The organism is Actinoplanes sp. NPDC023801, assembly GCF_040639655.1.
Lineage (GTDB): Bacteria > Actinomycetota > Actinomycetes > Mycobacteriales > Micromonosporaceae > Actinoplanes.
The window spans coordinates 28235-141168 of record NZ_JBFAAI010000008.1; the positions used below are offsets into that span (position 1 = coordinate 28235).

Annotated in this window: 111 protein-coding genes and 2 riboswitches (1 of these 113 cut by a window edge); of the genes, 23 read left to right on the plus strand and 88 right to left on the minus strand. The window is 69.9% G+C overall.

What is annotated here, in order from left to right:
* Positions 1–230 precede the first annotated feature (230 nt).
* The 7 genes from AB0G04_RS16690 to AB0G04_RS16720 form a co-directional block, all read right to left on the minus strand.
* Positions 231–1121 carry a DUF559 domain-containing protein gene (locus AB0G04_RS16690; protein ID WP_360982896.1) on the minus strand — a complete coding sequence of 297 codons (891 nt, stop codon included), beginning with the start codon at positions 1119–1121 and terminating at the stop codon, positions 231–233.
* Between the two features lie 90 nt (positions 1122–1211).
* Positions 1212–2780 carry a bifunctional phosphoribosylaminoimidazolecarboxamide formyltransferase/IMP cyclohydrolase gene (gene purH / locus AB0G04_RS16695; protein WP_360982898.1) on the minus strand — a complete coding sequence of 523 codons (1569 nt, stop codon included), beginning with the start codon at positions 2778–2780 and terminating at the stop codon, positions 1212–1214.
* Positions 2777–3394: a phosphoribosylglycinamide formyltransferase gene (gene purN / locus AB0G04_RS16700; protein WP_360982900.1), complete on the minus strand. Its 618-nt coding sequence runs from the start codon at positions 3392–3394 to the stop codon at positions 2777–2779. Before purN ends, purH begins: the two co-directional genes overlap by 4 nt.
* 45 nt (positions 3395–3439) lie before the next feature.
* The gene (locus AB0G04_RS16705; protein WP_360982902.1) at positions 3440–4909 is read right to left on the minus strand and encodes a DUF6350 family protein; all 1470 of its coding nucleotides are present in this window, start codon (positions 4907–4909) and stop codon (positions 3440–3442) included.
* Positions 4910–5015: 106 nt separating this feature from the next.
* The gene (sucD, locus tag AB0G04_RS16710; RefSeq protein WP_360982904.1) at positions 5016–5897 is read right to left on the minus strand and encodes a succinate--CoA ligase subunit alpha; all 882 of its coding nucleotides are present in this window, start codon (positions 5895–5897) and stop codon (positions 5016–5018) included.
* Between the two features lie 4 nt (positions 5898–5901).
* On the minus strand, positions 5902–7080 hold the full coding sequence (sucC, locus tag AB0G04_RS16715; protein ID WP_360982907.1) for an ADP-forming succinate--CoA ligase subunit beta: 1179 nt from the start codon (positions 7078–7080) through the stop codon (positions 5902–5904).
* Positions 7081–7657: 577 nt separating this feature from the next.
* The gene (locus AB0G04_RS16720; protein ID WP_360982909.1) at positions 7658–8062 is read right to left on the minus strand and encodes a cobalamin B12-binding domain-containing protein; all 405 of its coding nucleotides are present in this window, start codon (positions 8060–8062) and stop codon (positions 7658–7660) included.
* A 421-nt stretch (positions 8063–8483) separates the two neighbouring features.
* On the opposite strand from AB0G04_RS16720, the gene AB0G04_RS16725 reads away from it, so the two are divergent.
* Both AB0G04_RS16725 and AB0G04_RS16730 read left to right on the plus strand, forming a co-directional pair.
* Complete coding sequence (locus AB0G04_RS16725; protein WP_360982911.1) at positions 8484–9224, plus strand: M23 family metallopeptidase; 741 nt, start codon at positions 8484–8486, stop codon at positions 9222–9224.
* A 229-nt stretch (positions 9225–9453) separates the two neighbouring features.
* Positions 9454–10158 carry a M23 family metallopeptidase gene (locus AB0G04_RS16730; protein WP_360982913.1) on the plus strand — a complete coding sequence of 235 codons (705 nt, stop codon included), beginning with the start codon at positions 9454–9456 and terminating at the stop codon, positions 10156–10158.
* A 31-nt stretch (positions 10159–10189) separates the two neighbouring features.
* Here AB0G04_RS16730 and pcrA read toward each other — a convergent pair whose 3' ends face one another.
* The gene (pcrA, locus tag AB0G04_RS16735) at positions 10190–12628 is read right to left on the minus strand and encodes a DNA helicase PcrA (protein WP_360982915.1); all 2439 of its coding nucleotides are present in this window, start codon (positions 12626–12628) and stop codon (positions 10190–10192) included.
* A 136-nt stretch (positions 12629–12764) separates the two neighbouring features.
* Here pcrA and AB0G04_RS16740 point away from each other — a divergent pair, with 136 nt between their 5' ends.
* Complete coding sequence (locus AB0G04_RS16740) at positions 12765–14606, plus strand: bifunctional metallophosphatase/5'-nucleotidase (protein WP_360982917.1); 1842 nt, start codon at positions 12765–12767, stop codon at positions 14604–14606.
* Between the two features lie 235 nt (positions 14607–14841).
* Entirely contained in the window at positions 14842–15132 is a 291-nt protein-coding gene (locus tag AB0G04_RS16745; protein ID WP_360982919.1) for a chorismate mutase, read from the plus strand.
* Between the two features lie 49 nt (positions 15133–15181).
* Here AB0G04_RS16745 and AB0G04_RS16750 read toward each other — a convergent pair whose 3' ends face one another.
* From AB0G04_RS16750 to AB0G04_RS16780, 7 genes are all read right to left on the minus strand, one after another.
* Positions 15182–16147, minus strand: a complete 966-nt coding sequence (locus AB0G04_RS16750; RefSeq protein ID WP_360982921.1) for an oligopeptide/dipeptide ABC transporter ATP-binding protein — start codon at positions 16145–16147, stop codon at positions 15182–15184.
* Complete coding sequence (locus AB0G04_RS16755) at positions 16140–17171, minus strand: ABC transporter ATP-binding protein (RefSeq protein WP_360982923.1); 1032 nt, start codon at positions 17169–17171, stop codon at positions 16140–16142. Before AB0G04_RS16755 ends, AB0G04_RS16750 begins: the two co-directional genes overlap by 8 nt.
* Before the next feature lie 15 nt (positions 17172–17186).
* Positions 17187–18077, minus strand: a complete 891-nt coding sequence (locus tag AB0G04_RS16760) for an ABC transporter permease (protein WP_360982925.1) — start codon at positions 18075–18077, stop codon at positions 17187–17189.
* Entirely contained in the window at positions 18070–18996 is a 927-nt protein-coding gene (locus AB0G04_RS16765) for an ABC transporter permease (protein WP_360982927.1), read from the minus strand. The genes AB0G04_RS16760 and AB0G04_RS16765 overlap by 8 nt, the downstream gene beginning before the upstream one ends.
* A gap of 129 nt (positions 18997–19125) precedes the next feature.
* Positions 19126–20757, minus strand: coding sequence for an ABC transporter substrate-binding protein (locus AB0G04_RS16770; protein ID WP_360982929.1), 1632 nt, complete (start codon positions 20755–20757; stop codon positions 19126–19128).
* Positions 20758–21001: 244 nt separating this feature from the next.
* Complete coding sequence (locus tag AB0G04_RS16775; protein ID WP_360982931.1) at positions 21002–21670, minus strand: response regulator transcription factor; 669 nt, start codon at positions 21668–21670, stop codon at positions 21002–21004.
* Positions 21667–22926, minus strand: a complete 1260-nt coding sequence (locus AB0G04_RS16780; RefSeq protein ID WP_360982933.1) for a PspC domain-containing protein — start codon at positions 22924–22926, stop codon at positions 21667–21669. The genes AB0G04_RS16775 and AB0G04_RS16780 overlap by 4 nt, the downstream gene beginning before the upstream one ends.
* A gap of 131 nt (positions 22927–23057) precedes the next feature.
* Here AB0G04_RS16780 and AB0G04_RS16785 point away from each other — a divergent pair, with 131 nt between their 5' ends.
* The 3 genes from AB0G04_RS16785 to AB0G04_RS16795 are packed head-to-tail and all read left to right on the plus strand — an operon-like array spanning position 23058 to position 26112.
* On the plus strand, positions 23058–24467 hold the full coding sequence (locus AB0G04_RS16785) for a PspC domain-containing protein (protein ID WP_360982935.1): 1410 nt from the start codon (positions 23058–23060) through the stop codon (positions 24465–24467).
* Positions 24464–24805: a phage holin family protein gene (locus AB0G04_RS16790; protein WP_360982937.1), complete on the plus strand. Its 342-nt coding sequence runs from the start codon at positions 24464–24466 to the stop codon at positions 24803–24805. The genes AB0G04_RS16785 and AB0G04_RS16790 overlap by 4 nt, the downstream gene beginning before the upstream one ends.
* A 59-nt stretch (positions 24806–24864) precedes the next feature.
* Complete coding sequence (locus AB0G04_RS16795; protein ID WP_360982939.1) at positions 24865–26112, plus strand: phosphatidylserine decarboxylase; 1248 nt, start codon at positions 24865–24867, stop codon at positions 26110–26112.
* 202 nt (positions 26113–26314) lie between these two features.
* On the opposite strand, the gene AB0G04_RS16800 is transcribed toward AB0G04_RS16795, so the two are convergent.
* The 5 genes from AB0G04_RS16800 to AB0G04_RS16820 form a co-directional block, all read right to left on the minus strand.
* Positions 26315–27202: a CDP-alcohol phosphatidyltransferase family protein gene (locus tag AB0G04_RS16800; protein WP_360982941.1), complete on the minus strand. Its 888-nt coding sequence runs from the start codon at positions 27200–27202 to the stop codon at positions 26315–26317.
* A gap of 282 nt (positions 27203–27484) precedes the next feature.
* Positions 27485–28378, minus strand: coding sequence for an NUDIX domain-containing protein (locus tag AB0G04_RS16805; protein ID WP_360982944.1), 894 nt, complete (start codon positions 28376–28378; stop codon positions 27485–27487).
* Positions 28379–28399: 21 nt separating this feature from the next.
* Positions 28400–29347, minus strand: coding sequence for an NUDIX domain-containing protein (locus AB0G04_RS16810; RefSeq protein ID WP_360982946.1), 948 nt, complete (start codon positions 29345–29347; stop codon positions 28400–28402).
* 131 nt (positions 29348–29478) lie between these two features.
* Positions 29479–31026: a glutamine-hydrolyzing GMP synthase gene (guaA, locus tag AB0G04_RS16815; protein ID WP_360982948.1), complete on the minus strand. Its 1548-nt coding sequence runs from the start codon at positions 31024–31026 to the stop codon at positions 29479–29481.
* Between the two features lie 37 nt (positions 31027–31063).
* A complete protein-coding gene (locus AB0G04_RS16820) occupies positions 31064–32887 on the minus strand; it encodes a S8 family serine peptidase (RefSeq protein ID WP_360982950.1) in 1824 nt (607 codons plus the stop codon).
* Positions 32888–33018: 131 nt separating this feature from the next.
* On the opposite strand from AB0G04_RS16820, the gene AB0G04_RS16825 reads away from it, so the two are divergent.
* Together AB0G04_RS16825 and AB0G04_RS16830 are read left to right on the plus strand one after the other, a co-directional pair.
* Complete coding sequence (locus AB0G04_RS16825) at positions 33019–34113, plus strand: LCP family protein (RefSeq protein WP_360982952.1); 1095 nt, start codon at positions 33019–33021, stop codon at positions 34111–34113.
* A 15-nt stretch (positions 34114–34128) separates the two neighbouring features.
* Positions 34129–35541, plus strand: a complete 1413-nt coding sequence (locus tag AB0G04_RS16830; protein WP_360982954.1) for a M1 family metallopeptidase — start codon at positions 34129–34131, stop codon at positions 35539–35541.
* Between the two features lie 261 nt (positions 35542–35802).
* Here AB0G04_RS16830 and AB0G04_RS16835 read toward each other — a convergent pair whose 3' ends face one another.
* Positions 35803–36921, minus strand: coding sequence for a GuaB3 family IMP dehydrogenase-related protein (locus AB0G04_RS16835; RefSeq protein ID WP_360293205.1), 1119 nt, complete (start codon positions 36919–36921; stop codon positions 35803–35805).
* A gap of 30 nt (positions 36922–36951) precedes the next feature.
* Complete coding sequence (gene guaB / locus AB0G04_RS16840; protein ID WP_360982956.1) at positions 36952–38439, minus strand: IMP dehydrogenase; 1488 nt, start codon at positions 38437–38439, stop codon at positions 36952–36954.
* A 120-nt stretch (positions 38440–38559) separates the two neighbouring features.
* Here guaB and AB0G04_RS16845 point away from each other — a divergent pair, with 120 nt between their 5' ends.
* Positions 38560–38961 (plus strand): DUF5319 domain-containing protein, encoded by a 402-nt coding sequence (locus AB0G04_RS16845; RefSeq protein WP_360982958.1) that lies wholly within the window; start codon positions 38560–38562, stop codon positions 38959–38961.
* A 949-nt stretch (positions 38962–39910) separates the two neighbouring features.
* Here AB0G04_RS16845 and AB0G04_RS16850 read toward each other — a convergent pair.
* Positions 39911–40765, minus strand: coding sequence for a helix-turn-helix transcriptional regulator (locus AB0G04_RS16850; protein ID WP_360982960.1), 855 nt, complete (start codon positions 40763–40765; stop codon positions 39911–39913).
* A 230-nt stretch (positions 40766–40995) separates the two neighbouring features.
* On the opposite strand from AB0G04_RS16850, the gene AB0G04_RS16855 reads away from it, so the two are divergent.
* Positions 40996–41382 carry a WhiB family transcriptional regulator gene (locus AB0G04_RS16855; protein ID WP_360982962.1) on the plus strand — a complete coding sequence of 129 codons (387 nt, stop codon included), beginning with the start codon at positions 40996–40998 and terminating at the stop codon, positions 41380–41382.
* Positions 41383–41541: 159 nt separating this feature from the next.
* Here AB0G04_RS16855 and AB0G04_RS16860 read toward each other — a convergent pair whose 3' ends face one another.
* The 11 genes from AB0G04_RS16860 to AB0G04_RS16910 form a co-directional block, all read right to left on the minus strand.
* Complete coding sequence (locus tag AB0G04_RS16860) at positions 41542–43068, minus strand: molybdopterin-dependent oxidoreductase (RefSeq protein WP_360982964.1); 1527 nt, start codon at positions 43066–43068, stop codon at positions 41542–41544.
* Between the two features lie 20 nt (positions 43069–43088).
* Positions 43089–44606, minus strand: coding sequence for an insulinase family protein (locus tag AB0G04_RS16865; RefSeq protein ID WP_360982966.1), 1518 nt, complete (start codon positions 44604–44606; stop codon positions 43089–43091).
* Positions 44603–45544 carry a hypothetical protein gene (locus AB0G04_RS16870; RefSeq protein ID WP_360982968.1) on the minus strand — a complete coding sequence of 314 codons (942 nt, stop codon included), beginning with the start codon at positions 45542–45544 and terminating at the stop codon, positions 44603–44605. The genes AB0G04_RS16865 and AB0G04_RS16870 overlap by 4 nt, the downstream gene beginning before the upstream one ends.
* An 87-nt stretch (positions 45545–45631) precedes the next feature.
* On the minus strand, positions 45632–47263 hold the full coding sequence (locus AB0G04_RS16875) for an insulinase family protein (protein WP_360982970.1): 1632 nt from the start codon (positions 47261–47263) through the stop codon (positions 45632–45634).
* Positions 47260–48201 (minus strand): hypothetical protein, encoded by a 942-nt coding sequence (locus AB0G04_RS16880; protein WP_360982972.1) that lies wholly within the window; start codon positions 48199–48201, stop codon positions 47260–47262. The genes AB0G04_RS16875 and AB0G04_RS16880 overlap by 4 nt, the downstream gene beginning before the upstream one ends.
* Before the next feature lie 62 nt (positions 48202–48263).
* Positions 48264–49442, minus strand: coding sequence for an ROK family transcriptional regulator (locus AB0G04_RS16885; protein WP_360982974.1), 1179 nt, complete (start codon positions 49440–49442; stop codon positions 48264–48266).
* A gap of 45 nt (positions 49443–49487) precedes the next feature.
* Entirely contained in the window at positions 49488–50747 is a 1260-nt protein-coding gene (locus tag AB0G04_RS16890; RefSeq protein WP_360982976.1) for an ABC transporter permease, read from the minus strand.
* The gene (locus AB0G04_RS16895) at positions 50744–51547 is read right to left on the minus strand and encodes an ATP-binding cassette domain-containing protein (protein WP_360982978.1); all 804 of its coding nucleotides are present in this window, start codon (positions 51545–51547) and stop codon (positions 50744–50746) included. The genes AB0G04_RS16890 and AB0G04_RS16895 overlap by 4 nt, the downstream gene beginning before the upstream one ends.
* Positions 51548–51662: 115 nt before the next feature.
* Positions 51663–52772: a substrate-binding domain-containing protein gene (locus tag AB0G04_RS16900; RefSeq protein ID WP_360982980.1), complete on the minus strand. Its 1110-nt coding sequence runs from the start codon at positions 52770–52772 to the stop codon at positions 51663–51665.
* Positions 52773–53098: 326 nt separating this feature from the next.
* Positions 53099–53590, minus strand: coding sequence for a Cys-tRNA(Pro) deacylase (gene ybaK / locus AB0G04_RS16905; RefSeq protein ID WP_360982982.1), 492 nt, complete (start codon positions 53588–53590; stop codon positions 53099–53101).
* 9 nt (positions 53591–53599) lie between these two features.
* On the minus strand, positions 53600–54793 hold the full coding sequence (locus AB0G04_RS16910; RefSeq protein WP_360982984.1) for a class I SAM-dependent methyltransferase: 1194 nt from the start codon (positions 54791–54793) through the stop codon (positions 53600–53602).
* 216 nt (positions 54794–55009) lie between these two features.
* Here AB0G04_RS16910 and groES point away from each other — a divergent pair, with 216 nt between their 5' ends.
* Together groES and groL are read left to right on the plus strand one after the other, a co-directional pair.
* Positions 55010–55324, plus strand: a complete 315-nt coding sequence (gene groES / locus AB0G04_RS16915; RefSeq protein ID WP_092548647.1) for a co-chaperone GroES — start codon at positions 55010–55012, stop codon at positions 55322–55324.
* 72 nt (positions 55325–55396) lie between these two features.
* A complete protein-coding gene (gene groL / locus AB0G04_RS16920; RefSeq protein WP_360982986.1) occupies positions 55397–57049 on the plus strand; it encodes a chaperonin GroEL in 1653 nt (550 codons plus the stop codon).
* Between the two features lie 10 nt (positions 57050–57059).
* Here the strand turns inward: groL and AB0G04_RS16925 are convergent, their stop codons facing one another.
* The 12 genes from AB0G04_RS16925 to AB0G04_RS16980 form a co-directional block, all read right to left on the minus strand.
* Positions 57060–58880, minus strand: coding sequence for an ABC transporter ATP-binding protein (locus AB0G04_RS16925; protein WP_360982988.1), 1821 nt, complete (start codon positions 58878–58880; stop codon positions 57060–57062).
* Positions 58877–60604, minus strand: coding sequence for an ABC transporter ATP-binding protein (locus tag AB0G04_RS16930; protein ID WP_360982990.1), 1728 nt, complete (start codon positions 60602–60604; stop codon positions 58877–58879). The genes AB0G04_RS16925 and AB0G04_RS16930 overlap by 4 nt, the downstream gene beginning before the upstream one ends.
* A gap of 42 nt (positions 60605–60646) precedes the next feature.
* Positions 60647–60901 carry a hypothetical protein gene (locus AB0G04_RS16935; RefSeq protein WP_106315513.1) on the minus strand — a complete coding sequence of 85 codons (255 nt, stop codon included), beginning with the start codon at positions 60899–60901 and terminating at the stop codon, positions 60647–60649.
* A gap of 177 nt (positions 60902–61078) precedes the next feature.
* Positions 61079–62131, minus strand: a complete 1053-nt coding sequence (gene tsaD / locus AB0G04_RS16940) for a tRNA (adenosine(37)-N6)-threonylcarbamoyltransferase complex transferase subunit TsaD (RefSeq protein ID WP_360982993.1) — start codon at positions 62129–62131, stop codon at positions 61079–61081.
* Positions 62124–62561, minus strand: coding sequence for a ribosomal protein S18-alanine N-acetyltransferase (gene rimI / locus AB0G04_RS16945; RefSeq protein ID WP_360982995.1), 438 nt, complete (start codon positions 62559–62561; stop codon positions 62124–62126). Before rimI ends, tsaD begins: the two co-directional genes overlap by 8 nt.
* 11 nt (positions 62562–62572) lie before the next feature.
* A complete protein-coding gene (gene tsaB / locus AB0G04_RS16950) occupies positions 62573–63304 on the minus strand; it encodes a tRNA (adenosine(37)-N6)-threonylcarbamoyltransferase complex dimerization subunit type 1 TsaB (protein WP_360982997.1) in 732 nt (243 codons plus the stop codon).
* Between the two features lie 10 nt (positions 63305–63314).
* Positions 63315–63998, minus strand: a complete 684-nt coding sequence (ung, locus tag AB0G04_RS16955) for a uracil-DNA glycosylase (RefSeq protein ID WP_360982999.1) — start codon at positions 63996–63998, stop codon at positions 63315–63317.
* Complete coding sequence (tsaE, locus tag AB0G04_RS16960; protein ID WP_360983001.1) at positions 63995–64444, minus strand: tRNA (adenosine(37)-N6)-threonylcarbamoyltransferase complex ATPase subunit type 1 TsaE; 450 nt, start codon at positions 64442–64444, stop codon at positions 63995–63997. Before tsaE ends, ung begins: the two co-directional genes overlap by 4 nt.
* Positions 64441–65511 carry an alpha/beta hydrolase gene (locus AB0G04_RS16965; RefSeq protein WP_360983003.1) on the minus strand — a complete coding sequence of 357 codons (1071 nt, stop codon included), beginning with the start codon at positions 65509–65511 and terminating at the stop codon, positions 64441–64443. The genes tsaE and AB0G04_RS16965 overlap by 4 nt, the downstream gene beginning before the upstream one ends.
* Positions 65508–66629, minus strand: a complete 1122-nt coding sequence (gene alr / locus AB0G04_RS16970) for an alanine racemase (RefSeq protein WP_360983005.1) — start codon at positions 66627–66629, stop codon at positions 65508–65510. Before alr ends, AB0G04_RS16965 begins: the two co-directional genes overlap by 4 nt.
* Before the next feature lie 114 nt (positions 66630–66743).
* On the minus strand, positions 66744–68195 hold the full coding sequence (locus AB0G04_RS16975; protein WP_360983007.1) for an NAD(P)H-hydrate dehydratase: 1452 nt from the start codon (positions 68193–68195) through the stop codon (positions 66744–66746).
* Between the two features lie 16 nt (positions 68196–68211).
* On the minus strand, positions 68212–68583 hold the full coding sequence (locus tag AB0G04_RS16980; RefSeq protein WP_360983009.1) for a holo-ACP synthase: 372 nt from the start codon (positions 68581–68583) through the stop codon (positions 68212–68214).
* Positions 68584–68749: 166 nt separating this feature from the next.
* Here AB0G04_RS16980 and AB0G04_RS16985 point away from each other — a divergent pair, with 166 nt between their 5' ends.
* Entirely contained in the window at positions 68750–69037 is a 288-nt protein-coding gene (locus tag AB0G04_RS16985; protein ID WP_360983011.1) for a hypothetical protein, read from the plus strand.
* Complete coding sequence (locus tag AB0G04_RS16990) at positions 69034–70548, plus strand: alpha/beta hydrolase (RefSeq protein WP_360983013.1); 1515 nt, start codon at positions 69034–69036, stop codon at positions 70546–70548. Before AB0G04_RS16985 ends, AB0G04_RS16990 begins: the two co-directional genes overlap by 4 nt.
* A 20-nt stretch (positions 70549–70568) precedes the next feature.
* Here AB0G04_RS16990 and glmS read toward each other — a convergent pair whose 3' ends face one another.
* Positions 70569–72452: a glutamine--fructose-6-phosphate transaminase (isomerizing) gene (gene glmS / locus AB0G04_RS16995; RefSeq protein WP_360983015.1), complete on the minus strand. Its 1884-nt coding sequence runs from the start codon at positions 72450–72452 to the stop codon at positions 70569–70571.
* Between the two features lie 182 nt (positions 72453–72634).
* Between glmS and AB0G04_RS17000 the strand changes: the two genes are divergently transcribed.
* Together AB0G04_RS17000 and AB0G04_RS17005 are read left to right on the plus strand one after the other, a co-directional pair.
* Positions 72635–73429 carry an MmpS family transport accessory protein gene (locus AB0G04_RS17000; RefSeq protein WP_360983017.1) on the plus strand — a complete coding sequence of 265 codons (795 nt, stop codon included), beginning with the start codon at positions 72635–72637 and terminating at the stop codon, positions 73427–73429.
* Between the two features lie 10 nt (positions 73430–73439).
* Positions 73440–74621, plus strand: a complete 1182-nt coding sequence (locus AB0G04_RS17005) for a pyridoxal phosphate-dependent aminotransferase (protein ID WP_360983019.1) — start codon at positions 73440–73442, stop codon at positions 74619–74621.
* Between the two features lie 148 nt (positions 74622–74769).
* Here the strand turns inward: AB0G04_RS17005 and glmM are convergent, their stop codons facing one another.
* From glmM to rplM, 3 genes are all read right to left on the minus strand, one after another.
* Complete coding sequence (gene glmM / locus AB0G04_RS17010; RefSeq protein ID WP_360983021.1) at positions 74770–76122, minus strand: phosphoglucosamine mutase; 1353 nt, start codon at positions 76120–76122, stop codon at positions 74770–74772.
* Between the two features lie 169 nt (positions 76123–76291).
* Positions 76292–76789, minus strand: a complete 498-nt coding sequence (rpsI, locus tag AB0G04_RS17015) for a 30S ribosomal protein S9 (protein ID WP_093618721.1) — start codon at positions 76787–76789, stop codon at positions 76292–76294.
* Between the two features lie 20 nt (positions 76790–76809).
* Entirely contained in the window at positions 76810–77253 is a 444-nt protein-coding gene (gene rplM / locus AB0G04_RS17020; protein ID WP_360983023.1) for a 50S ribosomal protein L13, read from the minus strand.
* 631 nt (positions 77254–77884) lie between these two features.
* Here rplM and AB0G04_RS17025 point away from each other — a divergent pair.
* Positions 77885–79030: a uroporphyrinogen-III synthase gene (locus AB0G04_RS17025; RefSeq protein WP_360983025.1), complete on the plus strand. Its 1146-nt coding sequence runs from the start codon at positions 77885–77887 to the stop codon at positions 79028–79030.
* A 7-nt stretch (positions 79031–79037) separates the two neighbouring features.
* Here AB0G04_RS17025 and AB0G04_RS17030 read toward each other — a convergent pair whose 3' ends face one another.
* Genes AB0G04_RS17030 through AB0G04_RS17045 form a run of 4 tightly spaced genes read right to left on the minus strand, consistent with a single transcriptional unit; the run spans position 79038 to position 83151 of the window.
* Entirely contained in the window at positions 79038–79658 is a 621-nt protein-coding gene (locus tag AB0G04_RS17030) for an ATP/GTP-binding protein (protein ID WP_360983027.1), read from the minus strand.
* Positions 79639–80001, minus strand: coding sequence for a DUF742 domain-containing protein (locus tag AB0G04_RS17035; protein ID WP_360287194.1), 363 nt, complete (start codon positions 79999–80001; stop codon positions 79639–79641). The genes AB0G04_RS17030 and AB0G04_RS17035 overlap by 20 nt, the downstream gene beginning before the upstream one ends.
* A gap of 43 nt (positions 80002–80044) precedes the next feature.
* A complete protein-coding gene (locus AB0G04_RS17040) occupies positions 80045–80452 on the minus strand; it encodes a roadblock/LC7 domain-containing protein (RefSeq protein ID WP_360983029.1) in 408 nt (135 codons plus the stop codon).
* Positions 80449–83151 (minus strand): nitrate- and nitrite sensing domain-containing protein, encoded by a 2703-nt coding sequence (locus AB0G04_RS17045; RefSeq protein ID WP_360983031.1) that lies wholly within the window; start codon positions 83149–83151, stop codon positions 80449–80451. The genes AB0G04_RS17040 and AB0G04_RS17045 overlap by 4 nt, the downstream gene beginning before the upstream one ends.
* Before the next feature lie 627 nt (positions 83152–83778).
* Here AB0G04_RS17045 and AB0G04_RS17050 point away from each other — a divergent pair.
* From AB0G04_RS17050 to AB0G04_RS17065, 4 genes are all read left to right on the plus strand, one after another.
* The gene (locus AB0G04_RS17050; protein WP_360983033.1) at positions 83779–85320 is read left to right on the plus strand and encodes a hypothetical protein; all 1542 of its coding nucleotides are present in this window, start codon (positions 83779–83781) and stop codon (positions 85318–85320) included.
* A gap of 108 nt (positions 85321–85428) precedes the next feature.
* Positions 85429–85896: a ribonuclease domain-containing protein gene (locus tag AB0G04_RS17055; protein WP_360983035.1), complete on the plus strand. Its 468-nt coding sequence runs from the start codon at positions 85429–85431 to the stop codon at positions 85894–85896.
* Positions 85897–86132: 236 nt separating this feature from the next.
* Positions 86133–86207, plus strand: a riboswitch (cyclic di-GMP riboswitch).
* 28 nt (positions 86208–86235) lie between these two features.
* The gene (locus tag AB0G04_RS17060) at positions 86236–86649 is read left to right on the plus strand and encodes a hypothetical protein (RefSeq protein WP_360983037.1); all 414 of its coding nucleotides are present in this window, start codon (positions 86236–86238) and stop codon (positions 86647–86649) included.
* A 105-nt stretch (positions 86650–86754) separates the two neighbouring features.
* The gene (locus AB0G04_RS17065) at positions 86755–89436 is read left to right on the plus strand and encodes a DUF5305 family protein (protein ID WP_360983039.1); all 2682 of its coding nucleotides are present in this window, start codon (positions 86755–86757) and stop codon (positions 89434–89436) included.
* A 217-nt stretch (positions 89437–89653) separates the two neighbouring features.
* Here AB0G04_RS17065 and thiC read toward each other — a convergent pair whose 3' ends face one another.
* The 9 genes from thiC to AB0G04_RS17110 all read right to left on the minus strand — a co-directional run bounded on the left by thiC (position 89654) and on the right by AB0G04_RS17110 (position 97717).
* Entirely contained in the window at positions 89654–91183 is a 1530-nt protein-coding gene (gene thiC, locus AB0G04_RS17070) for a phosphomethylpyrimidine synthase ThiC (protein WP_360983041.1), read from the minus strand.
* A gap of 70 nt (positions 91184–91253) precedes the next feature.
* A complete protein-coding gene (gene thiD / locus AB0G04_RS17075) occupies positions 91254–92021 on the minus strand; it encodes a bifunctional hydroxymethylpyrimidine kinase/phosphomethylpyrimidine kinase (RefSeq protein WP_360983043.1) in 768 nt (255 codons plus the stop codon).
* Positions 92018–92713: a thiamine phosphate synthase gene (locus tag AB0G04_RS17080; RefSeq protein ID WP_360983045.1), complete on the minus strand. Its 696-nt coding sequence runs from the start codon at positions 92711–92713 to the stop codon at positions 92018–92020. Before AB0G04_RS17080 ends, thiD begins: the two co-directional genes overlap by 4 nt.
* Entirely contained in the window at positions 92707–93453 is a 747-nt protein-coding gene (locus tag AB0G04_RS17085) for a thiazole synthase (protein WP_360983047.1), read from the minus strand. Before AB0G04_RS17085 ends, AB0G04_RS17080 begins: the two co-directional genes overlap by 7 nt.
* A gap of 1 nt (position 93454) precedes the next feature.
* The gene (gene thiS, locus AB0G04_RS17090) at positions 93455–93655 is read right to left on the minus strand and encodes a sulfur carrier protein ThiS (protein WP_360983049.1); all 201 of its coding nucleotides are present in this window, start codon (positions 93653–93655) and stop codon (positions 93455–93457) included.
* Positions 93652–94704 carry a glycine oxidase ThiO gene (thiO, locus tag AB0G04_RS17095; RefSeq protein ID WP_360983051.1) on the minus strand — a complete coding sequence of 351 codons (1053 nt, stop codon included), beginning with the start codon at positions 94702–94704 and terminating at the stop codon, positions 93652–93654. Before thiO ends, thiS begins: the two co-directional genes overlap by 4 nt.
* Positions 94701–95285, minus strand: a complete 585-nt coding sequence (locus AB0G04_RS17100; protein ID WP_360983053.1) for a thiamine phosphate synthase — start codon at positions 95283–95285, stop codon at positions 94701–94703. The genes thiO and AB0G04_RS17100 overlap by 4 nt, the downstream gene beginning before the upstream one ends.
* Positions 95279–95389, minus strand: a riboswitch (TPP riboswitch). It overlaps the preceding gene by 7 nt.
* A 35-nt stretch (positions 95390–95424) precedes the next feature.
* A complete protein-coding gene (locus AB0G04_RS17105) occupies positions 95425–97071 on the minus strand; it encodes an ATP-binding cassette domain-containing protein (RefSeq protein ID WP_360983055.1) in 1647 nt (548 codons plus the stop codon).
* 28 nt (positions 97072–97099) lie between these two features.
* Positions 97100–97717 (minus strand): methyltransferase, encoded by a 618-nt coding sequence (locus tag AB0G04_RS17110; RefSeq protein WP_360983057.1) that lies wholly within the window; start codon positions 97715–97717, stop codon positions 97100–97102.
* A 95-nt stretch (positions 97718–97812) separates the two neighbouring features.
* On the opposite strand from AB0G04_RS17110, the gene AB0G04_RS17115 reads away from it, so the two are divergent.
* Positions 97813–98574, plus strand: coding sequence for a hypothetical protein (locus tag AB0G04_RS17115; RefSeq protein ID WP_360983059.1), 762 nt, complete (start codon positions 97813–97815; stop codon positions 98572–98574).
* A gap of 70 nt (positions 98575–98644) precedes the next feature.
* On the opposite strand, the gene truA is transcribed toward AB0G04_RS17115, so the two are convergent.
* The 25 genes from truA to rpsC form a co-directional block, all read right to left on the minus strand.
* Entirely contained in the window at positions 98645–99460 is an 816-nt protein-coding gene (gene truA / locus AB0G04_RS17120) for a tRNA pseudouridine(38-40) synthase TruA (RefSeq protein ID WP_360983061.1), read from the minus strand.
* 82 nt (positions 99461–99542) lie between these two features.
* Entirely contained in the window at positions 99543–100142 is a 600-nt protein-coding gene (gene rplQ, locus AB0G04_RS17125) for a 50S ribosomal protein L17 (RefSeq protein ID WP_360983063.1), read from the minus strand.
* A gap of 36 nt (positions 100143–100178) precedes the next feature.
* Complete coding sequence (locus AB0G04_RS17130) at positions 100179–101201, minus strand: DNA-directed RNA polymerase subunit alpha (protein WP_093618743.1); 1023 nt, start codon at positions 101199–101201, stop codon at positions 100179–100181.
* 94 nt (positions 101202–101295) lie between these two features.
* Positions 101296–101922 carry a 30S ribosomal protein S4 gene (gene rpsD / locus AB0G04_RS17135; protein ID WP_093618744.1) on the minus strand — a complete coding sequence of 209 codons (627 nt, stop codon included), beginning with the start codon at positions 101920–101922 and terminating at the stop codon, positions 101296–101298.
* A 13-nt stretch (positions 101923–101935) separates the two neighbouring features.
* On the minus strand, positions 101936–102343 hold the full coding sequence (rpsK, locus tag AB0G04_RS17140; protein ID WP_014440747.1) for a 30S ribosomal protein S11: 408 nt from the start codon (positions 102341–102343) through the stop codon (positions 101936–101938).
* Between the two features lie 17 nt (positions 102344–102360).
* Complete coding sequence (gene rpsM, locus AB0G04_RS17145; protein ID WP_106315544.1) at positions 102361–102741, minus strand: 30S ribosomal protein S13; 381 nt, start codon at positions 102739–102741, stop codon at positions 102361–102363.
* 151 nt (positions 102742–102892) lie between these two features.
* Positions 102893–103009, minus strand: coding sequence for a 50S ribosomal protein L36 (rpmJ, locus tag AB0G04_RS17150; protein WP_014440745.1), 117 nt, complete (start codon positions 103007–103009; stop codon positions 102893–102895).
* Positions 103010–103065: 56 nt separating this feature from the next.
* Positions 103066–103287, minus strand: coding sequence for a translation initiation factor IF-1 (gene infA / locus AB0G04_RS17155; RefSeq protein ID WP_018347787.1), 222 nt, complete (start codon positions 103285–103287; stop codon positions 103066–103068).
* 679 nt (positions 103288–103966) lie between these two features.
* Entirely contained in the window at positions 103967–104800 is an 834-nt protein-coding gene (gene map / locus AB0G04_RS17160; RefSeq protein ID WP_360983066.1) for a type I methionyl aminopeptidase, read from the minus strand.
* A gap of 84 nt (positions 104801–104884) precedes the next feature.
* The gene (locus AB0G04_RS17165; protein ID WP_360983068.1) at positions 104885–105538 is read right to left on the minus strand and encodes an adenylate kinase; all 654 of its coding nucleotides are present in this window, start codon (positions 105536–105538) and stop codon (positions 104885–104887) included.
* Positions 105539–105612: 74 nt separating this feature from the next.
* A complete protein-coding gene (gene secY, locus AB0G04_RS17170; protein WP_360983340.1) occupies positions 105613–106953 on the minus strand; it encodes a preprotein translocase subunit SecY in 1341 nt (446 codons plus the stop codon).
* 464 nt (positions 106954–107417) lie between these two features.
* On the minus strand, positions 107418–107867 hold the full coding sequence (rplO, locus tag AB0G04_RS17175) for a 50S ribosomal protein L15 (RefSeq protein WP_360983070.1): 450 nt from the start codon (positions 107865–107867) through the stop codon (positions 107418–107420).
* Positions 107867–108049 carry a 50S ribosomal protein L30 gene (gene rpmD / locus AB0G04_RS17180; RefSeq protein WP_043531070.1) on the minus strand — a complete coding sequence of 61 codons (183 nt, stop codon included), beginning with the start codon at positions 108047–108049 and terminating at the stop codon, positions 107867–107869. Before rpmD ends, rplO begins: the two co-directional genes overlap by 1 nt.
* Positions 108049–108672, minus strand: coding sequence for a 30S ribosomal protein S5 (gene rpsE / locus AB0G04_RS17185; RefSeq protein ID WP_043531072.1), 624 nt, complete (start codon positions 108670–108672; stop codon positions 108049–108051). Before rpsE ends, rpmD begins: the two co-directional genes overlap by 1 nt.
* Positions 108673–108685: 13 nt before the next feature.
* On the minus strand, positions 108686–109069 hold the full coding sequence (gene rplR, locus AB0G04_RS17190) for a 50S ribosomal protein L18 (protein WP_360983342.1): 384 nt from the start codon (positions 109067–109069) through the stop codon (positions 108686–108688).
* Between the two features lie 8 nt (positions 109070–109077).
* A complete protein-coding gene (gene rplF, locus AB0G04_RS17195; protein ID WP_360983073.1) occupies positions 109078–109617 on the minus strand; it encodes a 50S ribosomal protein L6 in 540 nt (179 codons plus the stop codon).
* A 14-nt stretch (positions 109618–109631) separates the two neighbouring features.
* A complete protein-coding gene (rpsH, locus tag AB0G04_RS17200; protein ID WP_014440735.1) occupies positions 109632–110039 on the minus strand; it encodes a 30S ribosomal protein S8 in 408 nt (135 codons plus the stop codon).
* A gap of 118 nt (positions 110040–110157) precedes the next feature.
* Positions 110158–110343: a type Z 30S ribosomal protein S14 gene (locus tag AB0G04_RS17205; protein ID WP_015619005.1), complete on the minus strand. Its 186-nt coding sequence runs from the start codon at positions 110341–110343 to the stop codon at positions 110158–110160.
* A 2-nt stretch (positions 110344–110345) separates the two neighbouring features.
* The gene (rplE, locus tag AB0G04_RS17210; RefSeq protein WP_360983075.1) at positions 110346–110915 is read right to left on the minus strand and encodes a 50S ribosomal protein L5; all 570 of its coding nucleotides are present in this window, start codon (positions 110913–110915) and stop codon (positions 110346–110348) included.
* On the minus strand, positions 110912–111235 hold the full coding sequence (gene rplX / locus AB0G04_RS17215) for a 50S ribosomal protein L24 (protein WP_360983344.1): 324 nt from the start codon (positions 111233–111235) through the stop codon (positions 110912–110914). Before rplX ends, rplE begins: the two co-directional genes overlap by 4 nt.
* The gene (rplN, locus tag AB0G04_RS17220) at positions 111232–111600 is read right to left on the minus strand and encodes a 50S ribosomal protein L14 (RefSeq protein ID WP_007465279.1); all 369 of its coding nucleotides are present in this window, start codon (positions 111598–111600) and stop codon (positions 111232–111234) included. The genes rplX and rplN overlap by 4 nt, the downstream gene beginning before the upstream one ends.
* 93 nt (positions 111601–111693) lie before the next feature.
* Complete coding sequence (gene rpsQ, locus AB0G04_RS17225; protein ID WP_092548791.1) at positions 111694–111966, minus strand: 30S ribosomal protein S17; 273 nt, start codon at positions 111964–111966, stop codon at positions 111694–111696.
* The gene (gene rpmC / locus AB0G04_RS17230; RefSeq protein WP_183222837.1) at positions 111963–112196 is read right to left on the minus strand and encodes a 50S ribosomal protein L29; all 234 of its coding nucleotides are present in this window, start codon (positions 112194–112196) and stop codon (positions 111963–111965) included. The genes rpsQ and rpmC overlap by 4 nt, the downstream gene beginning before the upstream one ends.
* Complete coding sequence (gene rplP / locus AB0G04_RS17235) at positions 112196–112621, minus strand: 50S ribosomal protein L16 (RefSeq protein ID WP_014440729.1); 426 nt, start codon at positions 112619–112621, stop codon at positions 112196–112198. Before rplP ends, rpmC begins: the two co-directional genes overlap by 1 nt.
* Positions 112622–112624: 3 nt before the next feature.
* Positions 112625–112934: the end of a 30S ribosomal protein S3 gene (gene rpsC / locus AB0G04_RS17240; protein ID WP_360983078.1), read on the minus strand. It continues 551 nt past the right edge of the window; 310 of the gene's 861 nt are visible here — the last part of the coding sequence; its start codon lies beyond the right edge, outside the window; its stop codon occupies positions 112625–112627.

Consider the following 112934-nt stretch of genomic DNA (forward strand, 5'->3'; position numbering starts at 1 on the left):
GCAACAAGAACCGGATACAGCACTGCGCTCGGGCCCCCGTCACCCGGCCAGAAGCCAGCGCTGCAACAAGAACCGGATACAGCACTGCGCTCGGGCCCCCGTCACCCGGCCAGAAGCCAGCGCTGCAACAAGAACCGGATACAGCACTGCGCTCGGGCTGAAGCTTCCCGGCCAGAACTGAGCGCTGTAACAAGACCCGCGATACAGCGCTGGGTTCTGGCCGGGGTGGATCAGCGGAGGCGGGCCAGTTCGGCGGTCACCAGGGCCACGGTCGACGCGGCACGGCGCAGCACGTCGTCCGCGGAGAGCCGGATCACCGCCCAGCCCACCCGACGCAAAGCGTTGACCCGGGCGATGTCCCGGCGGAACTGCTCCTGCTCGCGGTGGTGGTCCCCCTCGTACTCAACCGCCAGCCGAACCGAGGGCCAGGCAAGATCCACTCGGCCGATCAGGCAGCCGTACGCGTCGCGTACCTCGAACTGAGGCTCTGCGGCCGGCAGGCCGGCATCAACGAGCAGCAGTCGCAGAATCGTTTCCATGGGCGACTCGGCCCGCCCATCAGCGAGGCGGATGACCTCATGGAGACGCGCGATGCCGGGCCACCAGTGACGCTGCCGCGCCAGTTCCGCCACCATGGCGAGATCCAGTACTCCCTGATGAAGCAAGGCGTCGAACGCCATCACCGCGGTCCGCCGGCCCAGGCGCCTCCCCAGGTCGAAGGCGGTTCGCTCCGGTGTGGTCATCGGAATCCCGCCGGCCGAGATGACGTCGGCCGGCTCGAGAACCGTGTGGTGGGCGCGGATGCGCTCGTTCGGGCGCGCACCGGCCCGCCGCGGCACCACGATCGACACCGGCGACCCGGCACTCAGCAGGCCGCAGCCGAACAGGTGAGCGGCGCTGAGGCCCCCGATCGCAGCGCCGGACGGCAGGATCAGAACGGCGGCAGCGCACCAGAGCCGGTGATCGAGTGGCAGCTCGTGGTGGATGTACACGTCGGGAAGCAAGCGACGCCAGGTGCGCCCGCGCAGTTTCGCCGGGGTCAGCAGACCGTCGGCGACAGCGACCGTGCCACGGAACGGCGCCGTGGTGAGAACGACCGGCACATACGGGCGGGGCGGCATCGGGCCAGCATGCCGGGAACCGCCATCAGCCCCGGCCGAGCCTGTGGATAACCGGTCGTGGCCGTTCGACGGCCACGACCGGCATCGGGATCAGTGGTAGAAGTGGCGGGTACCGGTCAGGTAGACGGTCAGGCCGGCCGCCGCCGCGGCCTCGATGACCTGCTCGTCGCGGATCGAGCCGCCCGGCTGCACGACCGCCTTGACGCCGGCGTCGATCAGCACCTGCAGGCCGTCCGGGAACGGGAAGAACGCGTCCGACGCGGCCACGCTGTCCCGGGCCCGCTCGGCACCGGCCCGGTTCACCGCGAGGTGCGCCGAGTCGACCCGGTTGACCTGGCCCATGCCGACACCGACGGTGGCGCCGTCCTTGGCGAGCAGGATGGCGTTGCTCTTCACGCTGCGGATCGCCCGCCATGCGAAGACCAGGTCGCGCATCAGGTCCGCGGAGGCGGGGGTGCCGGTCGCGAGGGTCCAGTTCGCCGGGTCGTCGCCGTCGGCGTCGATCCGGTCCGCCGCCTGCACCAGCACTCCGCCGGTGACCTGCCGGAACTCGACCGGCGCCGGCTTCCACTCGGGGGCCAGGAGCAGGCGCAGGTTCTTCTTGTCGCGGAGCAGTTCGAGCGCCGCGTCGTCGAACGCCGGGGCGACGATCACCTCGGTGAAGATCTCCGAGATCTGCCGGGCGAGCTCGAGGGTGACCGGCCGGTTCACCGCGATCACACCGCCGAAGGCCGACACCGGGTCGCACTCGTGGGCCTTGCGATGCGCCTCGGCCACGTCCGTACCGATGGCGATGCCGCAGGGGTTGGCGTGCTTGATAATCGCCACGCACGGGTCGGTGAAGTCGTTGGCGCTGCGCCAGGCCGCGTCGGCATCGACGTAGTTGTTGTAGGACATCTCTTTGCCGTGCAGCTGCTCCGCCTGGGCCAGGCCGGGCGCGGCCGTCGGGTCGGTGTAGAGCGCCGCCTTCTGGTGCGGGTTCTCGCCGTAGCGCAGCACCGCCGACCGGCGCAGGGCGAGGCCGGCGAACTCCGGCCACCACTGTTCGCCGCCCGCCAGTTCCTGGGAGGTCCATTCCGCGACGGCCACGTCGTACTCGGCGATGTCCGCGAAGGCGCGGGCGGCGAGCAGCTTGCGCTGTGCCAGGGTGAATCCGCCTTCGGCGAGGGCGGAGACGATCAGCGGGTACGCCGAGACGGACGTGACAACAGCAACGGACGCGTGGTTCTTGGCCGCGGACCGGACCATGGCCGGCCCACCGATGTCGATCTTCGCGATGCAGTCCTCGGCACCCGCGCCGGACGCGACCGTCTCGGTGAACGGGTAGAGGTTGCTGACCAGCAGGTCGAACGGCTCGATGCCCAGCTCGGCGAGCTCCTGGACGTGGCTGTCCAGCCGCAGGTCGGCGAGCAGACCGGCGTGCACCTTCGGGTGCAGCGTCTTGACCCGGTCGCTGAGGATCTCGGGGAAGCCGGTCAGCTCCTCGACCCGGGTCACCGGCACGCCGGCCTTCTCCACGGTCGACGCGGTCGAACCGGTGGAGACGATCTGCACGCCGGCCGCGTGCAGCGCCTGCGCCAGCTCGACGATGCCGTCCTTGTACCAGACGCTCAGCAGCGCCCGCTTGATCGGGCGGCGCCCCTCGGCAGCGGAACTCACGGAATCCGTACCTTTCTGTCCTCGATGGTCCAGCCGTCCCGGACCAGGCGGCCGACGTAGTCGACCAGCTGGGCCCGCTCGGCCACCTTGATGCGCTCGGTGAGGGTCTCCTCCGTGTCGTCGTCGAGCACGGGGACCACGGTCTGCGCGATGATCGGCCCGGTGTCGACACCGGCGTCCACGAAGAAGAGCGTCGCCCCGGCGACCTTCACGCCGTAGGCGAGCGCATCCCGCGGCCCGTGGATGCCGGGGAAGGCGGGGAGCAGCGCGTTGTGCGTGTTGATGTACCGGTCGCCGAACGCGTCCAGGAACTGCTTGCCGACGAGTTTCAGGAAGCCGGCCGAGATCACCAGGTCGGGCCGGTGCTCGGCGACGTGCGCGGTGAGGGCGGCGTCCCAGTCGTCGCGGGTCGGGTATGCCTTCACCGAGTCGACGAACGTGGGGACTCCGGCGGCTGTCGCGTGGTCCAGGCCGACGATTCCGTCCCGGTCGGCGCCGACGGCGACCACGACGGCGCCGTACGCCGGATCGGCGGTCGCTTCGAGAAGTGCCTGCAGGTTGCTGCCCGATCCGGAGATGAGGACGACCAAGCGGGCGGGCACGGGGTCAGTCACCTGTGCACCCTATCTGGGCGTTTACCCGCCCTGGCACGGTGGGGCTCAGCGGCGGCGGAAGGCGCGGGTCGCCGCCGCCCCGAGAATGACGGAGATCGCGACCACGATCGTCGCGACGATGCCGGTCTGCACCGGGTCGGGGCCGATGTCGGACAGCCGGCCGGAGCCCAGCGCGCCACCGGAGGCCCAGGCGAGCGCGGCCGTCAGCAGTCCGGCGACCGGGCCGGCGGACAGGCTCGACGTCACCACCAGCAGCCAGGGCGGCTCCGGGGCGGGGGCCGTGTTCTTGGCCTTGCGACGGGTGGCCCGCCAGGCGCTGTCCCGGCCGAAACGCAGTCGCTGGGTGAGTGTCCACCCGGCCACCGCGCCGGCGATCACCGGCAGCGCGAGCAGTGTCGTACCGGCGGCGCCCATCGGGCCTTCGGGCAGGCCGGCGATCAGCGGCAGCATGGGCGGCGCACCCAGGGTGACCTCGGTCAGCCGGACGACGGTGTCGGTGCCGAGTGCGAATCCCGGCCCGAGCAGGTAGGCGGCCACCCAGATGGCGGCGTTCACCGCGTACCCGATGCTGATCAGGGTGATGCCGGCCTGGCCGGCGACGCCGGTCTGGTAGTTGACGATGATCTCGGCGGCCTGCGCACCGCCGAGCGCGACCGCGAGGCCACCGATCACGGCGCCGGAGCCGACGATCAGGAAGGCGGCGACCAGCCCGGTCCGGATGCCGTGCCGCAGGAACGGCGGGGTCCGGCGGGCCAGGGTGGCGACGGCGCCGGTGCCGCGCAGCGCGCCGACCAGGGATCCGAGGAGCCCTAGAACCAGGAAGTGCGACGCGGCGCGGCCGGTGGAGATCTCGGTGCCGCGGCCGTCGGTCAGCTGTGCGGCGAGAACCCCCACCAGCGTGTACGCCGAACCGACCGCCACCGCGACGAGGAGCGCCCGCGGGACCGACCCGGAGTGCCGGGCCCCGATGGCACGGGTGACGTGCAGCCCGGCCCGGTTCAGCCGCCAGACGATCAGCACCGTGAGCAGGAGCGGGGTCAGCCCGAGCGGACCGATGGAGGTGCCGATCGGCACGCCGTGGCCGAGGAGCCAGCCGGCCAGCCCGGCGTGCGCGGCACCCAGCAGGCCGCCGGAGCCTTCGAGGGTGCGGGCCAGGCCGATCACCGCGGCCACCGGCAGGTAGGTCAGCAGGGTCGCCCACACGGTCGCGAACAGGGCCGCCACCAGCAGTGGGGCACGCCGGACGGGCGGCGGACGGCGTTGGGTGGGCACCCGGACGGTCTCGCGCCGGCCGAGCATCGCGTCGTCGACGACCACGGTGTCCCGCCGGTCGTCGCCGGAGCCGGTCTCCTGGGCCGTCGCCTCGGGCCCGATCGCCTCGGTGTGCTGTTCCTCCGAGACGCCGGCCGGTCGTTGCCGCTCGACGGCGGCGGTGTCGCGCACCACGGACTGCAGCGACTCGGCGACCGCGAACGGGTCCTCCGAGCCGCCGGTACGGTCGGTTGTGCGGGACATCGCGCCTACTTTTCCATGCCGTGGCCGCTGCGGCGAGGCAGACGAGACGGCGCGCCGCCGATCGGGTCGCTCCCCGATCGGCGGCGCGCCGTGATCACAGCCGTGCTCAGCTCAAGATGTCGCGCATGAGCTGGGCGGTCTCGGACGGCGTCTTGCCGACCTTGACGCCGGCCGCCTCGAGCGCGACCTTCTTGGCGTCGGCGGTGCCGGCCGATCCGGAGATGATGGCGCCGGCGTGGCCCATCGTCTTGCCGGGCGGCGCGGTGAAGCCGGCGATGTAGCCGACGACCGGCTTGGTGACGTTGGCCTTGATGAATTCGGCGGCCCGCTCCTCGGCGTCGCCACCGATCTCACCGATCATCACGATCGCGTCGGTCTCCGGGTCGTCCTGGAACGCCCGCAGCGCGTCGATGTGGGTGGTGCCGATGATCGGGTCACCGCCGATGCCGACCGCGGTGGAGAAGCCGAACTCACGCAGCTCGTACATGAGCTGGTAGGTCAGCGTGCCGCTCTTGCTGACCAGGCCGATGCGCCCGTGCGGGGTGATGTCGGCCGGGATGATGCCGGCGTTGGAGGCGCCGGGCGACGCGATGCCGGGGCAGTTCGGCCCGATGATCCGGGTCTTCTCGCCCTTGGACACGTTGTACGCCCAGAACGCCGCCGAGTCCTGCACCGGCACGCCCTCGGTGATCACCACGGCGAGCGGGATCTCGGCGTCGATCGCCTCGACGACCGCGGCCTTGGTGAACGCCGGCGGCACGAAGATGACCGACACGTCGGCGCCGGTCTCGGCGATCGCCTCGGCGACGGTGGCGAAGACGGGCAGCTCGGTGCCGTCGAAGTCCACCTTGGTGCCGGCCTTGCGCGGGTTGACGCCGCCTACCACCTGGGTGCCCGCGGCGAGCATCCGCTTGGTGTGCTTGGAGCCCTCACCACCGGTGATGCCCTGGACGATGACCTTGGAGTCCTTGGTGAGCCAGATCGCCATTAGTTCACTTCCCCGCAGCCGCGAGCTCGGCGGCACGCTGGGCCGCTCCGTCCATCGTGTCCACCCGCTCGACCAGCGGGTTGTTCGCTCCGTCGAGGATGGCACGGCCGGCCTCGGCGTTGTTGCCGTCGAGGCGGACCACGAGCGGCTTGTTGACGCTCTCGCCGCGCTCGGTCAGCAGGGCGAGGGCCTGGATGATGCCGTTGGCCACCGCGTCGCAGGCGGTGATGCCGCCGAAGACGTTCACGAAGACGGACTTGACGGCCGGGTCGCCGAGGACGATCTCCAGGCCGTTCGCCATCACCTGGGCGCTCGCGCCGCCGCCGATGTCGAGGAAGTTGGCCGGTTTGACGCCGCCGTGGCTCTCGCCCGCGTACGCCACCACGTCCAGGGTCGACATGACCAGACCGGCGCCGTTACCGATGATGCCGACCTCACCGTCGAGCTTGACGTAGTTGAGGTTCTTCTCCTTGGCGGCCTGCTCCAGCGGGTCGACCGCGGACTTGTCCTCGAGGCCCTCGTGGTCGGGGTGCCGGAAGCCGGCGTTCTCGTCCAGCGTGACCTTGGCGTCGAGCGCCAGCACGCGGCCGTCGCCCACCTTGGCCAGCGGGTTGACCTCGACCAGCGTGGCGTCCTCGGCGACGAACGCCGCCCACAGCTTGACCGCGATGTCGACGACCTGGTCGGCGACCTCGGCCGGGAACTTGGCGGCGGTCACGATCTCGCGCGCCTTGGCCTCGTCGACGCCCTTGCTCGCGTCGATCGCGATCTTGGCGACCCGGTCGGGGTCCTCCTCGGCGACCGTCTCGATCTCCATACCGCCGGCGACACTGGCGATGCAGAGGAACGTACGGTTGGCCCGGTCCAGAAGGTAGGAGAAGTAGTACTCCTCCACGATGTCGGCGGTCTCGGCCAGCATCACCTTGTGGACCGTGTGGCCCTTGATGTCCATGCCCAGGATGTCGCTCGCGCGGGCCTCGGCCTCGTCCGCGCCGTCGGCCAGCTTGACGCCACCGGCCTTACCACGGCCACCGACCTTGACCTGCGCCTTGACGACGACCTTGCCGCCCAGCCGCTCGGCGATCGCCCGGGCTTCCTGCGGGGTCTCGGCGACGCCGCCGCCCAGCACGGGCAACCCGTGCCGTTCGAACAGATCGCGCCCCTGATACTCGAACAGGTCCACGTGTCTCCTTTCGCTCGCGACGCCAAGCGCCGGCAAGCCGCACCATTGCGTCCCGACCTGTGTGCGCGGGGCAGCGCGGCGCGCCGCCAGCGTGAGGATCGTCAGGCCTTTCACATGTGCGAAACGGCCTTCATCCGCAGACTAGCGACCTGAACGGCCTGGGTGAGCGCGCGGGTGCGCGGTGTGCAAGACCACACACTGGAGTGACAAAACCGCAGGTCCGGGACGCTTGAGCCAACCGCGCACAGTGTGGCCACAGAGAACTCACTTCAGCGGTGGCCGGCGATGTGGTGGCGCATGTCGCTCCCCGCCGCCGGTCCGGGAAAAAGTCACACGAGCGCGCGTAACCCGTCCGCGGGGGTGTCGTTGAGTGTGGTGTCGGAGCGCTACGGCGCTTCACAAGGAAGACGGCCGATGCCCTGTCGGTCGAGGGGTGGCGGCGGGGCATCGCGCATAGAGGGGCCGGACGTGTGAGGGGTGCGTCCGGCCTCTCCCCTTGAGCCGTGCGGAAGTCGAACCCCCCAGCTGTCCCAGCGGCGCTGAGCCAGCGGTGAGAGACAGCCGGCAGGATCGGCAATCAGGCGACCGGCGCCGCCACATTGGCGCGTACCCATTCGACGATGGTTTCGAGTGACGTACCCGGCGTAAATAGCGCGGCTACCCCGAGTGATTGCAATTCCGTGATGTCGTCCTCCGGAATGATGCCGCCGCCGAATACGACGATGTCCAAGGCGTCACGCTCCGCCAACAGTTCCATCACCCTCCGGAAGAGTGTCATGTGCGCGCCGGAGAGGACGGACAGTCCGATGCCGTCGGCGTCCTCCTGAATGGCCGTCTCGACGATCTGCTCGGGCGTCTGGTGCAGGCCCGTGTAGATCACCTCCATGCCGGCGTCGCGCAGTGCCCGCGCGATCACCTTGGCTCCACGGTCGTGCCCGTCCAGTCCGGGCTTGGCGACGACGACCCTGATCCGTGCTTGCATGCTGACCCCTTCGGGCTCTCCGACCCCGGCGTCCGGTCGCCATCTTCGGCGGCCCTCCGCGGTCACCTTAACGAACGGTAACCTGCCGGGCCGGGCCGTGGTAGCCGGTGGCCCAGGTCCGCCGGAACGGTGAATAGTATTCCAGGTCACATTACTTAGCGCTTCACGACCAATTACAGAGTGTCGCAGCTGCACGGTTTGCGAAAGCCCACCAATTCGGACAATACCTGATCAATGCTGACCAGGAACTGTCATGAAATTGGCGCTGCGACTTGTGACCCGGCGGCCGTTTCGTTACCGTGGCGACGGCTGTCACGCAGGTTCCCCCCGATAGCGACAGCCCGGTCACCCAGTGTTCAACCCATTTTCCCGGGGTTCGAGCATGGAAAACCGCCGCAATGCCATCAACGGAGGGTCCTTCGTGCGCCAGCGCTTGTCGTCTGAGCCCGATCGCTATCGCGGCCGGCGCCGCGTTCCGACCCCCCCGCGCAGCCGCTACGCCGTTGTCGTCACCTCCGCCTTCGTCGGAGCCGGTGTGGTCGCCCTCGGCGCCGCGTCGAACCTCCCGGACAACAAGGCCGTCGACCCCGACGTTCTGCAGAGCCTCTCGAAGTCCTCGTCGATCACCACCGACGCGCTCGAGAACCGCACCGGCGACAAGGCCGCCTCCCGCGGTGAGAACCGCAAGGCCAACACCCAGCTCAGCGCCGAAGAGGCGGCGAAGGACCTCTACCTTCTCCCCCTCGACGAGTACGAATTCACCTCCCCGTTCGGAGTCCGGTTCGGCAAGCTGCACGCCGGTATCGACCTGGCCGCGCCGGACGGTACCCCGTACAAGGCGGTGCACGGGGGTACGGTGACCGCCGCCGGTTACGCCGGTGGCTACGGCTACTCGATCACCATCCGGCAGAACGACGGCACCGAGATCATCTACGCCCACTCCCGGCGACTGCTGGTGCAGAAGGGCGACAAGGTGAAGGCCGGTCAGGTGATCGGCGAGGTGGGCAACACCGGATACTCGTACGGCACCCACCTGCACCTCGAGGTGCACGTCAAGGGCACGCCGATCGACCCGATCACCTTCCTCGACGAGCGTGGCGTCAGCATCAAGCTCCAGCTGGAGTCGGTGTACGCGGGCATCCCCGCCGACGACGCTTCCTGACCCGTCCCGCCCGCCACGGTTGCAGGTGGGTTGAACACCGCTCCACCGTCTCAGTGGACGCGCTCCCGCACCGACAGGTACGTGACAGCACGACGTCACGGCAGTCGGGAGGGGCATCCGCGTGGGGCAGCATTCGTCATCCGGCCGAGGTGGACGCCACCGGCAGGAGCACCTCCACCGGCACCGCGCCCCGGCCTTTCCCGCGCTCTTCGCCACCCGTAGCCGTACCGTGCTCTCGGTCAGCGCGCTGAGTGCCACCCTGGCCGCCGGCGTCGGGGCCGCGAGCCTGGCCGCCTCCGCCGCCCCGATCGGCGGCACCCTCAGTGTCACCAGCAGCGAACCGCCCACCGCGGCGCACGCTCCCGCCGCCCTGCCGATCGTCCCACCGCCCGGCGACGAGGCTCCGGCCAAGACCCATCCGCGCTTCGGGAGCAGCCCGGAGAGCACCGGCCCAAGCCGCACCTATCCGGAGAGCACAGCGCCGTCCGCGGTCCCGGTACGCCGGAAGACCCGTCCCCTGCCCCGGCAGCACTGGGTGCACCCGCTCGCGTCCGCCGACGTCACCTCGTGCTTCGGGCCGCGCTGGGGCCGTCTGCACGCCGGCGTCGACCTGGCCGCACCGCACGGCACGCCGGTCGTCGCGGCCGGAGCCGGTGTGGTGGTCTCGGCCGGCGCGCACGGCGGTTACGGAAACGCGATCCTGATCGACCACGGCAACGGCTGGCTCACCCATTACGGTCACCTGTCGGTGATCAGTGTCGAGGCGGGCCAGGCGGTCAAGGCCGGCGAGCACATCGGCGACGAGGGCTCGACCGGGCACTCGACCGGCCCCCACCTGCACTTCGAGGTGCACCGGGGGCACTTCCCGAACCCGGTCGAGCCGACCTCGTGGATGCGTGAGCACGGGGTTCCGATCCCCGGTTGCGCGTCCTAGAGCAAATTTGCCCGGCGGGAAGGCACGCCGGTCAGATTTTCTCGATCGGGGCGTGCCGCAGGATCAGCCACATCACCTGGTCACCGAAGTCGATCTGGACCCGGGTGCCCGGGCCCTGACCCTCGACCGCCAGTACGCGGCCCAGGCCGTACCGCTGGTGGTTGACCCGGTCCCCGGGGTCCACCTTCGGTGTCGACTTGAGATCGCTGGCGGTGGCGAGTTTGCTGGCGTCGATGCCGAGCCGTTCGGCGATCCGCTGCGCCTTGGGCGTACCCCCGGCGAAGCCACCGCCGCGCTGACGGTCGCCGGAACCGTAACCCCCACCGCGGCCGCCGACCCCGCCGCCGGTCCCGGACCACGACGTGTACGACCCTCCGGTCCGTTCCCACCGCACCAGCTCGACCGGCAGCTCGTCGGTGAACCGTGAGGGCGGGTTGTATTGCGGCTGTCCCCACGCCGACCGGGTCACCGCCCGGGACAGGTAGAGCCGCTGCCGGGCCCGGGTGATGCCGACGTAGGCGAGGCGGCGTTCCTCCTCCAGCTCGGTGTTGTCGCCGAGTGCCCGCATGTGCGGGAACACGCCGTCCTCCAGACCGGTCAGGAACACCACCGGGAACTCCAGGCCCTTGGCGGTGTGCAGGGTCATCAGCGTGACCACGCCCTGGTGGTCGGGGTCGTCGTCGGGAAGCTGGTCGGCGTCGGCCACCAGCGCCACCTGCTCGAGGAAGCCGGCCAGCGTCGCGACCTGCTCCTCCCCCTCGTCGGCGAGCGATTCGACGCGCTCGGTGTACTCCCGGGCGACGCTCACGAGTTCCTGCAGGTTCTCCACCCGGCCCTGGTCCTGCGGGTCGAGGCTCTCCTCCAGCTCGCCGAGCAGGCCGGACCGCTGCAGCACCGCCTCCAGCACCTCTTCCGGCGGGGCGGACAGCGCCAGAACCCGCAGGTCGTCGAGGAGCTGCACGAACTCGTTGATGCTGTTGACCGCCCGGGTGGAGATACCCGGCGCGTCCTTGGCCCGGCGCAGCGCCTGGCCGAACGACACCCGGTCGCGCGACGACAGCGCCTCGACGCACGCCTCGGCCCGGTCGCCGATGCCCCGTTTCGGGGTGTTCAGCACTCGCCGGATGCTGACCGTGTCGTCGTCGTTCACGATGGCACGCAGGTAGCCCAGCGCGTCGCGGACCTCCTTGCGCTCGTAGAAGCGCACCCCGCCGACCACCTTGTAGGGCAGGCCGACCCGGATGAACACCTCCTCGAACACCCGGGACTGCGCGTTCGTGCGGTAGAAGACGGCCACGTCACCGGGGCGTACGTCATGGTTGTCGGTGAGCCGGTCGATCTCCCGTGCCACCCAGTCGGCCTCGGCGTGCTCGGTGTCGGCCACGTACCCGACGATCTGCTCGCCCTGCCCCTGGTCGCTCCAGAGCCGCTTGGGCTTGCGCGAGGTGTTCCGGTCGATCACCGAGTTCGCCGCGGTGAGGATGGTCTGGGTGGACCGGTAGTTCTGTTCCAGCAGGATGGTCCGGGCGTCCGGGTAGTCGCGCTCGAACTCCAGGATGTTGCGGATGGTGGCGCCACGGAACGCGTAGATCGACTGGTCCGCGTCACCGACCACGCACAGCTCGCTCGGCTCGACCTCACCGGAGGAGGAGACGCCGACCAGCTCACGGATCAGGGTGTACTGCGCGTGGTTGGTGTCCTGGTACTCGTCGACCATGACGTGCCGGAAACGGCGGCGGTACGCCTCGGCGATCAGTGGGTGCGACTGGAACAGGTGCACCACGGTCATGATGATGTCGTCGAAGTCCAGCGCGTGTGCCTCACGCAGGCGCCGCTGGTAGAGCTCGTACGCCTCGGCGACGGCCCGCTCGTTCGGCCCTTTCGCGCTCTGCTTGAACTCGTCCGGGCCGACCAGCTCGTTCTTCAGGTTCGACACCTGTGCGGCCAGACTCCGTGCGGTGTACCGCTTCGGGTCCAGGTCGAGCTCGCGCGCGACCAGAGTCATCAGGCGCCGCGAGTCGTCGGCGTCGTAGATCGAGAAGGTGCTCTTCAGCCCGGCGTGCTCGTGCTCGGCCCGCAGGATGCGCACGCAGGCCGAGTGGAACGTCGACACCCACATCATCCGGGCGCGCGGGCCGACCAGGTGAGCGACCCGCTCCTTCATCTCACCGGCGGCCTTGTTGGTGAAGGTGATCGCCATGATCTCGCCGGGATGCACGTTCCGCTCGGCCAGGAGATAGGCGATCCGGTGGGTCAGCACCCGGGTCTTGCCCGAGCCGGCGCCGGCCACGATGAGCAACGGCCCGCCGGAATGTGTCACGGCGTCGCGCTGGGGGCCGTTCAGTCCGGTCAGCAGTGCTTCCGGGTCGAGCCGCGGGGACGCCGGCCGGGGCGCGGGCCGGGGCGCCTCCGGAGTCCGCACCGCGGGCAGGGAGAACAGAGCTTCGGAAGGTTCTGAGGAAGGTCGCATCGCGGGAGCAAGTGTATGCCGACCCCCCGACACGAATTCCACCGTGACCGGCCCGGACATCAAGGGTGAACTATGGATCCACGCCTTAGGCTGACCGGGTTGGTGAAAAAGTCTCTCCGATCGGGGGATCGATCCCATGCCTCTTCCGAAGCGGCGTCACCTCGCCGCGCCGATAGCCTTGCTGGCCGCTGCGGCCGTGCTCACCGCCATCCCGGGCACGCGGACCGCGGCCGCCGCCCCGCCGCCCGAGTTCGCCCCGGTCTCCGCCTCGTACGGCCAGGCCGACGGCCCCACGGTCAAGGGCCAGTTCCTCAGCTACAACGACTTCCACGGCGCGATCGATCCACCGACCGGCAGCGGCGCGGTGGTCAACGCCGGAGGTACCAGCACCCCGGCCGGTGGTGTGGAGTACCTCGCGACATATCTGAAGAAGCTGCGCGCCGAGGCGTCGGCCGAGAGCCGGCAGACGATCACCGCCGGTGCGGGTGACCTGATCGGCGGCACCCCGCTCGTCAGTGCCGCCTTCCACGACGAGCCGACGATCGAGCTGATGAACCAGATCGGGCTGCAGGTCAGCTCGGTGGGCAACCACGAGTTCGACGAGGGTGTGAACGAGCTGATCCGCATCCAGCGGGGTGGCTGCCACCCGGTCGACGGATGCCAGGACGGCGACCCGTACCGCGGCGCGAAGTTCACCTACCTCGCGGCCAACACGATCAGCAAGAAGACGAAGCTGCCGATCCTGCCGCCGATCGACATCCGGTACGTGGGCGGCGTGCCGGTCGGGTTCATCGGCATGACGCTGGAGGGCACGCCGAGCATCGTCAACCCGGCCGGAATCAAGGACGTCACCTTCACCGACGAGGTGGTGACCGCCAACCGGTGGAGCAACGTGCTCAAACTCTTCGGCGTGAAGGCACAGGTCCTGCTCCTGCACGAGGGCGGCTCGCAGGCTTCGGCCACGCCGACGCCGGGGGTCTCCGACTGCACCGGTTTCACCGGCCCGCTGGTGCCGATCGTGGCCGGGCTCAACCCGGAGATCAGCGTCGTCATCTCCGGGCACACCCACCGCTTCTACTCATGCAAGCTGCCGAACAGCAAGGGTGCCGACACCGTCGTCACCAGCGCCGGCAGCAACGGGCAGCTGATCACCGACATCGACTACACGCTCGACAAGCGGACCGGGAAGTTCACCGGGATCACGGCCAAGAACGTGATCGTCGAGAATGGGGTGCCGGACGGGAACGGCGGCTGGAAGCGGGACGCTGCCGGAGCATTCCTGAAGAACCCGGACACCGTCGACGCCGACGCCAAGAGGGTGGCCGACAAGTACCGCACCGCGGTCGCCCCGATCGCGAACCGGCTCGTCGGCAGCATCACGGCGGACATCGTCCGTACCGTGACGCCGGCCGGGGAGAGCCCGCTCGGTGACGTGATCGCCGACGCGCAGCTGGCCTATACGCGGGGCGCCGGCGCGCAGATCGCCCTGATGAACCCCGGTGGTATCCGCGCCGACCTGGACGCCGACCAGTCCACCGGCGGCGAGGCGTACGGGCAGGTGACCTACGGCGAGGCGTTCACCGTTCAGCCGTTCAACAACCTGGTCGTCACCCAGAGCTTCACCGGCGCGGCGATCAAGGACGTGCTGGAGCAGCAGTTCGTCGGCGGGTTCGGGCAGACCACGCAGCGGATCCTGCAGGTGTCGGCCGGGCTGACGTACACGTGGAGCGCATCGGCCGCACCCGGATCGAAGATCAGCAACCTGTCGCTGAACGGGACACCGATCGACCCGGCCGCGAACTACCTGGTCACCACGAACGACTTCCTGGCCAACGGCGGTGACGGGTTCACCAACCTGAACCAGGGCCCGGACGGCCGGGTCACCGCACCGGGCTTCGATGTGGACGCGCTCGTGGCGTACCTGTCCACCGGCGCGATCGCACCCGGCCCCGCCAACCGCATTTCGACGACCTCCTGATCAGGGCGAACTTTCATCCCAACACTCGGGCGGTTTCCTTGCGGGACCGTCCGAGCCGGGGGCATACTCGGCTCGTGATCCAGCAGGCGCGATTCTTTACCTATGGCACCGGACGCCCGGCAGCCGTAGGTCGCTCCTGAACCCCAGACCTACATCAAGCCCCGGGCCTCCCAGCCCGGGGCTTGATGCTGTCCGGGCCGGATCGGCCGGGACGTCAGTACCCGAGGAGCACGACATGACCGCCGACGTGATGGACCAGGCGACAGGCGCGGGCGAAGACGCGGCCGCGGAGAAGATCCGCGGTATCCGCGAGCGCATCAACGAGATCGACAAGGCGATCATCGAGCTGTGGCAGGAACGCGCGGCCCTCTCCCAGGAGGTCGGCAAGACCCGGATGGCCAGCGGCGGAACGCGCCTGGTCCTGGCCCGGGAGCGGGAGATCATCGAGCACTTCCGCGAGGCGCTCGGCCCGGACGGCACCCAGGTGGCGCTGCTTCTGCTGCGTTCCGGCCGCGGCCCGCTGTAAGCCGCCCGACGGGACGGGCCGGCAGGATCCGGCCCGTCTCGCACGTACGTCAGTGGATTCTGTTGATCTCGGCGAAGTGGCAGGCGCTCGGATGCGGTGACCGTTCCCGGATCTGCAGCACCGGCTCCTGTTCGGCGCAGACGTGCTGCGCCTTCCAGCAGCGGGTCCGAAAACGGCAGCCGGACGGCGGATCCGCCGGTGACGGGACGTCGCCCTCCAGGACGATCTGCTTGCGGCGGCCACGCAGGCGCGGGTCCGGGACCGGCACGGCAGAGAGCAGGGCCTGCGTGTACGGGTGGGTCGGCTGATCGTAGATGGCCACGTCATGACCCTGCTCGACGATCTTGCCGAGGTACATCACGGCGACCCGGTCGGAGATGTGCCGTACCACGGAGAGATCGTGGGCGATGAAGATGTACGACAGCCCGAAATCGTCCTGAAGCCGCTCCAGCAGGTTGATCACCTGCGCCTGGATGGACACGTCGAGCGCCGACACCGGCTCGTCACAGACGATGATCTCCGGTTTGAGCGCCAGCGCGCGGGCGATGCCGATGCGCTGCCGCTGACCGCCGGAGAACTGGTGCGGGTAACGGTTGATGTGATCCGGGTTGAGACCGACCGTGTCCAGCAGATCCTGCACGGCCTGCTGCCGTTTGCCGCGCGGCACCACGTCGGAGTGGATCTCGAACGGCTCGCCGACAATGTCGCCGACCGTCATCCGCGGGTTGAGCGAGGTGTACGGGTCCTGCAGCACCATCTGGATGTTGCGGCGCGCCCGTCGCAACCCGCCGCCGCGCAGCCGGGTCATGTCCTCCCCGCGGACCATGACCGAGCCGGACGTCGGCTTCTCGAGCCCGACCAGCAGCTTGGCAAGCGTCGACTTGCCGCAGCCGGACTCGCCGACGACACCGAGCGTCTCGCCGCGGCGCAACTGCAGGTCGACCCCGTCGACCGCCCGGATCCCCCCGGTGAAGTGCTTCACCAGATTCCTGGCCTCTAGGACGACGTCAGTCACCGAGAACCTCCCGGAAGAAATGGCATCGGGCGGTACGGCGCGGGGCGATCGCGTAGGCGGGTGGTGCCGGGTCCTGCCGGCACGGCTCCTTGGCGTACCCGCATCGGGGGTTGAAGGCACAGCCCTGCGGGATGTCGGTCAGCGCCGGCGGCAGGCCGCGGATCGCGGTGAGCTGCTGGCCCTTCAGGTCGAGCCGGGGGATCGATTCAAGGAGGGCGCGGGTGTACGGGTGACCCGGCTTGTCGTAGATGTCGTAGACCGGTGCCTCCTCGACGACCCGGCCGGCGTACATCACGGAGATCCGGTCGGCCACGTCGGCGACCACACCCATGTCGTGCGTGATGAGGATGAGGCCCATGTTGCGCTGTCGCTGCAGCTCCGCCAGGAGGCCCATGATCTGCGCCTGCACCGTGACGTCGAGCGCGGTGGTGGGTTCGTCGGCGATCAGCACCTCGGGGTCGAGGGCCAGTGCCATGGCAATCATGACGCGTTGCCGCATACCGCCGGAGAACTGGTGCGGGTAGTCGCCGATCCGGGATCGCGCGGCCGGGATCCGGACCTGGTCGAGCAGTTCGACCGCCCGGTTCTTGGCATCGGCGCGGGACATGCCGCGGTGTGTCCGGAACAGTTCAGCCAGCTGAAAGCCGACGGTGTAGACCGGGTTCAGTGCGGACAGGGCGTCCTGGAAGATCATCGCGATCTTGTTGGCGCGGACCCGCCGGCGCTCGTCCTCCCGCAGTTTCAGCAGGTCGACGCCGCGGTAACGGACCTCACCGCGGGTGATGTGCCCGGGTGGGGAATCCAGGATGCCCATGATCGCCTGAGCGGTCACCGACTTGCCGCAGCCGGACTCCCCCAGGATGGCGAGGGTCTCGCCGGGGTTCAGCCAGAAACTCGCACCGTTCACGGCCTTGGCCACGCCGTCCCGGGTCCGGAACTCGACGTGCAGGTCGTTGATCTGGAGCAGGGGTGCACGTGGATCGATTCCGGGTAGGACGTCCACCTGCGCCTTGATGTCGGTCACGGGGTCACCTTCTCGTCACCGCAGCTTCGGGTCGAAGGCGTCGCGGATGGCGTCGCCAAGCATGATGAAGGCCAGCACCGTCGCGGCGAGGAACGCCGACGGCCAGACCAGCGGAGCCGCGGCCACCCGGACCTGACGCCGCGCCTCGGAGATCTGCAGGCCCCAGCTCATCGCGTCGCCCTTGAGGCCGACCCCCAAATAGGACAGTGTCGCCTCGGCCGCGATGTTGGCGCCCAGCAACAGGGTCAGCACCACGATGAACGGGGCGACAGCGTTCGGCAGGATGTGCCGGAACATCAGCCGGGCGGGACTCGCGCCGAGCATCCGGGCAGCCGACACGTAATCCTGGTTCTTCGCGGCCACCACCGAGGAACGCATCACCCGGGCCGCGGAGGTCCAAGTGAGCAGGCCGAGCGTGACGGTCACCGCGGTGACGCCGTCGTCGCCCGGACCGGACAGGCGGCCCGAGAAGATCACCGCGCCGAGCAGGAACGGGATCCCCAGCACGATGTCGATGCCGCGGGACAGCACCGCGTCGACCGCGCCGCCGTAGTAGCCGGCGGCGAGCCCGAAGAACAGCGCGATCAGGCCGGCGAGCAGGGTGGAGAGGATGCCGACCTGGATCGAGTCGCCGGTGCCGTGGACGGTACGGGCGAAGACGTCACAGCCCAGGGAGTCGTAACCGAAGATGGCCGCACCGGTGGGGCCCTTGTGCTTGTTCGACAGCGCGCAGGAGGCGGGATCGGCCGAGGTGAACAGCGACGGCAGGAGCGCCATCACCAGGATCACGACGACCAGCACGGACGACGCCCAGAAGATCTTGTTGCGACGCAGGTCGTCCCAGGCGTCGCCGGCGAGGCTGCGCGGCCGTCCCTCGACGGTGGCGAGCAGGGTCGGGTCACTCATAGCGGATCCTGGGGTCGAGGGCGGCGTAGAGCAGATCGACGACCAGGTTCATGACCAGGAAGACGATCACCAGAATGCTGACGAAGCCGACCACCAGGGGCCCGTCCTCGGTCCGGACACCCTGGGCCAGTTTGGAGCCGACGCCCGGGATGTTGAAGACCTCCTCGGTGACGAGCGCGCCGGACATGAGCACACCCAGGTCGACACCGATCAGAGTGATCACCGGGATCAGCGAGTTGCGCAGCACGTGCACCCAGACGACACGGCGCGGGGCCAGGCCCTTGGCGCGAGCGGTCCGTACGTAGTCGGCGCGCAGGTTCTCGACGACCGAGGTACGCGTGACCCGCAGCTGGGTCGCGACGACCGTGCAGGCGAGCACGATGGCCGGAAGGAGCAGGGCGTAGAAGGTCGCATCGCGGGACGCCGTCACCGGGAACCAGCCCAGTTCCATGCCGAAGATCCATTGGGCGACCGGCGCGAGGACGACGACCGGCATGGCCAGCAGCAGCAGCGTGAAGGTCAGCGTGCCGTTGTCGAACAGACCGCCACGGCGGATCCCGGACCAGACGCCCGCGGCGATCGCGACGAGCGCCGCGATGACGAGCGCCATGACGGCGAGGCGCACCGTCACCGGCCACGCGGTCGAGAAGATGGCGGAGATCTCCCGGCCGCTGAGCGACTCACCGAAGTCTCCGGTGAGCAGATTGCCCATGTAGTACCAGTACTGGCCCAGGAAACCCTCGTCGAGGTGGTAACGCTCGGTCAGCTGGGCACGAAGGGTGTCACTGATCGGTTTCTCGCCCGCCAGCGCCTGGATGGGGTCGTCCTGGTTGGCGAACATCAGCGCGAATACCACGAAGGTGGCCCCGAAGAACGTCAGGATCATCTGCAGTAGGCGCCGCACGATGTAGCGGAACATACGGGTTCGAACTTCTTCCGCGGAGGGAGCGCAGGCCTCGTGAGCCGGCGACGGCAAAGGTCGGTTCACACAGTAGTGGCGTCACGGTGGCATACCCTCCGTGACGCCACTACCGTTCGGTCGGTCAGATCAGGCGATCGTTTCGATCTCGAACAGGTCCACTCTGCTGAACAGGTCCATGTCGACGCTCGCGACCCGCTCGGAGTGGCCGAACACGTTCTGCCCGTAACGCAGCGGGATGACCGGCATCTCGTCGGCGAGGATGTTCTCCGCCTGCTGCCACTTCCGGATCGACGCCTCCGGCGTGGCCGCCGCCGAGCCCTGCTTCACCAGGTTGTCGAAGGTGGTGTTCGACCAGCCGTAGTAGTTCGAGCCGCCGTTGGTGCCGTACAGCGGGTTGAGGTAGTTCTCCATCAGCGGGTAGTCCATGATCCAGCCGAGGCGGATCAGGCCGATGTCCTGCTTGGCCTGCAGCTTGTCCTGCATGACCGCGAACTTCGGCTCCTGCTCACCGATGCACTTGACCTGCAGCGCCGCGCGGATCTGGTTGCAGGTCGCGTCGACCCAGGACTTGTGGCCACCGTCGACGTTGTAAGTGATCTTGATTTCCGCCGGTCCGCGAGCTTCCCGGTACAGGTCACGCGCCTTCGTCGGGTTGTAGTCGCAGGCCTCGCCGCAGCTGCCCTCGCGGTAACCGCTGACCACCGGCGAGACGAACGACTTGGCCGCCGTCCGCGAGCCCAGGAACACCTGCGACGCGATCTCCTCACGGTTGATCGCCATCGAGATCGCCTTACGGACGTCGGGGTCCTTGTACTGCCTGAGGAACGTCGGGAAGCCGATGAACTCGAAGACCGAGTTCTCGCTCTTCAGGAACCGCTCACCCAGGTCGGCCGGGGCATTGGCCAGCGCGTCGGTCGGGATCGTGGTCTGCACGTCGAGGTTGCCGCTGACCAGGTCGGCGTAGGCCGCCATCTGGTCGCCGTAGATCTTCCAGGTCACGCCGTCGACCTTCGGGACCACGCCCTTGAAGTCGCTGAACTTCTCCACGACGATCTTGTCGTCGTGCTCCCACTTGCCCTTCATCTTGAAGGGACCGTTTCCGATCAGCCGTTCCTCGAAGCCCTTGGCGATCACACCGTCGGACGAGAACGCCGCCTTGGGAAGCGGATGGAAGACCGAGTACGCGAGCACCGACTTGAAGCTGGCGAACGGGGCGGAGAGGGTCACCGTGAAGGTCAGGTCGTCGACCTTCTTCAAGCCGGACAACTTGTTGGTGGTCGGCTTGAGTGCCTTCTGCGGACCGTCCTTGTCCGGGTCCACCGGGTTCAGGTCGGCGTAGCCGGCGATGCGATCGAAGAAGTAGCCACCGCCCTGGGCGTTCGGACCGTAGGCGCCGTAGTTCCACGCGTCGATGTAGTTCTGCGCGGTGACCGGCTCGCCGTTGTGGAAGGTGAAGCCCGGCTTCAGCTTGATGGTCCAGACCTTGTTGCCCTTTTCGACCGAAATCCTCTCCGCGGCCACCTCGACCGGCTTCTTCTCCGCGTCGAAGCTCACCAGCGGGTAGAAGAGGGAGGAGAGGACCTGCGCGCTGCTGCTGTCGGTGGCGTTGGTGGGGAGAAGGTGTTGCGGCTCAGCGATGCTGATCACCACGGCGTTGGACAGTGTCGGATCTTCCGACTCACCACCAGCACAACCGGCGACCAACAAGGAGATGGCGGCCGTAGCGGCCGCCATCTTCCACGGGCGTTTCCCAAGCATGGGAGAGCCTCCTTCAGGGGCGCTCACGAGGGGTGTGTGAGTGAGTGCCACTGTGACACAGAGGCACGAAAACCCGGAGCGCCGTTATCAAGCCGATATTAGCCGTCTACGTCCCGAGAAAGCCTTGTGAGCAACCGTTTAGACGGATCCAACCGGCCTGAACAGGGATTACTCCATGCGGCTTCCGGGGCAGCACGGAGCGCAGCCTATCCGAAAAACTCTCAGGAAACCTGCCCGGAACGGCTCAGACAAGGCGCCGATCGGCTGCCCATCGTGACAGTTCGTAACGGTTACTCATCTGCAATTTACGCAGAACGTTCGAAACGTGCGTCTCGACGGTCTTGATGGAGATGAACAGTTCCTTCGCGATCTCCTTGTACGCGTACCCGCGGGCGAGCAGACGCAGCACCTCGCGCTCGCGGTTGGTGAGCTGATCCAATTCCGGATCGGCGACCGGCACGTCCGGCCGGGAGGCGAACGCGTCAAGCACGAAACCGGCCAGCCTCGGGCTGAACACCGCGTCGCCGTCGGCCACCCGGCGCACCGCAGCGGCCAGCTCGTCCGGCGAGATCGTCTTGGTCACGTACCCCCGCGCGCCGGCCCGGATCAGCCCGATCACGTCCTCCGCGGCGTCCGACACCGACAGGGCCAGGAAGCGGACCTGCGGGTGACTGCGGCGCACCGACTCCAGCACCGCGCGCCCGCCGCCGTCCGGCATGTGCACGTCGAGCAGGACCACATCGGGCTGCACCGCGGCGATCCGGCTGATCGCCTCGCCCACCGTGCTCGCCTCCCCCACCACGTCGACATGCGCACCCAGCTCGGCACGCACTCCCGCGCGGAACATCGCATGGTCGTCGACCAGGAAGACGTTGAGACGCCGGACCTCCGGCTCGATCACGGGCTCGGTCATCGCACAGACTCCTTACCGGCGGTCACACTTTCCCGCGACACGGGAAGCATGAGCCGCACCTCCGTACCGTCTCCGGGGGCGCTGCGGATCTCGGCCCGCCCGCCGTGACGCTGCATGCGCCCGATGATCGACCCCCGCACCCCGTGCCTGGTGTCCGCCACGCCGCCGGGATCGAAGCCGGCGCCACGGTCCCGGACGAAGACGCTCAGCTCATCCTCCTCCACCTCGGCGTACAGCGATACCGTCTGCACGCCCGCATGCCGGGCCGCGTTGACGAGAGCCTCCCGCGCCGCCGCGACCAGTGCGGCGACCCGGTCGTCGCACTGGGTGTCGCCGACCACCACGGTCTCCACGGTGATCGCGAAGGTGTCCTCGACCTCGGCCGCGGCCTGCTCGAGGGCCGCGGCGAACCGCTCGGTCGGCGAGCCGGTCGGGCGGTACAGCCAGTTGCGGAGGCTGCGCTCCTGACCGCGGGCCAGGCGCTGCACCTCCTTGATGTCGGTGGAGTTGCGCTGGATCAGGGCCAGCGTGTGCAGCACCTGGTCGTGGATCATGGCGGCCAGCTCGGCCCGTTCCTGCTCGCGGATCCGGCCCTCACGCTCGGCGCGCAGCTGGCCGAAGGTGCGCCAGACCAGCGGCGCGACCACCACGCCGACACCGAGGAGCCCGACGAAGGCGAAGATCACGCCGTTGAACACGGCGGAGAACGAATCGGTCGGCGAGTAGACGGCGACCACGCCGATGATGCCGACCGCGACCAGGATGCCGCCGCCCAGGAACCGGAACAGGAAGGCCCGCCGGTCGTTCTCCGAGACCATCGCCGCGAACCACGGGGTGGAGGCGAGGTTCTCCGAATGGAACTCGCGGCGGCTGGGGTCGGACTGGTGCCAGATCACGCCGGCGCCGACCGCGATCACCGCGATCATCCAGCCGGCCGTGGTGGCCACCTGGTCCTCGAAGATCTGAGCCTGCAGGAGGACCACGCCCATGCCGATCGCCGCGAACGGCAGCAGGGCGCCCAGGTCACGGCGGGTCGGCTCCTCACCGCCGCGCGCCTCCTGCGGCAGGACCGCCCAGTAGGCGGCGTAGAGCAGCAGGCCGAGGGCGTTGAAGCCGAGCAGGAGCACGAGCGTGATCCGGACGGCCAGCACCGGTAGGCCGAGGTGGCGCGCCAGCCCGGCGGCGACCCCGGCGACGATGCGGTGGTCGCGCGGACGGTAAAGCCGGCGCGGCTCGTTCACGGCAGCGGTACTCACCCTCCGATCGTCACATGCGACGCAAGCCCCGGCCACGGGGATCATCCCCGGTACCGGGGCCGGATATCTCAGGGTGGCCTCAGGGTCGCCTCCGGAAGCGGCTCGGGTCACGCCGCGAGCAGGATCGAAGCATGACCGACGAACCGTCCGGTGCCGGGCCTGTGAAGGGTGACCAGGCACCTTCCGACCAGCCCGGCGGATTCCCGCCCGGCGCGAACGTGCCGCCGTGGGTCTCCGCGGCCTCCGCTGCCTGGACCCGTCAGCAGCTGATCCGCCCCCTGCAGGGCAGATATGTGGCCGGCGTCTGCGGCGCCGTGGCCCGGGCCACCAACACCGACCCGGTGCTCTGGCGGGTGCTGCTCGCCGTGCTCGGGGTCCTGGGCGGCACCGGTGTGCTGCTCTACCTCATCGGCTGGCTGATCATCCCGTCCGAGGGCGACACCGCCTCCCCGATCGAGTCGCTGCTCGGCAAGGGCCGGTCCGGCATGGCACCGCTCTCGGTGGTCCTGCTCGGTGGTGCCGCGCTGCTGACCTTCGCCTTCATCGTGAACTCCGGCGCCCGGGCCAGCATGCTCGCCGCCGCCGTGATCCTCGGAGCGTTTCTGCTGATCAAGAGGGGTGGCGCAGCCTCGTTTCCGGGAACCCCGCCGACCGCCCCGCCCGGTTCGCCCTTCGCGCCGCCGGCCGGGCACCCGCCGGCCGGCGAGGAGCCGACGGTGCCGTTCGTGGCGGCGCCCGCGGCCGCACCGGCCGCTGAATCGGTGACCCCTCCCCCGGCATACACCCCGCCTCCGGCCTACACCCCGTCCCCGGCGTACACGCCGCCCCCGCCGCCGGTGCCGCCGGCCGGAGGGGTCCGGCCGCCGTTCGCGCCGCACGGGCCGTTCGCCGGGCACACCCCGCCTCCCCCGGCGCCACCGGCTCCGCCCCGTCCGCCGAAGCCGCCCAAGGAGCGGTCGGTCCTCGGCCGGCTGACCTTCTTCGCCGTCCTCATGGTGACCGGTCTGATCGGCGCCCTCGACATGAGCGGCGTGGACGTCGACATCTCCGCCTACTTCGCGGCGGCGCTGGTCACCACGGCGCTCGGGCTGATCGTGGGTGCCTGGTTCGGCCGGGCCCGTGGACTCATCGCGCTCGCCCTGGTGCTGAGCTTCGGACTGGGTGTCTCGTCCGGCCTGGAGCGTTTCGGCCGGGAGTGGACGCCGAGCGTCTATCGGCCCACCACCATCGCCGCGGTCGCCGATCAGTACGACTTCAACGTCGGCAACGTCACCCTGGACCTGCGCCAGGTCGACTTCGCCGGGCAGACCCAGCCCATCGCGGTCAACATGAAACTCGGCCAGATGAAGGTCCTGCTCCCGGAGAAGGTCGACACCACGGTCGAGGCGGCCGTCGAGGGTGGCCGTCTGGTGCTCTTCGGTGAGGAGTTCGCCGACGGCACCTATCAGGAGAGGACCGACCTGGGCACGGACGGCACCGGTGGCGGCAACCTGACCCTGAACATCCGGCTCGAGGCCGGGAACGTGGAGGTGATCCGATGAAGCCGCACCGCATGGACGGGGTCTCCCTCAGCTTCGGCCTGATCTTCCTGATGGTCGCGCTCTGGTGGGCGGCCTCCCAGGTGATCACCCTCCAACTGCCGGCGGTGGGCTGGATCGTGGCCGGTGGACTGATCTTCTTCGGCGTCGTCGGCCTGCTCGGGGCGATCCGCTCGGGCCGGCGTGAGGTGCCCGCTCCGGTTCCGGCCACCGCCTCGGTCGAGACGCCGGGCGACCTTCCCCCCGAGATGCACGCCTCGATCGTCCGGGAGCTGCTCGACGATCCGGCCGACAAGTTCTCCCGGGAACAGCAGTCCGCCGAGCGTCCGCACGAGATTTGAGCCACCGGATGCCCCGCCCGAGGGACGACCACCCGCGGGCGGGGCAATATGCTCGGCTGATGACCGCGTTTCCGACCGTTTCCGTGGCGCCCGTCCCCGGCGTGGGTGACCGGGCCGCCCGAGCCCTGACCGCCGAGTTCGCCCGGCAGAACGCGGCCACGTCCGCGCTGCTGGTCGGCGCCGACCATGCCTCGGCCGTGGTGGCCGCCGCCGTCGAGGCACTCCTCCCGGGTGACACGCTCACCCTTGTTCCCGGCGTCAACAGCAGCACCGACGTGCTCCGCGGCCACATCACCGGTCTCGGCAGCTGGGTGGCCGACCGGGTGAAGATCGTCGAGTCCCTCGACGAGGCCCAGCCGGCCGACGTGCTGATCGTCGGGGAGCCGCTGACCGGCACCGCCGAGGAGGCCCGCAGCCTGATCGACCAGCTCGGGAAGTACCTCGCCGACGGCGCCGTCCTCTCGGTGGCCGTGCCCGCCGGCCCCGGCCGCACCCAGGGCGCCGCCGCCGAACTGTTCCGTCAGGGCGCGCTCTTCGGTGTCGGCTCCGACCTGGTGATCCGCAACCAGCCGCCACTGCGCGTGCACAAGCTGCGGTTCAGCCCGGCCGAGGTGGCGACCGCTGCCAAGCTCGCCCCGGCCTTCAAGACCTCGAGCGTGCCGGTGACCCGCGCCATGCACATCGACTCGAACGGTGTCGCCGCCGCCGGGATCGCGCTCGGCCTCGCCGCGCTCGCCCGCCGTGCCCGGCCCCAATCCAAGCTGTGGCTGATCCCGGCGCTGGCCGCCGCGCCGGTCGCCGCGTTCTTCCGCGACCCTGAGCGCGACGTGCCGACCGACCCGTCGGCGGTGATCTCGGCCGCGGACGGCAAGGTCCTCTCGGTCGAGCGGATGCGCGACGAGCGCTTCGGCCCCGGCGAGTTCCTGCGGATCGCGGTCTTCCTGTCGGTCTTCGACGTGCACGTCAACCGGGTCCCGGTGGCCGGCCGGGTCGCCGACTACTTCGTCGAGGAGGGCGGTTACGCCAACGCGGCAACCGCGGCGGCCGAGCACAACGTCGCCGCCTACACCGTTCTCGACACCGACCACGGCACGGTCGCGGTCGCGCAGCGGACCGGTCTGATCGCCCGCCGCATCGTGCAGCGGGCGCCGGTCGGCACGCTGCTGGCCAAGGGCGAACGGTACGGCCTGATCCGTTTCGGCTCGCGCACCGACGTCTACCTGCCCGCCGACAGGGCCGAGGCGCTGGTCACGGTCGGCGAGCGCGTCGTCGGCGGCTCGACGGTCATCGCCCGCTTCACGAAGTGACGACCGCGGCAGGCGGCCACGGCCGCCTGCCGCAACGTGGTGACCTGCGCCCGCCGGCGCATCGCACATCACCACGCAAGACGAGCGCACAAGCAACGTGGTGACCTGTGCCCGCCGGCGCACCGCACATCACCGCGCGGCGGCTGTGGACACGCGAGAAGGCCGCTTCCCCGAGGGGAGGCGGCCTTCTCGGCGTCAGTCGTCAGACGCGCTTGGCGCGCATCCACAGGATCGGGCCGCTGACCAGGTAGGTAGCGACGATCAGCACGAACGTCATGCGGGCGTCGATGAGGACGCCCACGATCGGCAGCAGGAACAGCCACGGCGGCAGCTTCATGAGGCGGGCGAGCTTGGCGTACGGGAAGCTCGAGACCATCGCGAACGCCAGCAGCGTGACCCCGCCGAGCAGCACCATGCCGGGCAGCGGCAACCCGATCAGAACGGTCAGCGCGAGCACCGCGGCGGCCATCGTGGTGGGCACGCCGCAGAAGAAGCGGCCGTCCTTCGGCGAGACGTTGAACCGGGCCAGCCGGATCGCGGCGCAACCGGCCACCAGGACGGTCGCGATCGCGGCGGCGGCCGGCGGCACCTCGTCGGCCAGGGAGGCGTAGACCACCACCGGCGCGGCGAGACCGAACGAGCACATGTCGGCGAGCGAATCCATCTGCGCGCCGAACGGGCTGGCGACGCCGAGCTTGCGGGCGAGCGCGCCGTCCAGGCCGTCGAAGATCACGCAGGCCACCAGGCAGGCCGCGGCGATCCGGACCTGACCGTCCATGGCCAGGAAGATCGCCAGCAGGCCGAGGCCGAGGCTGGCCAGGGTGCAGGCGTTGACGAGCGCGAAGCTCGCCCGGCGGGACATGGTGCGCTCACCGGGAAGCAGGGGGATGGAAGCCGGCGCCGGGTCTGGCCCGGCGACGGAAACGTCCACAGGAGCCCCCGGCGCGGGAATCGTGAGAGTCCGCACCGAATCGGAACCGATGTGCAGCACCTCAGCCCGGGTCGCGGTCGCGGCCCGCCCGGTGTCGGTGGAGCGGCGGCCCACCCGAACCATCAGGGCCTGCCGGGCGATAGATCCGCCGCGGCGCAACCGGCCAGCCCAACGACGCCCAGCGGGACGGGGACTATCCGTCGTACGACGCCGGCGCCAAGGGGTACTCGGCACGTGCTTCCTCCATGGAGTTCGGTTGTTCCGCCGGGGACTTGTGAGCCCAGCGAAATTGCGGGTTACACCATCGCACAGCCGGACGGCCTTGGCGAGAGGCTAACGATCACTGGGGTACAACCACGAGAGCCGACCGTTTCATTCCCTACGTGGTTACTTTCCCTGCACCGACCGACGGAACCTTCTTCGACCTTCTGATTCCTTATTTTAGCCCGTACGGCCCAAAGCATCCCGGGCCAGTTCGGTGAGAGGCAGGTTGCGGGCCTGCTCAGGCGTGTACCAGGCGGCCTCCGCGGTGGATCCGCCGGCCGCCTCGGTGACCGCCGCATCGGTCGGTTCGGGAACCGTGACGTGGTAGACGACCCGGATGGTGTGCCAGTCGATCGGCACTCCTTCGGGGCCGAGCGCGGACGGGTCGTACCGATGGGAGACCCCGATCAGACCGGTGATCCGGCCACGCTGGGACGTCTCCTCGTACAGTTCGCGGGCCAGCGCCTGCTCCGGTGTCTCGCCGAAGTCGGTGCCGCCGCCGGCCAGGTGCCACCGCCCGCCGCCGGGGTATCCGTCGGCGATCCGGGTCAGCAGGATCCGGCCGTCCGGATCGGTGGCGTGTGCGTACGCTCCGAACCGCTGCACCCGTCCGGGTCGCTCCGGTTCACCGGCCGGCACCGCACCGAGGTCGGCGGCCGGGAAGCTGATGCCGAGGGCGCCGGCCGTGAACGGCAGCAGCGGGCGGGCCGCCACGTCCGCCGGTGTCACCCATTCGGCGAGATCACTCGTGCCGGCGGTCTCGTGGCGCAGCGTGCCCCCGGCCGCCTCGACGTCGTACAGGATCCGGTCGGTGTGCTCGATCGAATCGTCGGGGAGGCGGGCCAGATCGGCGAGCACGGTCCGCACGCCGGTGATCCGCACGATGAGGCCGGTCTCCTCGGCGAACTCCCGGACCACGGTGTCGTCCGGGTGCTCGCCGTGGTCGATGCCGCCGCCCGGCAGGGACCAGATGCCGGGGAACGCGCCGGCGTCGGATCCTCGGGTGAGAAGGACGCTGCCGTCGGCCGAGCGGCACACCCCGTACGCCGCCGCCCGTCTTCTGATCTTCACCGGCTCCAGGTTAGCGTGGTTCTATATCAGCCGCGCCGCTCGCAAGGCGTCGGCCGTCACCTCGGTGATGTGGTCGGAGGCCAGCTCGGCGACCTCTTTGAGCGGCATCCATCGGGCCTCGGCCGTGGAACCGCCGACGTCGTGGATGGTCACCTCGGTGGGCCGTTCGACGACGACCCGGTAGAACGCCCGGACGCCGTGCCAGTCGATCGGGTACCCCTCGGGCCCGAGTGAGGCGGCGTCCCGGTGGCTGGCCACGCCGAGCAGCTCGACGATGCGGCCCTCCTGTCCGGTCTCCTCGACGAGTTCACGCAGCAGCGCGGTGCCCGGCTGTTCGCCGTAGTCGGTGCCGCCGCCGGGCAGGTGCCAGCAGCCGCCGCCCGGGTAGCCCTCGGAGATCCGGGTGAGCAGGAGGTTCTGGTACGGGTCGGTGGCGATCGCGTACGCCGCGAACCGCTGTGCCCGGTGCAGCCCGTCCGGCCCCTGGTAGGCGTAGAAGGAGGGGAAGACCGGCGCCTCCTCGGGCCGCAGGTCCCCGGACGCGGCGGAGAGCCCGAGCGCGGCCGCGGTGAACGGCCGGAGTTTCAGTTTCTCGGCCTCTTCGAGGGTGTGCCAGCGGGCCAGGTCGGTGGGGTGGCCGACCCGGTCGATGAGGTTCCCGCCGCGCACCGAGACCGAGTAGACGAGCCGGTCGGTGTGGATGGTGACGCCACGGTGCGGCATGGAGCGCATGTCGGCGAGGACGTCGTGCAGTCCGGTCACGGCGACGGAGAGCCCGGTCTCCGCCGCGGTCTCGCGGACGACGGTGTGGTTGGGGTCTTCGCCGTGGTCGACGGCGCCGCCGGGCAACGACCAGACTCCGGGGGTACCGGATTTGGACGATGCCCGGACCAGGAGGACGCGGCCTTCGCCGTCGCGGGCGACGGCGTAGGCGGCGATCCGGCGGAGCGGTTCCAGTGCGGGGGTCACGGGCGGCAATTCTGCCCGGAATATGTTACCTCTCAAGAACTTTTGTCAAATTCCTGACAGTGGGATAGCGGTGAGTAATCGCAGCTCAGGGCGGGTTACGCCGCCCTGAGCGATTGATCCACTACTGACCGTTACTCCCACTCGATGGTGCCCGGGGGCTTGCTCGTGATGTCCAGCACGACCCGGTTGATCTCGCGCACCTCGTTGGTGATCCGGTTCGAGATCTTGGCGATCAGGTCGTACGGCAGGCGCGACCAGTCGGCCGTCATGGCGTCCTCCGAGGACACCGGACGCAGCACCACCGGGTGCCCGTAGGTGCGCCCGTCGCCCTGCACGCCGACGCTGCGCACATCGGCGAGCAGCACCACCGGGAACTGCCAGACCTCGCGGTCCAGTCCGGAGGCGGCCAGTTCCTCGCGGGCGATCAGGTCGGCCGCGCGCAGGACGTCGAGGCGCTCCCGGTCGACCGCGCCGATGATGCGGATCGCCAGGCCGGGGCCGGGGAACGGGTGCCGCTGCACCATCTCCTCCGGGAGGCCCAGCGCGGCACCGAGGGCACGCACCTCGTCCTTGAACAGGGTGCGCAGCGGCTCGATCAGCGCGAACTGCAGGTCGTCGGGCAGGCCACCGACGTTGTGGTGCGACTTGATGTTCGCCGTACCGGTGCCGCCGCCGGACTCGACGACGTCCGGATAGAGGGTGCCCTGCACCAGGAACTCGATGTGACGCTCGGCGTCGAGCTCGCGAGCCGCCTGCTCGAACGTGCGGATGAACTCCCGCCCGATGATCTTGCGCTTCTGCTCCGGGTCGGTGACCCCGGCCAGGTGCCCCAGGAACTGCTCCGAAGCGTCGACGACCTTCAGGCGGATACCGGTCGCGGCGACATAGTCCTTCTCGACCTGCTCGGCCTCGCCCGCACGAAGCAGGCCGTGGTCGACGAAGATGCAGGTGAGCTGGTCACCGACCGCCTTGTGGACGAGAGCCGCGGCCACCGCGGAATCGACGCCGCCGGAGAGACCGCAGATGACCTGCTTGTCGCCCACGACCGAGCGGATCAAGGCGACCTGGTCGTCGATGATGTTCCCGGGAGTCCAGGTCGGGGAAATGCCGGCGATGTCGTACAGGAAGCGCTTGAGCATCTCCTGGCCCTGCTCGGTGTGCGCCACCTCGGGGTGGAACTGCACACCGGCCCGCTTCGTGGTCAGGTCCTCGAAGGCGGCAACCGGGGCGCCGGGCGTGGAGGCGGTGACCGTGAAGCCCTCCGGGGCGACCGCGACGCTGTCGCCGTGGCTCATCCAGACGGGCAGGTCGGCGGGCAGTTCGCGGAGCAGGGTGCCGCCGCGGCTCTCCAGAAGGGTGCGGCCGTACTCCCGGGAGCCGGTGTGCGCCACCGTGCCGCCGAGTGCCTGGGCCATCGCCTGGAAGCCGTAACAGATGCCGAAGACCGGAACGTCGTTGTCGAACAGACCGGGGTCGAGCGACGGAGCTCCGGGCTCGTAGACGCTCGAGGGTCCGCCGGAGAGGATGATCGCGGCGGGGTTCTTCGCCAGCATCTCGGCCACCGGCATCGAGTGCGGGACGATCTCGGAGTAGACACGGGCCTCGCGGACCCGGCGGGCGATCAACTGAGCGTACTGGGCGCCGAAGTCGACGACGAGGACGGGACGCGGGGTGCTCACCCGCCGAGGATACCGGCGGGTGAGCACCCCGAACTTGTCAGGCCCGGTAGTACGTGCGGATCGTCGTGTACCTCACGTTGCCCGCCTTGTCGTAAGCGCGGACCCGTACCTTCATCGTCCGGCTCTGGCTGGAGACCTTGAAGGAGAGCACGTAGCCCGTCTTCGTGTCGGTCGCCACCACCTTGCCGTTGACCAGCAGCTGAACCTTGCTGATGCCCGACTTGTCACTGGCCTTGGCGTACACCTTCACGGTGCCCTTGACCTTGGCCTTGTTGGCCGGGGCCTTGGTCACCGACACCGCCGGGGCGAGGTTGTCGGCCGTGTACCAGCGAGCCGGCAGCCAGACGTTGTTGCCGGCCCGGTCGTAGACCCGCAGCTGGACTTTGATCGGCCCGTTGCGGCCCTGCGTACGGAGGGTCGGCGCGAACGGGGCGACGTAGTCCCACCCGTGCCATTTGCCGTCGACGTAGATGTCGACGTTGCGGATGCCGGACAGGTTGTCCTTCAGCCCGGACGGGGTGACCGCCAGGTTGCCGCGCACCTTCGCGTTCGCCGCCGGACTGAACCCGGTGGCCGACGGCACACCGGTGTCGTTGCCCTTGGTCAGAGCCCCGGCCGCGTCCACTGAGCCGAACATGGTCCAGGTGTTGTCCTTACGCGCCGACGCGGTGATCCCGTACCGGATGCCCCAGCCCTGGTAGGTGGGCCGGTGCGAGGCGACGAGCGCCGCCACGCCGGAGACGAGCGGAGCCGCGAACGAGGTGCCCTGCACGTTGTACGGGTCCTGGTACTCGGGTGACCAGCACTGCGAGTTCGAGGACGGCGCATCGGAGCAGTACTGACCGGTCCGGGTCATCGCCGCCGTGATGCCCGGCGCGGACACGTCCACCCAGTTGCCGTAGCTGGAGAACGAGGCCCGCGCGGTGGTGCTCCGGCGGGTGTCGGAGGCGCCGACCGCGAGCACGTCCGGGTACGCCGCGGGGTACTGCATCGTCGTGGTGCCCTCGTTGCCGGCCGCCGCGACGACCAGGGCGCCCTTGGCGTTGGCCCAGGCCACCGCGTCCTTCATCACCGCCGATGCCGAGGGGCCGCCGAGCGACAGGTTGATCACCTTGGCGCCCTGACCGGCCGCCCACATGATGCCCTCGGCGATGTCGGAGTGCCAGCCGCTGCCGTTGCTGTCGAGAACCTTGACCGGCAGGATGTCGCACTGCGCGCAGACACCGGCCATACCGGAACCGTTGTTCGGCGTCGCGGCGATCAGCGAGGCCACCATGGTGCCGTGGCCCTCGTCGTCGGAGGGGTCGCTGTCACCGCGCTCGACGAAGTCGTAACCCTGCAGGACCTTGCCGGTCAGGTCACCGACCGCGTTCACGCCGGTGTCGACGACCGCGACCTTGACCTTGGCGCCGGTCGTGGTGTCCCAGGCGGTGGGCACCCGCATCTGGGCCAGCTCCGGCTGGCCGCCCTGGACGAACAGCGGGTCGTCCGGAGTGACCTCCATCTTCTTGGCCCGCGGGTCGACCTGCACGTACGCGACGTTCGGGTCGAGTCGCAGCGCCGCCTGCACGGCCGCCGCGCGGCTGCCCGGCACCTCGACCGACTTGACGCCGATCTCGCTGAGCAGGCGGCGTGCGGTGCTGCCGCCGGCGCTGTCGGCCTGGGCCAGCCCGAGCCTGCTCAGAGTGGGAAGTGTGATGTCCGCCTCGACGCCGTCCCGCAGGCCGACCAGGAGACGGACGGGAAGTTCACGGCCGGCACCGGTGACCGAGGCGCCCGCGACCGGCGCCAGAACGCTGCCGGTGACCAGGGCCGTGGTGGCGGCGAGACCGACGACTATCCGCCGGCGATTGGATTTCATTCTTGGATTGCCTCCCCGTGGGGCGATCCGCCGCGGACCGGCGAATCGCCGAGCCAGAGTACCGGTGATCTTCAATCTGGCAATAGCCCGCGGCATTGAGCGTTACCGGCTTCTCATTTACTGTTCGCGCTATGCGGAACAGCAAGATCACCTGGTCGATCGTGGCCGGCACCGCCGTCGCCCTGGTCGCCGGAGTGGGCGTCGCCATCGCGGTGAACCGGGACTCCTCGGGGTCCGCCGCCGCGCCGGTCGCCTCCGCGAGCGCCGCGGCCGGGAACAGCACGCCGAGCGCCTCCCCCGCGCCGTCTCCCGGCGCGGACATCGAAGGGCCCCTCGACCTGGTGCTGATCGGTGTGGACACCCGGGTGAGCATCCCCGGCTACGAGCCGCACGCCGACACGATCATGCTGCTCCACGTGGAAGCGGACCTGAAGTCCGGTTACCTCTTCTCACTGCCGCGGGATCTGCGGGTCGACATTCCGGCGTACAAAAAGTCCGGATTCCGTGGTGGACGGCACAAGATCACCGAGGCGATGAGCCGCGGTTCCCGAATCCCCGGTTCCGACAAGAAAAGCGTCGAACAGGGTTACGAACTGCTCACCAAGGCCCTTAGTGCGTATACCGGCATCAAGACGTTCCACGGCGGGGCCGTCCTCAATTTCCAGGGCCTCGACAAGCTCGTCGACGAGCTCGGCGGCATCGACCTGGTGGTCGACCAGAAGGTGAAGTCACGGCACCGCACGCCGGACGGCAGGATGCGGCCGTTGTCCGGCGGTGACTACTACGGACCGCAGGCGGTCTACCAGCCCGGCCGGCGGCACCTGGTCGGCTGGCAGGCACTCGACTACGGCCGCCAGCGGTACGGGCTGCCCAACGGCGACTACGACCGGCAGCGGCACCACCGGCAGCTGGTCGAGGCGATCCTCGACAAGGCCCTCTCGCAGGGGCTCGACGATCCGGCCAAGCTGCGCTCCGTCATGGACGCCCTCGGGGAGTCACTCGTCTACGTGGGCGGCCGTACCCCCTTCGAGTACGCCTACGCACTCCGCGACCTCGACGCCTCGAAGATCACCACGGTGTCGCTGCCCGGCGAGGGCGTCGGCAGTGGCGGAGGCTACCTGGGTGAGCAGCTCAAGGAGGAGGGCCGTGGGTTCGTCAAGGCGATCGCCAAGGGCAACCACGAGGCGTACCTGAGGTCGCACCCGAAACTCGTCGACAAGGGCTAGACGTACCCTCGAATCATGAGGCGACGGGTGGGCGGGCTGATCGTGCTGTTGGCGCTCTCCGGGTGCTCGCCCGTCAAGGACGACCCGGTGCCGGGTCCCACGTCGAGTGCCCCGGGTTTCCGGCCCGGGGCCGACGGTGCGGGCGACCCCTACTTCCCGAAGTACGGCAACGGCGGCTACGACGTCGGCGGCTACGATCTGGCGCTGCGCTACGACCCCTCGTCCGGCCGCCTGCAGGGCACCGCGACCCTCACCGCCACCGCCACCCAGGACCTGTCCCGCTTCAACCTCGACCTGAGCGGCCTGAGCGCCACCGGGGTCACCGTCGACGGGGCCGCCGCGACAGCCAAGGCCGAGGAGGCCGAGCTGGTCGTCACGCCCGCCGCCGGGATCCCGTCCGGGCGCGGGTTCACCGTGGTCGTCACCTACGGCGGCACGCCCACCCCGACCAAGAACGACACCCTCGGCACCAGCGGCTGGCTGCGCGACGGCAGCTCCGGTGCGATCGCGCTGGGCCAGCCCGAGTCGGCGAGCACCTGGTTCCCGGTCAACGACCACCCGTCGGACAAGGCGACCCTCAAACTCGCGATGACCGTGCCGCGGGGTGTCGAGGTGATCGCCAACGGTGTTCCCGGCAAACGCGACACCGCGAACGGCTGGACCACCTGGCGCTGGTCCGAGGATTCCCCGATGGCCAGTTATCTCGCCACCGTGGTGATCGGCCAGTACCGGGTCACCGAGTCCGTCCACGCCGGACGGCCGATGGTCATCGCGGTTCCCGAGTCGATGCCCGCGAACGATCCGGCCGTGAAGTCGCTGGCCCGTACCGGGGAGATCACCGACTTCCTGGAGACACAGTTCGGGCCGTACCCCTTCAAGGCCAACGGCGGGGTCGTCGTCGAGGAGGAGAAGATCAAGTACGCGCTGGAGACCCAGTCGCGCCCGGTCTACGGCAACGTGTTCTTCCTGGGCGGCGAGAACACCGGGGTGGTCGCGCACGAACTGGCCCACCAGTGGTTCGGCGACAGCGTCGCCCTCGCCCGCTGGCAGGACATCTGGCTCAACGAGGGTTTCGCCACGTACGCCGAGTGGCTCTGGGCGGAGCACGACGGCGAGGACACCGCGCAGCAGATCTTCGACCGCACGTACGCGAGCTTCAACTGGACCGAGGCACCCGGCGACCCCACACCGCGACGCCTCTTCGGATCGGCCGTCTACCAGCGCGGCGGCATGACGGTCCATGCACTCCGCAGGACCATCGGTGACGACGCCTTCTTCAAGCTGGTCAAGTCCTGGACGGCCGAGCACCGCGACGGCAACGTGACCACGGACCAGTTCATCAAGGCCGCCTCCACTGCGGCGGGGCGTGACCTCGCGCCCTTCTTCAAGTCCTGGCTGACCGACCCGGCAAAACCCCCGAAACCCTGATTTCGTACGGCTACGAGGAGCACCCGGGCTCCGCAGCGACGTTTCCCCGGCGCAAGCTCTCCAGCGCCCGCGCCGGGCTGCTGCCCACCAACCCGCCCGCCCACCGTCTCCTACCCAGCTGGCACACACCGCTGCCTCGACCACGTTGAGACGGCGGTGGCGCGCAGCTGGGCGTGGCTCGGGGCGTGGCCCGCCGCGGGACTGGAGCTGGGACGAGAAACGGCGGGCCCGGGGGCCCGCCGTTTTCGTGTACGTGGTCGGTCAGTGGTCGAGGACCAGGGAGACCTTCTGGAACTCCTTCACGTCGCGGTAGCCGCACTTGGCCATCGCGCGCTTCAGACCGCCGAACAGGTTGAGCTGGCCGTTGGCGCTGTTCGCGGGGCCGTACAGGACCTCCTCGAGGGTGCCGTCCGGCTCGCCAGCGATACAGAAACCACCGCGCGGGAGGGCCGGGTGCGAAGCAGCCGAGTGCCACCACGCGCCTCCGGCCGGGGCACCTTCGGCGAGCGACAGCGGCTCACCGAGCATGACAGCGTCGGCGCCGCAGCCGATGGCCTTGGCGATGTCCCCGGAGGTGGCGATGCCACCGTCGGCGATCAGGTGCACGTACCGGCCACCGGTCTCGTCGAGGTAGTCACGGCGGGCGGCCGCGGCGTCGGCGATCGCGGTCGCCATCGGCACCCGGATCCCGAGAACGGTGTCCGTCGTGGACCACTCGTCGGCGCCGACACCCACGATGACGCCGGCCGCACCGGTCCGCATCAGGTGCAGGGCCGTCTTGTAGTCGGTGCAGCCGCCGACGATGACCGGCAGGTCGAGGTCGGCGATGAACTCCTTGAGGTTCAGCGGTTCGTCCGTCGTGGACACGTGCTCGGCCGAGACCAGGGTGCCCTGGATGACCAGCAGGTCGACGCCCGCGTCCAGCACCACCGGCGCGAGAGCCAGGGTGTGCTGCGGCGACACCCGGACGGCCGTGGTGACGCCGGACGCGCGGATCTCGCGTACCCGCTCGGCGATCAGTTCCGGCTTGATCGGCTCGGCGTAGACCTCCTGCAGGCGCCGGGTGGCGTCGGCGTCCTCGTCGAGCGAGGCCAGCTCTTCGAGGATCTTGGAGGGGTCCTCGTAACGGGTCCAGAGGCCTTCGGCGTTGAGCACACCGAGGCCGCCGAGGCGGCCCAGCGCGATCACCGACTCGGGGCTCTGGGTGGCGTCCGACGGGTGCGCGACGCAGGGGATCTTGAAGGGGTAGGCGTCGAGCTTCCACTCGGTCGACACGTCGTCCACGTCGCGGGTGCGACGGCTCGGAACGATGGCGATGTCGTCCAGGTGGTAGCCGCGCTGGGCGGTCTTCCCGAGGCCGATCTCCACGACGTCACGCATGACTGACAGTCCTCTTTTAAGGGGGCGGTGTTACCGCGAGTGGTAGTTGGGGGCTTCGACGGTCATCTGGATGTCGTGCGGGTGGCTCTCCTTGAGGCCGGCCGCCGTGATCCGGATGAGCTGTCCACGCTCCTGCAGGTCGGTGATGGTCTCCGCACCGGCGTAGCCCATCGCCAGCCGGACACCGCCGACCAGCTGGCCGACCACCCGGGAGAGCGGGCCGCGGTAGGGCACCTGACCCTCGACACCCTCCGGAACCAGCTTCTCCTCGGGCACGTCGTGCTGGAAGTAGCGGTCCTTGGAGTAGGACTTGGCCTGACCGCGTGACTGCATGGCGCCGAGTGAACCCATGCCGCGGTAGGACTTGAACTGCTTGCCGTTCACAAAGATCAGCTCGCCGGGGCTCTCCTCGGAGCCGGCCAGCAGACCGCCGAGCATCACCGCGTTGGCGCCGGCCACCAGGGCCTTGGCGATGTCGCCGCTGTACTGGATACCGCCGTCGCCGATCACCGGGACGCCGGCCGGCTTGCAGGCGCGGGACGCCTCCATGATCGCCGTGATCTGCGGCACACCGACGCCCGCAACGATCCGGGTGGTACAGATCGCGCCGGGGCCGACACCGACCTTGACCGCGTCGGCACCCGCCTCGACCATCGCCTTGGCACCCGCGTACGTCGCCACGTTGCCCCCGACGATGTCGGTGACGGTGTCCTTCTTGAGCCGGGCGATCATGTCGAGCACCTGGCGCTGGTGACCGTGCGAGGTGTCCACGATGATCACGTCGACGCCGGCGTCGATCAGGCCACGGGCCCGCTTGTACGAGTCGTCGCCGACCCCGACCGCGGCGGCCACCCGGAGACGGCCCTGGTCGTCCTTGGTGGCGTCCGGGTACTGCTCGGACTTGGTGAAGTCCTTCACGGTGATCAGCCCGCGCAGCCGGCCGCTCTCGTCGACCAGCGGCAGCTTCTCCACCTTGTGGCGGCGCAGCAGGTCGAGCGCGTCGGCCTTGCTCACCCCGACCGGGGCGGTGATCAGCGGCGACTTGGTCATCACGTCGCGCACCTTGGTGCTCGGGTCGGTGACGAACCGCATGTCACGGTTGGTCACTATCCCGACGAGCCGGCCCTCGCCGTCGACCACCGGGACACCGGAGATCCGGTACTTCGCGCAGAGCGCGTCGACCTGGCCCAGGGTGTCGTCGGGGCTGCAGGTGATCGGGTTGGTGATCATGCCGGACTCGGAGCGCTTCACCAGGTCGACCTGGGCGGCCTGATCCTCCGCGGAGAGATTGCGGTGCAGCACGCCGATGCCGCCCTCACGCGCCATGGCGATCGCCATGCGGGCCTCGGTCACCGTGTCCATCGCCGCGGACAGCAGCGGGATCGTGAGCTCGACGTTGCGGGTCAGGCGAGTGACCGTGTTGACCCGGCTGGGCACCACGTCCGACTCACCGGGCTGCAGCAGCACATCGTCGAACGTGAGGCCGAGAGGAACGGTGCGAGCGCTGTCGTTTTCCACAGATCATTCCCTAGAGAAGAGGCGGAGTTCATCATCCTACCCATCCCGGAGCGGCCACCCGGGCGGCGGACAGAACGTGCGGGCCAGCACACCCGCTCGGGAGGTGAGTACGGTATGGGGGTGCAAGATGAGCCCATCGACCCGTTCAACGGCGACCCGACCGATCCGGCCGCCGAACTCGACGACCTCAACGAGGACGCCGAGTCCGAACCGCTGACCGAGGAAGAGCGGCAGGACGTCCTGGAGGACCTCTCCGACCTGGAGATCTACCAGGCGCTGCTCAGTCCGACGGGCATCCGCGGGCTGGTGATCGAGTGCGAGGACTGCCACGAGCCGCACTACTTCGACTGGGATCTGCTGCGAGGCAACCTGCGGCACCTGCTGACCAGCGGCCGCCCAAGGGTCCACGAGCCCGCCTACGACCCCGACCCCGATCACTACGTGACGTGGGAGTACGCCCGAGGCTACGCAGACGGCGTGCATGACACCCTGACCGAGGGCTCAGACGACGAAACCCCCTAAACCCCCAAACCAACACCAAAGCCCCCACAGCCCCAAAGAGGCCAAGGCCCAAGGCCGCCGGCCCCAAGCGCAAGCCGCCAGGCCAAGAAACCCAAACCGCCGAGAAAACGCAAGGCCGCCAGGCAAAACGCAAGGCCGCCAGGCAAAACGCAAGGCCGCCAGGCCAACACGCCACGCGAGGCCGCGAGGCCGCCAGGCCAAGGCGACCGACCAAGCCGGGACGCCTCAGACCACAGAACCACCGGCCCACACGTGCGTAGCCACGAAACCCGCCAAACATCGCCCGCACGTTTTCCAGTGCACACGTGGCCACGGGACAACCCGCAAAATGCCGCCGGTGACGAGGCAGTCGATTTGCCGACGCCCAGCGGGGTTTGCTGGGTGGCGGGAAATCGCCTGCCTCGTCACCGGTTACAAGGCATTTTGCCGCGGAGCGAAGCGAAGCCAGCCAGCTCAGCAAACCAGGCCGGCCCACCTGAGCCACCAGGCCAACCCACCGGCCTACCTGAGCCACCAGGCCAACCCACCGGCCCACCCGAGCCACCAGGCCAATCCACCGGCCCACCCGAGCCACCAGGCCAACCCACCGGCCCACCCGAGCCACCAGGCCAACCCACCGGCCCACCCGAGCCACCAGGCCAACCCACCGGCCCACCCGAGCCACCAGGCCAACCCACCGGCCCACCCGAGCCACCAGGCCGACCTCTCCGCCACATCTCAGCCTCCAAGGTGTGACCCAAGCCCGATAAACCGGCCCAGCTCACCAGCTCCCAAGCGGCTGGGTCTGGGTAAGGCGGCCCGGTCGCCTCAACCCGGCCCCGAGATGACCTGCCCGGCTCACCTCGACAACCGAGCCGACCAACCGGCCCCACCGTCCGCCCGACCCAACCGGAGCGGCCCAGCCAGCCGCCCGGCTCACCTCCAGCCCCAAGGCGACCGAGCCGCCGACCTAAGCGACAAGCCCCGCCCGGAATCCCGCCGCCACAGCGTGAGCCCGGTCCCGCGCCCCCAGCTTGCGGAACAACCGCCGGGCGTGAGTCTTGACGGTGTCTTCGGAGACGAACAGTTCTCGGCCGATCTCGGCGTTGCTCTTGCCGTCTGCCATCCCCCGCAGCACCTGTAGTTCACGTTCGGTGAGCGTGAGCCGCCGCCCGGCGGGCTGCGCGTCGGTCATCCCGACGCCTGCCTCGTTGCCGGGCCACGCCACCATCGGCCGGCCGGTCGCCGGGTCGATGGGTGCGTCGCCACGCTGCGACGGCACCATCGGGGCGTTGGGCCCGAGCATGGCGGGTACCGCGGCGGCGTTGTGCACGCCGATGCCGCCGGGTCCCTGCTGGTATTGGCCGCGGGCGGCCGGGGAGTTGTTGTTGCGGACGCCGCCGGCCACGGTGGCCGGTTGAGCGTTGGCGCCGTTGATCGGCATGCCTTGCGGGCGTACCGGCAACAGCAGTAGGAGCAGCGCTTTCGCCACGACGCTGACCAGGTCGTGCTCGACGCCGCGGATGACCCCGCGGGCGCCGGCGGCGACTGCGGCCGCTGCGACCCGGGGGTCTTCAGCGCCGAAGAGCACCAACTGCGCCTGTGGGGCACGGGCTAGTACGCGCCGGGTGAACCCGACGCTGTCGGGCCGGGTCACGGCGGTGTCGGCCAGGACCACTTCGGCGGGCCGTTCCGCCAGTCGGATCATGGCCTCGGTCTCGCTGACCGCGGTCCGGACGACGCCGGTCATGCCGAGCCGGGCCGCGGTGGACGCGACGGTCTGGGCCGCCAGCGGGGTTCGGACGCACACGAGGACGGTACGCACAGTGATCCTCCTTCTCTCTCAGAGGAGATCACGCGAGGGCCGCAGCATTACGCGCTTTAGATGGAAAAAACGGGAAAGAAAGGTATGACTTGCCACCCCTTGCCATACGGCTCGCGAAGACATCGACATGGTGCGTGTGAGCCGGGCGTTGCCGGGGTACACCGCCGAAAGGCCGTCTCCAGGCCCCTCACGACGAACGCTCCGCGGTGCCGCGCGGGAGGAGGGTGTTGATGTCGAACGTTCGCAGGCTGCCCGGTCCCATCGCCGATCTCTGGGATTGGCAGAGACTGGGACTCTGCCGGGGCCGGGACAGTGCACAGTTCTTCCACCCCGACGGCGAGCGCGGGTCGTCCCGCAATCGTCGCGAGGCGAAGGCGAAGGCCATGTGCGGCGTCTGCCCGGTTCGGGCCGAGTGTGCCGCGCACGCCCTCGCCGTTCGCGAGCCGTACGGCGTGTGGGGAGGTTTCAGCGAATCGGAGCGGCTGCGGCTGCTCGCGATCGGCTGGGAAGACCTTGCCGATCGTCACGGACGAGTCGACCTGCTACGGCTCGAGGCACGCCTCGGCCGGCCCCACAAGACGGCGGTACCGGCGCAACGGCAGGCCCCGGCGGCCTGACGGCGTCCGGCGCGCGGCATCACCACACGGCTTCCGGCACGGTCCTCCGCGGAGGGCCGTGTCGAGTGGTTCAGCGGTTCTTCAACCGCATTGGTGGACATGCAAGCCACCGTATGAGCGACTTGCATTCCCGAGTCGGACCGAAAGTGCGGCTTTCAACTAGCCGATGTCGACGGTCACCTGGTGCAGTCCGGTGGCGCCGTCCGGGGCCGGCGGGGCTTCCAGCGGTGTCTGGGTCACCCCATCGAGATCGGTCGCACGTACCCGAAGGGTGTGCCGCCCGGCGGAGGCCGCCCAGGTCAGGCTCCACTGCCGCCAGGTGTCCGCGGAGACCGCCGCGGCGAGCTCAGCGGTCTGCCACGGACCGTCGTCCACCTGCACCTCGACCTTGGCGATGCCCCGATGTGTCGCCCATGCGACTCCCGCGACCGTCACCGTTCCGGCCGGCTTCCGCGCACGGTCACGCGGAGTGTCGATTCGGGACTGCGTCTTCACCGGGGCCTGGGCGGACCACCCGCGCGGCACCCAGTAGGCGTCGAAGTCGGCGAACCGGGTCAGCTCGATCTCGGTGATCCATTTGCAGGCCGAGACGTAGCCGTACAGTCCGGGAACGACCATCCGGACCGGGAAGCCGTGCGCGACCGGCAGCGGCTCGGAGTTCATCCCGATCGCGAGCAGCGCGTCCCGGCCGTCGCGAAGTACCGCGGTCGGTGTGCCGCACGTCCAGCCGTCCGACGAGCGTTGCACCGCCTGATCCGCTTCGGGCAGGGGGCCGGCCTCGTCGAGCAGTGCCTTGATCGGGGTGCCCAGCCAGAGCGCGTTGCCGATCAAGTCGCCGCCGACCTCGTTCGAGACGCAGGCGAGCGTCAGGTACCGCTCGACCATCGGCCGTTTCAGCAGCTCGGCCCAGGTGATCGTGATCGGGTTGCGAACCATCCCGTGGATCCGCAGGCTCCACGACTCCGGGTCCACCTGCGGCGTGACCAGGGCGGTGTCGATCCGGTAGAAGTGCCGGTTGGGCGTCACGTAGGGCACCGCACCGGGCGTGTTCACCCCGGCCGGCAGCACGGGCGTGGGCTCGGCCGCGGGCGGCAGCGTGATGCCGGCGCGGGCCGAGGTCACCGTGCGGCGCGAGGTGAGCAGCCGGCCACCGACCCCCGTGGCCGCCGTCACGGCGGCCACGATCCCCAGGTCGCGGACAAAACGGCGACGACCTTCCTGGATCTCGTACGACTCCGTGCCGCCCTCGTCGATGCGCGCCGCACCGGCCCGCCGCGTCAGGTGTCGCAGCACCGCCACGGCCACCAGCGCCCCGGCGATCGACGGCACCACAGAGGCCGCTCCGGCACCCGGACGGGTCACCGCCGCCAGCGCTCCCACCAGCCCGAACAGCCCGATCCCGGCGACCGCCAGTGCCCATCGCCGGCCGGCCAGCACACCGACCCCGTACGCGTAGACGGCGAGCAGCAGGGCCGTACCGATGATCAGGGCGGTCTTGTCGTGCACCCCGAAGACGGCGATGCCGAAGTCCTTGACCGGAGCGGGCACATGATCGACCACCACCCCGCCGACCGCCACGAGCGGAGCCGAACGCGTGCCGGTCAGGACGGCGAACAACTCGGCCACGCCGAGCGCCACCGCGGCCGCCGCCACCCCGGCCAGCCCGGGTCTGATCGTTGCCTTCACCCCACCATGGTGCACGGTCTTCAGCGTCCCCGTATCCGCCGGAACGCCCGGGACAACACCGAGCCGGTCCCGGCGTCCCGGTCGGACGTGGGTGGGCGCGGAATCCGCTCCGGATCACGGGGCGGCATCGCGACCCGCAACTCCGGCCGGACCCGTGCGTCCAGGGCCGCCACCACGGCATGCCCGTCCGGATAGAGGGCCGGCTCGACCCGTACCTGCACCGCGTCGTGCCCGATGAAGATCCGGCCGCCATCCGGCCAGGCCAGTACGGCCGAACACTTGTCGAAGAGCACGGTGGCCACCGAATCCATCCGGGTCACGCTGAGCCCCCGCTCGCCGGCGGTGAGGCGGGGCGCCGAGTCGCCGATCGACGGGTAGACGATGCCGTCCACCAGGATCTCGGACTCCGACGGAGCCTCGGTGAATCCGGCCCAGCCGGCCTCGTTGTCCCCCGGGGTCATCAGGAGGCCGTCGGCGCAGGCCTCGGCGGCGACCGCGGCGACGTCGTCGCGGGTCACCGCGCCGAGCTCGGCCAGCGCCTCCTCGAGATCCTGCAGCGGGCGACCGGCGAGCAGGTTGAACGCCTGACCCGGCAGCCGGCCGCCGGCCGCGTCGGCGTGCGTCATCTCGTCCCGGCGCTGGTTGACGACCGTGGTCACCTCGGCCTGCTCGATCATGCCGAGCCGGGCGGCGGCCAGCACGTCGACGAACCCGCCGAGCACGGCGTCCTGTTTCTCCGGCAGCGCGTCGGCGACCGCCATGAGCACGGCCCGGCCGTCAGCTCGCGGCGTGTAGTCGGTCAGCACGTTGTAGGAGAGGCCGCCCTCCTGACGCAGCGAGCGGAACATCATCCGCCGCAGCACGTCGGCGAAGACCGCGGAGGCGGCGCCGCGCCTCACCACGGCGTCCCAGGCGACGACGTTCGAGTCACCGGTGAAGTACGCCGGGCGTACCGGAAGAGTGGAAGAAGGAGCCGGGAGCACCTGACGCGTGCCGTCCGGCAGATCGAGCCGGAGGCCGGCGGGCACGCCGGGCCCGGCGATCCAGAGCACCGCGTTGTCCCGGTTGAAATACCGGGCCACCCAGGCACGCAGGTCGTCGGGGGTGAGACCGTGCAGCCCCCACTCGGGGTATCCGGGCATGCCGTAGTCGCGGGCCCCGTGCCGCCACAGGGCCAGCCGCTCGGCCGGTGACTCGCCCCGGCTGTTCTGCTCGGTCCGCAGGATCTCCTTCTCGACCTCGAGCCGGTTCATCGGCAGGTCGCGCAGCCCGGCACAGACCCCGTTGAGGAAGGCGACGATGTCCGCCTCGACGCCCTGCATGTGGAAGAAGGTGTGCTCGACGCCGGTGGCACCGTTGTAGTGGTAGTCGGCCACCCCGAACGAGTGCAGCGCGAGATGCTCGATGAGGTGCGTGATCCCGCGCCGGGCCAGCGGCTCGTCGGCGAATCCGACCCGGAACGCCAGGCCGGCATGCATCTGTCCGGTGGTCGGCGCGATCAGCGCGGGAATGCCGTCGACCTCCAGCTGAGTGATCATGACGCTCCCTCGTACGCCCATGCGCGGGCCTCCCGGACCTGGGCCTGCACGTCGGCGCCGACCCGGTTCCACGGGTACTCGGCGGCCAGGTCGCCGAGCGCGGTGAACGTGGTCGCGGCGGATCGCCGGTCGTCGAGCATCGTGAAGATCATGGCGAACGCGTTGAGCGCCTGAAGCCAGCCGTAGCCGCGCCGGAACTCCGGATGCCAGACCGACCGGTGTGCCGCCTCGTAGATCTCGGCCCGGATCGCATCGTTCGCCAGATAGCGGAGGACGTCGGTCTCGTCGTCACCGAACATGTGCTCGAGGTGCGCGTAGACGATCAGCACCGCGTGCGGTGATCCGGGCGGCGCGGCGGCCGCGGCGTCCCGGGCGAAACCGTGCACCAGCTCCCAGGTGCCGCTCCACTTCGGGCAGGCGCTCTGCAGGAACTGGAACTGTGCGGGCAGGTGGTCCGGATGGGCTGCCAGGGCCCGGTCGAGCCGGCGGCGGGTCTCGGCCAGGCCGAGCTGCAGACCACGCGCGGTGAGCAGCCGGGCGGTCCAGATCGCCGGGTCCTTCGGGTGCCGGGCGGCGCCGTCGATCAGGAGCAGTTCGGCCTTGCGCAGCCACTCGTGGAACTGCCGGAACTGTCCCCGGCTCACGTGCTCGGCGGTGTAACCGGTGCGAATCTGCCAGCCGACCTTGATCAGGTGGTGTCCGAGCAGCGCGGTCGCGGCCGGGTCGGCCGGATCAGCGGCCAGCACCCCTCGCAGGAACCCCTCGATGTCCTTCTCGTCGCCGCAGTCGAGGAGTGCTCCGCTGCGGGCCGAGGGCTCCAGCTGGTCGATCAGTGCCCGGCAGGCGGGCCAGTCAGCACGCCGCAGAGCTGTTCTCAGTCCGGCGATCTCCGGGTACGCGGCGGCCCGGTCGAGCACCACGTCGGTGGATCCGATCATGGCGCGCACTATAGATGGCCGTCACCCGTGGCGCGGGCCCCTTTCCCAGCGTCCCGGCAGAGCGGCACAGCAGAGATTCCCGTCATCTCATCGGGCGAAGCGTTCCCGGAACCGGGTGACGGCGAGACGTCCGAAGAATCCGCCGAAGAGCAGGGCCGACGCGACCACGAGCGCGTTCTCGGCGGTGCTGGAGCCGGGGCCCCCGCCCCCGGTGAGCAGCTGCCCGAGCAGCCAGACACCGCCGCCGGCGAAGAACGCGGCGAGCACCCCGAACACAACCGCCGCGACCAGCGGCCACCAGCCGCCGGTACTCCCGCGTGCGGGTTCCGGCCGCGGGATGCGGTCACGGTCGCGGGGCGGCATCTCGATCCGCAGTCGTTGCGGCACCCGGGCGTCGGCCTCGCGAACCACCCGGTCGGCGCCCCGGAACAGGGTCGGTTCGATCCGGGCCACCACAGCGTCGTCGCCGATCAGGTGCCGGGCGCCGTCCGGCCAGGCCAGCAGTGCGGCGCACGAGTCCCAGCGGACCGAGGCGACCACGTCGGGCCCCGCCACGCTGACACCGTCGTCGCCGCTGATGAGGCGCAGGCGCCGGTTCCCGCGGCCGTGGTGGGTGCGGCCCGGCAGCACGGCCGGCGACATCGCCGGTGCGGCGGTGTACCCGGCCCATCCGGCGGTGCCGCCGGGCGGGGTCATCAGCAGACCGGCGTCGTACGCCTCAGCCGCGACCACCACTACGTCGGTGACGGTGACCGCCCGCACCTCGGCCAGCGCCTCCTCGAGGGTCTGCACCTCGCGGCCGGCCAGCAGGTTGAACGCCTGGCCGGGAAGCCGTGCCCCGCGGGACTCGGACTCGCGCAGGCCCGCGCAGGTCAGCTTCACCACGGCGGCGACCTCGTCGGGGGCCACCCGACCGGCGCGCAGCCCGGCGAGCACATCGATCAGGCCGCCGAGCGCCGCGTCCGCCTTCTCCGGCAGCGCGTCGGCCGTCGCGACGATCCTCGCCGTACCGTCGGAGCGGATCGCGTACTCGGTGTGCACCCGGCGGGTGACGTCGCTCATCTCGTGGAGCATGCGGCGTTCCAGGACGTTCGCGAAGACCGCGGCGTGCGGCCCGCGGCGTACCACGGTGTCCCAGGCGACGACGTCGGCCGCCGCGCCGGCGAACCAGGCGGGCGTGACCGGCAACGTCGTGCCGACCGCCGGAGCGGACTGCCGTTCGCCGGTCGGCAGATCGAGGGCGAGGCCTTCGGGCACCTCCTCGCCGGCCAGCCAGAGCGCCGCGTTCTCCCTGGTGAAATAGCGGGCGATCCACTTCCGCAGCTCGTCGTCGCCGAGCCCCGGCAGACCCCATTCGGGATAGCTGGCGACGCCGGGCCCACGAGCGCCGTGCCGCCACATCGGCAGGGGATCCCGTTCCGTCCGGGCCGGGTCGCGTACCGCGGCCAGTCTGTCCATCGGCGGGTTCCGCAGTGCCTCACACACCCCGGCCAGGTACGCGACGATCTCGGCGGCCGAACCCCGCACGTGGAAGTAGGTGTGTTCCGGCCCGACCGAGCCGCCCCCGCCGTCCGTCACGAGCCTCGCGGCCAGCCGGGTGATGCCCCGGCGGGCCAGCGGCTCGTCCGCCGTGCCGACCCGGAACACCAGCCCGGCGTGGGCCGGGCCGCTCACCGGGGCGAGCACCGCCGGGATCCCGTCGACCTCCAGTCGCCTCACGTGCCGCCTCCGGTCCGCTTCCGATACTTGACGATCACCGAGGCCGGATCGCCGAGGTGGTCCCACGGGCGGTCGGATCCGAGATCGCCGAGCGCGGTGAACAGGGAGGCTGCCGCCGGGCGGTCGTCGAGCAGGGCGAAGGCCATGGCGAAGGTGCTCGTCACCCGTACCCACCCATGGGTCCGCCGGAAGGCGGGGTGCCGCACCGAACGATCGGCGGCCTCGTTCAACTCGGCACGGACCGGATCTGCGGTGAGGTAGCGGCGGCCCGCGGCGGCACTGCGCCGGTGTTCCTCCCGCCAGTGCCCGAGGTGCGCCTCGGCGACCAGGACCGGGTGGAACGAGCCGGGCGACGCGGCCGCCGCGGTCTCCCGGGCGAACGTGTGCGCCGGCTCCCAGTCGCCGCCCGGCTCAGGGCACAACTGCTGCAGGAACTGCCACTGCCCGGGCAGGTGGTGCGGGTCGATGCCGGCGAGCCGGTCATAGCGGCGACGCGCCTCGGACGGAGCGAGCCGCAGGTCGTGGGCGGTTCTCAGGCGAGCCGTCCAGATCGCCGGGTCGTACGGGCTGCGGGCGGCGGCGTCGACCAGCACCCGTTCGGCCGCCTCGAGCCCCTCCACGAATGCGGCCGGCCGATCCGGGCCGGCCCGCACCGGGCGGGCGGTGGGCCGGGTCCGCCAGGCCGCCCCGATCAGGTGCTGACCGAGCAGGGCGCCGGCCGCGCCGTCACCCGGGTCACCGGTGAGCACCCCGCGCAGGAACGTCTTCAGGCCCGGCTCGCTGAAGGCGATCATCGTCAGCTCGGTGCGTTCCACCGGCTCGGCGGCGTCCAGAACCTCCCGGCACCGCGGCCAGTCCCCGGCGTCCAGCGCTTCGCGCAATCCGGCGGTTTTCGGGTACGCCGCGGCCGGGTCCAGGACCGGTCGACGCGGGGGCATGGCGGGCAGCATAGATCTTCGCCGGCAACGTCCCGTCACGACGGTGGAGATGTGGCCTCTGATCAGGGTACGAGCGGGTCGTCGAGCAAATGTTCGAAAGCCAGTTCGGCGGCGCCGATCAGGGCCGCGTCTGGGCCCAGTTCCGGGGTGCGCAAGCGGACGTGCTCCCGGCAGGCGGGCAGCCCCACCGCGTTGAGCCGGCTGCGGATCTGGGCCGCGGCCCCGAGGTAGACGTCCCGCAGCGTGCCACCGAAGATCACGACTTCCGGGTTGAAGATGTTGACCAGGTTGCCGACACCGAACCCGACCCAGTCGCCGACCTGCCGCAACGCGTGCTGGGCGGAGCTGTCCCCGCGCATCGCGGCGTCGACCACGGCGAGAACCGCCTCCCCGCCGCTGCGGTCGGCCCGGCCGGCGAGACGCAGCAGCGCGTGCTCGCCGATCTCGGTCTCCCAGCAGCCGCGCGAACCGCAGCTGCACGGACGTCCGTACGGGTTGACGACCATGTGGCCGACCTCACCGCCGTAGCCGCCGTGCCCGTGCACGCGGCGCCCACCGGCCACGATGCCGGCGCCGACACCGACGTCGCCGTACAGGTAGATGACGTTGTCGGAGCCGACCGCGGCGCCCCGGGCGTGTTCGGCGAGGGCGCACACGTCGGCGTGGTTGCCGACACTGAGCGGACCGAACTCGTCGAGCTCGGAACGCAGCGACTCACCGATGGGCTCGTCCACCCAGCCGATCGTCGGGGAGAGCCGGATCAGGCCGTCCTCCCGGCGCACCATGCCGGCCACGGCGACAGCGCTGCCCACGCACCGGCCGTCGTCCGGAACCCCGGATCGCATGGTGCGGACGAAACGGGCCAGCGGACGGACCGCCTCGCCGGCGCTCATGCCGCGGGGACGTTCGGTCTCGTACTGCTCCAGGATGCGGCCGCCGAGCCCGACCCGGGCGGCCCGCAGGCGGTCCACCTCGATGCTGAGGGCGTAGGCGTACACGCGCCCCGACTCGGGCCGGACGACAAGTGACGGTCGTCCGGCCCGGCCGGTCTCGCGTGGTGCCGCCTCGCTGACGAGGCCGGCGCCGATCAGGTCGGCGGTGAGCGCGCCGATGGTGCTGCGGTTGAGGCCGAGCCGGGTGGTCAGCTCAGCCCGGGACGTCGCGCCGTGCATGTGGACGTAGCGCAACAGCGTCCCGAGGTTGTGCTTGCGTACCTCTTCCTGACTCGGGCCGGCCCGCATCAGCGTCCCGTCCCCCGCCCCATCGGCAGTCTCATCGCATTCCGGCTATCGGTTTCCGGTCGCCGCCGCGCGGCGACGGGCCAGGGCATCGACGCCGGCCGCGATCAGCAGGATCACACCGGTGAACATGTAACGGGTACCGGACGAGAAGTCCATCAGGAACATGCCGTTGTCGATGACCGCGATCACCGCGCCACCGATCACCGCGTGGATGATCTTGCCCTTGCCGCCGAAGAGGCTGGTGCCACCGATGACCGCGGCGCCGACCGCGTACAGCAGGGTGCTGCTGCCACCGGTGTTCGGGTCGACCGAGCCGGCGCGGCTGACCAGCATGACGCCGCCGACCGCGGCCATGAAGGAGCCGATCACGAAGACCGAGATGCGGATCCGGTCGACCGGGATGCCGGCCCGGCGGGAGGCCTCGGCGTTGCCGCCGACGGCGTAGACGTGCCGGCCGTACGAGGTGCGGCCCAGCACGAACGTCCAGAGCACCAGGAAGCCGCCGATCACCGGCGCGGCGATCGGGACGCCCTTGAGCGAGGCGATCACCGGGTTGATGGCCCGCTCCTGGGTCAGGATCGCGGTCGAGATCAGGATCAGTGCGGCGAGGCCGCCGATCCGGAGCAGGATGATGCCGATCGGCTCGTTGACCAGGTTGCGCTTGGCCCGGCCGCGGTAACGCATGAACTGGATCAGCGCGAAGATCACTACCGCCGTGATCGCCAGGATCCAGCTCCAGGTGACCGACAGGCTGTCCTTGTTGAGCGACTTGATGAAGCCGTCCGGGATCGAGATGTTCTTGCCCTCGCCCAGGATGTTCAGCAGAACACCCTGGAAGGCCAGGAAGGCGGCCAGCGTGACGACGAAGGACGGGATGCCGACCTTGGAGACCAGAAAGCCGAGCAGCAGGCCGATCACGACGCCGGAGCCGAGCGCGGCCGCGAGCGCGACCGGCTCGGAGTAGCCCTTCTCGGTAAGCAGGATCGCCATGACCGCGCCGCAGACGCCGGCGGCGAAACCGGCGGAGAGGTCGATCTCGCCCAGCAGCAGGACGAAGATCAGGCCCATCGCGATCATGGTGACGCCGGCGGCCTGGTTGAACAGGTTGGCGAAGTTGCCGGCGCTGAAGAACGTGTCACTCCGGGCCGAGCCGAAGATCAGGACGAGGATGACCAGGCCCAGAACGGCGGGCAGCGCGCCGAGGTCACCGCCGCGGATCCGGCCGATGTAATCCCGGATGTGGCTGGCGACGGTCGGCTTGACGACCTTGACGCCACCGGCGGTCTCGAGGGTCGTGGTGCTCACTTCTGGACTCCCGGCGTGATGTCGACGAAGTCGGTGGGCTTCTCCGGCGGGAGGCCCAGGTTGCCACTGCGACCGCCGGTGATCAGCTCGACGACCTGCGCGTGGGTGACGTCGCTCGCCTTGACCTGCGCGGCCATCCGGCCCAGGTACAGCGCGGCGATCCGGTCGGAGACCGCGAAGACGTCGTTCATGTTGTGCGAGATGAGCACCACGCCGAGCCCGTTGTCGGCCAGCCGGCGGACCAGCTCGAGCACCTGGGCGGTCTGTGCCACACCCAGCGCGGCGGTCGGCTCGTCGAGGATGACGACCCGGCTGTTCCAGAGCACGGCCTTGGCGATCGCCACGGTCTGCCGCTGGCCGCCGGAAAGGCTGGCGACGAGCTGTCGCAGCGACTTGACAGTCCGTACCGAGAGGCTGGCCAGGGTCTCGCCGGCCATCTGCTCCATGGTCGGCTCGTCCAGCACGATGCCGCGCTTCTTCTCGCGGCCGAGGAACATGTTCTGGACGATGTCCAGGTTGTCGCAGAGCGCGAGGTCCTGGTAGACGACCTCGATGCCGAGCTCGGAGGCGTCGCGCGGGCTGTGGATCGCGACCTGCTTGCCGTCGAAGGTCACCGTGCCCGCGTCGATCGTGTAGATGCCACTGATGCACTTGACCAGGGTCGACTTACCGGCACCGTTGTCACCGACCAGTGCGGTGACCTCTCCGGGGTAGACGTTGAGGCCGACATCGTGAAGCACCTGGACGGGACCGAAGCTCTTGTCGATCCCGCGCAGTTCCAGTAGGGGTGTCGCGGCCACGGATGTTTCTCCTTCGTTCGGTGACCGACCGTTTTCGGGCCGTTGAATCGACTCCGGCGCCGCCCACGAGGACGTGGGCGGCGCCGTCGCCGGATTCAGCGGTGTTGCTGAGGGGTCAGCTGATGCCCGCGTCGGTGCACGCCTTCTCGAAGGCGGCGGTGCAGAGCTCGGCCTTGGTGACGAAGCCGTCGTCGACGACGGTCTTGACGTTCGCCTTGGTGATCGCCTCCGGCTTGAGCAGCACGGACTGGACCGGCTGCTTCGACTCCGGGTCGGTCACGGTCTGGGTGGCCGTGGTCGGCTTCTCACCCTTGGCCAGCGCGATCGCCAGCTGGGCGGCCGCGTCGGCCTCCTTCTTGATCGCCTTGTAGACGGTCATGCACTGGTCACCGGCGAGGATGTTCTGCAGACCCTGAACGGTGGCGTCCTGGCCGGTGACCGGGACGGTGCCGTTGAGCTTGTTGGTCTTCAGTACCTCGATGGCCGCGTTGCCGAGGCCGTCGTTCGCCGCGAGCACACCGGTGATCTTCTTGTCCTTGGTGAGCTGCTGCTCGAAGATCGTGCCGCCCTTGGCGTTGTCCCAGTCCGGAACCGAGTCGTCCGGACCCTTGACGAACTCACCGGAGTCGAACTTCGGCTTGAGAACCGAGTCGTAGCCCTCCTTGAACAGGGTGGCGTTGTTGTCGGTCGGCGAGCCGTTGAGGTAGGAGATGACCGGCTTGGTCACCTTCTTCTCGGCGAGGCAGTCGATCAGGCCCTGGCCCTGCAGCTTGCCCACTTCGACGTTGTCGAAGGAGACGTAGTAGTTGGCGCCGCCGTTCAGGGTGAGACGGTCGTAGTCGATCGTCGCGATGCCGGCCTTCTTGGCGTTGTCCAGCACGTTCTTGCCGGTGCCGGAGTCCAGGTTGACGATCATCAGGACCTTGACCCCGCTCTGGATCATGCCGTCGGCGATGGTCTGGAACGAGGCCTTGTCGCCCTGCGCGTTCTTGATCTCCGCCTCGACACCGGCGGCCTTGAAGGCCTCGGTCAGGTACTTCAGGTCCGCGGTCTCCCAGCGGGCCGAGCTCTTGGTGTCGGGCAGGATCACACCGACCTTGCCGACCGAGGAGGTGCCCGAGCCGGTGCCGGTGCCCGAGCCGCCGTCGCTGTCGTTGCCACAGGCGGCCATGCTCCCGGTGGCCAGAAGGCCGGCCGCGGCAAGGGCGAACATTCCCTTACGCATCGCTTATGTCCTTTCGGGGGGTGATCCGGAGCCTTTTTCGGATTAATCAGGACAGCAGTGTCTGGGAGAACCGCTACTGCCCGTGGTGCCGATGGTTCAGGAACCGGTTTGTTGTGCCCGGCAACGTATTCCCATGGTGGCCGAGAACACAAGCGGCAACGATGGTCTATCTCGTAACGAGGGATAACAATCCGGCAACACGGCCGTGCCACCAGGGAACCGCTGGGCGGCACGGGATGGCCCGATGTCGTGCATGAGGTAACGCTAAGTAGTTCGAGCTCCGAAAGTGAGCGGAAACCCGAAGAACAGACTTTTATCCGCCTGTACTAGGATGCGGCCGCCCGGATCGGCGCGACGATCGCGCTGGTCAACCGGATCAGATCGGCCGGGGCAAGAGACACCTGCAGACCCCGCCGGCCCGCTGAGACGTACATCAGATCGAGGCCGGACGCCGTGTCGTCGATCACCGTGGGGAGTCGCTTGCGCTGCCCGAGCGGGCTGATCCCGCCGCGGACGTACCCGCTGCTGCGCTCGGCGGCGGCCCGGTCGGCAAGCGCGGCACGCTTACCCCCGGCAGCGGACGCGAGCGCCTTCAGATCGAGGTCACCGGTGACCGGGACGACACCCACCACGAGACCGCCGTCGACCTCGGCGACCAGCGTCTTGAACAGCTGCTCCGGCGCCACACCCAGCGCCTCGGCCACGAGGGCCCCGTAGTTGGGCGAGTCCGGGGAGACGTCGTACGGATGCAGGGTGTGCGCCACCCGCTCCGCGTTCAGCAAGACGGTGGCCGGCGTACCGGCCGCTTTCTTGGCCATGCGCGCAAACTACATCGCCGAGGTGGTCAGCAGCGCGACCGGTGCCCCCTCGACACGCGTCAGCACCAGTCCGGCCGTGTTCGGCCCGGACAGCCGCAGGTCCTTGCGCAGCTGATCGGGCACCAGCGCGGAGCCCCGCTTACGGATCTCCAGCACCCCGACACCACGCTCCCGCAGCAGTGCCCGCAGCCGCTTCAGCGAGAACGGGAGCATCTCGGTCACCCCCAGCCGCCGGGCGAACGGCGTGTCCACCGGGTCGTCGGTGTAGACGTAGGCGATCTGCGGATCGGCCAGCCGCCCTCCGACCGACTCGGCGAACTCGGCCACCAGATGGGAGCGCACCACCGCCGGATCGGGATCGTAGATCCAGGCCCCGACCGGCCCCACCTCAGCGGGTTTGTTGCCGGCCCCGGTTAAAACGGCCGCATCGGCGCGAGGACCGAGCAGGACGGCCCGGCGCGGTACCTCGGCCAGCGGGCCGCACCAGAAGGCGGCCTCGACCAGGTCGCCGCCCACACTCACCCACTCCCCCTCGGCGCCCCCCGGCAGCAGCCCGTGGTCGATGCCGGGTGCGAGTTTGAGCACCGTACGCGGAACCCGCCGGGGCAGGCCTGCGATGAAGTCCCACGGCGGCGAGTACGCCTTCGGGTCGAACACCCGGCCACGACCGGCCTGCCGGCGGGCCGGGTCGGCGAAGACCGCGTCGTACCGCTCCACGGGAACCGTCGTGGCGTCGGCGCACTCCACGGTGATCCGGCCGGCGAGACCGGCCGCCTCGGCGTTCGCGGCGGCGACCGCCGCCGTGGCGGGGTCGGCGTCCACGGCGTGGACCGAGATGCCGTGCCGGGCCGCGGCCAGCGCGTCCGAACCCAGCCCGCACCCCAGGTCGACGAGGGTCTCGACGCCGGCGGCGACGAGCCGGGCCGCCCGCCGGTCGGCCACGACCGCCCTGGTCGCCTGCTCCAGACCTGCCCGGGTGAAGAACATCCCGCCAGCGTCCTCGCCGAATTTCATCGCGGCGCGCCCGCGCAAACTAGCCTGGGTCAAGGCGGCCGCGGCGAGTTCCGCGCCGAAGCCCCGGGCCCGCAGGGCCGAGGCCGCGGCGAGAGGCTCACCGCCGGCCACCTCGGCCGCCACGGCCAGGGCTTTCAACCCCTCAGGGGTACGCAGAAGTCGCAGTAGCTCAGGTGTCACGTCAGGCATTCTCCCTGGCGTGACAGGTTGGCACTCTGGTTGACGGAGTGCTAGTTCCGGCATAGTCTCCGATTAGCACTCTCACCATGAGGGTGCCAGCCGCCCGGACCTGTCCGTGGCAGCTAGGCACCAGGCGGACCGGCACCCGCGACGACGGCCCCGCCCGGTGGCATGAGGCATTGACCGGCCTGGTTCATGGCCGGCGAAACCTGTACCCAGGAGGGTATGCCCGTGACTACCGCGACAAAGGTTGCGATCAAGCCGCTCGAGGACCGCATCGTGGTCCAGGCGAACGAGGCTGAGACGACCACCGCGTCCGGCATCGTGATCCCCGACACCGCCAAGGAGAAGCCCCAGGAGGGCACCGTCCTTGCCGTCGGCCCCGGCCGGATCGACGACAAGGGCAACCGCGTCCCGCTCGACGTCAATGTCGGCGACGTGGTCCTGTACTCGAAGTACGGCGGCACTGAGGTCAAGTACGCCGGCGAGGAGTACCTGGTGCTCTCCGCCCGCGACGTCCTCGCGGTCATCGAGAAGTGACCTACTGACAGTGCTGACCGCCTCGGTCCGGGTTCGCCCGGACCGGGGCGGTAGTGCGTGAAGGGACCATTCATGGCGAAGATCCTGAGTTTCTCCGACAACGCCCGGCACCTTCTGGAGCACGGCGTCAACACCCTCGCCGACACGGTCAAGGTCACCCTCGGCCCGCGCGGTCGCAACGTCGTCCTGGACAAGAAGTTCGGCGCTCCCACGATCACCAACGACGGTGTCACCATCGCCAAGGAGATCGAGCTCACCGACCCGTACGAGAACCTTGGCGCCCAGCTCGTCAAGGAGGTGGCGACCAAGACCAACGACGTCGCCGGTGACGGGACCACAACGGCGACCGTGCTCGCGCAGGCGCTGGTCCGCGAGGGCCTGCGCAACGTGACCGCCGGTGCCAACCCGATCGGCCTCAAGCGCGGCATGGACCAGGCGTCCGAGGCCGTCTCCAAGGCGCTGCTGGCCAAGGCCGTCGAGGTCGCCGACCACAAGGCGATCGCCAACGTGGCCACCATCTCGGCGCAGGACGCCACCATCGGCGAGCTGATCGCCGAGGCGATGGACCGGGTCGGCCGCGACGGCGTCATCACCGTCGAGGAGGGCTCGGCGCTGCAGACCGAGCTCGAGGTGACCGAGGGTCTCCAGTTCGACAAGGGCTTCATCTCGCCGAACTTCGTGACCGATGCGGAGTCGCAGGAGGCGGTGCTGGAGGACGCGCACATCCTCCTCACCACGCAGAAGATCTCCAGCATCGAGGAGCTGCTCCCGCTGCTGGAGAAGGTGCTGCAGACCAGCAAGCCGCTGCTGATCGTCGCGGAGGACGTCGAGGGCCAGGCCCTGTCCACCCTGGTGGTCAACTCGCTGCGCAAGACCATCAAGGTCGTCGCGGTGAAGGCGCCCGGCTTCGGTGACCGCCGCAAGGCGATCCTGCAGGACCTGGCGATCGCCACCGGCGGTGAGCTGATCGCGCCCGAGCTCGGCTACAAGCTCGACCAGGTCGGCATCGAGTCGCTGGGCAGCGCCCGGCGCATCGTCGTCGACAAGGAGAACACCACCATCGTCGACGGTGGCGGTAACTCCTCCGACGTCTCCGAACGGGTCTCGCAGATCCGCAAGGAGATCGAGGCGTCCGACTCCGACTGGGACCGCGAGAAGCTGCAGGAGCGGCTGGCGAAGCTCTCCGGCGGCGTCGCGGTGATCAAGGTCGGCGCGGCCACCGAGGTCGAGATGAAGGAGCGCAAGCACCGCATCGAGGACGCCATCGCGGCGACCAAGGCGGCCGTCGAGGAAGGCACCGTCCCCGGTGGCGGCGCGGCCCTCGCGCAGGTCGTCTCGGAGCTCGACGGCAACCTCGGCCTGACCGGCGAGGAGGCGCTCGGCGTCGGCATCGTCCGCAAGGCGCTCGTCGAGCCGCTGCGCTGGATCGCGCAGAACGCCGGCCACGACGGCTACGTCGTGGTGGGCAAGGTCGCCGAGCTGGGCTGGGGCCACGGCCTCAACGCCGCCACCGACGAGTACGTCGACCTGGCCGCGGCCGGCATCATCGACCCGGTGAAGGTGACCCGTAACGCGGTCTCCAACGCCGTCTCGATCGCCGGGCTCCTGCTGACCACCGAGAGCCTCGTGGTGGAGAAGCCGGCCGAGCCGGCCCCCGCCGCCGACGGTGGGCACGGCCACAGCCACGGGCACGGGCACGGCCACCAGCACGGTCCTGGCTTCTGACCCGGGACACCTAAGGGAAAGGCGCGCCTTCCGGGCGCGCCTTTTTCGTGGCACCGCCCGGCCCTGAGCTCCCACTGCCCGGCCCCGAACTTCCGCTGCCCTGCCAGGAGTTCCACAGCCGCGCGTACGCCCCACCCGCGGCCACGAGCTCGTCGTGCGATCCCAGCTCCACGATGCGGCCGTCGGCCATCACCGCCACCCGGTCGGCGTCGTGCGCGGAGAAGAGCCGGTGCGCGATCGCGACCACGGTCCGTCCACTCACCACGGCCGCGAGGGACCTCTCCAGGTCACGGGCGGCCCGCGGGTCGAGCATGGCGGTCGCCTCGTCGAGGACCAGCGTGTGCGGGTCGGCGATCACCAGCCGGGCCAGCGCCACCTGCTGCGCCTGCGCCGGCGACAACAGGTACCCACCGGAGCCGACAAGCGTGTCCAGGCCGTTGGGCAGGGCGTCCACCCAGGTGAGGGCCTGCACCGCGGTGAGCGCGGCCCGGATCTCGCCCTCCTGCGCGGCCGGCCGGACCATGGCGACGTTGTCGCGCAGCGTACCGATGAAGACATGATGTTCCTGGGTGACCAGAGCGACCTCGGTGCGCAGGCGGTCGGGCGGAAGCGCGGCCAGCGGAACGCCGCCCACCGTGACGCTGCCCGAGGTGGGCCGGTGGACGCCGGCCAGCAGACGGCCCAGCGTCGACTTGCCGGCCCCGGAGATCCCGACGACAGCGAGCCGTTCGCCCGGCTCGAGGGCCAGATCGACGCCGTGCAGCACCTCACGTCCGGGCTCGTAGGCGAACCGCACGTCGCGTACCACGATCCGGTTGTCCTGCGGGCGGGAGACGTCACTGCCCGGCGGGACCGGATCGGCCGTCACGCCGAGCAGCCGGGCCAGTGCAGCCGCACCCACCTCCAGTTCGTCGAGCCAGCCGACCAGCCGGTCCAGCGGATCGACCAACTGCTGGACGTAGATCACCGCCGCGGTGAAAGCGCCCAGGGTCACCCGGCCGTGCAGGTAGAGCCAGCCACCGGCGAGGAGGGTGAGCACCATCGGCACCACGTAGCTGATCTCGATCACCGGCCACCAGATGGTCCGCAGGCGCAGCGTGTACCGCTCGGCCCGCCAGGATCGCCGCAGGTCGACGTCGGTGCGTCCGATCCGCTGCCGCTGCCGGCCCAGCGCCTCGACCGTACGGGCGCTCTCCACCGTCTCGGTCAGGCCCTCGGTCACGTCCGAGTAGGCGGCGTTCTGCCGCAGGTAGCCGGCCGGCGCGTGCCGCAGGTACCAGCGTGTCCCGGCCACCATGATCGGCACTCCGATCAGCAGGGGCACCGCGAACACCGGGCTGACCAGTATCAGTGCGCCGACCACGAGACAAAGCGTGATCATCGCGATGAGCGTTTCCGGGACGGCGAAACGGACGCACTTGGACAGTGCGTCCACGTCCCGCGTGGCCCGGGTCAGGAGGTCACCGGTGCCGGCCGCCTCCACCCTGGACAGTGGCAGCGCCAGCACGCGGGTGATGAACTCCTCCCGCAGCCGGGCCAGCACCCGCTCCCCCAGCCGGGCCGAGGCCAGATGCGCGAAACGGATCAGCACCGCCTGGACCAGTACGAACCCTGCGATCGCGAGCGCCAGACGATCCAATGCCGACATCGGTACGCCGTCGTGGACACCCTGCACCAGGTCACCGAGCAGACGCGGGCCCGCCAGGCCGGCCACCGCCGCGGCCACGTGCAGGCAGATCGTGGCCCGGAACAGGGCCGGATACCGGCGGATCAGATCGCGTGCGTACCGGCGGGCCTGCGCGGTACTCGCCACCGGCAACGGCCGGCTCATGACGTCTCCTCGCCGGCTTCCCCACTCTTCTCCTCCGGCGGCGGGTCGTTGTCGCGCAGCACGAGCCGGGCGTAACCCGGTTCGGTGCGCAGCAGTTCGGTGTGCGGACCCGTCGCCACCGCCCGGCCGTTCTCGACGAAGCAGACCCGATCGGCCCGGCTCAGCAGCAACGGGCTGGTGGTGCAGAGCACCGTGGTCCGGCCGGCCCGTGCCGCCCGCAGCCGCTCGGCGATCCGGGCCTCGGTGTAGGCGTCCACCGCGTTCGTCGGCTCCACCAGGATCAGCACCTCCGGATCGGTGACCAGCGCGCGTGCCAGCCGCAGCCGCTGCCGCTGGCCGCCGGAGAACGACCGGCCACGATCGGCCATCACGGTGTCGGCACCGGACGGCAGCGCGTCCACCGCCTCGGTCGCCTCGGCGGCGGCCAGCGCCTCCGGCAGGGTGCCCCGGCCCTCCGGGTCCAGGTCGGAACGCAACCGCCCGGAGAACAGGGCGGCCTCGTTGTCGGCCACGAGGATCCGTTCCCGTACGTCCGACATCGCGGCGGCGGCCAGCGGGACATCACCCAGGATGGCGCCGTCGGCGTACCGGCCGAGACGATCGGCTATCCGGGCCGCGGCGGCGGGAGTCGTGGCGGCGATCGCGGTGAGGCGGCCGGGCGTCACCCGTACGCCCGAATCGGGATCCACCAGCTCGCCCACCGGAAGCGGCCGCGGATCCGGAGGATCCGGAAGATCGCTGCGTTCCCTCAGCATCGTCACCACGCGGCGGCTCGCCACATGGCCGCGGGTGATCTTGTCGATCGCCTCGGTGAGCTGGCGCAGCGGCGCGACCAGGAACGCGGCGTAGGCGTAGAACGCCACGAGCTGCCCCAGGGTGATCCGCCCGTCCACCGCGAAACGTGCACCCAGCCACGTGACCAGCACCAGGAAGACGCCCGGCAGCAGCACCTGCGCCGCCTCCAGCAGCGACTCGATCCGCGCGGTGTGCACGCCGGCCTCGCTCAGCGCCCGCGACTCGGTGCGGTACCGCGCCGCCATCACCGCCTCGCCGCCCACCCCGCGCAGTACCCGCAGCCCGCCGACCAGATCCGCGGCGCGTCCGGTCAGCCGGCCCTGCCGGTCCCGGTAGGCCCTCTGACGCCGGTGCAACGGCGGGATCAAGACCCCCACCACCAACATCAACATGGGTACGCCGACAAGCACCACCAATCCCAGCGGCACCGAACTGTTCAGCAGCAGAATCGTCACGGTGATCACGGCCAGCAGGGAGCCGACACCTCGGGAGGTGATGTCGACCGCACCGCCGATGTGGGTGATGTCCGAGGTGCCGATGGCGACCACCTCACCGGCGGCCAGACGCCGCGGCAGGGTGGAGCCGAGCCGGTTCGCCTGCCGCACCACCACCTGCACCGTCCGGAACGCGGCCGACAGCCAGTTGGTGACCGCGAACCGGTGCCGGGCGATGCCGGTGAGCGCCTGCAGCAGCCCCACACCGAACAGCACCGACGCCCAGGCGGCCAGGGCCGGCCCGTCGCGGGCCACGGCGGCGTCCACAGCCAGGCCGACGACGGCGGGCACCAGTGACTGGCATCCCATCCAGGCGATCGCCAGCAGGGCCGCGACCGCGACCGTCAGGCGGGAACGCCGGATCAGCCAGAGCAGATATCGGGTGGCGGATCGGGAGTCGGGCGTACCGGGATCGGTCACTGGCAGTCTTCGCATCAGGACCCGACGTTAAGGGCCCGGGTGCGCGGAGGCGACCGGTCAGCGATCGACGGGGTTGAAATCCCAGACGTGCGGAGCGCGCGCCACCAGGTTCTCCGGTGGGGTGCGCATGTTCTCCGGGGAGTTGCGCCATTTGGTGATGACGACGATGCGATGATCGGTGGACGAATAGACGTCACTCGACACATGTTGTGGCAGTACCTCCAAGGCAGGCACCGCCGTGTCGCAGACCCAGGCCAGCAGCTCGTCGAAGCCACTACGCGAGGCCCGCACCTCCCACATCCGCGCGATCATGAACGCTTCCTACCCCGGCACACTGACCCCGGTCAAACCCAACCCCGGCCGCACCCGCGCCTCCCGCCATCGTGCGGCACCGTGCTCCCGCCGATCGTTCAGCCGGCAACGTGGTGAGGTGTGGTCCGCATACGGGCGCCAATCACCACGCAGCCGGGACTACGGACGCTGCCTCATTCAGCCGGGAACGCTGATCTCCGTGAGGCTCATCGCCGAATCCGCCGGGAGATCGAGGCGGCTCGGTGCGACGCCGGCCGACACCAGGTGCGAACCGAGCGCGGCCACCATGGCACCGTTGTCCGTGCAGAGGCCCGGCCGCGGTACGCGGACCGCGATCCCGTATCGCGACGCACGCTCCTCGGCCAGCACCCGCAGCCGCGAATTCGCCGCCACCCCACCCCCGATGACCAGGGTGTTCACTCCGTTCGACCGGCACGCGTCGATCGCCTTCGCGGTCAGCACATCACAGACCGCCTCCTGGAAACTCGCCGACACGTCCGCCACCGGCACCGGCTCCCCGGCCCGTTCCCGGCTCTCCACCCAGCGGGCCACCGCCGTCTTGAGCCCCGAGAACGAGAAGTCGAACCGGTGCGCGGCAAGATCCTTCGGCGCGGTCAGGCCCCGCGGGAACGCGATCGAACCCGGATCGCCGTCGCGCGCCGACCGGTCGATGATCGGACCTCCCGGGAAGCCGAGGCCGAGCAGCCGGGCCACCTTGTCGAAGGCTTCGCCGGCGGCGTCGTCGATGGTCGCGCCGAGCGGGGTGACGCCCGCCGTCAGATCGTCGACCAGCAGCAGCGACGAGTGTCCGCCGGACACCAGCATCGCCACCGCCGGCTCGGGCAGCGGGCCGTGCTCCAGAGTGTCCACCGCCACGTGCGCGGCCAGGTGGTTGACGCCGTAGATCGGCTTCTCGGCGGCAAGTGCATAGCCTTTCGCGGCCGCCACCCCGACGAGCAGTGCACCGGCCAGACCGGGTCCACTGGTGACCGCGATCGCGTCGACGTCGGCGAGGGTCACCCCGGCCTCGTCGAGGGCCCGCTGCATGGTCGGGACCAGTGCCTCCAGGTGCGCGCGACTGGCCACCTCGGGCACCACCCCGCCGAACCGGGCATGCTGGTCCACGCTGGACGCGAGCGCGTCGGCGAGCAGGGTGTGCCCGCGTACGATGCCGACACCGGTCTCGTCGCAGGAGGTCTCGATCCCGAGAACCAGGGGTTCGTCACGCATTGCGCATCATCACCAGGGCGTCCGTGTTGCTGGGTTGGTAGTAGCCGCGCCGGATGCCGACCGGCTCGAAGTCGTAACTCCCGTAGAGCCGCTGCGCCGGGGCGTTGTCGACCGCCACCTCGAGCAGCGTCTTGCGGGTACCGCGGCGGGCCGCCTCGGCGAGCAGCGCCTCCAGCAGCACCCGGCCGAGACCACGGCGCTGAGCGTCCCGGCGGACCGCGATGTTCTGCACCCACGACTCGTGTTCGTCCACGACGGACAGACCGGCGTAACCGATCACACTCCCGTTGTCATCGAGCGTCACGAGATAGAACTGACCGGTCGCCAGTTCGTTCCAGAACATCGCTGCCGACCACTTCTCCGGACCGAAGAGATCCTCCTCGATCGGCAGCACCTCCTCGATGTGCCACCAGCGGAAACGCTCCGTCACCGATCCGGGGGTCATCGGGTCAGCACCGATTTGCGGGCCGACGGCTCGACCGCGTCCGGCCGGCGCAGGTACAGCGGGGTGAGCGCCTCACCCGGTGCGCCCTGCCGGATCCGGTCGGCCGCGAAGGCGACCAGGGCGGCACCCGGCGGGTAGAGCAGGTGCTCCTCGACCGGCAGCCCGAACACGTCGCCGTACTTCAGAGCGCCCTCACCGGCGGCCCGATCGGCCAGGTCGGTCATGGTCGTACCCCCGGGGATCAGCACGCCCGCCGGAAGCGCCCCGCCGACCGCGCCCCGCAGCAGCACCGCGACGTCGGCGGGCTTGGCAACCTCGGGACCGGTCAGCCGCTCGCCGTCGGCATACGTCGCGAAGTAGACCTCACGCCGCCGCGCATCGGTGGCGATCAGTACGCGTCCCGGACCCGCCGCCCGCCCCAGGGCATCGAGCGAGCACACCCCGTAGGTGGGGATGCCCAGCGCCTGCCCCATGCTCGCCGCGGTGGCCAGGCCGACCCGCAAGCCGGTGAACGGCCCCGGCCCCAGCCCGGCGACGATCGCGGTGAGGTCGCGCGGACGGTGACCGGAGTCGGCGAGGACCGCGGCGATCTCCGGGGCGAGCTTCTCCCCGTGGGCGCGCGGATCGACGGTGCGCCGCTCGGCCACACCGGCCAAACCGTCCGCGGTCACCTCGACGAGCGCGGCGGTCGACGCGGGTGTTGCGGTGTCCAGAGCGAGTACAAGCACAGCGAAAACCCTAGACCGTGGCCTTCGGGTCCCAGTCGATGACCGGCCGGCCGCCGTCGGCGAGTGCCTTGTTCGCCGCGCTGAACGGCCGGCTGCCGAGGAACCCCACCCGATTCAGGGGGCTCGGGTGGCCGGCCTCCAGGATCGCGTGCGCCGGGTTGGTGACCAGCACCGCCTTCTTCTTCGCGTAGCTGCCCCAGAGCATGAAGACGATCCGCTCGTCACGCTCGTTCAGCGCCTTGATGGTGGCGTCGGTGAACGCCTCCCAGCCCTTGTTGCCGTGCGAGCCCGCCTTGCCCGCCCGGACCGTCAGAACCGCGTTGAGCAGCAGTACGCCCTGCTTCGCCCACCCGGTCAGGTCGCCGCCGGCCGGCTTGGGCACGTTCAGATCCTCGTTGAGCTCCTTGAAGATGTTGCTCAGCGACGGCGGCCGGCGCACCCCGTCACGCACGCTGAAGCTCAAGCCGTGCGCCTGACCGGGGCCGTGATAGGGGTCCTGACCGAGGATCAGCACGCGGGTCTGAGCCGGTGAGCACAGCCGGTACGCCGCGAACAGGTCCTCCACCGGCGGGTAGACGGTCTGCGTCGCGTATTCCTCGGCCACCCACTCACCCAGAGCGGTGGTCGCGGCGGCGTCGAGGTGGGGGGTCAGCTCGGCTCGCCACTCGGCCGGCAGCTGCTCGATCAGGTTCACATGGTCTCCAGTCGGTGTGCCCAGTCGCCACCGTGCGGCAGCAATTCGACGGTGCGGGTGTCGTCGTCCAGCCGGTCCAGACGGACCTGCAGGTATTCGTCGTTGAGTTGCTCCACCAGACCGACGCCCCACTCGACGACGGTGACCGCGTCGTCGGCCGAGGCGTCCAGGTCGAGGTCGTCGATTTCGGCGCGCGGATCCGGCCGGTCGCCGAGACGATAGGCGTCCGCGTGCACCAGCGGGACCGGGCCCCGGTGCACCCGGGCGATCACGAACGTCGGCGAGGTGATCGGCCCCTGCACGCCCAGACCGGCGCCGATGCCCTGCGCCATGGCCGTCTTGCCGGCGCCGAGCGGCCCGGTGAGCAGCACCAGGTCACCGGGGCGCAGCACACCCGCGAGGCGCCGCCCGAACTCACGGGTGTCCTCGACGGTCTTCAGCTTCACGTCAGTTTCTCCAGGAAGGGGATCAGCGCGGCGTTGACCTGATCGGCCTTCTCCAGCATCACCACATGGCCGCTGTTCTCGATCTTGAGCAGCTCGGCCTCGGGCAGGTTCTCGATGATCTGCTCGGAGTGGGTCACCGGAGTCAGATAGTCACGGTCTCCGACGACGACCAGCACCGGGACACCGCGCAACGCGGAGAGCGCCGGAAACCGGTTGTGCGTGTAGAGGGTCTGCAGGTATTTCGTCAGGGTCTCCGCCGACGTCCTCGAATTCATGCTCTCCACGAACGTCACCAGCGACGGGCTGGGTTTGGTCTCGCCGAACCCGTACCGCCGGGTCAGCAGCCAGGCCAGGTCCGACGATGCGACCCGGGCGCGGTCGATGGTGCCGCCGCCGAGCTGGGCGGCCTTGTCCCAGAGCGGGAAGAACGGTGCGCTCACCCGGGCGACCACGTTGGTGATGCCCAGCTTGGCCTTGTCGAAGAGTCCCGCCGAGGTCGAGATCAGAACCACGCCGGTCACCCGGTTACCGAACCAGGCCGGGAACTGCTCGGCGAATGCCATGATCGTCATGCCACCCATCGAGTGGCCGACCAGGATGATCCGGCCCTCCGGAACCGCCTCGGTCAGCACCGCGGCCAGTGAACGGCCGAGCGCGGCCAGATCATAGGTGCCGGACCTCAGTTTGCTGGACCGGCCGTGACCCGGCTGGTCGTAGAAGACCAGCCGGTGCGAACCATGCTCGGCGAGCGCCTTGCGCTGGAAGTAGAAGGTGCCCATGTCGAGGGCGAACCCGTGCACGAAGACGATGGTCGGCTCGTCGGGCGCGCCCTCCGGCTCGATGATCTCGACGTGCAGGTCGGTGCCGTCGGCCGCGGTGACCGTCAGCTCCTTGTCGAAGGGCTGGTCGCCGAAGGGCTCCTCGACGAAGGGGTCACCGGGTGCGTTGACCGAGCGGCGCACCAGCGCACGCTCCACGGCGAACGCGGTGGCCAGACCGGCCGCGGCCACACCGACCACGGCCCCGAATATGCCGGCGTTCTTGGCGACCCGCGAACGCTTCCTCATCGGGCTGCCTCCCCGACGTAGTGACGTGGCACCCGGCTGCTGCCGAACCGCGTGACGATCTCGTAGTTGATCGTGCCGGTGGCGGCCGCCCAGTCGTCGGCGGTCGGTTCGCCGTCGTCGCCCGGGCCGAACAGCGTCGCCACATCGCCGGCGGTCACCGGCTCGTCGCCGACGTCGACGACCATCTGGTCCATGCAGACCCGCCCGGCGATCCGGGCCGTGGTGCCGCCCACCCGGACCGGGCCGGCACTGGACGCGTGCCGGGGCACCCCGTCCCCGTATCCCAGCGGCACCACCGCCAGCGTCGTCTCGCGCGTCGTCGTGTAGGTGAGCCCGTAGGACACACCCTGCCCGGCCGGCACCCGCTTGGCGAGCATCACCCGTGCCCGGGCCGTCATGGCCGGCCGCAGGCCGTAGGTCTCCCCCGCGATCGGCGACAGGCCGTACGCCGCGATACCGGCCCGGACCAGGTCGAAGTGCGTGTCCGGCCGGGTCAGCAGGGCGGCCGAGTTGGCGATGTGCCGATATCGCGGCTCGATGCCGTAGGAGGCGGCCAGCGCCAGCCCTTCGTGGAAGGCGGCCAGCTGACGGTCGATCGACTCGTGGCCCGGCTCGTCGGCGCAGGCGAAGTGGCTCCACACGCCGACCGCCTCCAGGTCACCGGAGGCGTGGGCCTTTGCTGCCGCCTCCAGCAGGGCCGGCCACTCGGCGGCGACCGCGCCGCCACGGGACAGGCCGGTGTCGAGCTTGAGGTGCGCCCGGGCCGGGCGGCCGGCCCGGCGGGCGGCGGCCACCAGCTCGTCGATCAGGCCGGTGCTCGCGGCGCCCAGCTCGACGCCGGCTCCGACCGCCTCGTGCAGCGCCAGGCCGGGGGTCAGCAGCCAGGCCAGGACCGGCGCGTCGATGCCCGACCGGCGCAGTGTGAGCGCCTCGTCGAGGGTGGCGACGCCCAGCCAGGCGGCGCCACCGGCGAGCGCGGCCCGGGCGGACGGCACCAGGCCGTGCCCGTAGCCGTCGGCCTTGACCGCCACCAGCACCTCGGCTGAGGTGCGGGCGCACAGCATCGCGACGTTGTCCCGGATCGCGTCCAGATCGACGCGGACTTCGGCCTGCCACATGCCTCCACCCTACTGAGGCGTATGACAATTTCATTCGGTCAGGCCAGGACACCGCCGCTCGCCCCGGCGGGATCCGGCGCGGTTCGGCGCGGCCCGGAACCCGGCTCCGTTCGGTCAGGCCAGGACACCGGCCAGTACGGTTCGCAGAGCGGAGGCCACGGCCGGTGCGGTGACCGGCCCGTCCTCAGCCGCGCGACGACCGGCCAGTCCGTGCACGTAGGCGGCGGCCACCGCGGCACGTACCGCGGGAAGCCCCGCCGCCAGCAGCGAGCCCAGCAGTCCGGCCAGCACGTCCCCGCTGCCCGCGGTGGCAAGCGCCGGGCTGCCGGTGGGATTGGCCCAGATCTCCCCCGACGGGGTGGCGACGATGGTCCGGTCGCCCTTCAGCAGCACCACCGCGTTCGTCCACGCGGCCAGCCGGGCCGCCGCACCGGCGCGGTCCGAGCCGGGTGCCTCCCCGGCCAGCCGCTTGAACTCACCGTCGTGCGGGGTCAGCACGAGCGGGGCGTCACGGCGCAGATCATCCGCGTGCTCACCGCCGACCAGCAGGTTGATCGCGTCCGCGTCGAGCAGGACCGGGAGCGGGGTGGCCAGCACGCTGCGCAGCGCTGTACGGGCTTCGTCGCCGGTGCCGAGGCCGGAGCCGCAGACCCAGGCCTGCACCCGGCCGGCGTCGGCCACCCGGTCCGCGACCACCACGGACGGATGGGCGCGGACCACCTCGCGGTGGGCGCTGCCCGCGTACCGCACCATGCCGGCCGGCCCGGCCAGGGCGCCCGCGGTGGAGAGCAGCGCGGCACCCGGATAGAACGCCGAGCCGGTGGCCAGGCCGACCACACCGCGGGTGTACTTGTCCGAGGTCGCGCCCGGACGGGGCCACCAGGACGCGATGTCGGCCGAGTCCGGGACCCGGGCCGCGGGGTCGCCGGTCAGAGCCGGGCCGAGTCCGATGTCCACCAGGTCGACCTGGCCGCACCGCTGTGCGGCGGGGCCGAGTACGTGGGCGACCTTGAGGCAGCCGAAGGTGACCGTGACGTCGGCGGTGACCGCCTCACCGGGCACGTCGCCGGTGTCCACGGTCACGCCACTTGGTACGTCGACCGCCACCACCGGTGCGCGTCCGCCGGTCCGGCCGCGCAGTCCGCCCAGTTCCCGCACGAGTGCGACGGCATCGGCACGCAGCCCGCCGCTCGCTCCGATCCCGACGATGCCGTCCAGTACCAGATCGGAACGTTCCGGCAGGTCACGGGTGCTGAAGCCGCCCGCCTGACGGAGCGCGGCCAGGCCGGCCAGGTGCACTCGTTCCGGGGTCAGCAGCAGCGCCCGGACCTGGGCGCCCCGCCTCGCGAGCGCGGCACCGGCGTAGAGCGCGTCACCGCCGTTGTCACCGCTGCCCACCAGCAGCAAGACCCGGGCCCCGTAGACGCCGCCGGTCTCCTCCAGCAGCAGGGCGCAGCGCCGGGCCAGACCGGCCGCCGCACGCTGCATCAGGGCGCCCTCGGGCAGGGTCGCCATCAGGTTCTTCTCGGCCGCCCGTACATCGGCGACCCGCCACGCCTGCCGCATGCGTCCCTCCCCGTTCCTAGTTCGCCTCTGCCACCACCATCGCCGAGGCGATCCCGCCGTCGTGCGACAGCGACAGATGCCATCGGGCGATGCCTCGCTCGGTCGCCGCGGCGGCGACCGTACCGGAAACGGTCAACCAGGGACGGCCGTCCGGATCGGTGACGATCTCGCAGTCGTGCCAGCGCATGCCGTTCGGCGCACCGAGCGCCTTGGCAACGGCCTCCTTGGCCGCGAACCGGGCGGCGAGCGACTCGGCCGACCGTGGACTCCCCGACGTGGTATGCCGCTCGGCCTCGGTGAAGAGCCGCCCGGAAAGCATCGGGGTCCGCTCCAGCGCACGGGCGAACCGTTCCACCAGGACGACGTCGATACCGACAGACACGATCACACCGGTCACCATATCGGCGCATCCGGTCACCTTCCCGGGCCCGCCCGCCTATCAGGACGTCACTGCGTACGCAAGGCCTGTGGACGGTCGTCCACAGGCCAGGGCACGGGCCGGATCCCGGCCTCTAGCGTCGGCGCATCCCCTCGTCCCCATGGAGGTCCGCCCGATGAATCCCGACTTCGAGGTCGACGCCGAAAGCCTGCTTCAGGACGCGGCGGCGGTGACCGGACTCGCCGGCCGGGTGGCCGCATCCGCCGCCTCGGCCCCTACCGCCGACCCGGCCCCACGCTGGGCCACCACCGGTGCCGCGGAGCTCGCCGCGGACTCCGCGCGGCGCCTGACCGCCCTGCTCGGCCAGGATGTCGCCGGGACCGCCGAACGGATCAGGGCGGCCACCGCGGCATACCAGCAGGCCGACGCCCGTGCCGCGGCCCGCCTCCGGACGGCTCGATGAACGCCGTTGACACCACGGCGGTCACCTACGCCAAGCTCCGGGCCACCGACCCGGCACGCTGGCGGGCCACCGCCCTCGCCTGGCGGCGGTGGGCCGCTCTGGCGGGGGCGCTGTGCTCGGAGTTCGGCCCGCTGCTGGACGGTCTGCGCGCGTCGTGGTCCGGCCCGGCAGCCGAGGCCGCGACGGCCTGGCTCGGCGCGCTCCGCGGCCGGCTGGCCTTCCTCCGAGTGGTGTGCTGGCGGGCCGACCAGGCGCTCAGCGAGTTCGCCGCGGCCCTCGGCCGGGCCCGCGCTCTCCTCGACCGGGCACGTGCGGCAGCCGGGCACTCCGGTCTGGACATCGACGATCACGGTACGGTCCGCGGCCGGCCGGAGGCGGGACAGGCGATCCGGTCCGTCGCCGCCGACCTGGGCGCCGCTCTCGCCGTGGCCGCGCAGGCCGACGCCACCGCGGCCGCCCGGCTCGGCCCACTCGCCGAGGTGCCGGCCGTGCCGGTCGCGAAGTCCTTCCCGGCGTGCGGCGCCCCGCCCGCCGAGGTCCGGCGCTGGTGGGAGCAGTACACCCCGGCCGAGCGCAACTGGCTGCTGGTAACCGAACCGGCCGCGCTCGCCGGCGTCGACGGCATCCCGATCGCTGACCGGGACATCGCGAACCGGCTCCTGCTCGACGACCACCGCCGTCAGCTGGACCGGCTGCGGGCGGCCGGCACCGACCCGGACCGCGTACGGGACCTGCGCACCGGACTGGACCGGCTGACCGCGCGCCTGGAGGAGGAGGGCACGCCCCGGGCGTACCTGGTGGATCTGGGCCTGGACGGTGAGGGCCGGGCCGTGGTCGCGTTCGGCGACCCGGACCGTTCCGCCAATGTCCTCACCCATGTGCCCGGCATGACCTCGGATCTGAAGTCTCTGGGTGGTGAGCTGAGCCGGGCCGAGCGGGTCGCCGTCCGGGCCGGCGAGCTGGGGCCGGGCCGCGCCACCAGCGCGGTGCTGTGGCTCGACTACGACGCCCCGGATTTTGTGCCCGAGGCCGCCTCGGCCCGCCAGGCACGCGACGGGGCGCCGCATCTGACCCGTTTCCAGGAGGCGCTGCGGGTCACGCACGAGGGCGAGCCGGCGCATCAGACGGTCCTCGGGCACAGTTACGGCTCGCTGGTGGTCGGCAAGGCCGCGGCGGCCGGTGGGCTGCCCGCCGACGCGGTGGTCTTCGTCGGTTCACCCGGTGTCGGGGTGGACTCGGCGTCCCAGCTCCAGTTCCCGGCCGATCAGGTGTGGGCGACGACGTCGGTGAGCGATCCGATCCGGTACGCGGCGGCCGCACCGAAGGAGTTGCTGCTGCCGGATCTCCCCGGCAGCAAGCGGCATCTGTGGTTCGGCCGGGACCCGAGTCAGCCCGGTTTCGGCGCCCGGGTCTTCCCGAGCCAGCTCGACGCCGGTCACCTCGGTTACTGGGATCGTGGCGAGCCGACCCTCGACGCCCTCACCCGGATCACCCTGGGCGGGACGCCGTGAGCCGGCTGTTCAGCCCGCGATCATTCGACGGTGACCGACTTGGCCAGGTTGCGGGGCTGGTCCACGTCATAGCCGCGGGCCGAGGCGATCTCGCAGGCGAGGATCTGCAGCGGCACCGTGGTCATCAGCGGCGCGAGCAGGGTTGGCGTGTGCGGCACCGAGATCAGGTGGTCAGCGAACTGCCGGACGTCCTCGTCGCCCTCCTCGGCGATCACGATGGTGCGGGCACCACGGGCGCGCACCTCCTGGATGTTCGAGACCACCTTGTCGCGCATCACCCCGCGGCCCTGCGGCGACGGCACCACGCAGACCACCGGGGTGCCCTTGTCGATCAGCGCGATCGGGCCGTGCTTGAGCTCACCGGCGGCGAAGCCCTCGGCGTGGATGTAGGCGAGCTCCTTGAGCTTGAGCGCACCCTCCAGCGCCACCGGGAAACCGACGTGCCGGCCGATGAAGAGCATCGTCGACGCCGTCTTGAGGTCCCGGCCGAGAGCCCGCACCTCTTCCATCCGGCCGAGCAGGTCACGGAGGTTGTCCGGGGTCCGGCGCAGGCGCGAGACCACGGCGGCGACCTCGTCGGCGTACATCACGCCGCGGATCTGGGCCAGGTGCAGGCCGATCAGGTAACAGGCGACCAGCATGGTGAGGAACGCCTTGGTGGAGGCCACCGCGATCTCCGGGCCGCCGTGGGTGTAAAGGACGGCGTCGGACTCACGCGGGATGGTGGAGCCGTTGGTGTTGCAGATGGCGAGGACGCGGGCCTTCTGCTCCTTGGCGTGCCGGATCGCCATCAGGGTGTCCATGGTCTCGCCGGACTGGCTGATCGCGATCACCAGTGTGGACCGGTCAAGGATCGGGTCGCGGTAACGGAACTCGCTGGCCAGCTCCACCTCGCACGGAATGCGCACCCAGTGCTCGATGGCGTACTTGGCGACCATGCCGGCGTGGTACGCGGTACCGCACGCGACGATGAAGACCTTGTCGACGTCGCGCAGGTCCTGATCGGTGAGGCGGACCTCGTCCAGGATGATCTCGCCGCGCTCGGAGAGCCGCCCCAGCAGGGTCTCCGCGATGGCCTGCGGCTGTTCGGCAATCTCCTTGAGCATGAAGTACTCGTATCCGCCCTTCTCGGCGGCCGAGGCGTCCCAGTCGATGTGGAACTCGGTGCCGGTGGCCGGGGTCCCGTCGAAGCCGGTGATCTCGATGCCGGCCGGGGTGATCAGGACCACCTGGTCCTGGCCCAGCTCGATCGCTTCCCGGGTGTGCTCGATGAAGGCGGAGACGTCGCTGGCGAGGAAGTTCTCCCCGTTGCCGCGGCCGACCACGAGCGGCGAGTTGCGCCGGGCCGCGACGACCGCGTCGGGCACCTCGACGTCCACGGCGAGCAGGGTGAAGGCACCCTCGAGCCGCTTGGCCACACGGCGCATGCCCTCGGCGAGCAGGGCCGGGCCGTCCTCGGCACCGGATTCGCGCAGCGCGCGCATCTCGGCGGCGAGCAGGTGGGCCGCGCACTCGGTGTCGGTGTCGCTGCGGAACTCGACGCCGGTCGCCTCGAGCTCGGTGCGCAGGCGGCCGAAGTTCTCGATGATGCCGTTGTGGATGACGGCGACCCGGCCGTCGACGGAGACGTGCGGGTGGGCGTTACGGTCGGTGGGGCCGCCGTGGGTGGCCCAGCGGGTGTGCCCGATGCCGGTGACGCCGGCCTCGATGCCGTCGCCGACGCGTTCGGCGAGCGCCTTCTCCAGATTGGCGAGCTTGCCCGCCTTCTTCTCGGTCTTGACCAGGCCGCTGTCGATGATGGCGACGCCCGCGGAGTCGTAACCGCGGTACTCAAGGCGGCGGAGCCCGTCGATGACGATACTCAACGCCGGACGATTCCCTACGTATCCCACGATCCCACACATGCCGGGCAGCCTAACCGACTTTCGCTCAATCGTCATGCTCGGGAAGCGCAGTTATGAGCATCGTATGTGATCGGAACCCTAGTCCAGCCACCTCGGCAGCTCTCTCGTCCATACGGGTGGTTGATCCGCACCGTGCGGCGCTGGCGTACCGTCGGAATTCGGTGCCCCCACCGGGAGGAAAGATGAGCGATCCGAGCGAGCCCCGGCAACCGCCCCGGCCACCCCAGTTCACGCCGCCGCCGGACTACCCGCCGACCGCTCAGTTCCCGACGGTGGGCTCCGACCCCAACGCCGGCTACCAGCCACCGCCTCCCGGATACGGCACTCCTCCCGGATACGGCACTCCTCCCGGATACGGCACGCCGCCACCGCCGCCCGGATACGCGCCCCCTCCGCCGGCGCCCGGCTACGGGGCTCCGCCACCAGGCTACGAGCCCCGGCCCCCGCGCCGCAGCAATGCGCCACTGATCGCCCTCGTCCTGGCGGTCACGCTGCTGCTCTGCGGCGGTGTGGTGACGGCCGCGGTGATGCTGGTCAACAAGGCCACCGAGAAGGCTGAGGAGATTGCTCAGCCGATCATCAACCCGACGCTTCCGGAGCTCCCGACCGAAGGCCCGGATCTGCCTGCCCTGCCCACCGACCTCCCGGACGTGCCGGCGCTGCCCACCGACATTCCCGGGCTCGGCGAGGGCAAGGAGATCAGCGTGACCTACGAGGTCACCGGGGACGGTACGGCCGAGATCCTCTACATGGAGAAGCTGGACGGCACCCCCAAGCGGGTCGGCAACGCGAAACTCCCGTGGAAGCTCACGACCACGATGAAGGGCCCGGCCGTGGTCTCGGTCATCGCCGTGCGCACCGGCCTCGACCCGGGTTCGATCAGCTGCCGGGCCACCGTGGAGGGCGAGCAGGTCGCCCAGCACGACGCGGAGGGCACCCTGGCGACCGCCAACTGCTACAAAGTCATCATCGATTAGAGGGAGCACGGTGACCACGTCCACTCCGGCGGACCCGCTCGTCACACGGATGCGCCCGTTCGGCACCACGATCTTCGCCGAGATGTCGGCACTCGCGGTCCGCACCGGGGCGGTCAATCTCGGACAGGGCTTCCCCGACACCGACGGCCCGCCGGAGATGCTGGCCGCGGCCGCCGAGGCGCTCGCCACGGGGGCCAACCAGTACCCACCCCTGGCCGGCATCCCACCACTGCGCGCTGCCATCGCCGCGCACGAGCGGCGGTTCTGGGGCCTGGAACGGGATCCGGACACCGAGGTGGCGGTCACCGCCGGGGCCACCGAGGCGGTCGCGGCCGCGATTCTCGCTCTGTGCGAGCCGGGTGACGAGGTCGTCTGCTTCGAGCCGTACTACGACTCGTACGCCGCCTCGATCGCCCTGGCCGGTGCCGTCCGGCGGCCGGTCACGCTGCGGCCGGGCCCGGCCGGGCGGTACGAGTTCGATCCCGGCGAGCTGCGGGCGGCATTCGGCGGGCGGACCCGTCTGGTGCTGCTCAACTCGCCGCACAACCCGACCGGCAAGGTCTTCACACCGGCCGAGCTGGAGCTGATCGCCGGCCTGTGCCGGGAGTTCGACGTCTTCGCCGTCACCGACGAGGTGTACGAGCACCTGGTCTTCCCGGACGCCGCGGCGCCGCACGTGCCACTCGCCTCGCTGCCCGGCATGCGCGAGCGGACGCTACGCATCTCGTCGGCCGGGAAGACGTTCTCCTGCACCGGCTGGAAGGTCGGCTGGGCCACCGGCCCGGCCCGGCTGGTCTCGGCGTTGCTACGGGTCAAGCAGTTCCTGACCTTTGTCAACGGCGCGCCGCTGCAGCCCGCCGTGGCGGTGGCACTGAACCTGCCCGACTCGTACTTCACCAGCTTCACCGCCGGCCTGCGGGAGCGCCGGGACCGTCTGGTCGCCGGCCTCACCGAGGCCGGTCTGGCCGTCCTGCCGTCCGAGGGCACCTACTTCGTGACCGCCGACATCCGCCCGGCCGGCGGCACCGACGGCGTCGCGTTCTGCCGGGAGCTACCGGCCCGCTCCGGGGTGGTGGCGGTGCCGACCCAGGTCTTCTACGACCATCAGGAAGCGGGCCGGCACCTCATCCGTTTCGCCTTCTGCAAACGCCTCGAGGTGATCGACGAGGCGGTCCGCAGGCTGAAGGGCTAGGCACCGGCTGGGGCCCCGCGGCGCCCGGCGGGCCCCCGCGGCAGCCCGGCCGGCTCTCGCTGGACTGACCGAGCCCGGCCGGCTCTCGGTGGACTGACCCGTTGGCATCCGCTGGACCGACCGGCCGGCATCCGCTGGACTGGACCGGCTAGGCGGGGCTGGCGGCCTGCACCTCGTCGGCGATCCGCTCGGCCACACTGCGCGCCTGCTCCTCGGTGGCGGCCTCGACCATCACCCGGACCAGCGGCTCGGTGCCGGACGGCCGCAGCAGCACCCGCCCGGTCTCGCCGAGCTCGTTCTCGGCCAGCGCGACGGCGGCCTGCACGGTCGGCGCGGCGGCACCCGCGTCCCGGTCGCCGACCCGCACGTTGATCAGGACCTGCGGCAGCTTGTGCACAACGGCGGCCAGGTCGGCAAGCGACTTGCCGGACGCTGCGATCTGGGCCATCAGGTGCAGGCCGGTGAGTACGCCGTCGCCGGTGGTGGCGAAGGCCGGCATGACGATGTGGCCGCTCTGCTCGCCGCCGAGCGCGAGGTCGCCGTTCGCCAGCTCCTCGAGCACGTAACGGTCGCCGACCTTGGTCTCCAGCAGCCGGATGCCGGACTGCTTCATGGCGATCCGCAGACCCAGGTTGCTCATCACGGTGGCGACGACGGTGTCGTCGGTGAGGGTGCCGGCGTCGCGCATGGCCAGCGCCAGGATCGCGATGATCTGGTCGCCGTCGATGACCTCGCCGGTGGCGGTGACGGCGAGGCAGCGGTCGGCGTCGCCGTCGTGTGCCAGGCCGAGGTCGGCTCCCTCGCGGAGCACCGCCTCGATCACCTTGTCGAGGTGGGTGGAGCCGCATTCCTCGTTGATGTTGTAGCCGTCCGGGTCGGCGTGGATGGCGATGACCTCGGCGCCGGCTTCCCGGTAGGCCACCGGCCCGACCTCGCTGGCCGCCCCGTTGGCGCAGTCGACGACGACCTTGATGCCGTCCAGCCGGTGCGGTAGCGATTCGATGAGGTGCCTGATGTAGTGCTCAGCACCGTCGAGCAGGTCGTTGACCCGGCCGATTCCGCCGCCGGTGGGCCGCCCGATCAGGCCGTGGCCGTCCGCGACCGCCTTCTCGATGCGTTCCTCGAGCTCGTCAGGCAGCTTGGTCCCGCCGGACGCGAAGAGCTTGATGCCGTTGTCCGGCATGGGGTTGTGCGACGCGGAGAGCATCACGCCCAGGTCAGCGTTGGTCTGCCCGACCAGGTACGCGACCGCCGGCGTCGGGAGGACGCCGACTCGAACCACGTGAGCGCCGGCACTGGTCAGACCCGCGACGACGGCGGCTTCAAGCATCTCGCCACTGGCCCGGGGGTCACGCCCCACGATGGCGAGCGGCGGGTGGCTGCCGTCCGACTCGACCAGCACCCGTGCGGCCGCGACCGCGACCGAGAGTGCCAGTTCCGGGGTGAGCAGATCGCCGTTCGCGAGGCCGCGAACGCCGTCAGTGCCGAAGAGTCGCCCCATGGCGGCTTCCTTTCGCCGGTAAATACGACCTCTAGCCTGCATCAGCGTTCGGCTGGTCACGAGTACCGGAACGGCTAGTTGGGGAGGGAGGTGATGCAAACATCGACGGCCGAGCACATCCCCCGGTCGGGAGACGTACTCGGCCGTCGAGACAGACCGAGGCGCAAAATCAGCGCTTCGAGTACTGCGGAGCCTTACGGGCCTTCTTGAGACCGTACTTCTTGCTCTCCTTGACGCGGGCGTCACGGGTCAGGAAGCCGGCCTTCTTGAGGGCGGGACGGTCGTCCGGGTCGCTCTCGATGAGCGCACGGGCGATCGCGAGGCGGAGGGCGCCGGCCTGGCCGGTGATGCCACCACCGCGGAGGTTCGCGATGACGTCGAACTGCTCGGTGCGCTCGGCGGTCACCAGCGGCTCGCGGATCAGCTGCTGGTTGACCTTGCTGGGGAAGTAGTTCTCCAGGTCACGGCCATTGCAGGTGATCTTGCCGTTGCCGGGGACGAGGCGCACCCGGACGATGGCCTCCTTGCGGCGGCCAACGGTCTGAATCGGACGGCCACCGGGGCGCGGGGCGCGGACCGGGGCCGGCGCGGCCGTCTCGACGACGACGACCGTCTCAGCGGGCTCCTCGACGGTCTCGACGACCTCGGGCTCGATGATGTCGGACATGCTGCTGCCTTCTCCCGCGCTCACTGCGCGATCTGCTTGATTTCGAACGGCTGGGGCTGCTGAGCGGCGTGCGGGTGCTCAGCGCCCGGGTAGACCTTCAGCTTCTTGATGATCTGCCGCGCGAGCTTGTTGTGCGGGAGCATGCCCTTGACGGCCAGCTCGATCGCCTTCTCGGGGCGCTTGGAGAGCAGCTCCTCGTAGCCGACCTGCTTCAGACCACCCGGGTAACCGGAGTGGCGGTAGGCGACCTTGGTCTGCCGCTTGTTGCCGGTCAGGGCGACCTTGCCGGCGTTGATGATCACTACGAAGTCGCCGGTGTCGACGTGCGGGGCGAACGTCGGCTTGTGCTTGCCACGCAGAAGGCTCGCGGTGTGGGTGGCCAGGCGACCCAGAACGACGTCAGAAGCGTCGATAATGTGCCACTGACGCTCGATCTCACCCGGCTTCGGGCTGTACGTACGCACAGAATTACCTTGTCTCGTCGTCGGTCTGGGGGCGCGCGCTGGTCGCATCGACTGGATGCGTCAAGCGTCCCCGCATAGGGACCACGCGCAGCTGTCGCACAACAGCAGGCAACGATACCCGGCTGCGCGGCTCGTGGTCAAAACGGGCAGTGTCCAGGGCACTGACCGTCCGGCGAGCGTTCTGGTTGCAAACACTCAGCCCTAGCGGAACCCCAAACGTCGACCAGCATACTCCGCGCTGCGGGCACACCCGAAGCGGGTGGTGCAACCCCGGCCCGCCTGACTTTGCAGGCTCGAAACAAATGGGACGCTCACCGGAAATTCCACCCCGGCACGCTTCCTGCATGGCCATCGGTGCGGACCCCAGAGCGACGCGGCCCGGCATTGGCCGATGCCGCGCCCTCGGGCGCACCATGGAGAGACCACCGTCAGGGTTGAGGACGGACCTGACGGTGTTCACCGAGCCGGCTCGCCGGATCGGTGGGGAGAAGTCGCGGCGTGCCCCGGACGGAGGCATGGCGAAGAACGCAAGCGTGACGTGGGAGCGGGTCTACGCTGAGGACGGCGGGCTTCGAGCGTGCCCTTCGGTGGACCGTTCGGCCACGCCGCGACTTCTCGACCCGGGGATCGGATGACCGACCGGACCCCGGGCGCCCGGCGGGCGGTGCTGACGGCCGCCGCACTGTCCGAGCCGGCCGCCGCACTGTCCGGCTACACCGTCGGCGTGACCGCTGATCGCCGCAACGATGAACTGGGCACCCTGCTCGAGGCACGCGGAGCCCGGGTCGTGCTCGCCCCGGCACTGCGAATCGTCCCCATCTCCGACGACGCCGAGTTGCGTGCCGCCACCCGCGCCTGCCTCGAAACCCCGCCTGACGTCGTGCTGGTCAACACCGGTATCGGCATGCGGGGCTGGTTGGAGGCGGCGGAAAGCTGGGGGCTGGCCGAGCCGTTGCGCGAGGTCATCTCCCGCGCGTACCTCGTCGCCCGCGGTCCCAAGGCGCGGGCCGCGGTGCGGTCGGCCGGCCTGCACGACCAGTGGTCCCCCGACGGCGAGGGGTACGAGGAGGTGGTCGAGCATCTGACCGCCCGGGGCATGGCCGGTCTCACCATCGCGATGCAGCTGCACGGCGAGAGCCAGCCCGAATACACCGAGGCCCTGGAGTCGGCCGGTGCCCGGGTCATCGAACTTCCGGTCTATCGCTGGGCGCCGCCGGTCGACCCGGCACCGCTGCACCGGCTGACCGATCTGATCACCGGCCGTCTCGTCGACGCCGTCACGTTCACGTCCGCGGCCGCCGTCCAGGCCGTCCTGCATGCCGCCGGGACCGGTGCCGACAGCCTGCTGGACGCGTTGCGTGACGACGTCATGGCCGCGTGCGTCGGACCGGTCACCTCGGCACCGCTGCTCCGCCGGGGCGTCCCGGTCGTCACGCCCGGCCGTGCCAGGTTGAGTGCGCTTGTTCGTACGATCGTCGATGAATTGCCCAAGCGGGCCGTGACCCTGCGCATCTCCGGGCACTCGATCACGTTGCGCGGCCACGCCGCGGTGGTCGACGGCGTGCTGCGCCCGCTCGCGCCCGCCCCGATGGCGGTGCTGCGGGCGCTCGCCACTTCCCCGGGCCATGTCCTGTCCCGGGCCGCCCTGCTCCAGGCCCTGCCGCGCGGCGCCGACGAGCACGCGGTCGAGATGGCGGTGGCCCGGCTCCGGGCCGGGCTGGCCGTACCCGGAGTGGTCCAGACCGTGGTGAAACGCGGTTACCGCATCCCGGTCTGAGGTGACCTCAGCCGACCGGGGTGGCGTGCTCGTGCTCGGTCACCAGCGTCGCCATGGCGTGCTCGACCACACCGATCAGCACGGCCTTGACCGAATCGCGGTGCCGGGCGTCACACATGATCAGCGGAACCCGAGCCGGGATGGCCAGCGCCTCCCGCACCTCCTCCGACTCGTAACGCGGCGCGCCGTCGAAGCAGTTGACCGCCACCAGGTACGGCAGGTGCCGGTTCTCGAAGTAGTCGAGCGGCGCGAACGCGTCGGTGAGCCGGCGGGTGTCCACCAGTACCGCCGCGCCGACCGCACCGCGGATCAGCTCGTCCCACATGAACCAGAACCGGGTCTGCCCCGGGGTACCGAAGAGGTAGAGGATCAGGTCGTCGGCCATGGTGATCCGGCCGAAGTCCATGGCGACCGTGGTGCTTCCCTTCTCCGGCACCTTGGACGCGTCGTCGATCCCGGCCCCGGCCACGGTCATCACCGCTTCCGTGGTCAGCGGCTCGATCTCGGAGACAGCCCCCACGAGGGTCGTCTTACCCACACCGAAACCACCCGCGACCACGATCTTCGCGGAGGTGATCTCGGTGGGATGCGGCCGCGTACGCCCCTCATCAGAGCTTGCGAAGTCCACCCAACACCCTTCCCAGCAGGTCCATCCGCTCCGTGAAGCCGGTCTTGGGAGCGGCACTGTGCAGCTGAAGCAGCCCGTCGGCGACCATGTCGGCGACGAGCACCCGGGTTACCCCCAGTGGTAACCGGGTGTGCGCCGCGAGCTCGGCGAGCGATAGTGCTTTCGGCTCACACAGCACGGCGATGCGGTACTTGTCGTGCCCGGCGAATCGTGATTCCTGCACTGCCGCCGGGCTCGCCAGCAGAACCGCCTCGATCGGGATGTCCCGGCTCGGTTCGGTCCGGCCGCGCGTGACCGCGTACGGCCGCACCAGGTTGCCCCGGGGATCGTGCGGCTGTGTCATGTCGCGGTCACCTCGTCTCCGCCGGGGCGATGAGCCCCGGCGCCTAGTGGCTGACGGCCTCGCGTGGCGCCGGCGACAGGGCCGCGCCGACGCGTTCCACCAGCAGGGCCATCTCGTAGCCGACCTGACCGACGTCGCAGTTGCGCGCCGCCAGGACGGCCATCGACGAACCGTCGCTGATGGACATCAGGAAAAGATAGCCGCTGTCCATTTCGATGATGGTCTGTTGCACCTGTCCGGCATTGAACATCCGGGACGCGCCGTCCGTGAGACTGACCACGCCGGAGGTGATGGCGGCGAGTTGCTCGGCACGATCGGTCGGCAGATCCCGCGACGATGCCAGTAGCAGCCCGTCGGCGGACACGGCGATCACGTGCGCGATGCCGGCGACGCTGTCGGCGAAGTTGCTGAGCAGCCAGCCCATGTCGTGCATGGTTGGGGGCCTGGTCACTGTTCCTTCTCCTTCGGAGCCTGTGTTGCCGCGGCGGCGGTCTCGGCAACGCCGTCCGTCCGCCCTCGTTGCACTCCCCGGTGATACGCGGAAAGCAGTCCGCGAACCTCATCGGCATTGCGACGATGTAGCTGTCGCGGGGTGGTCTCCACCCCGCCGGGAACGAGCTGCGCCTGCGGGATCCGTTTGGGCAGTCCGGATCGGGTGATGCCGGCGTCCTTCGGGTCGGAGGCCGCCATGGCGCGGTGCCAGCCCTCGTCCGCCGAGGTGCGCCAGCGGTCCTCGTCGTTCTGGCGCGGCTTTGGAACGCTGGGCGGAGGCTGAACCGCAACGGTCACCGGCGTAGGCGGTGGCGCGTATCCAGCGGTCGGCATGCCGTGGATGTCGGTGGGTTCGCTCTCGTCCGGGAACCAGCTGTGCTGCATCTCCATCCGGATCTGCGCGGGGACGGGTTCCGCTGCGGGCGAAGTGGGTGCGGGTACCGGTGCGGGCGGAGCGGGTGGCGTCGCGGCCACCGGCTCGGTGTCCACCGGCTTGGGAACCCGCGTCGGCAACCGTGGGCGGTCCGGCGTCGGCTTGAGATCCAATTCGGACATGGGTACGCCCACCTGCGGCGCCCGAACCGGCTGGCGGGGCACCGGGGGGAGGGCGGTACGAACAGCCGGGCGCGCGTCCACGCTGCGCGGCGATCCGATGGGCAGCTGAGGCGGCGGCCCGGGCCGCGTCCAGCTGGCCGCGCGGGGCGGCGGGGCACTCGACGCTCCCGGCATGACGACGACGCCGGCGGGCAGCGTGACCTCGGCGACGATGCCGCCGTCCGGGCCGGGCCGCAGCTGCACCCGGATGTTGTGCCGGGACGCCAGCCGCCCGACGACCGCGACGCCCATCAGCCGGAACGCGGAGGCGTCCACTTCGGTCGGCTCGCTCAGTTTCCGGTTGAGCGTCTCCAGCTGTTCGGCGGAGATGCCCAGACCGCGGTCCTCGATCCGGACCACGGCGTGATCTCCGTTACGGCCGCCGTGCGCCATCACGACGGTGTCCGGGGCGGAGAAGCGGGTGGCGTTGTCGAGCAGTTCGGCGATCAGCCGCACCACGTCGTTGACGGCCGCCGCGGCGATCAGCACGTCGGTGTCGATGGTGCCGATCTCGATCCGGTGGTAGAGCTCCACCTCGGACTGTGCGGCCCGGAGCGCGTCGATCAGCAGGGCGTCCTCGCGGCGTGGTGTGCCGACCTCGGCCCCGGCCAGCACCAGCAGGTTCTCGTCGTTGCGGCGCATCCGGGTGGCGAGGTGGTCGAGTTCGAAGAGGCGTGCCAGCCGCTTCGGGTCCTCCTCCATCCGTTCGATCTGGTCGAGCTCGCCGATCATCCGGTCGACCAGCGACTGACTGCGCCGGGCCAGGCTGAGGAACATGGTGGAGAGGCTGATCCGCAGTGCCGCCTGCTCGGCCGCGACCCGGATGGCCTCCCGGTGCACCATGTTGAAGGCCTCGGCCACCTCACCGAACTCGTCACGGTCGACGACCTCGATCGGGTCCCGGCTGTGCGCGACGATCCGTTCGACACCGCCGTCGCCGAGGCTCTCCACGTCCTGCAGCAGGCTCACCGCCTCGGGCAGGTCCCGGCTGGCCACCGCGAGCGCGCCCTCCCGCAGGCGCCGCACCGACAGCAGCAGTGAGCGGCCCAGGTAGAAGGCGATGGTGACGGTCGCGATCAGGACCACGAGAACCACGATGAACTCGATCGTGGCCAGGCGGGTGGTGGTGGTCCGCTCGTCCTCGGCGAGCGAGACCGCTCGGGACTCCAGTTGGCGCTCGGCGTCACGAAGCATCAGCCCCAGGCCCGCGAAGGCTTCGACGACCTGATCGGGAGCTGCGGCGGACGGGCCGGAGAGTCCGGCCGTCACCTGGTCGGCGCGAGCCACCGTCTCGTCGGCCATGATCGTGTCGATCAGAGCGACCTGGTCACGGGTGGCGACCGCGCGGAAGTCGGTGAGCGCCCGGGCCCGGGTGACCTGCGCGGAGATCAACTCACGCTGGCGGCCGGCGCTCAGGTCGCCGGTGGCACGGGTGACGTACGCCAGCGCCGCCTGTTCCGAGGCGGCGCTCTCCAGCTCCGAGAACGCGGCGACGGCGCGCAGGCTGTCGGCGACCTCGCCGCGTTCGGCGACCTGGCTCAGCAGGTCCTCGTAACCGTTCAGGCCGGCGAGCAGGGCGCTGTACCGCTGGGCCACGTCAGGGAGTGCGCCACCGCCGCGCGCCGCGACCGTGGTCCGGAGCTCGCTCAGCCCGTTCAGCTGTCCGTCGACGGCGGTGAGGCGGATCTCGACCCGCTCGGGTATCGAGGTGATCGCGGCCCGCTCGGTCCGGTAGCGCTCCACCTGGGCGTCCACGGCCTTGGACGCCTCGCGGAATCCGGTCTCGGCGCTGTTCGGTGCACCCAGGAACTGGATGGCGGCCATCCGCTCGTCGTGCAGCAGCCGGTTCAGAGCGGAGAGGTCGGTGCCGAGTTCGGCGAGCTGGGCGACCCGTTCGGCGTCACTCGACTCCTCGCCGACCTCGAGCAGGCGCATCGAGGACACGACAGCGACGGCGACGAGAGGAAGAATCAGCATCCCGGCGAGCCGCGAGCGGAGCCGGGCCTTCCGTGGGCTCCGGAAGCTGCCACGTCGCGCAGCCAGGGCCGAGGATCCCGTGCTCACGACATCTCCTTCGCGGTCGTCACCGCTCCGCACCACCGCTGGAGCCGGCCGAATAAACCTTCTCCAACCGGGCGTCGAGCCCGGTCACCGATCCGGCGACCGGCCTCACCAGCTGGAAAAGGCTGCGGTCCGGCCCCGTCCGGTGCCCGCAGCAGAGCCCGCGCCGTTTCCGGCACGGCGGCGATTTCATCAGAACGCCGGGCCATTTGGGAAGTCTGGATCCTCCTGTAAAAGGCTCCACTGTCCGGGTGATAAGTGCGCGCGAGTACGTCCCGTGGCCGGGCTCCCGGCGTTGACGTGCACGAATACGTCACTCGCAACCGTCCGTGAGGTTGTGATCACCGGGCACCATGGAAATTCCAACCACTATGTGGGAGTTCCGTCCCGAGACCTCGATGAACACGGTGGCAAGCTTTGGCGTGAAACGACGGACTCGCTGTCCGTGCGCGACAGTGTCCACTCCGGACCTTCCCTCTGGCAAGTAGCCCAGAGGTCGTCCGGGAGTCACCGTAAGTAACCGAATTCAGATCGATGCACGTCGATCATAGACGTACACGACTTTAGGACGGCTTAAGAAGGGGGCCCCGGACTGGCGCATGATGCGGAACATTCCGTAACGTGCGCGGCATGGCAATTCGGAGCTGGCTGAAGCTGCTGGCCGCCACCACCACGGCCGCCGCGGTCGTCGGGGCCGGTCAACTCGGCATCGCCTACGGGCTCGGCATGGTGCGGCTCGACCAGACGCTGGAACTCACTCAGCGTGACCAGTGGACAGCACAACTGGCCTGGGTCGCCTGGATCACCATGACCGCGGCCGCGATCGGAGCCGTGGTCGCGACCGGCCTGCGCCCCCGCTGGTCGCCTCGCCCGGTCGGCACCGGCGGCGCCCTCGCCATGGGCCTGGCCGCCGCTCTCGGCTCCCTGGCAGTGCTGCCGCTGACCATGCAGCCGGCCCGTTCCGCCCTGGTCACCGGCGTGCAGCCGGTTCTCGTCATCGGCATCTGCGCGGGCCTCGGTGCCGCCGCCGGAATCTTCGCCGGATGGGCCGCGGCCGCGCGAGCCGTCGCCCGCTGGAGCCTCTGCACCCTGACGGTCGCGGTGTGGGCCGTGGCGCTGATCTCCGTCGCGCCGTCCCTGCTGCCCGGCAAGACCCCGTCCGCGGTACGGCTCGGCGTACTGGAAGGCAGCCTCCTCCCGGCCGCCGTCACCGAGCACACCCCGTTCGTCACCATGCCTGTCATCGCCCTGATCGCCGGCCTCGTCGTCGGCTGGGCCGCCCGCGGCCGGAAGAAGCCGACCCTCGCCATCGCACTGAGCGGCCTCGCCGGCCCGGCGCTGCTGACGGTGGCCTATCTGATCGCCGGACCCGGCTCGGCCTCCGGCTTCGACCTCAACCCGTACTGGGCGGCGATGACCGCCAGCGGCGCCGGAGTCCTCGGCTCGGTCCTGGCCACGATCGCGCGCGGCACCCCCGAAACGGCCCGCTCGCCCGAACCCCAGGCGCCCACCTCCGACCCACCGGCAGACGCACAGCCCGAACCGGCCGCCCCCGTCACGGCATCCGGCCGCGCCACGCTGCCCCGCCGGGACGTGCCCGTGCAGTCCGCGATCGCCCAGGCAGCGGCCACCGCGGCCCGGCGGCCGGAGAACGAACTGCGGCCCTCGGACACCGGCGTCTTCTCGGTGGCGGTGGCCGACCGGCCGCACCCGCTGCAGGACCTGGCCGCCGCGGCGCCGGTACCGGCGCCCGCGTTCCCCAGCACCCCGCCCGCCCCGCCGTCCTCCGGGGCGCCGGCCCCCTCCGAGCCGCGCTTCCCCGGACAGCAACAGCAGCAACCGGCCAAAGCCGGTGGTCTGCGACGCGGATGGCGTACGCGTAAGTCCGCCCCCGAGCCCCCGGCCGCCGCACCCTCCCCCGCGCTGACCGGCGACACCGGCTCGTTCAACGGTTTCGCGACCGCACAGCCCGCGCCCCGCACCGGCATCGACACGGCTGAGCACCCCCGGATCGGCCCGCGGGCACCGCTCACGCCGGAACCGACCCCGATCAGCGCCCCGCTGCCGCAGCCCACCCCGATCACGCCGCCACCCACCGCGCCGGCCGCCCCGAGTCAGAGGCCGGCCCGCGAGGACGACTACGTGAACTGGGTCAACGGCCTCGGCAACTGAACCCCCGCCTGCCGCCCTGCGCCATCGGAGTTCACCCCGTAAACCATCGGCGAACTCCGATGGAACGATGCGATCAGGAGGTACCGCCCCCGGTACCGGGCAGTAACGATGATCGATGTCGGGTACATCCCCGCCCACGACATCGGGAGTCCGATCATGATCACCCGCATCGGCCGGCTCATCTCCGGTCTCGCCCTGATCCTCACCCTCGCCGGCACTGCGCTCGTAGCCCCCGCGATCGTGGCACCGGCAGCCACCGACGCGGCCCAGGCAGCCGCCCACAACAGCTGCACGATCAGCCGCTGCTCCGCGGCACGAACCGCGTTCACCGGCTGGCAGTCCCTCGGCTGGCCCACCACCGCCGGCTGGTACGCCTGGCCCTACGGCAACTACAACTACACCGGCGGCCGTTTCTACAACCGCGAAGGCCAGCTGCCGTCCGCCACCTACGGCGAATACGACGTCTACTCCCGCGCCCGCGGAGCCTCACGGGACGCCTACCGCATCGTGGTCAACCGCAGCACCCGGGTCGCCTACTTCACCCCCGACCACTACGTCACTTTCTACAAGCTTTGAACCTTTCTCTTCCGTACGCGCGGCGGCCGTCCCCTGACGGCCGCCGCGCCGCGTTTCCACCCCGAAATGCGTCGCTGCCCGCCCCCGGAAACCGTCCGGCTACTGCTTAGCACCACGTTCGGGCTCAGGCTGCGAAATCCCGGAACTGCGTCAAGAAATCGAGTCACGAGCACTTAGCTGCCACCTACCTCGTCCGAACACTCATGGCGTAACCAAAACGCGAACGAGCACCGCTCGGCCGTAAAACGCAAACCCGGCGCAAGCCGGGGACGCAAAGCCACAGGGCCCACGGGGCCGGCTGGGCTACCGACCAAGGGGAGACACATATAAATGCGTAACATGATCCAGCTTCTGGGCGGTGTAGCCGTCGCCGGCGTCGTCGCCGCCGGTTCCACCGCCTTCACCGCCGCCGGCGTGACCAGCACCGTCGGGTCCAGCAAGCTTGTCGGCGGAACGGTCACGCAGGCCATCCACGGCGCCAAGATGATCAAGCTTGCCCTGACCACTGCGGCGGCACCGAACTCCAACCGGGTAGAAGGCACAATCACCATGGAGTTGGAGACCGACGCCACCGCCGTTGCTCTCGACGCAACAGATGTAGTGACCGTCGCCCTCACCGGCACGGCCAGCGTCTCCCCCGCGGCGTCGATCGCCAACTGCGCCCAGGGCTCGGGCAAGGTTTGGACCTGCGCCATCACCGGCTACTACACCAACGTAACCGCAATCAACGTGACTGTGGCACCTGCTCCCTGATCTATAGCCGCCCGCCTGGCACCCGCTGAGGGCAGACTTCCTTCAAGTAGGCACTGTCCCCACACGGCCGACGGAGTTGTCATACGCATAAACCGTCGTCTCGTCATGGCCGCCGTCCTCGTGACGGCGGCCATCGGCGCGTGGGCCGTGAACACCGGCCAGGTTTCCTACGTAGTCACCTACGGCATCAGCATGAATCCCGTTTACTATGCCGATGATCTCGTCATTCTCATCCGGTCCGATTCTTATGAGGTCGGCCAGATAGCTGCATACCATGGGAACGACGGGCAGACCGAAGTGCTGCACCGCATCATCGACGGTGACGGCACGAGTGGCTACGTCCTAAAAGGCGACAACAATGATTCGGTCGACGCCGCGAAGCCCACTGCTGACAAGATCATCGGGCGCGCTGTACTGCACATTCCCCAAGGCGGCACCTGGCTGCAACCGCTGCTGAGCCCAACCGGCTTGGGCATGCTGGGCTTCCTGTTCGTAAGCGGTGGCGCGGTAGGCATCAAAAGCCGCCGGGACATCCCACGCGGTCGCCGCAGGAAGAGAGTGAAGGGCATGTCTGGCGGAGGTGGCTCCTGGGCTACTGCGGCGGCCGTGTTCAAGGCGGTCAGCCGCCTTCATCCCGCCCTCCGGATGCTGGCCGTCACCACCGCTGTCTGCAGTGTCGTCGGACTCGCCCTCGGTGTACTGGGCTGGATGAAGCCGACCACCGAGAGCGTGAGCCGCTCCGGCAGAACCGGCGAGTCGATGACGTTCGCCTACACCGCTGAGGTTCCTCGCTCGGCCGCCTACGACGGCACCACGGTCCACTCCCCGGATCCGGTCTTCCGAAAGCTGGCCAACGTCGTAGATCTGCACATGAACTACCGGGGTGAGCCGGGCCGCATCGAGATATCGGCTCGCCTGTCCTCGCAGAACGGCTGGCACAAAACTCTTGTTCTGTCCCAGCCGAAACAGTTCACCACCGACAGATACACCGGCAAAATCCAATTAGATCTGCCCTCGCTTGATCAACTCGTCGCGGAGGCCGGCAAGGCGATCGGCGTTGACATGGGTCCCACCACCCTCGCGATCACCGCCCGGGTCCGTCACGGGGACGGGAGCACGTTCGAGCCGCAGGTCTCCTTCAGTCTCGCTCCGCTCCAGTTCACTCTCGTCGGCAGCCCGGAAGCACTGGCCGTGGACAGGTCCAGCACGCCCGCGGGCACCTCGGTTCAGGACCGGCGGATCGGCGCTTTCGGCTACTACCCGCTGACCGCGGCCGAGGCCCGGAAGTACGCCGTCTACCTGATCCTCGTGGCCCTGATCGGCGCCGGAATCGTCGCCTGGATGGCGCTGGGTCATGTCCCGCTGCGGACCCGCACCCAGATCCAGCGCCGCTACCCACACCTGATCGTCCCGGTCGAGCCGATGGCCAGTCCGCCCGGCAAGCCCGTCGTCACAGTCGACACGTTCCCGGCTCTCGTGAAGCTCGCCGAGAAGTACGGGCAGATGATCCTCACCTGGACCCGCCCGGACGGCGCCGACGATTTCGTGGTCCGCGACGAGGGCATCCTCTACCGGTACCGGATCGACCCGAACGTCACCGCCTCCAAAGCGGCCCCGGCAGGAGCAGCACCCGAGCCGGCAGTGGCAGGCCGTCCCCGAACTGCGCAACCGGCTCCCGACAACGCGCCGGTCATGGGACTGCTGCCCGTCGCCGAGCACCAAGCGGAGGTCGGCACCGAAAAGATCGGAGCCACGACCACAGGTATCGAAGGCACGACCACAGGTCATGAGGCCCCGACCGCGGACACGGAGCCGCTCGCGAAGAAGCCGACTCCCCGGAAACGCGCCGCCACAACTACGGCAACCAAGACCGCAGCCACCAAGACCGCAGCAGCGAAGGCCCCCGCGTCCAAGACACCCGGAACCAGGACTCCCACGAAGCGCACCCGCGCAACAGCGAAGCCGTCCCAGCCCTCAGCATTCACAAGCGATAACCCGGCGCTGGCAGCTGATCTCGGATCGGAAGGCCGGACAACCGAAACCCCGGCCCCGGCTCACAACCGGCTCGCCGCATCCCGCGAAGCCGCAGCCACCACAAGCAAGCAGCCCTCCGCTCCCGGCGAAGCAACCGCCGCTGAAGACAGCGCGACGAAGACGACCTCCATAGACGGGATGAAGGCTGCGGACGAGGCAGCCGCCGCCAACCGGGTGGCCGACGCGGACGAGGCGAAGGCCGCAGACCAGGCGACCGCCACGGATGGGATCAACGCCGCGGACGGCGTCAATGCCGAAACGCAAGCGCAGGTTGGCAAAGCTGAGCAGCCCATCGGGGAGGCGGAGTCGGCCACCAAGGCGGACCAGACCGCTGAGACCGGCCAGGCCCCCGAAGAGCAAACAGAAGCCCAGCAGCCGGTCAAGAACCAGAAGGCCTCCAGCCGCCGCAAGTCCCGGTCGAGGCGCACCCGGCAACCTGCCAGTCCCGAACCGGCCACTGCCTCCACCACCGAGGCCCGTGAAGCCATGGAGGACCTGGCCGGACGCAATACCCCGATGACGACGCCCGAGCCAGGAAGCCCGACGACGCCCGAGCCGGGCAGCCCGACGACCCAGCCAGGCAGCGCCGACTCGTCCGGCGCCGAAGTCAAGCCGGTCCCGTGGCCCGAGGCGGGCCCCGGGTCACAGCCGGACCCGCCGACGCACAACCGGGAGCCGTTCTACGACTTCCTACCGGTGGCGAAACGCGCCGCCGCCAACGATGTGGACGACATCGACGAACCGGATGCATGACCGCGTCCTTCGACCCGGCCATCCTGACAGGTCAGCGTCACCCCCGCGTAGATCTTGTGACGATGCGCCGTCGCGACAGCCCCAACCTCCCGCAATCGCCTCGAGGGGAGGCGCGGCCGGCGCGCACAGCAGCGACCTTGTGAGGATGTGCCGTTGCGGCAGTCTCCACCTCACAAGATCGCCCGCAAAGAGCGGCGCCGTGCGCGACGGGGAGCGGTCAGGCGGTGGGGGTGACCGGCAGGTACACGCGGCCTCCGGCGTCGACGAACTCTTCCGACTTGGCCTTCATGCCGGCCGCCCGGATCTCGTGGCTGATCTTCATGGAGCAGAACTTCGGGCCGCACATGGAGCAGAAGTGCGCCGTCTTGGCGGGCGCCGCCGGCAGTGTCTCGTCGTGATACGCGCGAGCGGTGTCAGGGTCGAGGGCCAGCTCGAACTGGTCCTCCCACCGGAAGTCGAACCGGGCCCTGGAGAGGGCGTCGTCCCACTCCTGAGCGCCCGGGTGCCCCTTGGCGATGTCCGCCGCGTGCGCCGCGATCTTGTAAGCGATCATGCCTGCCTTGACGTCTTCCTTGTTCGGCAGCCCGAGGTGTTCCTTGGGGGTGACGTAGCAGAGCATCGCGGTACCGAACCAGCCGATCATCGCGGCGCCGATGGCGGACGTGATGTGGTCGTAGGCGGGTGCGATGTCGGTGGCGAGCGGCCCGAGTGTGTAGAAGGGTGCCCCGCCGCAGAGTTCGACCTGCAGATCGACGTTCTCTTTGATCTTGTGCATCGGCACGTGGCCGGGGCCTTCGACCATGACCTGGACGTCGTACTCCCACGCGATGTGGGTGAGTTCGCCGAGCGTACGCAGTTCCGCGAACTGTGCTTCGTCGTTGGCGTCGGCGATGGAACCCGGCCGGAGACCGTCGCCCAGGGAGAACGTGATGTCGTACTCCCGGAAGATCTCGCACAGCTCCCGGAAGTGGGTGTACAGGAAGTTCTCCCGGTGCTCGGCAAGGCACCAGGCCGCCATGATCGACCCGCCGCGCGAGACGATGCCGGTCACCCGTTCAGCGGCCATCGGCACGTACGCCAGAAGCACACCGGCGTGGATCGTCATGTAGTCGACGCCCTGTTCCGCCTGTTCGATGACGGTCTCGCGGAAGACCTCCCAGGACAGTTTGAGCGGGTCACCTTTGACCTTCTCGAGCGCCTGGTACAGGGGCACCGTGCCGATCGGGACGGGCGAGTTCCGTACGATCGCCTCGCGGGTCTCATGAATGTGCTGCCCGGTGGAGAGGTCCATCACGGTGTCGGCGCCCCAGCGGGTGGCCCAGGTCAGCTTTTCGACCTCCTCGTCGATCGACGAGGTGACGGCCGAGGTGCCGATGTTGGCGTTGACCTTCACGAGGAAGCGGGAGCCGATGATCATCGGCTCGGACTCGGGGTGGTTGACGTTGGCGGGCAGTACGGCCCGCCCCGCGGCGATCTCGTCGCGCACCAGTTCCGGTGACACTCCTTCGCGGACGGCGACGTACTCCATCTCGGGTGTGATGATCCTGGCGCGCGCGGAGGCGAGCTGGGTCCGGCCGGTCCGCCACGGTTTGCGCAGCGGGGGTAGTCCGGCCGAGGGTTCGCTGCCGGGGCCGGAGGTGTCGTACAGGCGCACCGGCGGGTTGTCCCCGGTGAGCACGACCTCGGTGAACGGGACCTGGATGTCCGGGCGGGGCCCTTCGACGTAGACCTTGCGACGCACGATCAATACCTCCCCAAAGTTGTACAAAACCGGCGGCCGACGGCAGCATGGAGCCACCCGGCGAGCCACCGAAGATCTAGACGGACCAGCCGAAGTGGTCCAGCGGTCCCGGTCCGGCGCCCAGTTCCCAGGAACTGCCACCGCGCAGGCCCCGGTTCACGTAGTCCTTCGCCGCCGCCACCGCGTCCGGCACCGCGTCGCCCGCGGCCAGCCGCACCGCGATCGCCGACGAGAACGTGCATCCCGACCCGTGGTTGTTCCGCGTCGCCACCGGCTCGCCGCGCAGCAGGGTCGTCTCACCGGCGAAGTGCAGGACATCGACCGCCAGCTCACTGCCGGTCACCACGACGCCGCGCGGCCCGAGGTCCGCGAGATCGGCTGCCGCCGAGACCATCTCCTCGACGGTCTCCACCCGCCGTCCCAGCAGAGCTCCGGCCTCGTGCCGGTTCGGGGTCACCACGCATGGGTACGCGAGAAGCACCCCCACCACCGCGGCCTCGCCCAACCTGCTGCCCGCGGTGGCCACGAGAACCGGGTCGACGACGAGGTTCGGCAGGTCGTCCACCCGTGACGCGATGACCTTGGCGACGGCCGGATCGGAGATCATCCCGACCTTGACCGCGGTGACCGGCAGATCGGACAGCACCGCGTCGAGCTGAGCCGCGACGATCTCCGCCGGGACCGGGTGGATTGCCGTGACACCGAGCGTGTTCTGCGCCGTGATCGCGGTGATCACCGAGGTGCCGAACGCCCCGAGCGCCGCGAACGTCTTCAGATCCGCCTGGATCCCGGCGCCTCCACCGGAGTCGGACCCGGCGATCGTCAGCACCACCGGCGGCGTCACCCCAACCCCCCTCGGCTGGACAGGACCGCTGTCTCAGCGGCCGGGAGACAGCGGTGCGCGCCAGCCCGGCTTTCGGGGCTGGACAGGACCGCTGTTTCAGCGGCCGGGAGACAACGGTGGTGTCCAGCTGCGGATTTGAAGGCGGTGGCCAGCTCGCGGGCGGTCCGCTCAGGGTCGGGTGACCGCATCACGGCGCCCATCACGGCGATCCCAGCAGCACCGCCGGCGGCGCACTCGGCGGCCCGGGCCGGTGTGTCGACACCCCCGAGCGCCAGCCACGGCACGGGCGGCCGCAGCTCGGCGGCCCCCGTGACCCCGAGCGCGGGCCCGTACCCCGGCTTGGACACCGTCGGGTAGACCGGCGACACCGTCACAAAGTCCACTTCCGACAGGTCCTCGCTGCCGTGCCAGGAACGGCCGGTAAGCGCGACCCCGGACGGCAGCGGATCCGCGCCGGCCAGGTGCACGGCGTTCCCGCCGAGCGGATCGGGACCGGAAATGATCAGACGCTCCGGCGGTACGACCGACCGCAGCTCGCCGGCCAGGGCCACGCGCTCGGCGTACCGCAGATCCCTCTCGCGAAGGATGACCCAGGCGGCCCCGCCGCGGACCGCCTGCCTGATGACCTCGACCAGCGACCCGGCGGCGGACCGCCGATCGGTGAGCACGACGAGCCCGCCCGGCGTCACCACTGCGGGATCCCTTCGTCCGGAGTGGACGCCACCGCGTGGAACCGTCGTGGGATACGTCCCGCGGAGCGGGCCAGCCGGCCCGCGGTGACCGCGTGCCGCATCGCCGTGGCCATCGCTGCCGGGTCGTCGGACCGGGTGATCGCGCTGGCGACGAGCACCGCGTCGCAGCCGAGTTCCATGGCGAGCGCGGCGTCGGACGCGGTGCCGATGCCCGCGTCGAGGACCACCGGCACGTCGACGCTCTGCACGATCAACTCGATGTGGTGCCGGTTGGAGATGCCGAGACCGGAACCGATCGGTGAGCCGGCCGGCATCACCGCGGCACATCCGGCGTCGGCGAGGCGGCGGGCCAGGATCGGATCATCACTGGTGTACGGCAGGACCGTGAACCCGTCCGCAACGAGCGTCTCGGCCGCGCGCAGGAGTTCGATCCCGTCCGGCAGCAGGGTCCGCTCGTCGCCGATCACCTCGAGTTTGATCAGGTCCGTCTCGAACGCCTCGCGCGCCATCTGTGCGGTCTTGACCGCATCGCCGGCGGTGTAGCAGCCGGCCGTGTTCGGCAGCACCCGCACACCGAGCCGATCGAGCATCGGCAGCAGGCCCGGCCCGGCCGCGTCGACCCGGCGCAGCGCCACCGTGACAAGCGTCGTCTCGGACGCCGCGATCGCCTCCTCGAGCGCGGCCAGACTGTTCGCCCCGCCGGTGCCGAGGATCAGTCCGTTCTCCGGAAGAAACGTCACGTCAGCCTCCCTGCGCGGCGGTGAGGACCTCGATCCGGTCGCCGTCCACGAGATCCACCTCCGACCAGGTCGAGCGGGGCACCACGGTGCCGTTGACGGCGACCGCCACCCCACGCTGGGCGGCGATCATCTCGGCGACCAGGGTCGCCACCGAGCAGGTGCCGGCCCGGCTCTCGGCCTGACCGTTGATCGTCAGCTTCATCGGAACCTCCCGGGTGCGAACGCGTCGAGAATCGGATCAGCCGAGCCGGTGAGCACCAGGTCGGCGATGAGTCGGGCGGTGATCGGGGCGAGCAGGACGCCGTTACGGAAGTGGCCGGCCGCCACCACGACGCGGCGGTCGTCGTCGAGGAATCCCAGGATGGGCGCGTTGTCCGGCGTGCCCGGCCGGTGCCCGACGGTGACCTCGGTGAGTTCGTGCTCGGCGAGGCCGGGTACCAGGTCGAGGGCGGCGCGCAACAGGTCGTGCACTCCCCCGGCGGTCGGCATCCGATCGGCCCGTTCCTCCTGGGTGGCGCCGACCACGATCTCGCCGTCGGCACGCGGGACGAGGTAGACGTGCCGCCCGTCGGCCGTGCCGTCGATCACGTGGCGAAGCAGGCCGGGTTCGCCGCGCAGTCGCAGTACCTGGCCTTTCACTGGGCGGATCGGCAAGCCGGTGAGCGCCGCGGTCCCGCAGCCGGCCGCGACCACGATCACGTCGGCGTCCACTCGCGACAGGTCGGAGACATGCTCGGCCACGAGCCGGTCCGCCAGCGCGGCTCGCAACGCCGCCACGATCTTGCGGGGGTCGGCCTGGTGTTCGGCGGCCGCGTACGCCCCGGCCCGGACCCGCGGTGAGATCGCCGGCTCGAGGTCACGGACCTGTGAGCCGGTCAGCGGCTTCAGCTTCTGGTGCTTCCACTCCCGCGCTGCCTCGGCGACGTCGTCCGCGGTAAGCGCCGGCGACAGTGTCCCGGTCCGGTCGTAGCCGACGTCACCGAGTGCGGCCACGAACTCCGGCCACAACTCGTACCCCACCTCGAGCAACCGGGTGAGGTGCGGATATTCGAAGGCCGACTCGCCGCCCGGCGCGAGCATCCCGGCCGCGACGTGCCAGGCCCCGTCCGTCCCGCCGGGTGCCGGGTCGTAGACGGTGACGTCCGCCCCACGCCGCGACAGCTCCGCAGCGATGGAGAGACCGATGATGCCACCCCCGACGACCGCGACCCGGCGCGGCGCGGAAGGACCGGCCAGAGGATCCCGGGTCATCGGAGGACCGCCAGGAACTCCGCGACCGCTCCCTTCGGATCCGCCGCGAAGGCGGAGACCGCCGCGATGCCGTGCACCGCGAGCAGCGGCACCCGTTCCGCGGTGATACCGCCGATCGCCAGGACCGGCGTGCCCGGTACCGCGTCGGCGACGGCCGCGATCGCGGCCGGCCCGAGCGGTGGTGGCAGTCCGTCCTTCGTGGACGTGAGGAAGGCGGGTCCGACGCCGAGGTAACTGGCCCCGGCCGTGACCGCGGCCCGCGCCGACTCCGGGTCGCGGCAGGTGGCGCCGACGACCGCGTCCGGGCCGAGCACCCGCCGCGCCGCCTCGACCGGCAGGTCGTCGGCTCCGACGTGAACGCCGTCCGCACCGGCCGCGGCAGCAACCCCGGCGGAGTCGTTGACCAGGACCATCGTGCCGGCCGGCCGGCAGATCCGGACCGCCTCGACGGCAAGCGCGTACGCCGCCGCCTCGGTGGTCTTCACCCGGATCTGCACCGCGACATCGGGCAGGCCGGCGACACCGCGTACGACATCGATGTCGTCGGTTATGACGTGGATGCGAGGAAAAGATGTGTGCACGAGGCACTCCTCCCTGCGCCGGCATTACCCGGATCAGGTTCGACGGTCGGGGGCCGCGTCAGCCCCCCTCTCAGCCCGGTGCCCGGACTCCCGTGGGGTTGTTTGTAATCGGACCCTAACCGGTCCGTGACAAGAGTGTCTAGCGGACGTCCCAGACCGGCTGTGGCACCTCGACCACCTCGCCGTCGCTCCTGAACAGCACGAAGCGGTCGAAGGACCTGGTGAACCAGCGGTCGTGGGTGACCGCTATCACGGTGCCGTCGAACGCCTTCAGGCCCTCCTCGAGCGCCTCCGCCGACGCCAGGTCGAGGTTGTCGGTCGGCTCGTCGAGCAGCAGCATGGTCGCCCCCGACAGCTCCAGCAGCAGCACCAGGAACCGGGCCTGCTGCCCGCCGGACAGGGTCCCGAACCGCTGGTCGCCCTGGGCCGCCAGCTCGTAGCGGTTCAGTGCCTTCATGGCACCGGCCCGGTCCATGCCCGATCGGTGGTCGTCGCCCCGCCAGAGGATCTCGACGAGAGTCTTCTCCACCAGCTCCGGCCGGTCGTGGGTCTGCGAGAAGTGACCGGGCCGGACCCGTGCCCCGAGCCGGACCTTGCCGTCGTGGGCCACACGTGCGAGCGGGGCACCGTCGACCGGCTTGTGCTCCAGGTCGGGGTCGGTGCCACCGGCCGCGAGCAGGCGCAGGAAGTGCGACTTGCCGGTGCCGTTCGCGCCGAGTACCGCGACCCGGTCGCCGTACCAGACCTCGAGGTCGAACGGGAATGTCAGGTTCTCGAGTTCCAGCTGCTCGCAGATGACCGACCGCTTGCCGGTGCGGCCGCCGCGCAGGTTCATCCTGACGGCCTGGTCCTTGGGCGGCAGCGGCGGCGGACCGGCCTCCTCGAACTTGCGGAGCCGGGTCTGCGCGGCCTGGTATCGCGAGGCCAGGCCGTCGTTGTAGGCCGCCTTGTTCTTGAGCATGAAGACCAGTTCCTTGATCTTCTCGTGCTCCTCGTCCCAGCGGCGCCGGAGTTCCTCCATCCGCTCGTGCCGGTTCACCCGGGCCTCGTGCCAGGAGGCGAACCCGCCCGGATGGGTCCAGGCACTGCCGCCCTCGACGGCCACCACCCGGTCGGCGGTCTCGGCGAGCAGTTCCCGGTCGTGCGAGACGTACAGCACCGACTTGTTCGACTCGCGGAGCCGTTGCTCCAGCCAGCGTTTGGCGGGGACGTCGAGGAAGTTGTCCGGCTCGTCGAGCAGCAGCACCTCGTCGTTGCCACGGAGCAGCAGGTCGAGGGCGAACCGTTTCTGCTCTCCGCCGGAGAGAGTGCGCACGACCCGGCTCTTGGCCTCCTCCCACGGCTTGCCGAGGATGGACACCGTCACCGTGTCGAAGAGCACCTCGGCGTCGTACCCACCGACCTCGCCCCAGTTGGCGATGGCGTTGGCGTAGGCGATCTGGCTCTTCTCGGTCTCGTCGAGGGCTTCGGTGGCCTTGCGCAGGCGATCGCCCGACGCGCGAAGCGTCGGGGAGACCAGGGACAGAGCGAGATCCTCGAGCGTACGATCGTCGCCGATCATGCCGATGAACTGGCGCATCACACCGAGTCCGCCGGATCTGGCGATGGTCCCGTCCTGCATCGGCAGGTCGCCGGCCACCATGCGCATGAGCGTGGTCTTGCCGGCTCCGTTCGGCCCGACGAGGGCGACCTTGGCCCCCTCGCCGACGCGGAACGACACGTCGGAGAAAAGCTCCCTACCGTCCGGGAGCACGAATCCGGCGCCGGCGACATCCACGTAACCCATGGCGGCATCCTCCCTGTGACGGGGTGGTTCAGTCAGCCGATTTTCCGGTGACCCGCAGAACCCGGAAACCCTTCTGGCTGGCCACCCGCTCGACATTCCACCCCAGCCCGACGAGCCAGGTGTGCAGCGAATCACCGCCGAGGTGCCGGTTGATCACCAGCCAGGCCGTACCGCCGGGTGCGAGGCGCTGCAGCCAGTGCTCGAGCAGGCCGTGCAGTCCCGCCTTGCCGATGTGGGTGGGCGGGTTGCTCCAGATCTCCGTGAAGGTGACGTCCTGCGGCACCTCGTCGGGCGACCGCACCAGCACCCGATCCGCCAGGCCGAGCTGTCCGGCGTTCTCCGTGGCCAGGTCGCGGGCCCGCGCGTTGACGTCGACGGCGTACACCGTGACCCGCGGCGCCTCGCTTGCCAGCACGCAGGCGATCGGGCCGTACCCGCAACCCAGGTCCAGGAAGGTGCCCTCGGCGGCGGCACCGGGCAGCCCGCCCTTGCGCAGCAGCACGGCCGTGCCCGGGTCGAGACGGCCGGCCGAGAAGACCCCGGAGGCGACGGCCAGCCGGTAGTCCCGGCCGGCGACGGTGAACTCGATCTCGCCGCGCCGCAGGGGCGCGTCGGGTTCGGCGGTGAAGTAATGGTCGGCGCTCACCTGCCAAGTCTCCCGCCGGCGGGAGACCGGGCACACGCCGGGGTGGCGGACACCATGTGCGTTCATAGATCAGCGTGCCCGCCTAGCTTGGGCGCATGCGGTACGCCACCCCGATGCGCTCCGCTCACCGCGCCGCGCCGGCGAGCGGTCCCCTCCTGCTGATCCGGATCGGTGCCCGCGGTCAGCATCGTCGCCCGTCGCGGCGGCACCTGCGCCGCGAGCCGGTGATCGCCCAGCTGTTCACCCGCGGCCTGGCCAGCCTGATCGTGCTCGGCATCGTCGTCATGCTCGGCGTACTCATCGTCGCCGACGAGCGTCGCGCTCACACCCGGCTGGCGTCCGCGCAGATCGACGCGCGCATCGCCTCACGGGCGGTGGATCCGGCGCCGCTCACCGAGGCCGAGGTCTTCCCCGGCGGCTCCGCCGCCTTTCAGGTGACGGGGACCGACATCATCGCCGACTGCTCCCTCGCCGCCGGCGGAGCCTTGCGCACAACCCTCCTGCGGTACGGGTGCACGCAGGCGGTCCGGGCCTCCCTCACGGTTCCGTACGCCGACTACCGGATCACCGCCGGGATGCTGAACCTGCCCGACACGGCGAGCGCGACATCGGTCGGCGACCAGGTCCGCTATCTGGTCGAGACGGGCGACGGCAGTTTCGCCGACATGGCCGGAACCGAGACCGGACCGGGCACCCCGGTCCTGTGGCGCACCCGCGGCCACTACGTCATGTACTGCGTGATCACCGGCCCGTCCGGTGAGCTGGTGGCCGCCGACACCCCGGCCGTCCAGCAGCTGACCAGCGAAGTACTGGACGCCCACCTGCACGACACGGTCCTGATCCGCCGAGCGTCCTGAACCCCTCAGCCGGCCCTCACCGCTGTCCCCACTGACGTGAGACAGCGATGAGCCCAGCCGGGGTGGTTCTTCAGGCGCGGAGGCGGCGGGTGGCCTCGGCGCGGGCCGCGTACTCGGTCTCGTCCGGATAGCCCACCGCGACCAGCGTGAGACCGTGCGCCGCGGCGACCATCACCTCGCTGGACCTCTCCCGCATGGTGAGCAGTTTCGCCGGCCACTCCGGCGGGCGCCGCCCGTCACCGACCGTCAGCATCGCCCCGACCAGGCTGCGCACCATCGCCTGGCAGAACGCGTCGGCCTGCACGGTCGCCACACACACGCCGTCGGAATCGCGCCGCCAGTCCAGCCGGTTGATCGCCCGGATCGTGGTCGCGTGCTCCTTGCGTTTGCAGAACGCGGCGAAGTCGTGCTCCCCCAGCAGACCGGCGGCGGCCGCGTTCAACCGGTCCAGGTCGAGCGGCCGCATCCAGCCGAGCGTGTCGTGCCGGCGTAGCGGCTCGGGCCCCCACGGACGGTCCGAGACCCGGTACTCGTACCGGCGGAACGTCGCCGAGAACCGCGCGTCGAAGGTGTCCGGCACCGGGACCACGCTCCGCACCCGGGCGTCCGGCGGCATCACGGCGGCGAGCCGCCGCAGGAGCGAGTCCTCCAGTTCGGCCCAGCGCTCGACCGGCAGGTCGACGTGGCAGACCTGTCCCGTGGCGTGCACTCCGGCATCGGTCCGTCCGGCCACGGTCAGCCCGAGCGGAGTGCCGGCGCCGACGAGGCGGGCGAAAGCTTCGATCAAGACCCCGGCGACGGTACGGCGGGACGGCTGAGCCGCCCAGCCGGAGAAGTCGGCGCCGTCGTACGACACGTCCAGGCGAAGCCGAATGGTGTCCGTCATCCGCATGCTCTCTCAAGATGAGTGGGGCCCGGCACCCCGAAGGATGCCGGGCCCCGCCCGATGTGTGTTCCAGCCGTGAGGATCAGGCCTTGTCGGTGTCTTCGCCCTCGGCCTTGTCGCCGGGCTTGTCACCGGAGGCGCTGACCGGAGCCTCGGCGTCCTGGTCGTCCTGGACGTCGTCCGCGGCGGTGGTGCCGGCCGGGGCGTCGTCCGCGATGGTGGTGCTGGCGGGGGCGTCGTCCTCGGGCGCGAGCGCCTCGACCTTGGCCTGCTGCGCGGCGGCCTTGCGGGCCTCCTTGGACGGGCCGGTGGTGGCCGCGACCTGCAGCTCCTCGACCAGCTCGATGACGGCCATCGGAGCGGCGTCACCCTTGCGCGGGCCGATCTTGGTGATCCGGGTGTAACCGCCGGGACGGTTCGCGAACCGCGGAGCGATCTGCTCGAACAGGGCGTACACGACGTCCTTGTCCTTCACGGTGGCCAGCACCCGGCGACGGGCGTGCAGGTCGCCGCGCTTGGCCTTCGTGACGAGCTGCTCAGCCAGCGGGCGGAGCCGCTTGGCCTTCGACTCGGTGGTCTTGATCTTCCCGTGCCGGAAGAGCTCGGTGGCCAGGTTGGCCAGGATGAGCTTCTCGTGAGCCGGGCTGCCGCCGAGGCGGGCACCCTTGGTGGGCGTGGGCATTTCAGATGCTCCTTGATTAAAGGCGCAGCCGAGCTATTAGAGCTGCTCGGTCTCGCGGTAGTCGTCGGTGTCGTAGTCCACGTCGCCGAACGAGTCGACCACGTGCGCGGGGTCGAAGGACGGCGCGCTGTCCTTCAGGCCCAGGCCCATTCCGGCGAGCTTCATCTTGACCTCGTCGATCGACTTCTGGCCGAAGTTCCGGATGTCCAGAAGGTCAGCCTCCGTACGCCCTATCAACTCGCCCACGCTGTTGATGCCCTCGCGCTTGAGGCAGTTGTACGACCGGACGGTGAGGTCCAGCTCCTCGATCGGCAGGGCCAGGTCGGCAGCGAGCTGCGCGTCCTGCGGCGACGGGCCGATGTCGATGCCCTCAGCGGTCTCGTCCAGCTCACGGCAGAGGCCGAAGAGTTCGACGAGGGTCGAGCCGGCCGAGGCCAGCGCGGTCCGCGGGGAGATCGACGCCTTCGACTCGACGTCGATGATCAGGCGGTCGAAGTCGGTACGCTGCTCGACACGGGTCGCCTCGACGCGGTAGGTGACCTTGAGCACCGGCGAGTAGATCGAGTCGACCGGGATACGGCCGATCTCGGCGCCGGCGTTCTTGTTCTGCGCCGCGGTGACGTAGCCACGACCGCGCTCGACGGTCAGCTCCATGTCGAGCCGGCCCTTGCTGTTCAGCGTCGCCAGCTTCAGATCCGGGTTGTGCACGGAGACACCGGCCGGCGGCTGGATGTCCCCGGCGGTCACGTCGCCCGGGCCCTGCTTGCGCAGGTACATGCTGACCGGCTCGTCGTGCTCCGAGCTGACGGTCAGTTCCTTGACGTTCATGACCAGCTCGACCACGTCCTCCTTGACACCGGGGATCGTGGTGAACTCGTGCAGCACGCCGTCGATCTTGATGCTGGTGACCGCCGCGCCCGGGATGGACGAGAGCAGGGTCCGCCGCAGTGAGTTACCGAGGGTGTAACCGAAGCCGGGCTCCAGAGGTTCGATGGTGAACCGGGAGCGGGTCTCGCTGAGCGACTCCTCCGAGAGGGTCGGCCGCTGGCTGATGAGCACGCTGTTCTTCTTTCTGTCGGGCCACCCGCTATTTGATGGCCGTCTCTGTTCTGCTTCGAGGTGCCGGCCAGAAGGCCGGCACCTCGAAAGAGCGCTACTTGGAGTAGAGCTCGACGATCAGCTGCTCCTGGACCTGCGTGTCGATGACAGCGCGGGCCGGGAGCGAGTGGATCAGGATCTTCATCTCGCTGGGGATGGGCTCCAGCCACGCCGGAACCGGCTTGGAGCCGGCCTGCGCCTGGGCGACGACGAAGGGCGTGAGCTCCTTCGACTTCTCCCGGAGCGTGACGATGTCCTTGTCCCGGACGCGGTACGACGGGATGTCGACCTTGACGCCGTTGACCAGGAAGTGGCCGTGCTTGACCAGCTGCCGGGCGGCGTCACGGGAAGCGGCGTAGCCGGCCCGGTAGACGACGTTGTCGAGACGCGACTCGAGGATCTGCAGCAGCACCTCACCGGTCTTGCCGGGCTTGGTGACAGCCTCCTCGTAGTAACCGCGGAACTGCTTCTCGAGCACGCCGTACACGCGGCGGGCCTTCTGCTTCTCGCGGTGCTGGAGCAGGTACTCGGTCTCCTTGGTCCGGCCACGGCCGTGCTGGCCGGGCGGGAAGGGACGCGACTCGAACGGGCACTTCGGCCCGTCGCACTTGCTTCCCTTGAGGAACAGCTTCATCTTCTCGCGGCGGCAGCGCTTGCAGTCCGCACCTGTGTAACGAGCCATGTCTATATCTCCCTCAGACCCGGCGGCGCTTCGGCGGACGGCAACCGTTGTGCGGCTGCGGCGTGACGTCGGAGATCTGCCCGACCTCGAGGCCGGCGGCCTGCAGCGAACGGATGGCGGTTTCCCGGCCGGAGCCCGGACCCTTGACGAACACGTCGACCTTGCGCATGCCGTGCTCCATGGCACGACGGGCGGCCGCCTCGGCAGCGAGCTGCGCGGCGAACGGGGTCGACTTGCGGGAGCCCTTGAAGCCCACCTGGCCGGAGGAGGCCCAGGAGATCACAGCACCGGTCGGGTCGGTGATCGACACGATGGTGTTGTTGAAGGTGCTCTTGATGTGCGCCTGCCCGTGGGCGACGTTCTTGCGTTCCTTGCGCCGGACCTTCTTTACTGCGGCCCCAGCGCGTGCCTTCGGTGGCATAAGTCAGTGCGCTCCTATTACTTCCGACCGGGCTTCTTCTTACCGGCGACCGTGCGCTTCGGACCCTTACGGGTACGCGCGTTGGTCCGGGTCCGCTGTCCACGCACGGGCAGGCCCTTGCGGTGGCGGATGCCGGCGTAGCAGCCGATCTCAACCTTGCGGCGGATGTCCGCAGCGACCTCGCGGCGCAGGTCGCCCTCAACCTTGAAGTTGGCCTCGATGTAGTCGCGGAGCTGGACCAGCTCCTCTTCCGTGAGGTCCTTGGCGCGCTTGTTCAGGTCAATCGCGGTAGCAGTCAATGTCTCGACGGCACGGGTACGACCGATGCCGAAGATGTAAGTGAGCGCGATCTCCAACCGCTTTTCGCGGGGAAGATCGACGCCGACGAGACGAGCCATTACTGGGCTTTCTCCTCGTTCGTGATCTCGGAGGTCTGTGCCCGTCCCATCCCACCTGCCCAGGCGGGCCCCGGCCTCCGACCGGGGGTACAGCCGTGGTCACCCACGGCCGGGACGAGCTTGTTCAGTGGTGCGGATCTTGCGCGCGGACTCAGCCCTGGCGCTGCTTGTGGCGCGGGTCGGTCGAGCAGATGACCATGACCCGGCCGTGCCGCCGGATGACCCGGCAGTTGTTGCAGATCCGCTTGACGCTCGGCTTGACCTTCACGGTTTGCCTTAACTCTCAGTCAGACGGGATGTGGATAACCCCGGCGACCCCGGCAGTTACTTGTAGCGGTAGACGATGCGCCCACGGGTAAGGTCGTACGGCGACAACTCGACGACGACCCTGTCCTCGGGAAGGATGCGGATGTAGTGCTGGCGCATCTTCCCGGAGATGTGTGCCAGGACCCTGTGACCATTGGCGAGCTCAACGCGGAACATAGCGTTCGGCAGTGGCTCGATCACACGGCCTTCGATCTCGATGGCTCCGTCTTTCTTTGGCATGTCCTCCGCTACCTGACATCGGGTTCTTGGGGCAGGCTTGCGCAACGTCACATCCGGGCCCGACAAGACCCGAACCAGCCGCGGCTCCAACCGGTCCTCGAAGCGCTTGAGGACATGAAGGAGTGGACGCTACGCGCCAGCGAGCCAGTCTACGCGCCCGTAACAGCGACGCCAAACCGAGGGTTCCGTAACCCGCTGTCGGGCGTGTTCGCTGCCGGGCCTCTCGACCATATCCGCCCCAGTGGCCTCGTTCGCCCCGGTCTCTGAAGTGCACCGGAAGAGCCCGCACCACCGTGATCAACAGCCGGTCCGGCCCTGGCAGTGAGGTCGCCAGAGCCGGAAACTACTCGATCATCCACACCAGGGCACAGACAACAACGCTGGCGGGTACGCCCACGGGAGGCCCCCGCCGGTTCGCCCGCCGCGGCCGACTGGACCTGCATCGCGCGGCACCCGCCGCCGGCCGGCACTGCGTCGTGCCAGGAGCCCGCGGCCGACCGGAACCGCGTCGCGACAGGAGCCGCGGCCATCCGGAACCGCGTCGTGAGAGGCGCCCGCCAGACGAGCACAGCCGGCCCGCGTCTCAACTCCCGCCTGTGGCCACCGGATCCCGCCGGCAGGCCCTCAGATGCCCCCGTACGCCATGCGGTGACGGCATCCCGGGGGACGCAGCCGCCGTCTATGGCTGCCGGGCGGTGACCAGCTCGCCGAGACGCGCCCGGCCGCCGTCCGGAGCAGTGGTGACCCACACCCCGTCGGCCAGCAACGCCATCGTGTGTTCCACGTGGGCGGCCCGCGAGCCGTCCCGGGTCACCACGGTCCAGCCGTCCTCGAGTTCCGCGGTGCGCGGCGAGCCCATCGTGATCATCGGCTCGATGGCCAGCGCCAGACCGACCTCGAGCTTGATACCGCGACCCGGCTTGCCGTGGTTGAGCACGTGCGGGTCCTGATGCATCTCGGTGCCGATGCCGTGGCCACCGTAACCGTCGACGATCCCGTACCGCCCGGCCTTCCGGATGGCCTTCTCGATGTTGAACGAGATGTCGGTCAACCGGCCACGCCCGTTCGCCACACCCCGCGCCGCGGCAGCGATCCCGGCCCACATCGCGTCCTCGGCCACCTCGGCCATCTTCAGCAGCGCCGGGTCGGTCTCGCCCACCCCGACCGTGATCGCCGAGTCGCCGTGCCAGCCGTCCAGAACCGCGCCGCAGTCCAGTGAGATCAGGTCACCTTCCCGGAGAACCTGCTCGGTGCCCGGGATGCCGTGCACCACCTGCTCGTTGACGGAGGCGCAGATCGACGCGGGGAAACCGTGGTAGCCCTTGAACGACGGGACCGCGCCGGCGTCCCGGATCACCTTCTCGGCGATGGCGTCGAGATCGGCGGTGGAGACGCCCGGGGCGACCGCCGCGCGCATCGCGTCCAGAGCGGCGGCGACGACCAGGCCGGCCGCCCGCATCTTCTCGATCTGCTCGGGCGTCTTCAGCTGAATCTTCAGCTCGTGGCGGCGCATGGCGGTGAGCCTAACTCTCTCAGTCTCAACATGCCGCCGCCCCGGGGTCTCCCGGGGCGGCGTCGGTCAATCTGTGGGGCGGTCTCAGCCGCCGTAGGAACGCAGCGCGTCGATCGCACGGACCGTGACGTCCTCGACCGGGCCGGTGGCGTCGATGCCCACCAGCTTGCCCTGAGCGCCGTAGAAGTCGACAAGTGGCGCGGTCTTGTCCGCGTACTCCACCAGGCGGTTGGCGATCGTCTCGGCCTTGTCGTCGTCGCGCTGGAACAGCTCGCTGCCGCAGCGGTCGCAGGTGTCCGGCTTGCTCGTCGGGTCGAACTCGACGTGCCAGATCTTGCCGCAGCCACGGCAGGTGCGCCGCCCGGAGAGCCGGCGGATGACCTCGTCGTCGTCGACCACGAGTTCCATCACCAGGTCCAGTGCCGTACCCAGGTCGGCCAGGAGCTTGTCCAGGGCCGAAGCCTGCGGCACGGTACGCGGGAAACCGTCGAGCAGGAAGCCGTCACCGGCATCCGGCTCGGCGAGCCGGTCCCGGACCATGTTGATGGTCACCTCGTCCGGGACGAGCTGTCCGGCGTCCATGTAGCGCTTGGCCTCGACCCCGAGCGGCGTGCCCTGCGACACGTTCGCCCGGAAGATGTCACCGGTCGAGATCTTCGGTACGGCGAGATGGGCGGCGATGAACTCAGCCTGGGTCCCCTTGCCGGCCCCCGGAGGGCCCACCAGTACCAGCCGCACCTACATCGCCTCGCTTCGGTCCTGAGAAACCACGCCCACCGTCGACGCCAGAGCCACCCGGCTCCGCGTACCCACTACCGGAGGAACCCTTCGTAGTTCCGCTGCATGAGTTGGCTCTCGATCTGCTTCACCGTCTCCAGACCCACACCGACCATGATGAGCACCGCGACACCACCGAACGGGAAGTTCTGGTAGGAGCTCTGGTCGAGCCAGATGAAGAAGAAGTTCGGCAGGACCGAGATCAGGCCAAGGTACAGCGCCCCCGGGAGCGTGATTCGGCTGAGGATGAAGTCCAGGTAGTCCGCGGTCGGCTTGCCGGGACGGATACCCGGGACGAAACCACCGTACTTCTTCATGTTCTCCGCGACCTCGGTCGGGTTGAACGTGATGGACACGTAGAAGTACGTGAAGAAGATGATCAGGAGGAACATCACGCCGATGTAGAACGGGCTGACCGGGTCGGCCAGGTAGTTCTGGATCCAGATCTGGTAGTCCGTCAGCTTGTTCTTGTCGAAGAACTGCAGGTACAGCTGCGGCAGGTAGAGCAGCGACGAGGCGAAGATGACCGGGACGACACCCGCCTGGTTCACCTTCAGCGGGATGTAGGTGGAGGTGCCGCCGTACATCCGCCGGCCGATCATACGCTTGGCGTACTGGACCGGGATGCGCCGCTGGGCCTGCTCGATGAAGACCACCAGCGCGATGATGACCACGACCAGGCCGATCACCAGGAGGAACTTGCCGGTGCTGGTCGACTCCTTGATGCTCCAGCCTTCACCCGGGAGGCGGGCGGCGATCGAGGTGAAGATCAGGACCGACATGCCGTTGCCGACGCCGCGGTCGGTGATCAGCTCGCCGAGCCACATGACCACACCGGTACCGGCCGTCATCGTCATCACGAGGATGGTCAGGGTGAGCCACATCGGGATGCCGGTGTTCTCGGGGATGATCTGGTACGTCGGGTCGTTCTGGTCGCACAGGCCGTTGAAGAGCTGACCGGTGCGGGCCAGTGCCACGAACGCCGACGCCTGCAGAACCGCCAGGCCGAGGGTCAGGTACCGGGTGTACTGCGTGATCTTCGCCTGGCCGGACTGGCCCTCCTTGCGGAGCTGCTCGAGACGTGGGATGACCACGGTGAGCAGCTGCAGGATGATCGACGCCGTGATGTACGGCATGATGCCCAGCGCGAACACGGAGAGCTGGAGCAGCGCGCCGCCGGAGAACAGGTTGAGCAGATTGAGAAGGTCGTTGTTGGCCGACTCGGTCAGCTTGAGACATGCCCGTACGTTGGCGTAGGAGACGCCGGGACTGGGCAATGTGGCACCGAGACGGTAGATCCCAACGATCGCTACCGTGAAGAGTATCTTCTTCCGCAGGTCAGGCGTCCGAAGCGCACTCGTGAAGGCGGACAACAACTGATCCTCCTGCGTGGTCGCCACACTCTGGTTGCGGTATCCCCGAAAATCGGGCACACATCATTGGACAGCCATAGAGGCCGCCAGCGGAGCACTGTATCAGCAAGGCCGAGAGCGCAACCACCGGCATCGCACGGGCCGATGTCCCAGTACAACACAACTGTCCGGCTTCATGGCTGAACCGGTTGGTTGCGCGTCGATCGGAATGCCTGTCCCACCCTACGTCACGGGCCGGAACACAGCCCGCTTCCATCGAGGAGAACCACTCTCTCCGTAGGTCAAGCGGCGTCAGGGCGCCTGAGACCGCCGTCACCGCGTTTTGCCGCCCGCCCCTGGGTTGCGGCCCGTCCGCAGCGCGATCAAGGCCTCACGCGGCGCACAGGGCCGTTTCCGTAACCGTGACAACGGAAGAGGCCGCGGCCCCGGGAACACCCGGCGCCGCGGCCTCTCGCCGCGATCACTCGCTACAGCTCGGTGACGGAACCACCGGCGGCAGCAATCTTCTCCTTGGCCGACTCGCTGAACGCGTGGGCCGAGATGGTCAGCGAAACGCCGCCCAGCTCGCCCGAGCCCAGCACCTTGACCGGCTGACCCTTGCGGACCGCGCCGGCCTCGACCAGCTCCGCCGGGCCGATCTCGCCGCCGTTCGGGAACAGGTCGGCGAGCCGGTCCAGGTTGACGACCTGGAAGACGACCTTGTTGCGGGGCCGGTTGCCCAGACCCTTCACCTTCGGCAGTCGCATGTGGATAGGCATCTGCCCACCCTCGAACGACGCCGGGGTGTTCTTCCGGGCGCCGGTGCCCTTGGTACCGCGACCGGCGGTCTTGCCCTTGGAGCCCTCACCGCGACCCACACGGGTCTTCGCGGTCTTGGCACCGGGCGCCGGACGCAGGTGGTGAACCTTGATCGCCATTACTCGACCTCCTCGACAGTGACGAGGTGGTTCACCGCGAAGATCATGCCCCGAATCTCGGGACGGTCCTCCTTGACCACCACATCGTTGATCCGCTTCAGGCCGAGCGACCGCAGGGAGTCCCGCTGGTTCTGCTTACGGCCGATACCGGACCGGATCTGGGTGACCTTCAAGCGTGCCATCAGTGCACCGCCGCTTCCGCACGCGCTGCCAGCATGGCCGCCGGCGCCACGTCCTCGACCGGAAGACCGCGACGCTTGGCGACGGCCTCCGGCGACTCGAGGCCCTTCAGAGCGGCCACGGTCGCGTGCACGATGTTGATCGGGTTCGACGAGCCGAGGCTCTTCGACAGGATGTCGTGGATACCCGCGCACTCCAGCACGGCACGCACCGGGCCGCCGGCGATGACGCCGGTACCGGCGGAGGCCGGCTTGAGCAGCACGACGCCGGCCGCCGCCTCACCCGTGATGGGGTGCGGGATGGTCGCGCCGATCCGCGGAACCTTGAAGAAGTGCTTCTTGGCCTCCTCGACGCCCTTGGCGATCGCCGCGGGCACCTCCTTGGCCTTTCCGTAGCCGATGCCGACGGTGCCGTCACCGTCGCCGACGATCACCAGGGCGGTGAAGCTGAAGCGACGACCACCCTTGACGACCTTCGCGACACGGTTGATCGCGACGACCCGCTCCAGATGGGGGGTCTTCTCGACGGGCGCGTTACCGCGGCCGCCCTCGCGACGGTTGTCCCTGCGGTTGCCACCCTCGGTGTTACCGCCGGACCCGCCGCCTCGGCGCTGCTGACCAGGCATTGGTCAATTCCTCCTAGAACTCGAGTCCGGCTTCGCGAGCGGCGTCCGCGAGCGCGGCAATCCGGCCCGCGTACTTGTTGCCACCCCGGTCGAAGACGACCTTGGAAATCCCCGCGGCCTTCGCCCGCTCGCCGAGCAGAGCGCCGACCTTGCCGGCCTGGGCGCTCTTGTCGCCCTCGCCACCCCGGATCGAGGAGTCGAGAGTCGAGGCGGAAGCCAGCGTGTGACCCTTGAGGTCGTCGATGATCTGCGCGGTGATGTGCCGCGAGGATCGGGTGACGACCAGGCGGGGACGCTCGGCCGTACCACGGACGTTCTTGCGGACCCGGAAGTGCCGACGCGCCTTGCCAACGGCACGCTTGGCGGCGGGCCCGCCGCCGTTGCGGCGCTTGAGCAGCGTGGCGGTCACTTCTTACCTGCCTTTCCAGCCTTGCGGCGGATGACCTCGCCCTGGTACTTGACACCCTTGCCCTTGTAGGGCTCCGGCGGACGGATCTTGCGAATGTTCGCGGAGATCTCACCCACCAGCTGCTTGTCGATACCGGCGACGGTGAACTGGGTCGGCTTCTCGACGGAGAACGTGATGCCCGCCGGGGCCGGGACCAGAACCGGGTGCGAGAAGCCGAGGGCGAACTCGAGGTCCTTGCCCTTGGCGGTCACGCGGTAACCGGTGCCGTTGATCTCGAGCGTCTTCTTGTAGCCCTCGGTGACGCCGACGATCATGTTGGCGACCAGGGTACGAGAGAGGCCGTGGAGTTCCTTGGCCCGGCGCTCGTCGTTGGGGCGGTTGACGACCAGCTCGCCGCCGTCCTGCGAGACCGTGATCGGCTCGGCGACGGTGTGCGAGAGTTCGCCCTTGGGGCCCTTGACCTTGACGGTCTGCCCCGTGATGGTGACGTCGACGCCGGCCGGGACCGGGATCGACTTACGTCCGATTCGCGACATGTCTAAGTCTCCAGTTACCAGACGAAGGCGAGGACTTCCCCGCCAACGCTCCGCTTGCGGGCCTGCTTGTCGGTCAGCAGTCCCTGGGACGTCGAAATGATCGCGACACCGAGACCACCGAGCACGCGGGGCAGCTCGTCGGACTTGGCGTAAACCCGCAGGCCGGGCTTCGAGACGCGCTTGATGCCGGCGAGGCTGCGCTCGCGGTTCTGGCCGTACTTGAGCTCAACGACCAGACGCTTGCCGACCGCGCCCTCCTCGGGCTCCTCAGACGTCCACGACGCGATGTAACCCTCTGCCTTGAGGACCTCGGCGATGTTCGCCTTGATCTTCGAGTACGGCATGGTCACCTTGTCGTGGTACGCCTGGTTGGCGTTGCGCAGACGCGTCAGCATGTCTGCGATCGGGTCCGTCATCGTCATGGGTATTCGTCAACCTTTCTCGCCGGGGTTCCCGAGCAGTGCCCAGGCCTACGGCGAAGCGGCATTACATTCGGGTCCGCCTGGTGGCCCGCCGACGTGGGCGGGCCGAGGGCGGAAGTTACCAGGAGGCCTTGGACACGCCGGGAAGCTCACCGCGGTGGGCCATGTCCCGCACGCAGACGCGGCACAGGCCGAACTTGCGGTAAACCGAGTGCGGGCGACCGCACCTCTGGCAGCGGGTGTAGGCACGCACGGCGAACTTGGGCTTCGCGGCCGCCTTGATGATCAGCGCCTTCTTAGCCATGCTCAGTTCTCCTTGAACGGGAAGCCCAGGAGCTTCAGCAGCGCCCGGCCCTCGTCGTCGGTCGTGGCAGTCGTGACCACGGTGATGTCCATGCCCCGCGGGCGATCGATCCGGTCCTGGTCGATCTCGTGGAACACCGACTGCTCGGTCAGACCGAAGGTGTAGTTGCCGTGGCCGTCGAGCTTCCGGCCGTCCAGACCGCGGAAGTCACGGATACGGGGCAGCGAGATCGACAGCAGCCGGTCCAGGAACTCCCACATCCGGTCGCCCCGGAGGGTGACCTTCGCGCCGATCGGCATGCCCTCACGCAGCTTGAACTGCGCGATGGACTTGGTCGCCCGGCGGACCAGCGGCTTCTGACCGGTGATCGTGGTCAGGTCACGGACCGCACCGTCGATGAGCTTGGCGTCCCGGGCAGCCTCGCCGACACCCATGTTCACCACGATCTTGACAAGACCGGGGGTCTGCATGGGGTTGCCGTACTTGAACTGCTCCTGGATGGCCGGCACGACCTCGGAGCGGTACTTCTGCTTGAGACGAGGCAGCGCCTTGGCCTCGGTGGCGGCAGTCATGACAGTTCCTTACCGGTCGTACGCGCGATCCGGACCTTGTTGCCGTTCTCGTCGATCTTGTAGCCGATACGGGTCGGCTTGCCCTCGCTGTCCACGACCTGCACGTTCGAGATGTGGATCGGGGCTTCCTGGGTGATGATGCCACCGGTCTTCGAGCCGCGCTGGTTGGTGCGGATGCGCTCGTGCTTCTTGACGCGGTTGACGCCCTCGACCAGGACCTTGTCCCGCGTCGGGTAGGCCGCGATGACCTTGCCCTTGGCGCCCTTGTCCTTACCGGCGATGACGACGACCGTGTCGCCCTTCTTGATCTTCACGGTCAGAGCACCTCCGGCGCCAGGCTGATGATCTTCATGAACCGCTTGTCGCGCAGCTCGCGCCCGACCGGGCCGAAGATGCGGGTGCCGCGGGGGTCCCCGCCGTCCTTGATGATGACGGCGGCGTTCTCGTCGAAGCGGATGTACGAGCCGTCCGGGCGACGCCGCTCCTTCGCGGTGCGGACGACGACCGCCTTGACGACGTCGCCCTTCTTCACACCGGCACCGGGGATGGCGTCCTTGACGGTGGCCACGATGACGTCGCCGATGCTCGCGTAACGGCGACCGGAACCGCCGAGTACGCGGATGCACAGGATCTCCCGGGCACCCGTGTTGTCGGCGACGCGCAGTCGCGACTCCTGCTGGATCACGTCTGTCTCCTATGTCTGCCAGTTCTCCGGGAAACAACCCGAAGCTTGGCGGAACGATGGTCCGCTGGGCCGGCTCTCACCGGCCCAGCGCACTCACTTGGCCTTTTCGAGGATCTCCACGATGCGCCACCGCTTGGTGGCGGAGAGCGGACGGGTCTCCATGATCGAAACCCGGTCGCCGACGCCCGCAGCATTCTGCTCGTCGTGCACCTTCAGCTTCCGCGTACGGCGAATGACCTTGCCGTACAGGGCGTGCTTGACGCGGTCCTCGACCTCGACAACGACGGTCTTGTCCATCTTGTCGCTGACCACGAGACCGTCACGCACCTTGCGCTGTGCGCGCGGAGCGGTGGTGTTCTCACTCATGCCGTCACCTCATCCGGCGCGACCGAGAGCCCAAGCTCACGCTCACGCATGATCGTGTAGATCTTCGCGATGTCCTTGCGGACGACCTGGAGCCGACGGTGATTGTCGAGCTGCCCGGTCGCACGCTGCACACGAAGGTTGAACAGCTCCGCCTTGGCCTCCCGCAGCTTCGCGACCAGCTCCTCTTCAGGAAGCTCGCGGAGCTCGGCTGCCTTAACGCCCGCTGCCATCAGCTTTCACCCACTTCGCGTGTCACGATGCGGCACTTCATCGGGAGCTTGTGGATCGCGCGGCGCATCGCCTCACGCGCGACCGTCTCGTTCGGGAAGGACATCTCGAAGAGAATCCGACCCGGCTTGACGTTCGCCACCCACCACTCGGGAGAACCCTTACCGGAACCCATGCGGGTCTCGGCCGGCTTCTTGGTCAGCGCCTGGTCCGGGAAGATCGAGATCCAGACCTTGCCGCCACGCTTGATGTGACGGGTCATGGCGATACGTGCCGACTCGATCTGCCGGTTCGTCACGTAGGCCGGTTCCAGAGCCTGGATACCGAACTCGCCGAAGACGACCCGGTTGCCGCCCTTGGACGCGCCACTGCGGTCCGGGTGATGCGGCTTACGGAAGCCCTTTGGGGGCTTACGCGGCATCAGCATGTGTCAGCCCTCCTGCTGCGTCTCGGCCGGAGCCGGAGCCGCGGCAACCGCGGCGTCGTTCAGGTTCTCGCCGGCCGGAGTGTCGCCACCCCGGGCCTGAGCGGCCGCTGCACGGCCGGCCTCGGTGCCGCCCGCGGTCGTGCCGGACGAACCGGAACGGCCACGGCGCGGGCGCTCGGGGCGCTCGGCACGGTCACGCCGCGGACGCGCGGGCGCCTCAGCGACGGCCTCACGACCCGGAACGGCGTCGCCCTTGTAGATCCAGACCTTCACACCGATACGGCCGAACGTGGTACGGGCCTCGAAGAAGCCG

Excerpts from the sequence above, each read along its gene's own strand:
- AB0G04_RS16690 (WP_360982896.1), bottom strand. The coding sequence starts at position 1,121 with ATGCCGCCCCGCCCGTATGTGCCGGTCGTTCTCACCACGGCGCCGTTC.
- AB0G04_RS16705 (WP_360982902.1), bottom strand. The coding sequence starts at position 4,909 with ATGTCCCGCACAACCGACCGTACCGGCGGCTCGGAGGACCCGTTCGCG.
- sucD (WP_360982904.1), bottom strand. The coding sequence starts at position 5,897 with ATGGCGATCTGGCTCACCAAGGACTCCAAGGTCATCGTCCAGGGCATC.
- AB0G04_RS16720 (WP_360982909.1), bottom strand. The coding sequence starts at position 8,062 with ATGCAAGCACGGATCAGGGTCGTCGTCGCCAAGCCCGGACTGGACGGG.
- pcrA (WP_360982915.1), bottom strand. The coding sequence starts at position 12,628 with ATGCGACCTTCCTCAGAACCTTCCGAAGCTCTGTTCTCCCTGCCCGCG.
- AB0G04_RS16740 (WP_360982917.1), top strand. The coding sequence starts at position 12,765 with ATGCCTCTTCCGAAGCGGCGTCACCTCGCCGCGCCGATAGCCTTGCTG.
- AB0G04_RS16745 (WP_360982919.1), top strand. The coding sequence starts at position 14,842 with ATGACCGCCGACGTGATGGACCAGGCGACAGGCGCGGGCGAAGACGCG.
- AB0G04_RS16760 (WP_360982925.1), bottom strand. The coding sequence starts at position 18,077 with ATGAGTGACCCGACCCTGCTCGCCACCGTCGAGGGACGGCCGCGCAGC.
- AB0G04_RS16765 (WP_360982927.1), bottom strand. The coding sequence starts at position 18,996 with ATGTTCCGCTACATCGTGCGGCGCCTACTGCAGATGATCCTGACGTTC.
- AB0G04_RS16770 (WP_360982929.1), bottom strand. The coding sequence starts at position 20,757 with ATGCTTGGGAAACGCCCGTGGAAGATGGCGGCCGCTACGGCCGCCATC.
- AB0G04_RS16775 (WP_360982931.1), bottom strand. The coding sequence starts at position 21,670 with ATGACCGAGCCCGTGATCGAGCCGGAGGTCCGGCGTCTCAACGTCTTC.
- AB0G04_RS16785 (WP_360982935.1), top strand. The coding sequence starts at position 23,058 with ATGACCGACGAACCGTCCGGTGCCGGGCCTGTGAAGGGTGACCAGGCA.
- AB0G04_RS16790 (WP_360982937.1), top strand. The coding sequence starts at position 24,464 with ATGAAGCCGCACCGCATGGACGGGGTCTCCCTCAGCTTCGGCCTGATC.
- AB0G04_RS16795 (WP_360982939.1), top strand. The coding sequence starts at position 24,865 with ATGACCGCGTTTCCGACCGTTTCCGTGGCGCCCGTCCCCGGCGTGGGT.
- AB0G04_RS16820 (WP_360982950.1), bottom strand. The coding sequence starts at position 32,887 with ATGAAATCCAATCGCCGGCGGATAGTCGTCGGTCTCGCCGCCACCACG.
- AB0G04_RS16825 (WP_360982952.1), top strand. The coding sequence starts at position 33,019 with ATGCGGAACAGCAAGATCACCTGGTCGATCGTGGCCGGCACCGCCGTC.
- AB0G04_RS16830 (WP_360982954.1), top strand. The coding sequence starts at position 34,129 with ATGAGGCGACGGGTGGGCGGGCTGATCGTGCTGTTGGCGCTCTCCGGG.
- AB0G04_RS16835 (WP_360293205.1), bottom strand. The coding sequence starts at position 36,921 with ATGCGTGACGTCGTGGAGATCGGCCTCGGGAAGACCGCCCAGCGCGGC.
- AB0G04_RS16855 (WP_360982962.1), top strand. The coding sequence starts at position 40,996 with ATGTCGAACGTTCGCAGGCTGCCCGGTCCCATCGCCGATCTCTGGGAT.
- AB0G04_RS16865 (WP_360982966.1), bottom strand. The coding sequence starts at position 44,606 with ATGATCACTCAGCTGGAGGTCGACGGCATTCCCGCGCTGATCGCGCCG.
- AB0G04_RS16870 (WP_360982968.1), bottom strand. The coding sequence starts at position 45,544 with ATGATCGGATCCACCGACGTGGTGCTCGACCGGGCCGCCGCGTACCCG.
- AB0G04_RS16880 (WP_360982972.1), bottom strand. The coding sequence starts at position 48,201 with ATGCCCCCGCGTCGACCGGTCCTGGACCCGGCCGCGGCGTACCCGAAA.
- AB0G04_RS16885 (WP_360982974.1), bottom strand. The coding sequence starts at position 49,442 with ATGCGGGCCGGCCCGAGTCAGGAAGAGGTACGCAAGCACAACCTCGGG.
- AB0G04_RS16900 (WP_360982980.1), bottom strand. The coding sequence starts at position 52,772 with ATGCGTAAGGGAATGTTCGCCCTTGCCGCGGCCGGCCTTCTGGCCACC.
- ybaK (WP_360982982.1), bottom strand. The coding sequence starts at position 53,590 with ATGGCCAAGAAAGCGGCCGGTACGCCGGCCACCGTCTTGCTGAACGCG.
- AB0G04_RS16910 (WP_360982984.1), bottom strand. The coding sequence starts at position 54,793 with ATGCCTGACGTGACACCTGAGCTACTGCGACTTCTGCGTACCCCTGAG.
- groES (WP_092548647.1), top strand. The coding sequence starts at position 55,010 with ATGCCCGTGACTACCGCGACAAAGGTTGCGATCAAGCCGCTCGAGGAC.
- groL (WP_360982986.1), top strand. The coding sequence starts at position 55,397 with ATGGCGAAGATCCTGAGTTTCTCCGACAACGCCCGGCACCTTCTGGAG.
- AB0G04_RS16925 (WP_360982988.1), bottom strand. The coding sequence starts at position 58,880 with ATGAGCCGGCCGTTGCCGGTGGCGAGTACCGCGCAGGCCCGCCGGTAC.
- AB0G04_RS16930 (WP_360982990.1), bottom strand. The coding sequence starts at position 60,604 with ATGCGAAGACTGCCAGTGACCGATCCCGGTACGCCCGACTCCCGATCC.
- AB0G04_RS16935 (WP_106315513.1), bottom strand. The coding sequence starts at position 60,901 with ATGATCGCGCGGATGTGGGAGGTGCGGGCCTCGCGTAGTGGCTTCGAC.
- tsaD (WP_360982993.1), bottom strand. The coding sequence starts at position 62,131 with ATGCGTGACGAACCCCTGGTTCTCGGGATCGAGACCTCCTGCGACGAG.
- AB0G04_RS16965 (WP_360983003.1), bottom strand. The coding sequence starts at position 65,511 with ATGAGGAAGCGTTCGCGGGTCGCCAAGAACGCCGGCATATTCGGGGCC.
- alr (WP_360983005.1), bottom strand. The coding sequence starts at position 66,629 with ATGTGGCAGGCCGAAGTCCGCGTCGATCTGGACGCGATCCGGGACAAC.
- AB0G04_RS16975 (WP_360983007.1), bottom strand. The coding sequence starts at position 68,195 with ATGCGGCAGGCGTGGCGGGTCGCCGATGTACGGGCGGCCGAGAAGAAC.
- AB0G04_RS16985 (WP_360983011.1), top strand. The coding sequence starts at position 68,750 with ATGAATCCCGACTTCGAGGTCGACGCCGAAAGCCTGCTTCAGGACGCG.
- AB0G04_RS16990 (WP_360983013.1), top strand. The coding sequence starts at position 69,034 with ATGAACGCCGTTGACACCACGGCGGTCACCTACGCCAAGCTCCGGGCC.
- glmS (WP_360983015.1), bottom strand. The coding sequence starts at position 72,452 with ATGTGTGGGATCGTGGGATACGTAGGGAATCGTCCGGCGTTGAGTATC.
- AB0G04_RS17000 (WP_360983017.1), top strand. The coding sequence starts at position 72,635 with ATGAGCGATCCGAGCGAGCCCCGGCAACCGCCCCGGCCACCCCAGTTC.
- glmM (WP_360983021.1), bottom strand. The coding sequence starts at position 76,122 with ATGGGGCGACTCTTCGGCACTGACGGCGTTCGCGGCCTCGCGAACGGC.
- rpsI (WP_093618721.1), bottom strand. The coding sequence starts at position 76,789 with ATGTCCGACATCATCGAGCCCGAGGTCGTCGAGACCGTCGAGGAGCCC.
- AB0G04_RS17025 (WP_360983025.1), top strand. The coding sequence starts at position 77,885 with ATGACCGACCGGACCCCGGGCGCCCGGCGGGCGGTGCTGACGGCCGCC.
- AB0G04_RS17035 (WP_360287194.1), bottom strand. The coding sequence starts at position 80,001 with ATGACACAGCCGCACGATCCCCGGGGCAACCTGGTGCGGCCGTACGCG.
- AB0G04_RS17050 (WP_360983033.1), top strand. The coding sequence starts at position 83,779 with ATGGCAATTCGGAGCTGGCTGAAGCTGCTGGCCGCCACCACCACGGCC.
- AB0G04_RS17055 (WP_360983035.1), top strand. The coding sequence starts at position 85,429 with ATGATCGATGTCGGGTACATCCCCGCCCACGACATCGGGAGTCCGATC.
- AB0G04_RS17060 (WP_360983037.1), top strand. The coding sequence starts at position 86,236 with ATGATCCAGCTTCTGGGCGGTGTAGCCGTCGCCGGCGTCGTCGCCGCC.
- AB0G04_RS17065 (WP_360983039.1), top strand. The coding sequence starts at position 86,755 with ATGGCCGCCGTCCTCGTGACGGCGGCCATCGGCGCGTGGGCCGTGAAC.
- thiS (WP_360983049.1), bottom strand. The coding sequence starts at position 93,655 with ATGAAGCTGACGATCAACGGTCAGGCCGAGAGCCGGGCCGGCACCTGC.
- thiO (WP_360983051.1), bottom strand. The coding sequence starts at position 94,704 with ATGACCCGGGATCCTCTGGCCGGTCCTTCCGCGCCGCGCCGGGTCGCG.
- AB0G04_RS17105 (WP_360983055.1), bottom strand. The coding sequence starts at position 97,071 with ATGGGTTACGTGGATGTCGCCGGCGCCGGATTCGTGCTCCCGGACGGT.
- AB0G04_RS17115 (WP_360983059.1), top strand. The coding sequence starts at position 97,813 with ATGCGGTACGCCACCCCGATGCGCTCCGCTCACCGCGCCGCGCCGGCG.
- truA (WP_360983061.1), bottom strand. The coding sequence starts at position 99,460 with ATGACGGACACCATTCGGCTTCGCCTGGACGTGTCGTACGACGGCGCC.
- rplQ (WP_360983063.1), bottom strand. The coding sequence starts at position 100,142 with ATGCCCACGCCCACCAAGGGTGCCCGCCTCGGCGGCAGCCCGGCTCAC.
- rpsD (WP_093618744.1), bottom strand. The coding sequence starts at position 101,922 with ATGGCTCGTTACACAGGTGCGGACTGCAAGCGCTGCCGCCGCGAGAAG.
- rpsK (WP_014440747.1), bottom strand. The coding sequence starts at position 102,343 with ATGCCACCGAAGGCACGCGCTGGGGCCGCAGTAAAGAAGGTCCGGCGC.
- rpsM (WP_106315544.1), bottom strand. The coding sequence starts at position 102,741 with ATGGCTCGTCTCGTCGGCGTCGATCTTCCCCGCGAAAAGCGGTTGGAG.
- infA (WP_018347787.1), bottom strand. The coding sequence starts at position 103,287 with ATGCCAAAGAAAGACGGAGCCATCGAGATCGAAGGCCGTGTGATCGAG.
- map (WP_360983066.1), bottom strand. The coding sequence starts at position 104,800 with ATGCGCCGCCACGAGCTGAAGATTCAGCTGAAGACGCCCGAGCAGATC.
- rplO (WP_360983070.1), bottom strand. The coding sequence starts at position 107,867 with ATGGCGATCAAGGTTCACCACCTGCGTCCGGCGCCCGGTGCCAAGACC.
- rpmD (WP_043531070.1), bottom strand. The coding sequence starts at position 108,049 with ATGGCACGCTTGAAGGTCACCCAGATCCGGTCCGGTATCGGCCGTAAG.
- rpsE (WP_043531072.1), bottom strand. The coding sequence starts at position 108,672 with ATGCCTGGTCAGCAGCGCCGAGGCGGCGGGTCCGGCGGTAACACCGAG.
- rplF (WP_360983073.1), bottom strand. The coding sequence starts at position 109,617 with ATGTCGCGAATCGGACGTAAGTCGATCCCGGTCCCGGCCGGCGTCGAC.
- rpsH (WP_014440735.1), bottom strand. The coding sequence starts at position 110,039 with ATGACGATGACGGACCCGATCGCAGACATGCTGACGCGTCTGCGCAAC.
- AB0G04_RS17205 (WP_015619005.1), bottom strand. The coding sequence starts at position 110,343 with ATGGCTAAGAAGGCGCTGATCATCAAGGCGGCCGCGAAGCCCAAGTTC.
- rplE (WP_360983075.1), bottom strand. The coding sequence starts at position 110,915 with ATGACTGCCGCCACCGAGGCCAAGGCGCTGCCTCGTCTCAAGCAGAAG.
- rpsQ (WP_092548791.1), bottom strand. The coding sequence starts at position 111,966 with ATGAGTGAGAACACCACCGCTCCGCGCGCACAGCGCAAGGTGCGTGAC.
- rpmC (WP_183222837.1), bottom strand. The coding sequence starts at position 112,196 with ATGGCAGCGGGCGTTAAGGCAGCCGAGCTCCGCGAGCTTCCTGAAGAG.
- rplP (WP_014440729.1), bottom strand. The coding sequence starts at position 112,621 with ATGCTGATGCCGCGTAAGCCCCCAAAGGGCTTCCGTAAGCCGCATCAC.